Genomic DNA, 115,343 nt, shown 5'->3' with positions numbered 1-115,343 from the left:
CTAAAGGATCTGCTACAATTAGATTAATATTACTTGCAATTGGCATTTCATCAACTATTGATATCGCCTCCTGCACATTTTTACATTTCTCCAATAATACTCGAATTACCGCAAAGCATTGTAAACCACTTAACACTGGCTTTCGTAAGCCTTCAATATTCCCTACTGGTTGACCACATGCTGAAAATGTAACAGCTAGCCCATGCTCGTTAACTCCTTCTGTTCGACCGAAATAAAAAGTAGAAAAGCCACTATGCACATATGCACCTTCAACATGTGTTGAGCAAAAACGCATATCATCTATTTTTGGTGACAAATCATAATTTCTTAATACATATGTGTGCTTTGAATCTGTCTTTTTAGGTAATACGACACAATGACTACATCCTGCTTTTAATAGTGTTTGATAATAATACATCAGATTTCTAGCAGGAATTTTCAACACTTCACAAAACCCTTCAATTTCTTCATTAATTCCTGGACAATATTGATTTAATATATTTCTAGATTCTGTCCAATAATTATCTGATACTAAATGTTCTTGCTGTATAAATTGTGGAATGAGATACGGATGATTTTTCACAAACTCTCCTTGTTGCTTTCCAATATCATAATGACTTCCTTTTAATGATGAAAAGTACCCCTTTACTTGGTACATCTAAATCCCCCCTTACATCTAATTTATCCATATCATACCAAATGAATTTTATTCATTCTTGATGTTTTTTACTGTCTTTCAAATCAAATTTGGCTGGAATAAAGAAAACAATTATAAAATAAAAATTAGGAAACTGTAATCATTAACAGTTTCCTAATTTACCTATACTATATTATCCCCTCTTCCACCAACGTTTCTGCAATTTGAACCGAGTTCCAAGCGGCCCCTTTTAATAAATTATCGGAAACAATCCAAAGAAGGAATCCTTTTGGTGTATTAGGGTCTTTTCTAATTCTCCCGACAAATGTATCTATTTTCCCTTCTGCATATAATGGCATTGGGTACAGCTGTTCACTTGGATTATCTTGCAGTACAACACCTGGTGCATCCAGCAACACTTCTCTTATTTCTGCAACAGTTGCTTCTTTTTCAAGTTCTATATAAACCGATTCTGAGTGCCCGGATACGACCGGAACACGCACACAAGTAGCTGCCATTTTCAAGTTTTGGTCCTCCAAAATTTTCTTCGTTTCTTGAATCATTTTTACTTCTTCAAATGTAAAATCATTATCTGCAAATATATCTACTTGAGGTAATACATTAAACGCAATCGGATATTGTTTTTTATCTTTTTTCGCTGGCAGTATAGTACTCTTAACCTCTTCACCTTCAAGCATTGACTTTGCCTGTTCTTTTAATTCATGAATCGCATGAATTCCTGAACCTGACACAGCTTGGTATGTGGAAACAATAATTCGTTCCAATCCGAATACTTTTCGAATTGGTTGAAGTGCCATCACCATCTGTAATGCTGAACAATTCGGAACTGCTATGATACCGTTATGCTCCTTTAAAGTGTGCGCATTTACTTCTGGAACAACGAGTGGTACATCGTGCGCCATTCGGTATTCACTTGTGTTATCAATTACGATGGCACCACTAGTGACTGCGTGATTAACAAATTGTCTAGACACTTCTCCTCCAGCACTAAAAAAGGCAATATCTACACCTTCAAAGCTAGTTGCTTTTGCCTCTTGTATCATTATCTCTCGTCCTTTAAATTGCACTAACTTGCCAGCGGATCGTTTTGACGAAAGCAATGTAACTTCAACTATATTAAATTTAGTTTCTTTTTCTAACAGTTCAATAATTTTCTGTCCTACTGCACCTGTAGCACCAACTACAGCTACATGATAGCCCTTTTTGATCATCATTTCTCCTCCAATATAATTTAAATGAATATTTCTATAATTTCATTTTATAAAGAATTTAATCATTTGGAAAATTGAAATACGTGATATAATCATTCACAAATCATGATAATAAAAGAGGGATAGCTTATGGAAATGAGACATGTTAAAACATTTTGTGCCATCGTTAAGTATGGTAGTTTTTCTAAAGCTGCTCATGCGTTAGGTTATGCGCAATCTACTGTAACAGCGCATATGAAAGCATTAGAAAACGATTTACGTCTCCCTCTATTCGATCGATTAGGGAAAAAAGTACTTCTTACAAAAGCAGGTCATCAATTTCATCCTTATGCTCTAGAATTACTAGCTATTTATGAAAAAGCGCAAGAAATCTCTCAAAATAGTGATGATTTAGAGGGAACTTTAACGATTACATCTAACGAATCATTAGCAGTGTACCGATTACCACAATTATTACGTATGTACAAACAGGAGAATCCGAAAGTAAATATCATACTGGAAACAACTACAAACGAACAAGCAATGAATAAGCTACGTGAAGGAGAAACAGATGTTATTTTCATAATTGGAGAAAGTATGGAACATAATGATTTTATTACGCGTACTTTTTGTAATGAAGCATTTGGATGGATTTTAACTCCCCATCACTCTACACACTCTAATCCATTTTGTTTACTAAATGATACTCAATTTATCTTTACAGAACAAAGCTGCGGCTATAGACCGATGGTAGATCGGTTTTTACGTCAAAGCGGAAATATTCCAGCTAAAACATTTGAAACTTCCAACGTTGAAGTCATTAAACAATCTGTGATGTGTGAGTTAGGAATTTCAATTCTTCCTTACATTGTTGTACAAGAAAGTTGTCAAAAAGAACAACTCTGTTTTCAGCCTATCGAAACTTCAACAGTTATTCAAAGCCATGTAATCTATCATAAATCTAGATGGATTTCACCCGTTTTACAATCGTTTCTTTCCTTACTAGAGCGAGACTAAAATGTGCACAAAAAAAGAGTAACTGCCTAATAAGCACTTACTCTCTTCCAATATTATCTTATTTATTAGTCTGTCCCCCATCTGCAATTAATTTACTACCTGAATATGTACCTTTTTGCATAAACAATTGATTAATTAACTCTTTTTGTTCCGCTTCTGACATTACTCCTTTTCCTTCGCCTAAATTCCCGCTTTGTAATTTCCAAATCTTGTTGTGATCTGCGTCCATCTTTTCATATTTCCCTTGTTTCCATCTCTCTAAAATATCTGCATATGTATTTCCTTGTACTAGATCATTACTCTTTACAATATCAAGTAAACTTTCAATTCGTTCTTGTGTGATAAAAATATAGCCCCACTTTTGATCAGCTTTCGTTTTTTGATGTGCCATTTCATGTAATGCTGTCTGTATGTTCTCATCTGTCCATTTAAAATTTTTATTAAAACCGCTATTTGGTAATGAATGATTGCCATTTTCTAAAAGCTTTGCATCTTCAGCTTTTACATTACTATCAGCTAGTACTTCTGCTGCCGGAGCAGCTGGTGATGCCTTTTTCGCAGCTGGTTTACTATTATTTAGATAATACAGCATACCATATGTTACACCTACGCCGATTACCGCCATACCAGCTAAAATACCTATTATTTTAAAAAATGTTTTCATCTTGCTTGTTTCCTCCCACATATCCCATTCATACTATCTATTTATCAAAAACAGATGCAGCATCTCTTTTTTTGTAGCTTGCTGCAATTTATTTTTTCATACTAATTAACATAAACAGAACTTTTATTTTCTAGAAATGTAGCAACTCCATCCTCATCGTTACTTTTAGCAATAAATTTAGCAACTGACTTTAATTCCTCAACAGCATTGTTCATTGCTACACCAATCCCACACTTCTCTATCATTTCCATATCATTGTAATCATCTCCAAAGGCAATTACTTCAGAGACTTCTCGATTTAAGTGTTGTAGAACATATTGAATACTATTCCATTTTGAAACTTCTGCATGCATAATTTGGCATAATGTTCCGTCATCTGTAATAACTGCCTTACACTCATCAGGCAATTCTTTAACGAATTCCTTGCTTATTGAGCCCTTAGTACAAATAATTGCTTTAGAAGCTTTTTCAAAGTCTAAATCTCTTACATCCATAATTTCACATGGTACATTACCAAAATAATCAGTAACATCAAAATTCGAATACAACTTATCATCTATTTCAAGACAAATCTGATGAAGATTATACTTCTTTGCTATTTCTATAATTTCTAAAATGTTATTTTTAGAAATCTTCATTTCATATAAAATATCATTACCTTTAAGAACTAAAGCCCCATTATAACAAATGATAATCTCACTCTTTAACACATTGGGAATAAGCTCTTAGAGGCCTTGCTGTAGCAAAAATCAATTCGTCTCCATTATTTTTACATTCCCTTAAAATATTTATAGATTTCTCTGAAATTGTCTTATCACTTCTTAATAAAGTCCCATCAAGATCTGAAATAATAATCTTTTTCATACTTGCATTTATTCTCCTTTCACAAATAATAACTCGAAACATTAATTATTCGTTGAATCAACTGAACTTTTGCGGGTAGTTAATCTTTACCTACTTTTTCTCAGTTCCATTTCAAGTCTCATTTTCATTTATTACATAATCTCTATTTCCTGAAACACATATATATTTCCTTATATTATATTTCTTTTCTTTATAAATTGAAAGATTATTCCGTAAAAACCACCATCTTTTTCAAATGCACATCAACCTCTAAGCATTTCGTTTTAAATTGATAAAAATATATGCTAGCCTACATATAAAGGAGATGAATAAATATGAGTTTATTGTATAGCGGTTTAACTTTTTTAAACTTTGACGATACATATTTATTACAAAATAAACTTCATTCTTATTCCCATGAAGATATTGATTTTAGTCATTTAGAGCACGCAAACCTGTATTGCGAGACTCCTTCTTTAAAGCGTATAAAACGGGAGTTATATCGTAGAAAGAAAAGAGGAATCACCTTTATCGGTTCTGGAAATTATCATTATGTATCTTATTTGCTACTAAAAGAAATAGATGAACCATTTAGCCTTATTTTATTTGATCATCACACTGACATGAACTTAAAAGAAGAAAATGAACATACTCTTATTTCTTGCGGGTCATGGGTATCGTTCGCACTTCAAAATAACCCAAAATTAAAGAAAGTAATTATTATCGGACCTTCTTCTTTAACCATTCATTCTAATGATTATTCATGCGTAGAAGTATTCCCGATAGATACAACTTATGAAGTATCTACACATACGATACTTTCGCATATTCATACAGATACTATATATGTAAGCATTGATAAAGATGTTTTAGATTCAAAAGTAACTATTACAAATTGGGATCAAGGACATATGAAACTTTCTACACTATTAAAATGTTTACATTCTCTTATTAGGAATAAAAATGTTTATGGTATCGATATTTGTGGTGAACTACCGGTTTATCCTTCTCAGCTCTTTCTAGCTAAATATGCAAATGCTATTAAGAAAAATGAAAAAGCAAACTTACAAATTTTAAAATCAATATATAATACATAAAAAAACAACGAGTACCTTATAAGGCACTCGTTGTTTTTATGCACGATGTTCTTTTAACCACTTCGTAATCGCATCTAACCTCGAAACATCAAAACGTCTCTCTTCACACACATTTAAACTATTTAAACTTTTCACAATTTCTAATTCATTCGATTTTACACTTTTCGCATCAATCATTTTGCAATATCCGTCTGTAACAGCATTTAAATTTTCATAATAACGTTGAAACGATTTTGATATATGTAAATGTTTTTCAAAGTTTCTTCTTCTTTTTGTCTCGTCAGATTCTTTCCGTTTTCTCAGTTCTTCATCATTCGTATATAAATAAAAATATTGATCGGGAAAACCAATTTCCCTATGTATCAGCTTTTCTTTATAAAAGTTTTCTATTAAAGATAACGGCTGATTAAATATATCAAAATGGAAACACCAACTATAACTAAGTGGTTGATAAATGTCGCCATCAAGTATTACTAATTCATATTGCTCTGATTTCTGCACTGCTATTTTCCAGCGCTCTACTTGTTTTTCAAAATACCATGTTCTATGTTCGTTTTTTGGTCTTTCAAATAAAACATTCACTTCAGGTATAATGTACGCACCATAATTTTTTTCTAATTCACGACACGTGCTACTCTTACCAACCGCACTTGCTCCCTCAAACGCTATAATCCCCATAGTTTCTCCCACTTTCATTAACTTAAATCTCTTTGCTTCGCATTTTTCCCCCATAACTGTCTCCAGAAAACAATGGAAGCGATAGAAAGCATGATTGTTGTAATGATACTCCCCTCAATACCGAACGAGCCCCCATGAAGGACTTCCGATCCTTTTGTTACAGGTTTAAAAATTGGTGTAGAATACATTGCCATTCCACTTACTGCAAATCCGAATACGTTATATTGTGCCCAATTCCAAATGGAATGCCATGCGCATATCCCCCAAAGACTACTATCTTTCAAAACGTAAAAAGCTGCAAATACACCAACTAATATTATATTCGATATTGAAAGAATTGTAATACCTGGATTTAGTAAATGAAGAAAACCAAATAAAAAAGAAGTCACAACAATCCCAATCCATATACGACTTCTAACAGAAAGGACCGGAAATAACCAACCTCGAACAACAATTTCTTCTGTTGCACCTTGTATTAAAAAAGCAACTAAAGATCCCACAATTCCAATTATAGCGTTTGGCGTAATTTGTTGCATTTGTAGTTGTACAATTCCTGTTAATAAAAGTATCATTACTGGTATTGAAATGAAAACAAACCCTAATAATGCACCTCTCAAATATTTTCTTATCCACTGATTTCTCCAAAACCCAATGGATGAAATTGATCTTTTCTCTACAAATCTAACCCATAAAAAAACAAAAAATACAGCTCCGCCAAACGTCAATATCATCTCAATGTCACTATAAATTGCCTTCATTAAAAGTGTTTCTGCTTTCGGTAAAAACAACATAAGTAACATGAACAATTCACCTAAAGTTAAAAATACAATTGCAAGTATAACAGCGAATACTGGATGAATTTTTCTTCTTCCTTCTTTGGCTGCTTCAATTATTTTAAATTGAGTAAATTGCAATATTCTCGCCTCCTTAACAAATATATTAATACTATATATTGTTTCTCTAATGCAAACTTTCAATAAAAATGCTCTCCGTTTAGCATAAACCTAAATTTGGAATAATATATAAATAAAAGAGATGACTTTGTGCGTTTTACTATTATCACCAAGATTATTCACTGGTATTACCAGCACTTGCTATTTCCCACCATTTGTTGTAAGATAGTAATTAAGGTCAATTTAACACCATATTTCCTTTGCATATTATCAAGTATCAATCAGGATTATTTTGTACTCCTTATGGGTGTTTGATAATATGTGAACTTTTATTTTTCATTCAAATAAGGCCGATCATATTGTAATCTTTTTAAATTTTAGGAGGCATTACCATGACATTAACAGGTAAAGTAAAATGGTTTAACAGCGAAAAAGGTTTCGGTTTCATCGAAGTTGCAGACGGTAACGACGTATTCGTTCACTTCTCAGCTATCACTGGCGACGGCTTCAAGTCTCTTGACGAAGGTCAAGAAGTTAGCTTCGAAGTTGAAGACGGTAACCGTGGACCTCAAGCTAAAAACGTTGTAAAGCTATAATTCAAACAATAAAAAGGTTGTTACCAGCTCGGTTAACAACCTTTTTAATATATAACTAAAATTTTTTACATAAAAGGAGTGGTTATATGTATCGCAATCGAAAGAACGATGTAGCTGAAGTACCACCAGAACAAACCCCTGTCTGGGAATGTGAATCAGAGGATTGTTTAGGATGGATGAGAAAGAATTTTTCATTTGAAGAAGAGCCTAAATGCCCTTTATGTAAAAGTAGCATGAAAAGCGGAGAACGTTTATTACCTAAAATAGGTTAATTTTTACTTACCCCCTCTTTTATAAGAGGGGGTTTTTATTATAAATTTATATCCTCTACATCCGTTCGAACTATAGAATACAATAGTGCATCATGTTGCTTATTTCCTTGATGAATATAGCCACGTAATAACCCTTCCTTATGAAAGCCTATTTTAGATAACATTTTACAAGAAGTAACATTTTCAGGGTATGTAATAGCTCCAATTCTAAATAAGCCTAAATCTCGAAATCCATAATGAATAATTTCTCGAGCCGCTTCTGACGCATAACCGTTCCCCCAATAACGAGGATGTAAGTCATATCCAATTTCAGATCGTTTACTCCATAGTTGTAAATTATTTAATCCAATTGTACCCACTAAAGTATTTGTTTCTTTTAATACAATCCCCCATCGTATTGCCTTTTTCTCAAAGTAATTTTTTGAAAAAGATTCAATCATACGTGAAGCTTGTCCAAACTCCGTAAAAGAATTCATACCGTAATAACACGTTACTTCATCCAATGAAAAGATTTCATATATTTTTTGACAATAAGATTGTTCTATTTCAACTAAACGCAAACGTTCTGTTTCTAATATAGGAAACGCCACAGGATCACTCCTTTCTTTCTACTCATTCATTATAGCAGAAAAAGTATTTATAATTAGGAAAGTCCTCAATGTCCCATTTATCAAATATTTCTAGAGAAGCTTATCCTCTTAATTCAATACGAACTAAAAATAACCCTTCTTGCTTTTGCATGATTAGAAAAAATAAAGAGGTGATCAAAATACTATGATCACCTCTTTATGCTCTAGTTTTATAATTAATTGTATTATTTTCATTTTCATCTCCATCACCCCGTCCTTAATAATACGTCTTATAAATTCGATTCCGTGCTCACTTTTCCCTTCTAAAACAACACCCTCCCCCATACATTTATGGTAAAATATAGTCAATATCTTGTTTTATTATGGAGGTGTGAGTTTTCTATGTATATATTCATCGGCTTATCCCTCTTACTCATATTACTCATATTTTTATTTGCAAAAAAGTTCGCCCCAAATTCATTCATGATGACTAATTTTAAAGGCAATAGCTTTAAAACATTTTCAATCGGTATTTTAATCGCCGCCACTCTTTCTCTTTCATATGGAATCTATCACGCAGCAACATATCAACCTAAACATTTAGATATCACATTACAAAATCAAAACTTTACTGTTTTCGGTAATGTCGGAGAGCTTGGATATTTCTCAGAAGTATTACTAAAGAAAGATACAGAAGTTGAACTACATTTTGCCTCTTGGGAACCAATGCAATTAAATAATCCAGAAATAATAGTTAACTATCCTTCAGGTAAGCAAGAATCATGGAAACCGAACATAACATCACTTCCAGCCAATAAATTAAAAGAGAAACATGGCATAAAAGAGCTTTATCAACTCTCATCCTATTCATTTAAAGAATCCGGGAACATAACATTAACGATTACTGAGAATAATACAACTAATAAAAAAATCTCAATTCAAGTGAAATAAATAAAACGTCCCTCCAATATACTGGAGGGACGTTTTATTTATATATGTATTCTATTTTGACGGTTCATTTAATGTTGCAATTATTTCATTTGCAATGTTCTTTCCATTTCCAATACACGCACCAATTCCGACACCGTAATATGAAGCACCAGCTAAATATACATTAGGATAAAGATCCGTCATTTTTTCTTGTAATGTTTGAACCGCTTGATTATGTTCTAAATGATATTTCGGCATTAAATCTTTCCAATTTGTAACTTCAACTACTTCTGGTTCGCCTTTAATTCCGAGACTCTTTTCAATATCATATAAAGCGACTTGTATTAATTCTTCTTCACTATAATTTTTAATCGTTTCATACACTGGATTTGTACTCTTATAAAACATTCTTACTAATAGCTTTTGTTTTCCCGATGTATGCTTCCACTTCCGGCTTGTCCATGTACACGCATCACAATGTAAATCACTGTTTTCCGTTACGATAAATCCTGTGCCGTCCGCCGGTAATTGTTCATCAAGTATATCAAATCCTAAGTAAATACTTATAAGAGATGCGTTTTTAAATGTATGAAACTGCTCGTTTAACTCATTAGACTGTAATAAAGTTTGTGCGATATCATGCGGAGCTGCTAAAACAACATAATCAGCTTGGATTGATTCATGATTTGCAAAGGAGATTTCATAGCGATCACCTTGTTTCCTTACAGCAGTCGTTACAGCACCTTTCTTAACGACTGTCTCAGTCAGCATTTCTTCTAAACGTTCAATAATCGTAGATAGTCCACCTTTAAATGATACGAACTTTTTGTTTCCTGCTGATTGAAACTGTTTTTTATTCTCTTCAAAACCTTTAATAATACTTCCATATTTATTTTTATAATCCAGTAAATACGGTAATGTCGATGCCATAGTAAGCTCATTTAATTTACCGGAATATACTCCTGAAAGCACCGGAGCAATTTGTTTTTCCACTAACTCTTTCCCTAAAAAGCTTTCTAAAAATACAGCAAGCGAAGTATCTTTTGTAAACTCTTTATTTTTCGTTATAAAATCTTTTAAAGCAACAATTTTCCCTTTCGTTGATACTAGCGTACTGCTAAACAACGATTCCACACTCATCGGTATCCCAAATATAGTGTCAGATGGAATTGGGTGTAAAGTATTATCAGAATATATGTAAGAAATACCCGTTTCGTTATATACCATTTTTTCTTCTAAATTCAAATCTTTTACAAGCGGCATAACATGTTCATTACGAGCAACGATAGAATCCGCTCCTGATTCCATAATAAAATCCTTTTCTTCTACACTATGGATTTTACCACCTAAGTACTCTTCTTTTTCTACAAGGATTAAATTTAAATCGATATTATTATCCTTTTTTAATTTTTCTAAATAAAACATAGTAGAAAGTCCCGTTATACCTCCACCGATAACAACAACTGTTTTCATATGTGCTGCGCTCCTAACCGATACAATTAATAATTCCTTTATTATTATACCCAAAAGTCCTTATATTCGACTAGCAGCTTGTGCATTCTGTAAGAAATTAGACAATATATTCGAATATATTTCCGGTTGATCATTGTGCACTAAATGACCAGCAAACGGAATAACAGCAATATGTATATTGTCGTTTAATTGTTTAAACGTTGTAGCAGCTGTAACTTCATCTTCCGAATCTCCCCCTGCAATACAAAGTGTAGGTACTTGAAGATTAGCTACATCACCAGTTTCATCGAATGGGTACCAATCTTTAACTTGCCACGATTCAAGCAACGCTTTCCAATCACTTTTTTCATGAATTTGATTCATATAAGTTACAACTTCTTCATTTTCCATCAATTCCTGATGGCACTTCGCTTCATACTGCTGGGACTCTTCCCAATTCTCTTTCTTAACCGGAAAGATACCTGAAAAAGTTAATGTTCTCACTTTATCTGGATACTTTTTTGCAAATAATAAAGCGACTAATCCTCCTAGGGAAACACCAACTATATGACATCTATCAATTTGTAAATGTACTAACGTATCATGTAGATCCTTTACAGAACGTAGGAAATAATTCTCCAATGTCCCCCCTGATCTTCCATGTCCTCTTAAATCAGGACGAATTACTTGATAGTTTTTTTCTTGAAAAAATGCTACCTGCTCTTCATACTCTACTAAACCCGTCATACCACCAGAGTGTAAAAGCATAATTGGTTCCCCTTCGCCTGAAATGTGCGTATGTAATATCATATATCCCTCTCCTACAAAACAGAATATTCTACCTATTACTAGTATATAGAATATATATCTGAATTTCCAAATAAAAAAGAACTATAACATTTTCAAATCATGCCATAGTTCTTTTTATTTTAAAAACATAAAGTAATTAATCAATTTGTCTATTTCTTGACTTAATGCCAATACTTTTTCATGTTGAATTCCGTAATCTGATACTAAATATAAAAGTTCTTCTTTCTTTATTTCAATAGCTTTTTCCAATTTTACTAATTCCATGTCGTTTTACTTCTCTCTCCAATACTAAAATATATGTATTTTAGTATAGCCTATTTACATAATTAGTAAAAGTAAAATAAGCATATAAAATCTTACAAATATAAAAATAATATACTATTAACAAAAAATTTTAAATTTAACCCTTTATACAGATCATTAGACTTCATTACGTATTAATAACAAATCGGAATTTCTCTAATGTAATATCTTTATATTCTGGGGCTCTCTTTATATGATCAAAATAACTATATGAGAATTTAAAAACATGCCCGAAATCCCAATCAAACACACTATAGTCTTTTAGCCAAAATTGATTTTCTGTTGGTAATACATGAGCACGTTTTGATTCGATTAAAGGTAAACGATCTATAGGTGAGTGCAAGTTAATTTCAGTATTCGGCATAAGATATTGACTAGCACGTAACACGTATACTAGTTTTAACAGTGGACGTATCCCTCGTTGGAATATATCTCTATGCCCTAAATCATACATAATATTAATTGCATGAGAAAAAGTAAGCAAATGACCAATTAAATCATGATGCGCTTCCGCTCTATAAATAATATTAAATTGCGAGATCTCCTTTAAAATAAACTTAGATAATTGTTTCGGATTTTTGAATTCACTTTCTACCTCATCGTTTATACTTAATTGTTTTTCGAAACGATAATATAAGGTTAGTAATCCCTTCAATTGCTTGATTATTCCCCCATTTTTGTAACTCTTTCATAGCTAATAAGTTTAATGCAGCATAAATGACATTATGCCCCACCCAATGAAGTTCATCAATTGTATGCTCCATTGATTTTATAATCAGTTTTTCAGCACTTTGAAAATCAATTTCTTCTTTACTATCGATGATTTCATCTAAGTTTTGATTGTTCAACATCATTTTTGTTTGGGAATACATACAATGAGTGATCTCTTCTTCCATATTGTTATCTTTCATAAAAAATAACTAGCAATTGCAGCTTCTCCGAAATGCGCATGCCAAATATCATTTGTTTGTTTTTTACACTGAGAAATAATTGAAAGACCATCTCTTAAAACAGTTTTATTTTCCATCTATTTTTCCCCGTAATAAAAATCACTTAATACTCATCCTAAAGATGGTGTCAATACAAATAAAATATGATTGGATTCATCACTTTTATTCAAAAAGCGATGTTTCACATTTGGCGGAATACGTACAACATCACCTTCTTCTAAAAAATATTCTTTTCCTTCTAACTCCACATACACTTCTCCTTTCATAACAACAGCAATCTCTTCTTTATCTTCATGTGAATAGTGACTTTCCGTTGTGTTTGCTTGTTTATTTAAATCCATTATTAACATTTCAATTCGTGCTTTCATAAAATCCGGTGTTAATACATCATATACAATGTGATCATTGTTCTCCCGATACACTTTTTTTCGATCTTTTTTCTTAGAAATGAGTGAATCTGTATCAATCTCATTAATAAAAAGTGTAAATAGCGGTACATTTAATGCTTTCGCAATTAATTCCAATACACTTAAAGAAGGATTCGCATATCCTCGTTCAATTTGACTAATTAGTGAAGTACTAATTCCTGCATAATCAGCAAATTCACGAATTGTCATATTATTTTTCTTACGATAACTTAATACAGTTTGTCCGAGTCTATCATGTATCATAGTAAAACCTTCCTTTCGTTCATTATATTGCATGTTTCGTTGTCTTTGTGCTGACATAGTAAACAAAGGCAAATAATCCTTTCCTATCGCCTTAAGGACTTATATACTTACCTTTGTACATTATATCGTATTTAGTTCATTATAATAAACAATCTATCGGAGGGACAAACTGTGAAATCACCTATTCTTTCATATTGCATCTTATTTTTCGGCGTATTCGCCCTATCCACTTCAGCAATTTTCGTAAAATTGGCAGATGCTCCTGCGGCTATCATTGCTTTTTACCGTTTATTTTTTGCTGCACTGATTCTATTACCGTTATTACTATTTAATAAAAATAATCGAAACGAGCTAAAAACAGTAACAAGAAGACAATGGGGATTCGGATTCATATCCGGGCTATTTTTAGCTGCACATTATGTACTATGGTTTGAATCATTACAATATACTTCTGTAGCGAGTTCTACAGTTATCGTAACGTTACAACCTTTATTTTCAATGATTGGTGGTTACTTTCTATTTAAAGAGAGATTTACGAAAGGAGCGGTTATTGGTTGCCTCATCGCTATTTCAGGAAGTATCGTCATCGGATGGCAAGACTTCCAAATTAGCGGAGAAGCATTATACGGAGATATTTTAGCATTTATTGCGGCCGGAATTATTACCGCTTATTTTTTCATTAGCCAACATGTTCGTAAAGATTTATCACTTATACCGTATTCGGTAATTAGTTATGGAAGTAGTGCCTGTTTTCTCGGTATATTTGCCTACATGCAGCAAGAATCTTTCATCCATTACTCTACACAAACTTGGTTGTGCTTTATTGGCTTAGCTTTCATTGCTACGATTTTAGGTCAAACAATATTTAATTGGTTATTAAAATGGATGAGTGCTACAGTTATCTCTATGAGCATTTTAGGAGAAACGATTGGAACTTGTATACTAGCGTACTTTATATTAAATGAGACTATTTCTTTACAACAAGGACTAGGCATTACAGTTATTTTTATTGGCTTAGCATTATTCTTATTACAACCAAAACTACCAAATCACAACTAACAAATAAAAAAGCATGACATTAATTTGTCATGCTTTTCACTATTCATTATGTACAATTAAACCATCAGGTCTAAAACGACTCATCATAATTTCATTAATAAACTTTCCGTGAGCCTTCAAATTCCCTACTTTTATTCCCTCTTCTACAAATCCAAATTTTTCATATAGCGATTTCGCTTTCGGATTCGTTTCTAAAACACCAAGCTCTACTCGCTCTAACATTAACCAATTATCAGCTAAATCAAGCATTTTTGTAAGAAGTGCTTTCCCAATGCCTTTATTATGATATTCACTATCTACCCCCATAAACAAATCCCCCGAATGAGATCTACGTCCTGGGCTTTGGGTTAATCCAACAAATCCAACAACTTCTCCATCATACTCTGCAACAAATTCAAATTGATTTGGCGCTAAATTACGAATTCTATTTTCCATCGCATCTACACGCATACTAGGTAAGAAAACCATATAAGGTAATACATCACCTTGTACGCATATACGATGAATTGCTCTAGCATCTTGAATTTCTACCGCTCTTACTTTGATCCCCATAATTTCTTCCCTCCATATTCATTACAGTACAGTTTTCTTTCCATTCTAGACCTCTAGGTGAAATCCCTTCTCTTCTATGTTTCTTTATGTTATTTTTACACAATTATTTCAGTGTATCATCTGATTTACGAACACCTTATCTACACCAAATTACAGGTTAACTTTTTACTTTATTATATAACTCAAGTAGATTTTCAACTGGAATACCATTTATTTTCATACCGGATATATCACAATTTTCTATTTCAATATTTTTCAGATTACTATTACTAATCGTACTACCTTCTAAATCACATCTATTAAATGAAATAGGATCTTTATCTTCTCCGAGACTTGTATCTTTAAATTGAACTCCACCTAAAGTCACAAAATCAAATTTACTACCAGAAAGATTTAAATCTGCATATGAAGAATTTCTAAAATTTATATTTCTAAAATTTGATTGACTCACATTACAATTACTCATCTTCATATTCATCATATTGCTACCAACAAAAGAACCGTTTTTTAAATTCACTTGATAATACTCTGTATTTGCAAGATTACAGTTTTCGTATTGGCTATTTTTCATATCTTTATTTTTTATTAGGTTCTCTTCAGCTGACTCTACAGTTATTCTTTTTACATAACAATACTCATCTTCAGATTTAAAAGTTATTTCATAGCCCATTTTTTTATAAAAATGATGATTATTAAGTTGTCTACTAGATGTTTCGAGATCCCAAATCCTTATGCTTGGATATTCCTCTTCTATTAATTTAATAACATGTGATCCAATTCCTTTTCCTTGATAAACAGGATCTACAAAAATACGATCAATTCGACCGTATGACTTACCGGAGATTGTAACTATAATTCCCCCGATTATTTTTTCATCCATTATCACTTTGTAACAATCCAGCTCTTCAATCGAATATTTCATCATTTCTACTGAAGAATAGCCAGGTGGTTGGATGTTATAGTCAATACCATTACCTTGACCGCATAGCCATCGTTTTGCTTCTTCATCAAATGTTTTTGTCATTATTTCTGTTAACTTTTCAGCATCTAAAATTGTAGCTTTTTCTATAGATATTATTGTCATTTTTGTTTTCCCCTTCATTGTTACAAACCATTAACTTTTGTGAACGAAATAGTTATCCATTTACTTTCATTTTTAAATTTTTTCCCATTATTACATATGGAACATCATTTTTACTTGGATGAAATGGCTCTAATACATCAACCCAATCTAATCTTTCATATAAAGAACGTGCCTTTTTATTGTTTATTTGTGTTGTTAAAACACTCGTTCTATTTGAAATACCTTCTAATAATTTATTATGTAATGTTGTTCCAAGTCCTTCATTTCGATATTGCGGGTGAACTGCTAACTCTACAAATTCAAAACAATCTTCTAACCACTGCTCTACTTGTCCACAATTTAATGATTTTCTCATTAATTGATTATAGTACTGTCCATCTAATGAACGATAACCATAAGTAAAACCAACAACTTCATTTTCCTCATTCATTGCTACTATACCTTTAAAACCTGTATATTCTATATGTCTATTAATTCGCTCAATCATTTCAGTAAAATTTGTTTTCTCAAATACTTTACAATATAACTGTGCCATATTATTGATTAAAACCTCATCATTTTCAATATGTAAAAATTCCATTCTACTTCCCCCTCCTATTAAAACCGATAAATTATTCAACTTTTATATTTATTTAAAAATAGAGAAAATTCAAACTAATCATCTCTCTTCTATTAAACTACGAATATACCTATATTTTCCACTAAAAAAATAGTATACATGTATAAAAAGAAGAACATCTGTAAAATATACAGATGCTCTTCTTTTTATTTTCTACTTTATCTATTAAATATCAAAACTTATTCTCATTAAAAAATAAAAATTACTTAAGCCATTTGTTACAATTACTAATTAGTTGCTGTAAATCCTCTAGGAATCGACTCGCATGATACCCATCACAAACCGAATGATGTACTTGCAATGAAACTGGTAGCATAACCTTATTCTCTTCGTTAAAATATTTCCCACAAGTTATAATCGGTAATAGAAAATCACCATCATTATTAATATTTAGATTAAATCCAGTAAAACTAGCCCAAGGTATGCTAGAAATCGGAAAAACATTGGGAGGAATGTTTTCTTTCGTGAAGAGACCATGAACATTAGTATACAACCTCATATCCTCTTCATAGTTTTTATAGAAAATGTGAAAATCACTAGAATAATCCGTCCATATACTTGAAAAAGACTTATCATCTTTATGAAAGATTGTATAACTTGGTATCATTTCCTCCCAATATCCTAAAACTCCTTCATCGTTAAAACATGTTCGAAATTCTTTATGATTATTTATTACTCTAGAAATTAAATATATAAAAACGGGATAAAATTTTATTCCTTTTTGATGTAATTCCTTTAATAACCTCGTAATATCAACATTCACAGTCATACTAAACGTACATTTCAATTTTAAATAATGTTCAAAATACTGCTCTCTATTCCAATTTTCTCTGTCAATTATATAAAACTTCATTGTAATAGCCTCCTAAAAATTTTTTTATTTTAGAAGGCTAACTTTCTTGTTTTCACCAAACCTGTTCACTCCTAATAGTTAAAGTTTTTATTTAATTATATAACATCTACAAAAATTCATTCACATATTTATTGAAATCCAACCACATACTATTAATAAATCAACTGACGTTTGGAGGATTCAAACATGAATGACAAAAATGTAAATAAAAAAGATAATGCTATCGCAAACAATACACCTATTCAAAATAATAATACTGTAAACCTTAATGTAGAAGAACAAGCAATGAACGGCTTATATGGAATGCCAGAAACTTCTATTGAAGATGCTGATCATGCTGTAACTGATGATTTGACTTCAAAAAATTAATAAAATACATAGAAGAAGGCCAAGGAAAATATCCTTGGCTTTCTTAACTATGCATCCAATTTTTGTACTTCTTCACTCTTTCTTGAAAGCTTTCCTGGCCAAAAAGCAAAGCGACCTAGAACAACTGTAATTGCTGGTACAAGTAATGGTCTAACAATAAATGTATCTAGTAGTACACCAATTGCAGTTACAATACCAAATTGAACAAGAACTTGAATTGGAAGTGTACCTAACACTGCAAAAGTTCCTGCTAAAATTAAACCTGCGGATGTAATGACACTACCTGTTTGTATAACGCCATTTTTTATAGCATCCAAGTGATTTTGTGTCTTTCTGTTTTTCCATATTTCTGAAACCATAAAGATATTATAATCTTCACCTAAAGCAACCAGAAATACGAATGCATACAACGGTATCGCACCTTGAATGGCCGGCGCTCCCATACCATAATGAAGTAATAGCCACCCTGCTCCTAGTGCCGAAAAGAACGATACTACAACAGTTACAATTAAATAAATCATCGCGACAATTGATCGTAAGTAAACAAGTAATAATAAAGCTATAATACTAATCATTACTGGAATGATAACTGCTTCATCACGTTCCGTAATTTGCTTTGTATCATATAATGATGCTGTTTCTCCGCCAATCCATAGTTGATCTTCTGCATTACTAATCCCAGCATCTTTTAATACTTTTTCTACACTACTTTTCAATTTAGGGATTTGATCTAACGCTTCAATTGAGTATGGATTTTCAGCTAAAGAAACCTCATACATTTGTATTTGCTTATTTTCTTTACCCTCTTTTGGGTCTTTTACTGTATTTACAAAAGAAAATCTCTCTAGTTCTTCTTTAATAGGAAGCTCTTTTCCTTTCGTATCAACAACAACTTTTACTGGCGCTAATTCACCAGCTGAGAAATGATCACTAATTAACGTAAACCCTTCGCGGGAAGGCATATCTTTTGGAAACGATTCTAATAAGTCATATGTGTATTGAATACGTGGTACAAATGAAGCCAATCCACCTAATACAAATACAGTGAGCATAATTATTGTCCACGGTCTTCGTACTACAACATCTCCAAGCTTTTTACTAAAGGCACCTTTTGATTTTTTAACTTTTACGACTTTCTTTTTCTTTCTTGCAAACTCCTCATTCATCGAAGTTGTTCTCGGTATAAACGGGAAGAATGCAGCTCTACCGAAAATTAATAATAATGCTGGTAAAATTGTTAAAGCAGCAATTCCCATTATGAATACAGCAACACTAAATGGTACTGCAAATCGATGAAAGGCACCATAATGAGCAAGTAACAATGTTCCTAATCCAAGTACAACAGTAAGCGCACTCATTATAATTGCTCCACCAGAAGCTTTAATTGCAAGTTGCAGCGCCTTATATTTACTTTCTTCCTCTAGCAAGTACTCTCTATATCTCGAAATTAAAAATAAACAATAGTCCGTTCCAGCACCAAACAATAATACTGTCATAATTGATATTGCCTGAGCATCTACTTTAATCCATCCTTGATCAGCTAAAAAACCGAGTGTAGGACTAATAATACCGTATGCAAAGCCGACAACAAGTAAGGGTAAAATTGCTAAAATCGGTGAACGGTACAGTAAAATTAATAAAACTAATACGAGTAATACAGTAGCAATTAATAATTTCACATCTGCTTGACTAAATAAGCTAACTGCATCCGTTTGAATACCTACAGGTCCAGATAATCGAACGTGTAAACCAGCGTCACTTAGTTTTCGTTTGAATGGATCTTCATCGATTTTACTATTCACTATGTTTTTTAAATCATCAAGATTTCCTTTTAATATATCTGTTCCAGCTGCCTTGTTAAAAAATACCGGTGTAACAAATGATGTACCATCTTTTGATGCACTTTTTGATAATACTTGTTCTGGAATTGTATCAAATGGCGGTAACGTTGATTGTTCCTTTAAAGGACTGGCCTTTAATTCCTTATAAACGTCTTGTATGAGTTTATAATCCTGTGACTGTAATCCACCATCTCTGTACCATACTACTAACAAAGGATTCCCTGCATTATTCGGAAACTCTTTTTTCATAAGTGCTTCCGCTTGCTGCGACATAGCTGTTTCAGGTAAATTTTTCGGATTCGGTTCTTTCGTACTGTTTACTTGTGGCAATGTAAATGAAAGTAATAATGTAATAAGAATCCAAATCGATAAAGTTATCCACTGTGTATGCTTCCCTGCTACAAGCCTCCCTAACATATGTAACGGGTGCTTTTTCATAAAAACCCACCTTCCTTTTTTCCTCTAACATTAATTATATATACTGGTTGGTTAATTAATCAAGAATGAATAAAACTTTGTGTTATAATTATCTCAACAATACATGTCAGGAGCGAATGGATTTGGAACAAAAACAACGTCCTCTCGGAAGGCCTCGTCAAAATAAAAATACAAAATCTACAAAAGAAACCATTTTGGAAGTTGCAACTCGACTATTTCTTACTCAAAATTATCAAGTCGTTTCCATGGATGAAGTTGCAAAAGTTTGTGGTGTTACGAAAGCAACCGTCTACTATTACTATTCAACAAAAGCAGATTTATTTACCGCTACTATGCTTCAAATGATGATACGTATACGAGAGAATATGCATCAAATACTCTCTACAAATAAAAATTTAGAAGAAAGATTGTTAGACTTCGCTAAAGTCTACTTACACGCAACGATGGATATTGATATGAAGAATTTTATGAAAGATGCAAAACTATCATTATCTGAAGAACAATTGACAGAATTAAAAGACGCTGAAGACAACATGTATGAAGTATTAAAAAAAGCACTCGATAATGCAATGCAAATTGGAGAAATCCCAAGAGGAAACGCTACATTTGCGGCTCATGCATTCGTATCTTTATTATCAATTGGGAATTTTAAAGATGAAAATCACAATCCTATTCTTACAAATATAGATGAATTAGCCCAAGAAATCGTTTCTTTTTATTGGAATGGGTTAGGTCATTAATATTAAATAGATTTTCTTGAATAAAAGAACATGTTTGAATTTTTTTCAAACATGTTCTTTTATTATTTATTTACTATTAATTAGATTATGCTTCAGCACAGTTTAACAAAAAGTTCCTCTTCAACTTTTACAAATTTTGAATTTGAATCTTTATATTCTCCTTACTTAATCCTCCATGATAACAAACTACCGATTCAATATCTAGATTTGAATACTTCTTCAAAGACTGCTGTGCTTCCTTAACATTTAAAGTTGTTGGGGCGTGAATTCCTCCTAACTTTCCATTCACACTATACATAGAGTCACCCGCAATAAGGGTTTTACTTTGTTTCATATATAAACTAATATGACCAGGAGTGTGCCCTGGAGTATGTAGAATTAATATCCCACCGCAATACGGCAGTTCTTGCCCATCAATCACAGTATCACTCACTTTTCCTTTTGGTGGATTCTTTACTTGTCCATCCTTCAGTAAAGGAAACTCCCCTTCAATATAAGGTTTATCTAGCTCGTGCGCATAAACTTTAATATCGCTTATACCATTCTCCAATAAATCAGGAAGGCTACCTATATGATCTATATCCTGATGTGTCAAAATCACAACTTTTAGCTTATCAAAAGATACCCCAACTCTCTCCATCTCTATTTGTATATCTTCACATTGTCCAGGGAAACCAGTATCTATTAACACTGCCATTTCATCATCCCATAAAAGAATTGGGTGAATAATAAAGTGAAACTTTAATCAGTGGGGTTTTCTTCATCCCCCACTGATTATTAGTTGAACCAATCGGACTTTTATTGGCAGTTGATCCCCCACCTAAATTCTTTGCTTTCGCTGAGTTTTGAGGGGGGTCTTACTGCCCATTAAAGCGGGATAAATTCTTGAAACTCAAGTTGTAACATTTCTACCCCTTTAGCAATCTCCATATAGTCAGTCTCCTTTATGATGAAGTTTGAAAATACGTACTAGTACACCGAAAATATAAAACCACACTATCTTTTAATAGGTTTTGTCATCCCAATAGAGAATGCCTCAAACCCTTTAGATTCATAATAAGATTGCAATTTTTCCACACACATAAGTTGAGGAATAACCTTATTTTGTTCACAGTGTTGGATTAATCGTTCTACTATTTCTTTTCCAATGCCAATGGACTGATACTCTTGCAATACACATATACCACAAATAATGCCTGTTATTACGCCATCTGATATAATACGCCCCATCCCTACTAACTTCTTATCATCAAAAGCATAAATTGCATACCAACTTTGTTTACACATTTGTTCTAACTCGTTAACCGTTAATTGAAGAAAATTCCATCCTAAAGATTCATATAAGACTAATAATCCATTGAAATCTGTCGGGTGTTCCATTGTGTAATTTATACTATTATTCATGTGAATACTCCTTATTCTCTTGTTTGTATTTCATAAAATCAACCAAATATGAAATGACCTTTAACAAACTTCCATAAGAACAAAATAACTCCTTCTCAACATAAAATAAAAAGAAGTTAACCTCACATCAGTTAACTTCTTTTATATAAATCTATCATTATATTATCAACCAAAAATCATACAGCTACAGACGATAAGAACAAACAAAACTAATAAACCATTTGAAAAATAACCCATAGAATACTACCCCTTTATTTCATTATGTAAAAAATTTTATCATAAAATGATTTACAACATAATAACTGAAAAAGACATTGCATGCATTAGTTACGTATGTTTAGTAATATTTTATTTTTGGTCATATTCTTCTTGCCTAAAGCAACTTCTTATACTCCTATACTTAAGTTCATATAACCTCGAAACAATATAAATAAAGAAGACCTCGACATATCGATCTCTTCTTTTCAACTATGCTAATTGCTAACTCATGTTTTTTTATTGAATAGATATAAAACTTTCACAAACAGGGCATATAAGTAAGGCATTCTCTACTGCATAAATATTTAATCAGATCATTAACACCTTTCCTTTATATTTTTTAAATCTCACCCCCAGTTATTTTAATAGATTTCTTATTCGAAAAAAGATTTTTAAAAATTCCTATCCCTATAATTAATAGACCTATACCAACTAATTTATTTATTTGTAATGGAATTCTCTCCATTCCAAACAATCCAAATGTATCAATACATAACGCAACTACTAATTGAGTTATGAGACTAATGAGCACCGTATATGCTGGACCTAAGCTCTTTATTGCACCCATTATACAAATAATTAATCCGATACCAAACAACCCACTTACATAAAACAAATAATTTGTAGTGTAAAAATTAACGCTTATACTTTTCTCTGTAATGATATAAAATAGCACTGAACTTATAAGACCTATTCCAAGAACACACGTAGTTGTTAACCACTGCCCTACATTTTCATTCACTTTCGTATTAAAAACAGATTGTAAGCTAATTAATATTCCTGCTAATATAGCTAAACTAAATCCAATCAAAATCTTCCTCTCCCTTTCATTACTCATAAATATTATCTTTAGCAACTTCCTTCATTTTAAAAAAGTCTTTAATTACAATAACTCCATTTCTCTTTTCAATTAATTTTTCTTTATAAAATTTTTGTAACACCCGGATTACGTGCCGATAACTTACTCCGATAAAATCCGCAATACTTGATATCGAAGTTGCATCCAAATCTTTTTTATACATATTCCCGTTACTATCAGTAGAAATAGAAAGTAAATAACTAGCTACACGTACTTCTACTGGATAAAGTAAATTAAGTGCTGTAAAGCGAGTCGATATTTTTAATGTGTTTGCAATGTTTTCAAGCAAGAAGTTCATAAATATAGGATCATGTAATAACTTATTTCTAATTACAGCATGAGAAATAGAGATGGCTATAACATCTGAACAAGCTTCAACGACATTATGCGCTTTGCTATTTTGTATTAATTCAATATCGCCAACAACCGCCAATGGGTTGATAAAACGAAGGATCAGTTTCTTCCCCTCTGGTGTAATCGTATAAACTTTTACTTTACCTTTAACAACAAAGTATAAACGATCCATTGCGTCATCTATATTGCATATAAACTTACCTTTATCAAAATGATTTACTTGAAAATAAGCTGTATCTATCTCTGAAAAAATTTCAAGCATTTTATTAGTTTTCAAATAATGGATAATTAAATCTGATCTATTCTCCATTTTCATTTCCTCCTTTCATTTACATATTAAATACAACAATACCTATAATCATTACTATTGTTCCCACAATATGATATCTCTCCATCTGTATCTTTTTTATTTGAAATAATCCCTTCATTTCAATTAGAGTTGCTGTTAATAATTGAGCAACCATGAGTGTTCCAGCTGTTAATGTAACTCCCATTGAATGTATTGCTATTGTTTCTGCACAAATAATTAACCCACCAAGTGCACCAGCTACTAAATATATTTTTTTCACATCCTTTAAAGCGACTACTTTCTCTTCTTTCTTTAACAAAAATACAGTTGTTGCAATAAGGACTCCAATTAAATGCGTTATAATACTCGTTGACCATATACCGATATGTGAACTAAGTTTTGCATTAAATGTACCTTGGAGTGTAATAAATACGCCAGCTAAAATAGCAAATACAACGCCTTTCAAAAAATCATCTCCTAATCTTCTATTTCTGACTTAATTAAAAGCTATAATCCTATAAAGGCAAAAGGACAAATGTCACATCAGTATGAAAATAGCTACAAATGAATAATAAAAAACACAACTCAAAATATTTGAGGTGTGTTTTTTATTTTTTTATCTTTATATAATATTTTAATAATTATAACTACGCTATATTAACAGGTTTATTCTTCAAAACAAACTTTCCAAATAAGAAACGCACAAGCGGCCCCATAATAATTAATTGTAATGGATACGCCATAATGAAGTTTTTAATAAAAATCGAGAAATACATTGAAACGAATGATTCACCATGTAACCCATTATGCAAATACATCATAGCCATACCATAAAACGACATGAAGAAAACCATTCCAATAACCATAGCTGTCGCCATCGCAATAATAACATTTACTTTTTTCGATTTATCAAATGGTAACGCGAAGACAAGTTTTTTCGCACAAGGTCCAACGATACATATTTCAATTAATAGTGCAATAATGAAGCCAATTATTAGTTCTAATGCGATCTCCTTAATATGAATTTGTCCCCCTGTTCCGTTCATCAATAAATTATAAAACGTCATTACAATAACCATCCCAAGGCACATCATCATACCAAACTGGAGGTTTTCCTTTCTTGTTGTTGGCAATTTCTATCATCCTTTCTGTTTAAGTCTTTGTCATTATATCGATTATGGAAACCTCTTCGTAAGTGAACATTTTGTGAACAAATTTAAAGCGTTATCATATTTTCTTTCCTTTCTGCTCAAATTCGCACTTTTACTTATAAAGGTTTTATATATTTCAATGTTGAATTATTAAATGTAACATTGAATTACATTACTACTAGGAGGATAACTATGTATGAACAAGAGTTTTGCGCATATCACATCGTAACAAAGAAAAAAATGAAGATTGGACAAATCATGCATTTCGATAAAAATCAAAAGAATACCCTATTTCATTTCTTTTTTGAAAGAGAACATTTAAATTCTAACGGTAAAGATGCAATCCAAATTTTAAAAGAACATTATACAAATGAAGAATTACATATAAAGAATGAAAATGCTACAGTAATTATGGATTATATGGATCAAACAATTAGAGCCGTTAGAGAAACAATTGTGGAGATGGTTAGGCTACAAGAGTATCCTGATTATCCGTCAAGATTGTCTTGTTTATATGCTGCAAGGAGCTATGAAGATGCTTTGAAATGGAAAGCATTATTTGATTCCTATAATCGAGAAGTTTTGCAGATTGTTAAACTACGAGTGATAGGAAATTGTTTTGAAGGCAACGGAAATCTTTTACCGAAAGAAGACGGTATTCCTTTCTCTCAAAAAATTGAACAAGCTAGAGAGTATTGGAAAGGAAACGTCAGTAATGAACTTCCTGAGTTACTAATCAATGGAAAAATTGAAGTGATGGAAATTATTGATGATTTTTCCGAAGTTTATATTTAGTTCCTAACTAAATCATATAGGATGGAGATTACAATGATGAAAAAAGTGTACTTTAATCATGATGGTGGTATAGATGATTTAATTTCACTATTTTTATTACTTCAGATGGATAATGTCAAACTTACAGGGGTTTCAGTTATCCCTGCAGATTGCTATTTAGAACCAGCAATGTCTGCAAGTCGCAAAATTATTGATCGCTTCGGCAAAGGAAAGATTGAAGTAGCCGCATCAAATTCCCGTGCCAAAAATCCATTTCCAAAAGATTGGCGGATGCATGCATTTTATGTAGATGCTTTACCAATTTTAAATGAGTCTGGAAAAGTTGTAACACCCGTAGCAGAAAAACCTGCACATCATCATTTAATTGAAACTTTACTACAAACTGAAGAGAAAACAACTTTATTATTCACGGGTCCTCTTACCGATTTAGCGCGTGCACTATATGAAGCACCAGTAATCAAAGAAAAAATTGAACGTCTTATTTGGATGGGAGGCACATTTCGTACTGCCGGCAATGTACATGAACCAGAACATGATGGAACAGCTGAGTGGAATTCATTTTGGGATCCTGAGGCAGTAGCACGTGTATGGGAATCAAAAATTGAAATCGTCTTAGTAACGTTAGAAAGTACAAACCAAGTTCCATTAACTATAGACATACGTGAACGTTGGGCAAAAGAGAGAAAATATATTGGAATTGATTTTCTTGGTCAATGCTATGCAATGGTCCCTCCTCTCGTTCATTTCTCAACTAACTCTACTTACTATTTGTGGGATGTATTAACTGCTGCGTTTGTAGGAAAATCTGATCTTGCAAAATTACAAACAATTAATAGTATTGTTCATACAAATGGACCTAGCCAGGGGCGTACAATGGAAACTGTTGATGGACGACCTGTAAATGTAGTATATGATGTAAACCACAATGGATTTTTTAACTATATAACTGAATTAGCAAAGAAAGCCTCTACTTGAACCTCTATCTATACGAAAAATAGATAGAATGACATCGCTTCAGACGATGAACTCCCATATTTAGAATTTGGTTAAAACTACATATTTAACTATTAAAAAGAGTATTGAATTACATTTCAATACTCTTTTTGTGCAATTTAATTATATTTGATTAATGTTGTGTTTTACAGTTTATTCATTTCATAACCATTTACAAAAAACGTTATTGTTTCTATTTCATCTTCATTTAATTCTCTATTTACGTCTCGTTTATACGCTTCCTTTATATTCTCTTCATCGCCTTTATGAGCTTCTGTATATGTTCCTACTGTTTTTAGCAAATACAGCTCTTGTAAAAATTCATCCCGACTTATAGCTGTCCCATGAGAAAGAATATATGTTTCAGCATCAAACGACTCCAACTCTTCTATTAATTTAAACGTTCGTTGCGTCGTATAGTTCCACTTTGAAGAAAAGATATCTGCATATATACAGTCTCCTAAAAATAATATCTTTTCCTCTTTCACGTAAATAACAACTGAATCATGTGCATGATCTCCGCCGACATGTTTTAACACGCATGTCACTTCACCAAGATCTAATTCAATTTGATCCTGGAACGTTAAGGTTGGAGGAATAATGTTAATATTCCTCTCTTTTTCTTCAAACTCTTTTTTGATGCAATCCGCACAAAATGCAATTTCAGTACCCTCTTTTACGCGTGCGTCCAACGCTTCATCTGTCCATTCATAAGATACTAGTGGCTGCATTTCTTTCTTCGTTTCTGCATGCGCAATAGTTAATGCATCTTGTAATACAGGCAATCCAAAAATATGATCCCAGTGCCAATGCGTTAATGCTACGAAATCAGGACTTGATCCATTCTGTTCTTTTAGCATTTCTAAAAATAATTGTGCATGTTCTTTTGAATTCCCTGCATCAATCATTAAAGTTTTTTCTTGTCCAACGACCATTCCTAATATAGGTCTATCTGTTTCAGAAACAGGTGTCATATACCAAAATGAGTTTCCTATTTTTTTAATTTGCTGCATAATTAGCTCCTCCATTTACTACTATTCTCTTCAATTATAATCTGTAAAACCTTCATCCAGCACATAGCATGAAATAATATATATCGCTTTCTTTAGAACATAGTAACTTCATCTATCCATTTAAATAAGCATCCCAATCATAGTCTTCAATTTTATAGAATCTACCTTCATCATTTCTTTCATATGCACATAAAGCTGGTTCCTCAATAAAGTGTAAAATAGAATCATCTATATTCAAAATGACTCCAATTGAAATAATTTGAAAGTTTTTAGGATTATTGACATAGTCATCACTTTCATAACCACTCAATATTGACCAACCAGAGTCACCTTCTTCTCTTGAATCCTCTTTAAGCATAAAGTTAAATTCTCTTTTTTCAAGTACATCATCACTAACAATTACCTTCGTATCAAAATAAAAGTCCCAATCTTTTGAAGCTGGATCATTATATTCCGTATCACATATATTTTCAATTCCAAATGAAATTTTATCACCTATTTTTAAATCTAAACGATATGGATCATTGATCAGTTCCCCTACAAACTTTTTCTCATTTCTTTCAGTGATTTCCACCCACATTCGTTCACCATGAAACCCATCTTCGTCTTCGATTTTAGTTACAAAAATTAACTTTACCAAATCTCCAACCTTTAATTTCTCCAAAACTTCTGAGCTAGGAAGATAGAATGTATAGGGCGCTTCTTTATTTATTTCATAAACATTATCTAAGTACCAAGTCATCTTTTTCTCTCCTTAAAAGCTTTTCACACTCATATTTTAAAAATAACACTATTTTTTCTTCCGACAAACTACTACCATAGAATAGCAGTCTTCCCCTAACTCATTTCCTTCCCAATCATTATATATATGTAATAATTCAAAACCATTCACTACTAATAATCTTTCTAACTCCTGTGGATACGTATAGCGAAGATCTATCGCTGTTTTTATTTCCTCTACTAGAGTATCCCCCTCATAAAACCTTCTTGTTGTTATGTAGTGCTGTATTTGCTGAATTGAATCGTATGTCATTTCAGTATATAAATCACATTTTCTTCCCTTTTCATCACTAATAGTTGTCCAATATTCTTCTGTAGAGGGCTGTATTAATTCTTCTTTTGAAGGAAAACGTGTATCGAATATAAATATACCATTGTCAGCTAATACGTCATGAATAGATGTTAATAACTGATCTTGATCTGTATTCGTAAGGAAATGCTGGAATCCGTGCCCCACCATAAATGCTAACGGAATTGTTTCATTCATGCTTAATTGTAAACAGTCTTGTTGTAACCATTTTACCTTCTTACAATCCGTAGTTTTTGTCTTTGCTTCAGCAAGCATACCTTCATGTATATCTACACCAATCATTTGATATCCGTTTTCTATAAATGGAATTGTAACCCTTCCTGTTCCGCAGGCAATATCTAGAATCCATTCATTTTGTATATTTAGTTTTTGTGCCCATGATAGTAAGAACGGAAAATCTGACAGACTTTTATTTTCTATATCATATCGTTTTGGATTTTCGTATTCAGATAGACTCCATTTTGTTTGCAAACGTATTCCCCATTTCATATTTCCACTTAAGTTTAATATATAAATTATAACGAATTATTAGTTTTTTCTCTATAATCAAACACAATTACTTGGACTAATCTAACTTTCCTTTTCGTAAGCTAAAAATAAGTGGAAGAATCGGAGTGTGATACGATGGAACGATTATGGATTCCTATGATAGTTACATTTTTTTCATTCGGTGGATTACTATTAGGCGGTGCTGTCGGCATTGCTACGCGCCAACTAATTGAAGAAAAAATGCATCGTTTATATGCATTATGTGGCGGAATTTTGCTTGGCCTTTTATCCCTTGAAATTATTCCTGAAACATTTGCAAGCTATGAAATAATTGGGCCTATACTTGGTATAGCTATCGGTATTTTAGTTATGAGCTTATTAGATAACTATTGTCACCATCCAATGATACATAAAAAAGATCAACAAGCGTGGCAAACTTTCCTTTTTCTTTCTTTTGCTATATTTATTCATAATTTGCCAAGTGGATTTGCTTTAGGTACAGCTTTTATTAATCATGCTGAATCTGCAGTTCCTTTTTTAATAGCAATCGTTGTTCACCATATTCCTGAAGGATTAGCTTTAATTATCCCCTTTCTCTTTACAAAGCATAAATATATTTCATTTTTACTAACAACTTTATTACTTTCACTTATTCTCGGTACCGGTACTGTTTTTGGCATTTTGATGGAAGGAAAAGCTCTTCATCTACAAGGGCTCATTATGGGAAGTGCTATCGGTTCCCTTGGCTATGTTACAATTCATGAAATGCTTTGGAAAGCAAAGAAACAGCTCTCTTTCCTTTCATTTTTAACATGGGCAACTAGTGGTTTTTTACTAATAGCAGTATTTACGCTATTCGCTGGTCATCATTAAAGATAATAATATAATCATTTGTATATTTTTCCTTTTTCTCCAAAACATAATAGTATCTACCTAATTATAAGGAGGAAAAATTATGTTTGGGAAAACAGCCGGTGAAGCTCTAGTTGACCTTTTAATTGACTGGGGAGTAGAACATATATACGGAATGCCTGGAGATTCCATCAATTCTATAATTGAAGCTTTACGAAAAAAACAAGATAAGATCAAATTTATTCAAGTGCGCCATGAAGAAGCTGGTGCACTTGCAGCAGCTGCCTATGCGAAATTAACAGGGAAACTCGGCGTTTGTATGGCAATCGCAGGGCCCGGTGCTATTCATTTATTAAATGGTTTATATGATGCTAAACTCGATAAAGCCCCTGTTCTAGCAATTTCAGGTCAAGTAGAAACAGATTTACTCGGGACGGATTTTTTCCAAGAAGTAAACTTAGAAAGATTATTCGATGATGTTGCGGTATATAACCAGCGCATTATGTCAGCAGAACAGTTGCCTACTGTCGTGAATCAAGCGATTCGAATGGCTTATACGAAAAAAGGTGTATCTGTTCTTACGATTCCAGATGATGTTCCGAAATTCGAAGTAAAAAGTGGTGCTCGTGTTACAAATACTTCTTTTACATTACCTGAATTATTTCCGCAAGAAGAAGATTTACATGCTGCTAAACTCGCAATAAATGAAGCGAAAAAGCCTGTTATTTTAGCTGGAAAGGGTGCGAAACATGCGAGAGAATCTTTACTTACTTTCGCAGAACATATTGGTGCTCCAATCGTACTTACATTGCCAGCTAAAGGAATTATTCCTGATGAACATCCACTTTGTATCGGTGGATTAGGATTAATTGGAACGAAACCTTCTTATGAAGCAATGAAACATGCGGATACTTTAATTATGATTGGTACATCCTATCCGTTCACAGGTTTCTTGCCCGAAAAAGCAAAAACAATTCATATCGATACTGATCCTGCCCAAATAGGAAAACGTTACGTAACAGATATTGGCTTAGCTGGTGATGCTGATAAAACATTAAAATGGTTAATTGAAAATGTAGAAAAACACGAGGACCATTCCTTCTTAGAGCATCACCAAGAAATGATGAAAAAGTGGGAAGAAAAATTACACAATCAAGAAGAAGATTCTTCTACTCCAATTAAACCACAACGCGTTATGCATGCACTGCAACAAGTAGCTCATGATGATGCAATATTATCAGTCGATGTCGGAAATGTAACAGTATGGACAGCAAGGCACTTTCGTATGACAAATCAGCAATTTATTATTTCTAGCTGGCTCGCAACACTTGGCTGCGGTTTACCTGGTGCACTTGCTGGAAAAATTGCTTTCCCGGATAAACAAGTATTTGCGGTTTGTGGTGACGGTGGTTTTGGAATGACAATGAACGATTTCGTAACAGCTGTTAAATATAAACTACCCATCGTTGTCGTCGTTTTAAACAATAATAAAATCGCCATGATTAAATTCGAACAAGAAGTTATGGGGAATATCGAATTTGGTACAGACTTAACAAACCCTGATTTTGCAAAATACGCAGAGGCGTGCGGAGGTATTGGATACCGTGTTGAGAATTTAGATGAACTACTTCCTGCTTTCGAAAGTGCGGTAAAACAAAATAGTCCGTGTATTATTGATGTAGTTGTAGATGTAAATGAAGCACCAATGCCAGCAAAAATCACCTTTGGTCAAGCCGCTGGTTATACGAAGCATATGATAAAAGAATTATTTGAAGAAGGTAAGATTGATTTACCACCACTTTAAACAAAAAGATAGCTGAAAACAATTTGTCTTCAGCTATCTTTTTTATTTTTGTATCTCTCTATAAAAGGAAAAATCATTCATATTAGTTTGTACTCGCTTCTCTTCCTTTACCTCTTTATCCTTGCTCTTAGGTATTTTTACATTTCCTAGTTTAATCGCATCTTGCATACTATTACTAACTAGATTTCCCCCTAAAATTGTCATACTATAAAAAGTAATTGGTATAAGTACAATCCACGTATGTGTAGTTAAATGGCGGAAGTTTTGACCAATTAGGCCCGTCCATTCTTTTGTTACACTATCTGGATCCATTCCACTGAAGGTTATTGTTCCACCAAAAAATAATTGCAACAAACCAAGGTGTAAAAGAAGCAATAAAGTACTCACAAATTGTTGGGCTACTAATAAAAGAAATGGTGGTAACATATGCGGCCATATATGGCGCTTCAACCTCTGCCATTTACTCCCGCCGAGAACAGCAGCTGCCAACATAAATTCCTCTTTCTTAATACGTTTTACTTCTTGCGCTACATATAGCATAACTGTTGGTACAGCAAGAAATACAAGAACTATAATTTGAAATGCCACCCGCAAATACAACGGCACAACTTCCGCTCCACTGTCAAACGTTAAAACTTCATTTAACATAAAATAAGAAATCATGACCATTGGTACAATACTAAAAGGATCAAAAAATGATGAAATAACTGGAAAAGAACGTTTACCATACATACCAAGAAGTAAACCAACTCCCCCTCCAACTATAACTCGTAAAATCGCTATAATTATACTCGCTCCAACTGTCCATTTCGCGCCTTCTATTATTAATTGAACAAGGTCGCGGCCTTTCACATCACTTCCAAACCAAAATTTACTTGATGGCGAAAATGGAGCTGCCTCTAGTTCTCCTTTTTCGTTATACATCATCGTAAGCTCGCGAATATTCCCATCAAAAAACACCGTATATCCAATACTAACAATCATTAGTACACTTAAAAAAGTAATACCTATCCAAAATCTCACATCTCTTTTTACAACTTGCCACATATTACACACGCTCCTTTATCACATTTTGCAAGAGTGTATGTAATATACGAAATAGTATAAAAAGCGGTACGTATAATATTACTAGACTCACTGTAAATATTTCTAATTTCGAATTTTCTTTTACAAAAACAAACATTCCATATGTATTGAAAATCCATTCGATAATATATAAATTTGAAAGCATAAATAAAATATTTGTTTTCGCATAATAAATTGTCGTCAATAAAACATTTCTTGAAATATGATGTGTCAAAATATGCCGTAAGCTTAGCCCCTTACTCTTAGCAAATAAACTATATTCTTTCTCTAATTCTTCTTTAAATCGTAATAACAACAGTTTAATAAACAATAATGTTGTTGGTATGGTAAGACATATAATCGGTAACAAACGTATCCTTTCTTCCCCTAATCCAGCTAGTTTGACCGGCATAAATCCTGTTTTTTGAAAAAGAATTACGACAAGAAGTTGTGATAATAAAATAAGTAATATATCTGGTATACTCTCAAGCGTAAGAAAAATCCCGTTCCACATTTTCTGTTTCATATAAGAACGTTGCAATACCCAAACGACAAGTACATACGCTATAAGCAAAGATAGTAAAAACGCTGATAGAAATACAATCATCGTTTCAAAATAATGAATCCATATTTGCGGAAATAATTTTCTTGAGTCTCGAAATCCATATGTTATTTCACCTGGTTGTAGTAACTTCCCTCCAAGAAATACAACTGTGTTCCAAAAACCGATTAAATCAATTTGCAATCCCTTAAATAAACGCGGTAGCGCGCCTAGACAGATTATACATAAAATTGCAGCTACTAGTTGTAAACAAGTAACCCCACACCATTTAGCAATTCGCATCAACATAACGATTTCCCCTTACCATCCGATAGAATATTCAGAAATCAAAAAACCGCATATATTACATCTCTTCAGCTATACTTTGCACTCGTTTCTTCCCACTCGGTAAAATGGTTTGATATAAACACGTAACAAAAAATAATAAACCAAATAAAATAATATACAACGTATCTGCACGAATCCATTTCGGGAACAACATCGCTATCGCACCGAGAGATAACAACTGGAATCCTGTCGTTAATGGACTAAGTAAACTTTGAACACGTCCCATGAATGATTCTTCTACAATTTCATACATCCAGCCCATAATTGCAACATTAATAAACGGTAAAAAGAAAGTCGCAAAAGCGATACATACATAAAAAGACCATACGTGGTTTACAAAGTAACACATACCGAAAAAGACCCCTGAGCCCGCCATACCAAATACAATAATAGGCTTGGGTGCATATTTCTTCCCTACACTTGTTGCTACTACACTTCCAATTAGTAATGAAATCCCTCCAACTACACCACCCACCATCGCTAAACTTTCATACGTTGCTGGTGCTAATTTATATTTTAATATGTAAGTTGTGGATACGCTTAAAATACCATTTAATAGTCCAAACACGATAAATCCTAAAAGTAATTTTTTTAAAGTTTCATTTTGATATATATACTTGATCCCTTTTTGAAACTCTGTTATTAACATTTTCAAATTAACTTCTTTCCATTTTGTTCTACCGTTTGGCAAACGCACTTTTTCTGGAATGGAGATCGTTTGAATCAAAATACCACTCATAATAAAAGTGAGCGTATTTACTAAAATACTCCCGTATATTCCAAAAGTCCAGTACACCATCGTTGCAATTCCTACACCAAACAAAGCATACAAACTATTCACCATTTGATTCACACCTGCTGCTGCACCGTATTGGTCGGATTCAACTACTCCCTGTATCATTGACTGTTCTGATGGAGAGAAAAATTGTATACATGCATTTTCCAAAAATAAAAATATAAAGACGAGTATAATCATTCCGTAATAAAGCGAAATTAGAATTCCGATATTACAGAGCGAACAACATATGTTACTTACCGTACAAATACGTTGTCTATCAAAACGATCCACTACTGTCCCTACTAATAGAAAAAAGATTAATGCAGGTAATGCCATCATAATTTGTGTCATCGTTGCGTAAACTGGTTGTTTTCCGTATTGGTCTAACAAATAAAACATTAAAGAAACTCCAGCAATCATAGAACCGAGTCGCTCTAAAATATTTGCTAGAAAAAAACGTGCATACACTTTGTTACGAAATAACTGTAGCATTTCTTTCATACTTCTAACCCTTTCTCTCGACAAAATTTTATTTTTTCAGTCATTTCTCGGAAGTTACATTATATTTTTCGACCATTATCCAATCTTTTCCTTCTGTATAGAGCACAATAAAAAAAAGACTCATGTTTTTTATACAAGAGTCTTGTTATTTAACTTCGCTTCACGTAATAATATGTAGCTAAAATCTTTATACGTCTCGCTAACTATTTTAATTCTCTAAAGTTCGGATATACTTTATTTATTTTATGAATGCATCGCACATCCACTCATAAAATTTTTCCTTCTCTTCAAATTGCGGATAATGAGCTGACTTTTCAAAAGTAATGAATTCTTTTTGATTCACTTCAATCATATCAAAATATTTTTTCGCTGCATGAAATGAAGTATTATAGTCGTATTTTCCCATAAGGAAATAAAGCGGTAGCTTCATTTCAGTCACCTTAGTAGGCAATGGGTTCTTTAAATCCTTTTCTAATAAGACAGTTTGAGAATGTGATACTCCAACGTTATAACGAATTACATCTAAAAAGTTATATTCATTACTGAGTAGCATCCCAATATTATCACCATCTGGATTTTCAATGAGTCTTGATGTTCCACCATATTTTGCAACATAATTCCTCGGAGTGTATGTATCGCCATTTTTAATTTTTTCAGTCAACTCATTTAAATAGGCAACCTCATCTGTATTCCCAGCACTTTGTGCCTGTTCAATCACATAGTTTAAACTATCCATTTCACTTTCTACTGTATCACTCATTTGCCCTATGCCAACATATGCTTCATATTTTTCAGGGGCTTTATTGGCAGCTTGCATTCCGATATATGTACCGTAAGAATGACCAACCAATATTACTTTTTCTTTACCAAGATGTTTTGAAACATAATCTGTCATAGCTAATAAATCTTCTACAAGAAGATCTGATGTAAGATTCGAATAGTCTTCAAAGAAATGATACGACTTCCCACTCGCTCTTTGATCGTAATTAACAACTGTGAATTTCTCTTCCAATAAGTTTTGGTATTTTTGCGCATATGGTATTTCTGAAGTACCTGGTCCACCATGTACAAAAATAATAACCGGATTGTTCTTATCTTTGCCGCGTATCATTATTTCATGCCCACTCCCATTTATCTCTACTTGCTCTAATGTACTTATACTGTTTTTCCCTTTTATTTGCGAGGTCCATGTAGGAAATATTAGTGCTACGATTAATAATAGTAAAATGATGACTCCAATAAGTTTTATTAATTTTTTTATCTTCTTCATAAGTAGTTTCCTTTCTTTTAAATTTATAAAAACATCAATTTAGTTCAGTAAAACTACCTCAAAAAAATATAAATATACAACAATTTCACCTTGATCTTTTGCACATTTTTAATATCCCATACACTTCTTAATTTTCCCCTATATAAACTCTTAACATTTTCTTAATTTTCAAATATAAACTTTATAGAAAGACTCAGTCAAAATGTATTAAAAATAAAGAAAAAAGCCCTTGTTTTCAAAACAAAGACTTTTTTCCTTTAACTATTTCGCTACTTCTTCTTTCGGCATTACCATACCTTTATAAAGTTGGACAGTAATCCAGTAATAGATGAAATAAATGACTAAGAAAATCCCAATCGGCACCCACACCTTTACAAACGGGTCAACTAATATAAAACTGAATAAGTTAAGCCCTACTAACACGTGGGAAATTCCAATAATCGCTGGGAAGATAAATAAATATGAAATTTCTTTATAAATACTTTTCGTTAACATACTACGTCTCACACCAATTTTTCGTAACATTTCATAACGGCGTACGTCACGAGAAGCACCTGTTAATATTTTGAACATTAGCGAACTTGCCATCATTGCTAAAAAGGCAATTCCAAGGAAAAATCCCATAAACATTGTTCCACTCATGAAACTGTTCATAAACTGATAAATTGTCATTTTTGTAAATAAATCTACTTTGGTACCTGTTGTTTTTTCAATTTGCTCTTTTTGTCTCTTATCTATATCGAGCAACAACGGTTTATATTTTTTCATATCATCTACTTTTGCTAATGTTACACTATGTTCCGTTCCTTGAACTGCTTTGTAGTGTTCTTCATCAGCAATTCTTACCGGTTTTCCGTTAAATTGATTATGTGTAATTTGTATTTCTCTTACAACCGCATCTTCCCAATCCCTTGGCATACGAGGAAGTTTATTGGCTGCTTCGGGAGCTTCCAAAGCAGAATAAACAGGTTCAGTTAAAGGTTCAGCCACACGTTTTCGAGCTGGCTCTTTTAAAGTTTTTGTATCAAAGTGGTCGGAAACGAGTGGTGGTTTCGCCGTTAAGTCGTTACGTAAGTAATACACCGCTTCTCCATCTACTTTATATTTATACTTGCTTTCTTCCACAATTTCCATTTCTTTTAAGGCTGCTTTATCTTGATCATTTGGATCATGAATTACGACATCATATACACGAGAGAAGTCTGTCATAATACCTACATTTTTTTGAAACGCCATACCTGCCGTCATTGCCCCTGCACCTAATGCAATTAACATCGCTACTGTACCTAGTACTCTCGATAAGCTATTTACTCGAAAGCGTAGCTGTGCATATGTAAAACTATTTAAGCCCGTTTCATTTCGTTTTTTATTCCCTTTAATTTTCATCACAAAAAATGGGAGCAATGAACTAAAGATAAAATATGTTCCAAGAGTTGTAACGATTGTCGCTATTATAAAGCCTAATTCAGCATATATTTTTACATTGATCATAAAGTAGTATCCTATACTTACTAGCAATATACCAAGTACCGTCATTATAATAATGCGAGTTTTACTTTTCTTTACTTCATCTAGTGTTTCATCTTCACGAATTAACTCCAATTCTGTTTTACGTAATAACCGGATGCTATTCATTAAACCAGTAATAAAAAATAGTATTAAGAAGAAAATAGCTGTAACTAAGATTGCTGGTGTATATACAGATGAATAACTACCTTTCGCTGAAATTTCCATACCATTCATTAAAAAGTTTCCTGCTACACTTGCAAGCAACATCCCCACTAAGATCCCGATAATAATACTGACAATCCCCATACCGAATGTTTCAATAAATAATAACTGTGCTACTTTTTTCTTTTTCGCACCGAGCATCATGTACATACCGAGTTCTTTTCTTCTTAATGTGAGTAAGAAAGAATTGGCATATATAATATAAAATACAGTAATGAACGATAATAGTATGGCACCTACCCAGAATACGAGTCTAATACTACTAATAAGACTATTATCCTTCGTAAATTCACTATTCATCGCCATCGTTTGGAACATGTAGAAAATACTAATACTAATAACGAGACCAATAAGTAAAACCATATAATCTTTTAACATCTTTTTCATACTATGACGTGATAATTTGAATAACATAGTCTCGCCCCCTACTTAGACTCAGCAGCTGAGCCCATATGAGCGAGCACGCCTAAAATGTCTTGATAGAAATTTTCTCGCGTTCCTTGACGCGTTAACTCTTTATAAAGAAGACCGTCTTGAATAAATAAAATACGCTCACAATAACTCGCACTAAATGCATCGTGTGTAACCATCAAAATACTTACATTGTGATTTTCATGTAAATCTTGCATCGCTTCTAATAAGCTTTTTGCATTTTTACTATCAAGCGCACCAGTCGGTTCATCTGCTAATACGATTGCTGGATTATGTACTAAAGCTCGTGCTGCCGCCGTTCTTTGCTTTTGTCCACCAGAAACAGCAGTTGGATATTTTGTTAAAATTTCAGTAATCCCTAATTTCTTTGCAACCTCATTTACTTTCCCCGTAATCTCACTTGAAGGTACGCCTTGCAGAGAAAGTGGTAAAGCGATATTTTCATAAATTGATAAGTTTTCTAGTAAGTTAAAATCTTGAAAAATGAACCCTAATTTTTGAGATCGAAAATCAGATAATGCATTCCCCTTCATAGAAGTAATATTTGTACCAGCTATTGTCACACTGCCACCCGTTGCTTGATCCAATGTACTAATCACATTAAGTAAAGTCGTTTTTCCAGATCCAGAAGGACCCATAATCCCGACGAATTCCCCTTCTTTAATACTTAATGACACACCCCTTAACGCTTTTGACTGATTCTCATTTCTTTTCCCATACGTTTTTTCTACACGTTCTACAGTAACTACATTTGTTGACATCTCTTTCACTCCATCCCTTTTGTGTAAAATTAATTTCTCACATATTTCTTATCTTTTTCTCATGTAAATCCTTAATAATTTTTAAATTTTTCAATCAGAAAGGATTACACGAGTTACGTAAACCTTTTTCCTATTACATATTCTCACTTTTCTAAAACTCGTTCCTTCGATTTCGCTTACATTTACCTTACATTTTTGTAAGGTAAAAAATATTACAGACCATTTCATAAGGCGGATTCCTTTGTAATGAGCAAGTTTTTTATTTTTATCAAAATTAATGGGATACATAAATAACAATAATAATAAGTTAAAAAACAATATAGTTTTATTTTAAAACGATAAATTATATGATAAAATCATGTTGTCATTAAATAAACGAGGTGCTTTTTATGAAACAAGTTTCAACACTCTTTTTAAAACTAGCTATTGTTTTTATAGGTATAGTAGTACTTGCATTGTGCATATTTTTAGTTCCTAAAATCGGGAATTTCGCTGGAGAATTGTATCCAGCTATTGCTTATATGAAATCTCTCGTTTTAATCGATATGTACGCAGCGACGATACCTTTTTACTTCGCTCTGTATCAAGTTTTTAAACTTTTAAGTTATATTGATAAGAACAAAGTGTTCTCGGTATTATCAGTAAAGGCTTTAAAAAATATAAAATACTGTGCCCTCACTATCGGTACCATATACATACTAGGTATGCCACTTTACTATCTTATGGCAAAAAAAATTGATCCTCCAAGTTTTATACCAATTGGATTGATCATTATTTTCTCCTCTATCGTGATTGCTGTTTTTGCTGCAGTTCTCCAAAAGCTCTTACAAGAAGCCATTAATATAAAATCAGAAAATGATTTAACGGTATGAAGTGAAGTATATGGCAATAAATGATGAAGGAATAGCGATTAAGCTATCCCTTCATCATTTATTATGGTTCTTTAATGAGTTTAAATTCAGTAATACATGTTAATGGTGTATTTTATTATCAATCTCTATTTCTTATTTTTTATTTCCTCTTTTATACTCTCCACAAACCCATTTAGTTCAATAACTTCTGACTGGTCTTCACCGTATTTACGTACATTTACAGATCCGTTCTCCATTTCCTTATCCCCAATAACAAGAACATAAGGAACTTTTTGCATTTGTGCTTCTCTTATTTTATATCCTAACTTTTCATCTCGTACATCTCTTTCAACACGAATGCCAGCTTGTGCTAATTTATCCGCAATCTCATCTGCGTATTGTACATGGACTGCATTCGAAACTGGAATGACCTTCACTTGAACCGGTGCCACCCATGCCGGGAACGCGCCTCCAAAGTGCTCAATTAATATCGCTAAGAAACGGTCTAAAGATCCTAAAACTGCTCTGTGAATGACAACTGGTCTTCTCTTTTCATTCTTCTCATCTATATAATTTAAATCAAACTTCTCTGGCATTTGGAAATCTAGTTGGATTGTCCCGCACTGATGACTTCTATTTAAGGCGTCTTTAATATGGAAGTCGATTTTCGGTCCATAAAATGCACCGTCACCTTCATTTAGTCTATATTTATAATTCAATGAATGTAATACATTTTCTAATGCCTCTTCTGCTTGCTCCCACAACTTATCATCACCCATTGAATCTTCTGGACGAGTAGAAAGCTCTACTTCATATTCGAATCCAAAAGTTTTATAAACATAATCAATTTGCGCCATTACAGATTTAATTTCATCTTCAATTTGTTCTGGAGTTACAAATAAATGAGCATCATCTTGGCAGAAAGTACGTACTCTTAATAATCCATTTAATGCCCCGCTAAATTCGTGTCGGTGTACTTGACCGAACTCACACATACGAATTGGCAATTCGCGATAAGAGTGTAATTTATTTTTGAACATTAACATATGTCCTGGGCAGTTCATTGGTTTTAATGCGAAACTTTTATTGTCTACTTCAGAGAAATACATGTTGTCTTTGTAATGTCCCCAGTGTCCTGATTTCTCCCATAATTCTTGGTTCATCATAAACGGAGTACGTACTTCTTGATACTTATACTCTTTTTGAATTTCTCTTAAAAATGCTTCTAATTCATTACGAATAATTTGTCCTTTCGGTAAATAAAATGGCATTCCCGGAGCCTCTTCAGAAAACATAAATAACTCCAGCTCACTACCTAATTTACGATGATTTCTTTTTGCTGCTTCTTCAACGAAATGTAAATAATCTTCTAATTCTTTTTGAGAAGAGAACGCAACACCATATATACGCTGAAGCACTTGATTGTTACTATCACCTCGCCAATATGCACCAGAAACGTGAGTTAATTGGAATGCTTTCAAATAGCCTGTTGACGGTAAATGAGGTCCTCTACATAAGTCTACAAATTCACCTTGTTTATATAGTGTTACACTTTCCCCACTAGGAATTGCTTCTAACAATTCTAATTTCAGGTGATCATTCATTTCTTGAAACAGTTTTTTTGCCTCTTCTCGTGAAACCTCAACTCGCTCTATTTTTATATTTTCATTTATAATTTTTTTCATTTCTTTTTCGATTTCCGGTAAATCTTCTACGTTTACACTACTCGGAAGATCCATATCATAATAAAATCCATTTTCAATAACAGGTCCTACACCAAGGTTTACATTACCATGCATTCTCTTTACAGCTTGCGCTAAAATATGTGCCGCAGAGTGTCTTGCAATTTCTACCCCTTCATTTGAATCTAAAGTAACGATTTCTACTTCCGCGTTTTCTTCAATATTTCGGCGTAAATCAAATAACTGATTATTAACTTTCCCCGCCACTGCTTTCTTTTTCAAACTACTGCTAATGGATCCAGCAATTTCTTCCAAAGTAATTCCTTTTACATATTCTTTAACGCTACCATTTGGAAATTTAATTTCAATCATCTGTTCTTTCATTTTTCATCTCTCCATTTCATAATAAAAAGCACACTCATCCCTAAAATAGGGACGAGCGTGCTTATACCCGTGGTTCCACCCAGATTCCCATCGTAAACATACAATGGCTTCTTTTACGGTAACGTCGTTTACACGGCACTAGATACTGAATTTCCCTAGTGCAGCTCTAAGGTGGTAAGTTATTTTTCTGCGTTAGGAAGTTCTCAGCTCTCCTTCCTTCTCTGTATAACCGGGGAAAATAACTCGTGTCCTTTTCTTCGCTTATTATGAAATTGAATGCAAAAAAGCATATTCATCCCTAAAAATTAGGGACGAATATGCTTATATTCGTGGTTCCACCCAGATTCCCATCACAAAAAACATAATGGCTTCTTTTGCGATAACGTCGCTTACACGGCACTAGATACTGAATTTCCCTAGTGCAGCTCTAAGGTGGTAAGTTATTTTTCTGCGTTAGGAAGTTCTCAGCTTTCCTTCCTTCTCTGTATAACCGGATAAAATAACTCGTGTCCTTTTCTTTGCTTTTAAAAGTACATCCATTAATTGTTATTTACTATATCTTATTCATTTTATTTTTGCAAGTGTTTAAAAATGATTTTTTATTTAATAAAAAAAGAAACCAAAAATAGATTTTTGGTTTCCTCTTCTCAATTTTACCAATCTTGTGGTTCGTAATTTAAGTCTGAAAATAGACGTCGTTTCTCTTTCTTCGATAAATCTCTCCACTGTCCAACAGGTAAATTATTTAATTCTATATTCATAATTCTTGTACGCTTTAAAGTGTATACTTGATAACCTAAAGCTTCACACATACGACGAATTTGACGATTCAACCCTTGAGTTAAAATAATTTGGAATTCATATTTTGATAACTGTGTTACCTCACAAGGAAGCGTTTTCGTTCCTAAAATTTTCACACCAGCTGCCATTTTCTCTAGAAAATCAGGTGTAATTGGCTTATCTACTGAAACGATATATTCTTTTTCATGTTTGTTTTCAGCACGTAAAATTTCATTTACAATATCACCATCATTCGTTAATAAAATTAAACCGTCTGAGTCTTTATCAAGACGTCCAATGTGACTAATTCGTAATGGATGATTCACTAAATCGATAATATTACCTTTTACAGATTTTTCACTCGTACATGTAATACCTACTGGTTTATTTAAAGCGATATATACGTGATCTCGAGCAATACGAAGTTGCTCTCCATTTACGCGTACATCATCACCTGGATTTACTTGGTCACCAATTTTTGCAACCTTACCGTTAATAATTACTCTTCTCTCATTAATTAGTTTATCTGCTCCACGTCGAGACGCTTTTCCAGCTTCACTAATAAATTTATTGATACGCAAATTAGGCACATCCTTTTCAAAAAAATTCAAGCTCACACTGCTTCTACCGTACAATACAAAAGGGTAAGCCTTCTATTATAACTTAAATATATTAACATGAAAGGGTATATAACGTCTTCTATTAATTACTCGTTTATAAGAAAATATCTTTATTATACATTCATTTATGCACGTTTTGTACACTTAATATACAAGCCACTCTTCCTTACATACAGCTTGTTTACCTCTAATATCTTTTAAATCCTCATGAATATTAGCTAGTTTATACAACTCTGAGAAAATCTCTTCTACATAATTTTGATGCGCCATTTCATCTTTCCAATAAGTTAACACTATGTAACAATTTTCATTTTTTAAAGACTTCCCAACAACTCCAGCTAGCAGCCCTTTTGCTTTTTCCATTCCTTTATTCCAAATTGTTTCTTGTTTATGTAAAAAATACTTTTCTTTTTCCACCTTTACATCACATATAGCAGCTCTAACGAATGATCCTTCTGTAACAACGTATTTCAAACTCGTATCAGTTATATCATACAACGTTTGAAATAGTTCAATTTCACATGAAAGAAACGTATCCTCTTGATTACTATTTAAATAAATGGTATCGTGTGCACTATTCATAAATGATTGATAAGCCCTTCTATCTTCCCATAAAGTGAATACACATGCATCATCTTCATTCCATCCACCAAATTGTCCGTGAAATCCATCTAGATGCTGTATAGCTTGCCATTTTTCTTGTGCTTTTGAAAATAACTCTTTTTTCTCTTCTTCCACCTTACAGTAGATTGTTTTTAGTAGCATTTCTAATTCCCCCTTACCTTACATTAATTTCACTCTCTACTTCTTTTTGTTTACATAATATTATTAGTTATCTATAGTATTCAAAAAATCAGCCGCTCTTTCTATCAGCCATTCACCAAACGTACTTAAAAATAATAAAATTTCATTTATATCATTTATCGGTTCAATTACATATTGTAATGCCTTTCTCATATTTTTTTCTTGTTCGGGAAAATGCTTACTAAATAATTCATAGGCAGGATATAAGTCTCTGGAGTAAAGTCCTTCTCTCTCAATTGTCAATGCTAGACCTGACCTGATTATTATCTTCATAATCCAACGACAACAATCCGCTATATCTTCCAAGCCTTTATTATGTATTAACTCTTTGCGTGCTTGTCCAATTTGTTTCCCCAATTGAATAAGATGTTCATAGGCTAACTCCTGACTTACTTTATATTTAGGTAAAGACAATGTTACATCTTCACCAAATATACATACTCCATGTGTTTGTATCATGAAGCTTATAAAAGAAAAACTCTTGGAATTTATCACTTCTTTTTCACTGTAAAAACTCAATTCCACTCCTGTTATACAATTGAATTTTTGCAAAATTTTAATTTCTAGTTTCTTTCGCCAACTTAAGTCTATTAATTTAGGATCCTTTCGCACTAATATAATTACATCTATATCAGCAATACCTTTAATTCCAATCCCTCTTGGAATTGAGCCTCTTATATAAACACTGTGTAAATCATCCTGTAACAATTCACAACAAGTATTTTTTATTTCCTGTATTACCTCCATAAATATAGGTTGAACTTTTTCAATATGTGCATCATTTATAATATATCCTTCATCATCAGTAGGACAAAAACGACCTATCTTTTTTATACTTGGCAATTTATCATCTCATCTCCATACTAAATATTATTTTATTCTATACACATAGTAATTATAATTTAAATAATTCAGAATTAAAAATCAAAAGAGATGGAAAGTAAACAATCCTACAATATCATTTACTTCCTATTTCTTTTATTATCAATTATTTTTCAAATATATAATACCTAATTTCTCCTGGGTAATGTAATATCTTTACCTTTCTTTCCACTTTTTTAAAACTAACAGTATGCCCGTTTTCCCCTAAGTTCTCCCATCCACTTACCTTTGTAATAGGCATTACACTTATATATTTATAATCCTCTTCCTTATCATCGTTAATATGTATTGCTGACATTGGCACTGGAAAATCTTTGATTTTAGATTCTTTATTCATAAATATGCATGCAATTAAACCCATTAATAACATAGCCATTGAAATATTTGAAACTAGTTTTCTTCTATTCATTTTCACTAAAATTCCTCTTTTCTCACATATTTCTTTTATCATCTTACTAACTTTAATTATTTGTTTATAGAAAAGATATAATTTAAATTATTTCTAACCTATTTTCTCTACATGAAACAACATTATTGTTATATATTATAATTATAAGTTTTTAAATTTTGGAGGCGTTACATATTGCAGAAATTTCTTTTTACTAAATGGACAGTTGTTATTTCTATTTTCATCATTTTCGGTACGATTTTCTATGTTACTAATGTGAAAAATAACAATGAAAAAGCAACTGTAGAAACAGTGGATACAAAAATTTTCAAAACTAAATTACAACCTAAAATCGATGAATTGACTACTAATTATAATGACATCATCGAAAAAGATTGGTTGCCTGCCTGGGAAGAGATTAATACGACTGGAGATTCAGTAGATCGAAATAAACTATTAGTTACAATGAATGCTGTTTCCAAACAATATGAAAAAATCATGAACGAAATAGACACTGTGAACATTAAAGAAAATATATCGGAAGTACAAATACAAGAACAACTAATTTATTTCACGACTGAATTCAAGACTGCTTCTAAATTTATGAAAAATGCAGCAGATTTAATTATAGACGGAGCAAATAACTCTACTCCATCCAATGAAACAATTGAAAATACTAAACATGCTTTAGGACTTGCGGACCAACATATTGTCCTCGCTTTATCTACGTTAAATGAAGTTGAAGTTAAATTAGGACTTGCAAAAAAATAAAACTGGTTACTATTTTAAAATAAAAAAAGATTGCAATTCATATTTTGTCTGTCTATAATGTTTTTATTGATTTACAATCAATATTTTTATAAATTTTATAATTCGGATGAACCATTCAGGAGAAGGTCTATTGATCTACCGACGGGGCAAAAGGTTGCTGAATCAACTTTGAAACTCTCAGGTCTTGTTTACAAGTAGAACTGCATGGGGACGAATCTCTGGAGAGACTCCCTCTCGCTTTTATATAGCGCGGAGGAAAAAGAGCACCGAAGGAGCAAATCCGCTACTATAGCGGATAATCTCTCAGGTAAAAGGACAGAGACAAGCGAAAGAAAATGCCGATTTGTATCGGTTTATTTTTCTATCCCTTGTTTCTCCAGAGACCATTTCATTTACTTGAAGTGGTTTTTATTTTTTCATAAAAAGGAGAATACAGATGGAGACAGTAAGTACAGTATTAGAACAAATCAATCACTATGTGTGGGGATTACCAACGTTGTTGTTACTCGTTGGTACTGGTATCATTCTCACAGTGCGTTTAAAAGGATTACAGTTTAGTAAACTATTATACGCTCACAAACTAGCTTTTAAAAAATCAGAAGATACATCTTCCTCTGGAGATATTAGCCACTTCCAAGCACTTATGACAGCTATGGCGGCAACGATAGGTATGGGGAATATAGCCGGTGTTGCAACTGCTGTAACGATTGGTGGACCCGGTGCAATCTTTTGGATGTGGATTACTGCTTTGTTCGGTATGGCAACAAAGTATGCCGAAGCAATTCTTGCGGTGAAATACCGTGTTAGTAATGAAAATGGTGAATATTCAGGTGGACCAATGTACTATTTAGAACGTGGTTTAGGTAAGAAATGGCTTGCTGTTTTATTCGCTATATTCGGCACAACTGCTTCTTTCGGTATCGGTAATATGGTGCAATCTAACTCAGTTGCAGAGGCAATGCGAATTAATTTCTCTTTTCCTCCTGCTTTAACTGGTATATTCATGTCATTTTTAATCGCCATTGTTATTTTAGGCGGTGTGAAAAAAATCGGGAAAGTGACAGGATATATCGTTCCTATTAAAGCTTTCTTTTATATCATTGCTGGGCTTATTATTATTTTCTATCACTACGATCAAATTCCAGAAGCATTCTCACTTATTTTTTCTGGCGCATTCAATGGTACTGCAGCTGCTGGTGGTTTTATTGGCGCAACAATTGCATCTGCAATTCAAATCGGAATGGCGCGCGGTGTATTTGCGAACGAAGCTGGTTTAGGGAGTGCCCCTATTGCCGCAGCTGCCGCAAAAACTGATTCACCTGCAAAGCAAGCTTTAGTTTCTATGACTGGTACTTTTCTAGATACGTTTATTGTATGTACAATTACAGGGCTAGTATTAATTACTACAGGTGCATGGAAATCAGGTAAAACTGGCGTTGAAGCGACGACACTTGCGTTCCAATCTGTATTTGGCACTGCTGGTAGTATGATTCTTGGTATCGCAATTATATTATTTGCCTACTCTACTATTTTAGGATGGTCGTATTACGGCGAGAAGTGCGTGGCTTATTTATTTGGAGAAGGTGCTGTTAAATATTATAAAGCAATCTTTATCGTCATGATTGCTATTGGGGCTAATTTAAAACTAGGTATCGTATGGACATTTGCTGATATTGCAAATGGACTTATGGCGATTCCAAACTTAATTGGCCTTATTGGGTTAAGTGGTATTGTTGTTGCTGAAACGAATTGCTTTTTACAAGAAGAGAAATTGAAAGAAAGTCATAAAAAACAGGCAAGTTAATCTAAAAAAAGGAATGACTCATACATAATGAGCATTCCTTTTTTCGTTTTCTAACTCAGTAAATATCATTAAAAATATATTTATATCAATCTTTCCCTTTTTTATTCCACTAAAAATTTTTCACATAAATGACATAAATCGTATGGTCTAACTATATAGTTGAAAAGGAATGCGACATTAAAGTGTCGACGAAAACTCATCCGAGAAAAGGGAGGAAAAATCTTTTGAAAAACAAAATCATTGTTTTCCTATCTGTTTTATCATTCATTATCGGTGGTTTCTTTTTTAACACAAATACTTCAAGTGCTGAAACATCATCTACTGATTACGTCCCTAACCAATTAATCGTTAAATTCAAACAAAATGCCTCTTTAAGTAATGTTCAATCTTTTCACAAATCTGTCGGTGCTAACGTTTTATCTAAAGATGATACGTTAGGTTTTGAAGTCGTTCAATTTTCAAAAGGTACTGTCAAAGAAAAAATAAAAAGTTATAAAAATAATCCAGATGTGGAATATGCAGAACCGAATTATTACGTTCACGCCTTTTGGACTCCGAACGACCCATTTTTAAAAAATCAATATGGATTGCAAAAAATTCAAGCTCCACAAGCTTGGGATAGTCAACGAAGTGATCCTGGTGTAAAAGTAGCTATTATTGATACAGGAGTTCAAGGTTCACACCCTGATTTAGCTTCGAAAGTAATTTACGGACATGATTATGTTGATAACGACAATACATCTGATGATGGTAATGGTCATGGTACGCATTGCGCTGGAATTACTGGAGCACTTACGAATAATAGTGTTGGAATTGCTGGTGTTGCCCCACAAACTTCAATTTATGCTGTCCGCGTATTAGATAATCAAGGGAGTGGTACTCTTGATGCTGTAGCGCAAGGGATTAGAGAAGCTGCTGATTCAGGTGCAAAAGTAATTAGTTTAAGCTTAGGCGCCCCAAATGGTGGGACTGCTTTACAACAAGCCGTTCAATATGCATGGAATAAAGGCTCTGTTATTGTTGCAGCTGCTGGAAATGCTGGAAATACAAAAGCTAATTACCCTGCTTATTACAACGAGGTGATTGCAGTTGCTTCTACAGATCAATCAGATAGAAAATCTTCATTTTCTACTTATGGTAGCTGGGTAGATGTTGCAGCACCAGGTTCAAATATATATTCCACATATAAAGGAAGCACGTATCAATCATTAAGTGGTACATCTATGGCAACACCTCATGTTGCAGGAGTCGCTGCTCTTTTAGCAAATCAAGGATATAGCAATACACAAATCCGCCAAATTATTGAGTCAACGTCTGATAAAATTAGTGGTACAGGTACGTATTGGAAAAACGGTAGAGTCAATGCATATAAAGCTATACAATACGCTAAGCAATTACAAGAAAATAAAGCCTCTTAAGAAATAATGTAAAACTTTAATCAGTCGATCTGCCATTAGTGCGGGATAAAACAGAAGGAGAGACTTTTACAATTAAAGGCTCTCCTTCTTACAAACTATATTACTCCCCCTCCTTCTGCACCATATGTAAATACAGTACAAAATCCATCATTGTCGACGGATGACCAAGTTGACGGATCATCGCTGTTATATTTCCTCTATGATATGTCCCATGATTTACAACATGTTGTACTAACTCTAAAATTGAAGTTTCTAATTTCCCTGCATATGGATTCTCGATAACAAATACAGCATTCACGTCTTGTATTGTAATTAAGAAGTCTTTATATTGATTTGTCATGTTTTCAAACATTTTTTCTAATTCATGTAACGATTTAGTTTCGATTTGTTTTCGTAAATTTTCTCGGTCTTGTATTGCTTCATTCATACTTTTACCATGCAATATGTGTAACCACACTTGATCTGTAATATAAATATGCGTAAAAGTATCCTTAATTGATGGAAATACACTCTGTATCTGTTCATTAAAAATAGTCTCATAGCTTGGTAATTCTTTTAGTCGATTGAATAACCGTATATTAGCCCAAGCATGGTAATCCACCTGTTTTAACATGTACTCTTTCAATCTAAATCGCCTCCTTATTGTACGAAACGAATGTTTTGTTTCTCCATTTCCGATTCTCTATCAGCTTTTGCAATTCCTTTTTCTTCAATTTCACGTTTATTTATAGTTTTATAATTTACATACGTATGAAATTCCGTTTGAAATGGAAACGGTGTAATCCGAATTGTTTCCTCGTCCACCCATTCAGCTTGAATAGGTTTCTCCTCCTTACTATTAAACATTTCTGTTCCCTCAAAACCACCTTTAAATAAATCAATTTCATCTGTCTTGTCTACACCAGGTTTATTCATACATACATATAATGAAAGTTCATCACAAAACTTTAATAATTTATAATGTTTATCGAACATCGCAAACTGTTCTTTTGTTAACGTTTTCAAAATTCTTTTTTGTCGTTCCAATTCATGTTTATAAAAAGACATCATTTCTTCGTCTTCGTCATTTAATGAAAATGATAAAAAATGTTTACTACAAAGTAATGCTCCGTATGGATTCGAATCTTCAATTTCATTCAAACCAATCGTATAAAAAACAAAACGCAATGAACTTGGACAATCCATAAATGTATATGGAATATTTTTAGCATCATTCAAAATTGGTACTTTATCAAGTTCTATCCATCCTCTATCATGCTCATATATTGCATCAATTGTCTCTTTTAAGTATGTTTCATCTTCAAAAAGATCTTCTTTTATATGCTTTGCAATCTCTCCAGCTAAAAAACCATGATCATGTTGACGAATTAATATACTTTCATTCTCATTTTTTTCACGAAAAATCATTCATATACTCCCCCTCATCCTCATATTACAGCATTTTCTATACATCAATTCTTAATTAATCCCTAATTATTAGCAGGGATTCAGTCTCTTACAACGAAATTAACATAACTATATAGTATTCTTTCTAACCATATAAATAGCTTTCTCTATACTATCCATTATACTAAAACATTCATTCTAAAAAACTTTTTATGAGGTGAAAACATGAACAAAACAGAATTAGTTAAAAACGTGGCACAATCCGCTGATATTTCTCAAAAGGAAGCTTCTGCAGCGGTACAATCCGTATTTGACACAATTGCTACTGCATTACAATCTGGCGATAAAGTTCAATTAATCGGCTTTGGAACTTTTGAAGTGCGCGAAAGATCTGCTCGTACAGGACGTAATCCACAAACTGGCGAAGAAATTCAAATCGCTGCTGGTAAAGTTCCAGCATTTAAAGCTGGTAAAGAGTTAAAAGAAGCTGTGAAATAAATAAGAAACCAGCCATTTTATAGGCTGGTTTCTTATTTTCTATTTAAGCAGATTTTTTATATTCTCTGCATGATATACTTCACAAATATAAAATATGCATTTGCAATTACTTACAATTTGATATTTTCTAGTTGGATACACATTCGCCGTAACAGAGCATCCATCAAACAATTCAATAATATTCCCAGATGGCTGATATCCTTCGTATAATACGTTTCTTCTTACTTCCATCTTTTCTATAAGTTTTTCAACTGGAATATTTCCACTCTCTAATTCACTCTTAATTGTATTTGGTAAAAACGAAGTGTCCGCAAAAATTAGATTCTCAGATAACACTTTTCCTTTATAACTAACATTGGATACACGGTAAAGAAATGTTCCGTTTTTATCAAAGAAATTCTTTGCTTCTTTCGGAATGTACTGTCTATCAAGTACCTCTTGTTCGAGAATTTCAAACTGAACTGTATCATTCAAAAGCTTTTCTAAAGCATGAATAGATGATGTATCTCCAGAAAATAAAATATTTTTAATTGCTTGTACATTATAAGTGAATTCATTTGTTCTATTTTCCGCTACTAACATGAGGAACACCTCTTCTATAAGATTTTTTATTTAACTTATTTATAATTTAAAAGCGCTACTGCGTCTAACTGTGTAATTTCAGTTACTTCTTTACTAAATATTGCAATTGAAGCCATATAATCTGCACTTGGCCTTATATTCTCCATCATTGTATTTTCTACTAACTCTTGCCTATCCTTAAAAACTAACAAATTTGGAGGATCATTTGGAGCTGATACAGTAATACCTACTGGTGAAATCATTAGTCCTTCACCTGTCGCTTTTAATACCGCTTCTTTTCGAGTCCAATATGTTAAAAAACCTTCTATTTTCTGTTCATTAGGTAACTTCATAACTTGTGCTATTTCAATGTCTGTTAATACGCCCTCTGCCATTTTCATAACATCTACATTTGGATTCATTTGTTCAATATCAACGCCTACAGGTGCAGACTTTGTAAATGCAACAACAACCCACTCACCCGAATGTGAAACCGATAACTGCGGCATACCCTCTGGTAATTGTGGTCTACCATGTTGTAACTTACATACTGGGCACAGCCTATCAATTGGCACTTGAACTGGTGACATAGAAAGTATTTTACCTAGAACTAATCTACTAATTACACAACCTATTATAAAACGAGCACGATCTGCCGAATGATGATATGAATTTGCTTTCTCTCGTTCAACATCATTTAGTAAATTGTAATGCCATGATTGTAAATCCGAAATTCTTCCCCACCATATTTGACAATCATTCTCATTCAAAATCGGTATAGAATCTACAACTTTACTTTCTATCATGTAAACTCTCTCCTTCTAAATACCAATATCAATTTATTTCAAAAGACCATTATCAAACTTATTCATTTACAATTTCTTTCTCTTTTTGTAATACAGGTAACGGTTTTTTCTTCTTTTTTGACATTACCTCTTTATCAGAAATACGTAAAGAAAATAGTAATGCTACGAGTAAAAATATTGCTGATCCAATTAATGCCGCTTGATATGGCAAGAAATCTGAATGAGCATTATGTTGTGCACCGTAATTTCCAAAACCAGCTAGTATACTAGCTAAAACAGCAACTCCTATCGCTGAACCTAATCGATTTTGCACATTAAATATAGTAGTTGCTCTCCCCATAGAAGGTGGCGTGATATTATTAAATGCAGAAAATTGAACTGCTCCAACTGACTGGCCTAAGAAAATACCTATACCAAACAATAATGCCCGTATTTGCCAAGGGTTCGTATCGTGATTTACAAAACTTAATAAAACAAAGATAATCGCCGTACAAATTAACCCGATAGAAATTACCTTACGAGCACCTAATTTCTTATATGACCATGGCACAATCTGTGACGATATCATTAATCCAATTGCCTCTGGGAATGTAGTAAGACCTGATTCCAGTGCGGATGCTCCTATTACATTTTGATACATAAGCGGAAAAACAAATAACATTCCTATTAAACCAGCTGAAGAAAACAATGAAATAAGACTCATTTTTCTAAAGACTGGTTCTTTTAATAAGCGTAAATCTAACATTGGTTGCTTTACTTTAAGTTCTACGATTATAAACAATGTAATGAATACAACCCCAGCTATCCCAGTACTCATAATTTCTGGAGAAATCCACCCTTTTGATGGTCCCTGGCTGAGTGCATATATGAGCATCGCAAATCCTGGTGCTGATAAAATAAAGCCGAGAGAATCAAAGCGACCAGCTGATTTTTCAACATGCTCTGCTAAAAATAGAAGTCCAAATAGCAATGCAACGATTCCAAACGGTAGATTAATATAAAATGCCCAACGCCAAGACATTTGATCTACAAAGAAACCACCGATGATAGGACCAATTGCTGGTGCTACAGCAATTGGAAGTACAATGAACCGGGAAATCTTCGGTCTTTCCTCTGGTGAAAATGTTCGAAATAACATCGCCATTCCGACCGGTGTTAAAAGCCCTCCACCAGCACCTTGAATGATACGGAAAATATTCAATAAAGTAATATCGTTAGCCATTCCGCATAAAGCAGAGGCAATTGTAAATACGAAAAGAGCAATTAAAAATACTCTTTTCGTACCAAATCGATCTCCTAACCAACCAGAAATCGGAAGGAAAACAGCTAAACTAACTAAATACCCAACATTAACCGTCCCCATTGCAGATGGAGGTACTTGTAGTTCTCTACTTATCGTTTGCAGTGCTACATTTACAATCGTTGCGTCCATCGCAGCCATAAACATCGCTGTTATATATACGATGCTTACAACTACTTTTGGATTTATTTTTGCTTTCATTATCGTTTTCCTACTAATATTTTTTCACCAGCTTGATTACTTTTTGGATTCAAATCTGTCCAGTTATTTTCAACATATTGTAAGCAATCGTGCCTGCTAGCTTCTTCATGTACGACATTCCACCCAATAGGTACATCAAGAAAGACAGGCCAGAGAGAATACTGGCCCTCCTCATTTATTAATACTTTATATGTGTAATTATCGTTTTCAAATGGATTCGTCATACTCTACTTACCCCTTTCTTATTCTGCAAATATTTTGCTAATACTTGTCCAATTTCCGTAAGTGGACCTGGCTGACATAAATCTTTATGTCTACAGTCAATATCATGCTGCACAATTTGCCCATCTAAATAATTTAGCCACGTATTTGGAGAAATAGGATCAAACCAGTCTGGTATAACAGTAGATCTAAAGAATAAGATATCTCCGTTATAAACTTTCGGTACATATTTCCCTAACAACCCTACTGAATTTACATATGTTTCTTTCAAGTTCAATATAGTCTCTTCTTCAAGACTTGCTAATGCACTTCCATCTTTACGAAGGATTTCAACTGCACTTTCCATTGTAAGTGGTTTACCATCCATGTTATCTGGGTCATATCCGCCTAAAGCAAGTAATGCGATTAACGCTTCCTCTTCAGTAGGCGCTTCCGTATTCGGTAAGAAGTGTCCAGGATAAGAATCAAGCATAACGAGTAACTCTACTTCTTCCCCTTCATTTTGTAGTTGCGCCGCCATTGCATGCACAACATTTCCTCCAAGCGACCAACCTAATAAACGATATGGTCCATGAGGCTGTACTTCACGAACGTGTTTCAAGTAATCCGCCGCCATCTCCTCTAAACTTTTTGGAAGTTCTTCATTTTTAGCAATACCACGTGCTTGGACACCGTAGATTGGATAATCTGTTCCTAAAGATTTCATAAGTCCTGCATAGCACCAACTTAACCCACCTGCTGGATGTACACAAAATAGTGGTAATTGATCCCCGCTTGCTCGTAATGGAAGCAACACATCAAGTGCACTTTGACCATTCCCCATCTCAAGTCTTTCAGCTAACCCTGCAACAGTCGGTGCTGCAAATAAAGTACCAATGTTTAGTTCCACTCCAAGCGCCTCTTTCATGCGGCTCATAAGCTGCACTGCAAGGAGTGAATGGCCACCAAGATCAAAGAATCCGTCATCAATTCCAATTTGAGGTACACTTAGCACTTCTGTAAACAAGTCACATAACATTTCTTCTTGCGGTGTTCTTGGACCACGACTAGAAGATGATGCGATAAATTCTGGAGCTGGCAATGCCTTTCTATCTAATTTACCGTTTGGAGTTAAAGGTAACTCATTTACTACTACAAAAGCGTATGGAACCATATAATCTGGTAAACTATCACTAGCAAACTGACGTATTTCATTCGTATCAATCGCTTCATTATTTGATGAAACGATATAAGAAACTAACCGTTTATCCCCTGGTTGATCTTCCCTTACAATAACGGCTACTTGCTCAACTTTAGGGTGCTTCATTATGACCGCTTCTATTTCTCCTAATTCAATTCGGAATCCACGAATTTTTATTTGATGATCTGCACGTCCTATATAATCTAGCGTCCCATCTTTACGCCAGCGAGCTAAGTCTCCTGTACGATACATTCTTGTACCTGGCTTTCCAAATGGATCTGCGATAAAGCGTTCAGCCGTTAATCCTGCTCTTCCTAAATATCCACGCGCAAGCCCTGCACCTGCAACATACATTTCTCCAACTACTCCAGGTGGCACTGGTTGTAAATAGTTGTCTAACACATACACTTTAAGGTCAGGTATACTGCACCCAATTAAACTATTTGCTCGTAAAGAGACGATAGTTTCATCTAATTCAATATAACTAACATGTACTGTCGTCTCTGTAATACCGTACATATTAATAAGCTTTGGTGCGTTATGAGGATGTCGACTATACCAATCTTCTAAGCGACTTAGCTCAAGTGCTTCTCCTCCAAAAACAACATATCGTAAAGATAATTTTTGGCCAATCTCTTCATTTTCACGATCTGCTTGCATCAATTGATAGAACGCTGATGGAGTTTGGTTTAAAACCGTAACCTTTTCTTTAACAAGAAGCTGTAAAAATTCTTTCGGTGAGCGACTTACAGTATGTGGCACTACAACTAAACGCCCTCCATATAATAAAGGGCCCCAAATTTCCCAAACCGAGAAATCAAAAGCATATGAATGGAACATCGTCCAAACATCTTCTGCGTCAAATTGGAACCAATGATCAGTTGCTCCTAAAAGTCTTACTACGTTTTGATGAGGTATCATAACGCCTTTCGGTCTACCTGTTGAGCCTGACGTATAAATAACGTAAGCAATATGTGAAGGAGATAATGGCTTCATGCGCTCCATTTCATCAATATTATCTTCACTATACTTCTCAATTTCTTTTATTGTCTTCACATCATCAACTAAAATTTTCAGTTCCTCATCACATTCAATTTCCACATCTGAATTTGTTAACACACATGATGGTTTCGCATCGTGGAGCATAAATGAAATACGATCTGACGGATAATCCGGATCTAATGGAAGATAACCTGCTCCCGCTTTCAGAACAGCTAGTAAGCTTACAACCATATTTAAAGATCTCGGCATTGCTAAAGCAACGAGTTGATCAGGACCAACTCCTTTTGCAATTAGCAATCGAGCTATTTTATTCGCTTTTTTATTCAACTCTTCATAAGTTAACTTTTCATCTTCAAAGACGACAGCAATAGAATTCGGATTTATATAAACCTGCTTTTCAAATAATTGTGATAATGTCATTTCTGGTACAATTTGAAAACCACCATTCCACTTTTCTAGCACTGTATTTCTCTCTGCTACTGTTAAAATTTCTAATGTGCCAATTGATTGATCCGGATGTTTCGCTGCATCATCCAATAACAGAATAAATCGTTCTACTAATTGTTGAACCGTTTCACGTTTATACAAATCGGTACTAAACTCTAGTAACCCGTGTAAGCCATCTGGCGTACCATGAACTCCGTTACTCTCGCTAATTTCAAATGTTAGATCAAACTTCGCAGAGCCCACACTTTGGATTTCAAGGTCTGCTTTAATATCTGGAGCATCAAAGTTTGCTTCTGGCGTATTTTGGAATGCTAACATAACTTGAAACAGCGGATGACTATTTCGAGTACGTACTGGGTTTAACACTTCAACGAGTCGTTCAAATGGAACATCTTGATTTTCATAAGCTGCAAGATTTGACTGCTTCACTCTATTCAATAATTCTTTAAAACTTGGATCTCCTGATGTATTTGTGCGTAACACTAATGTATTTACAAATAAACCAACTATGTCAGAGAGTGCATCATCGTTTCTTCCAGCAATCGGACTACCGATGGGTATATCAGTACCTGCACCTAATCTTGTAAATAGCGCACTAAGTCCTGCTTGCAACACCATAAACAAACTAACTCCGTTTTTCCGTGCAAGCTCTACTAACCTACTATGCATACCCGCATCTATTTGAAAATGAATTGTTTCTCCGCGATAACTCGTTTCAATTGGACGCTGGTAATCTGTAGGTAACTCCAGCTGATCTGGTAAACCTTCTAGCTCTTTCTTCCAAAACTCTAATTGTGTTGAAATAAGACTCTCTTCTGTAGTTTCATCACCAAGCAACTGTTGTTGCCAAAGTGCATAATCTGCATATTGAACTGGAAGTGTCTCTAGCTGAACTCTGTTACCTTGACATCGTGCTTTATATGCCGCTGTAAAATCTCTCGTTAACGGTTGTAATGACCAGCCATCCCCTACAATATGGTGCAATAGAATTAGTAATACATGTTCGTTTTCATTCACTGTAAATAGTTGCAGACGAACTGCTGGTTCAACATCAAGGTTAAAACTATATCTTACCGCCTCTACAAGCACACTTTCTAATTCATCTTTACATGTTTTTGTTATTATCATTTCTAGATTTAAATTTTCCATATCTAAAATTTTCTGATAGGAACTACCTAATACGTTAGGGAAAATCGTTCTAAGCGTTTCATGTTTCTCAACTACATCATAAAAGGCACCTTGCAATGCTTCCTCGTTCAACTTTCCAGAAATACGAACGACTAATGGAATATTATAAGTAGGACTTGGACCTTCTAAACAATTTAAGAACCATAACCTGCGCTGTGCAAATGAAAGTGGAACTTCATTTGGTCTACTTACTTTCTTAATAGCTGGTCTTGCAGTTTTTGCTTGATCCAATTGTTTCGCAAGTTCAGCAACAGTTGGCGATTCAAATAGTTTTCCTATTCCTAATTCAACACTTAACGTTTCACGAATTCTTGCCATTAGACGAGATGCAAGAAGCGAATGGCCACCCATTTCAAAGAAATTATCATCAATGCTAATGCGAGAAACACCAAGTACTTCTGCAAATAAATCACATAATATTTCTTCTTTCGGATTTCTAGCAACTCTCTCCTTGTTCATTTCATTAAAATCAGGAGCAGGTAATTTCTTTCTATTAACCTTACCATTTGGCGTTAATGGTAATTCTTCTAGCACAACAAATGCCGATGGCACCATATAATTCGCTAAACTTTCTGAAACATAAGAACGAATTTCTGAAAGGTTAATCCCTTCACTCCCTTCGACAACGATATACGCAATGATTCGTTTATCATTTGGGCGATCTTCTCGTACCATTACTACCGCTTGTTGAATATATTCATGTCGTTGTAATACCATTTCAATTTCAGCTAATTCAATTCGGAAACCACGAATTTTAATTTGATGATCTGCGCGGCTCATGTACTCTAACACACCATCGTTACGCCATTTCACAAGATCACCTGTGCGGTACATGCGCTTCCCTGGTTTTCCATAAGGATCTGCAACAAACCGTTCAGCCGTTAACTCTGGTTTTCCTAAATAGCCGTTCGCAAGTCCTTCTCCTGCAATATATAGTTCGCCAATTACTCCAGGTGGTACTGTTTGTAATCCTGCATCTAATACATACACATCTGTACTCCAAATCGGTTTTCCAATAGGGGGTATACCAATTTCATTTTCGTCGATGTTCTTGAAAGTAGACCAAATAGTCGTTTCAGTAGGTCCATATAAGTTTGTAATAGAGCAACCTAATTCTTTTAATATATTTGCTAAATGGGCCGGAAGCGCTTCACCACCAACGAGCACATTTAGCCCTTGTAGCCTTTCTGGATATTCAGTTACTAACGCCTGCCAGAGTGTCGGTGTGGCTTGCATAATTGTGACTCTTTCCTCTTGTAACAATGCCGTTAACACAGAAGGTTCTTGGATTACCTCTTTTTGTGCGATTGTTATACTTGCACCACTAATAAGAGGTAAATAAATTTCTAGAGCTGAAATATCAAACGCAAATGTTGTAACTGCTAATAAATGATCGTTTTCATGTAACGAAAACATATCATCCATGGCCAATAAAAAGTTACTTAAAGCTTTCATAGGAACAATTACACCTTTTGGATTGCCGGTTGAGCCTGAAGTGTAAATTGTATAAGCTGGGTTTAAAAGTGAATCATCATTTCTTAATGGTATATTCATATAAGAATATGTGTTTAACGCTAGTTTCATTTTTTCACTATTTAATTCGATTTTTTTTATATCATTTTCTATAACTAAAGTTGATGCGACCGATGAATGCGTTATAATACAAGCTGGTTTTGCATCATTTACTATATAATGTATTCGCTCGGCTGGATATTCTGGATCTATCGGTAAATACGCTGCACCAGCCTTTAAAACTGCTAGCATACTAACTACCATCTCTATTGACCTTGGAAATACTAAAGCTACAAACTGATTTGGCCCTATTCCTTCTTCTACTAAATAGTGCGCTAGTTCATTCGCCCGTTCATTTAGCTCTTTATACGTAAGGTCTACTCCGTTACACGTAACCGCTATTTTATTTGGATTTTTTTGTACTTGTTTTTCAAATAATAAAGGTAGAGTGATTAGATCCTCAGCTTCCTTAGTTTCATTCCATTCGAATAAAACTTTATGATTTTCTTCTGGAAGAGTAATGTTTATATTTCCAATCGACACTTCTTTTTCATAGTCATTTATCACTAATTCTAATACATTCATAAATCTCTCTTTATGCAATGCTAGTTCCGAATCACTATATACTAACGGATTCCCATCAAAATGAATCATTAACTCATTTTCATCGAAACGTTTATAAACATTTATCGATAAATCATCGACAGGTCCTGCTGATAAATTATGTGTAATACCACGATTCCCAGCAAAATTAAGCCCATAATCAAAAGGCATCACATTCACTAACGGCCCGAATAACCTTTGATTTTCACCTAGTAACTTTAAGTCTCTTCTTAATTCCTCATGACGGTATTTATGATGAAGACGTACTTCTCGAATCTCTTTAGAAACTTGCTGTAATAATTCCGCAAGAGTTATATTTGGAGTTACTGTAATACGAAGTGGTACTAAATTCATTACCATGCTCGGTGTATAAATAGATGCAGAACCGAGACGCCCCATCATTGGTAAACCTAAAATAATATCATTTGCACCTGTTAATTTATGCATATAAATACTTGTTACAGCGACAATAAATTCCGGCCAATTTGTTAACGAAACATTGATATTTTCTAGTAAAGTTTTCGTGCTAGAACTGGATAAATAAGCTGTTTCTCGTAAAAATCCATTTGATGTTCTCGGCGCTCGTTCTGCTAAACTTATGACATCCGGTTCATCAGCAAACTTTTCTAACCAAAAAGTACGATCTTTCTGAAATTGTTTAGACTCACGATACTCCATATCTTCTTGTACAATTTTTGCAAGAGAACCAAATGGCTTTTCATTCTTTCTTGTTTCTTCTATAAGTAATGTATACTCTTTCGCTACCTTTTGGCTTAGAAGTGAAAATCCATAGCCATCCATCACAATGTGATGGATGCGCTGATACCAAAAGAAACGATTATTTTCAACTTGAATAAGTGCTTCAGTAAATAAAATATCTCTTTTCAAATCGACTGGCATAGATAAATCATTTTTCATCCATACTTTAGCAGCTTCTTCAGGATTTTCTTCTTTACGAACGTCAATAAAATGCATATGAAACTGTAATTCTTCAATAACTTGCCATGGACCAATTTCATCCTCTTCGAAGCGAACATGTAGTGCTTCTGCTTCTGTTACAACTTTACGTACTGCTAATTCGAAAATTTCTTGATTAATATTTCCGTTTATTTCAACATATTCCCCAGTATTATAAATCGGATTAAGCGGATCTAATTGCTGTGCAAACCACATACCAGTCTGCGCAGATGATAACGAATGACGAACCTTTTGACTATTAGGCATTCTTTACTACCCCTTTATTATGTAGTCTATTTGTTACAGCACCTGTGCTGTCTGTGAAGATAGTAAACTGTACCAATCGGAAACAGTTGGACGTTCTGCTAAATCTGCAAAAGTTATTTCTTTCCCTTCGCGACGCCACTTCTCTACTAAACTCATAATTCTGACCGAATCAAGTCCTCTATTTAGTAAGTCCTCATCAATATCAATACTCTCTACTGGCTCACGAAGTAGTTGTGCAACTAGTTCATGCACTTCCTGTAAAGTGATTCCTTCACTCTCATCACTTTTTACACTTTGTAAATCTTTTAACAGTAAGTTTGTTGATGTCGTTACTGCACATCTATTAGATGCATACTCCAATGCTTGTTTATGATGGTCTATTGAAAAATCAGCAACTGCATCTGCTACAAAAAATGGCTCTATACCATCCATAAATGCTTCGCAAGCTGTTAAAAGGCAGCCAATATGCGCATAAATACCGCAAATAATAAGTTGATCTCTTCCCTGTTCATTTAAAATTCCTAATAGATTTGTCTTTTTAAATGCACTATATCTCCATTTTGTTAAGAATATATCATCCTCATCAGGAGTAAGTTCACCGACAATTTTCTTTTTATCTGGTCCAGCAGGAATACCGTCCCCCCAGAAATCTTGTAATAACCCTCGTTGTTCTAACGTTTGTCCACCTGGTTGTGCTGTATAAACAACTGGTATACCAAGTTCCTTACATTTTTCTCTTATCACCTTAATATTTGAAATAAGTTCTACTTTTGGTGATTCTTTATCGCTATATGCATCAAGAAAATATTCTTGCATGTCATGGATTAGAAGAACCGCACGTTTCGGATCTGGTGTCCAGTTCACTTTATTTTTTGGTAGTTCTGATTCAACTGGCATTTTGTATACTGAAATAGATGGGATAGCCATCTAATCACTTCCTTCCAATTTTTATATTTTATATTGTTTTACCGTAATAAGTTTTTCCGTAATGACTTTACGTAACTCTTTTTTGCTCACCTTTCCAACACCTGTTTGCGGGAATGCTTCAATAAATTCAATTCGATCTGGAATCTTATAAGCTGCGATACCGCGTTCTCTTAAAAACATTTTTAATTCGCTTACTGTTGGAGCTTGTCCTCGAGCTATAACAAAGGCACAAGTACGTTCTCCTAAATAATCATCAGGCATTGATACAATGGCTACATCATGTACTGCATCGTGTGCTAATAGATGATTTTCAACTTCTTCCGCAGCAACTTTCTCACCACCACGGTTAATTTGATCTTTATCCCTACCTTCTACAATGATGTAACCTTGTTCATTTACTTTTACAAGATCACCTGTGCGATAAAATCCATCCTTTGTAAATGATCGTGCATTATGCTCTTCTGCTTTATAATAGCCACGAATTGTATATGGCCCTCTTGTTAACAAACTACCTACTTCACCAGGTTTCACATCGTTATCATTTTCATCAACGACCCTTACTTCATCGAATGTAGACATCGGTCTCCCTTGTGTATGAATGATGATTTCTTCCGGATCATTTAATCTCGTGTAATTTACTAACCCTTCTGCCATACCGAACACTTGCTGTAACGTACATCCAAATGTAGGGTGTATACGCTTTGCAACCTCAGCGCTAAACTTAGCACCACCTACTTGAATCACTTCTAAGCTCGATAAATCGTTATTACGAGAAGAAGCTGCATCAAGCCAAATCATTGCTAATGGTGGAACTAGAGCAGTAATCGTAACTTTTTCTTTTTCTATAAGAGCAAATGCCTCATCTGGGCTCCCTCCAGTTGCTAACACTACTTTTCCGCCCGAATAGAAAGTTCCAAATGTCCCTGGAGAACTCATCGGGTAATTGTGCGCTACTGGAAGAACTGCCATATAGACGCTATCCGTATTCAAATTACAAATTTCAGCGCTAACACGTAAACTATAAATATAGTCATCGTGTGTTCTAGGAATTAATTTAGAAAGTCCTGTTGTCCCTCCTGATAATTGAAGAAACGCAACATCACTTGGCTGAACTGCTGGTAATGGAACGGGATCTATATACAGATCACTTATGTTCACAAACTCTTCTTCTTCTCCCACTACAATTACATGTTGTAAAGTTGGTACTTTCTCTTTCACTTCTCTTGCTAGTTTTCGATAATCAAAGCCGAGAGCCTTATCTGAAATAACGTAAGTACTCGCCTCACCAAACTCACAAAAATAACTAATTTCACTGCTTCGATGTGAAGGTAGTGCAAAAACAGGAAGTGCTCCAATTCGAAATAGCGCAAAGCATATTTCGAAAAACTCGATAATGTTGGGTAACTGGATTACAACCCGGTCCTCTTTCTTTATTCCTAAATTCAGTAAACCTGAAGCTAAGCGATCTACTTTTTTATCAAGCTCACTATACGTCATATGCATATTACCACTTACAACTGCAATTTCATCTCCATACTTTTCCGCACGTTCTCTTAACAACGAACCAAATGTTTCTCCAAGCCAACATCCTTCTTCTCGATAACGATTTGCAAATTCTTCTGGCCATTCCGTGAAACCTGATAACATTATTTCTTCCCCCTATTTTTCATTCAGCGAATTATCTCTTAATCCTAAAGCCTTCAGCATTGTTTGGAACTTAGCTGATGTTTCTGCTAACTCATCTTCTGGTTTTGACTCAGCAACAACTCCTGCTCCTGCATATAATCGAAGTGTATTTTCTTGCACTTCAGCACAGCGAATTGTAACAATCCATTCACCATCTCCATTTAAATCGCTCCATCCTAGCATTCCTGTAAAGAATTCACGATCAAATGGCTCAATTTTTTGAATCGCCTCTCTCGCTTCTTCCATCGGCGTTCCGCAAACTGCTGGCGTAGGATGAAGAGCAATTGCTAATTCCAAAGAAGTAGTATTCGGATCCTTTAGTTCACCTTTCACTTCAGTAGACAAATGCCACATCGCTTCACTATGAATAACGGATGGTTTTTCTGGAACGTGTAATGTATGACAATACGGACGAAGTGCAGCGGCAACCGCTTCCACTACTACCGCATGTTCATGTAAATCTTTCGGAGAAGAAAGTAATTCCTCTGCTCTTCTCTTATCTTCTACTGGATCATCACTACGTGGTCTTGAACCAGCTAACGGATTAGAAATAACTTGCATACCATTACGTGAAACGAGTAATTCAGGACTTGCTCCAATTAATGTTTTATTACACTCGTTTTCATCTTCCGGTAAATTCACAGCAAATGTATAACCACGCTTATTATGCTCTGCTAATTCTCGAAGAAGTTTTTGCTTATCAATCTTTTCGGAAGATTCAACATCTAATGATCTGGATAGAACGATTTTCTTTAAATCGCCGTCCTGTATTTTTTTAATCCCTTGCTTTACACCATTCATATAAACTTCAGGATCTGGTACAGGCGTCATTTCAAATGCCAGTTTCTCATTTCGTTTTATCTCATTTGTTGTCTCTAACTGTAAACGCTCAGTAATTCTACTATGTTCTGGTACGATAAGTTGAACTTCTTTTCTACGATCAAAAGGCAAAGCACCAACAACGATAGGGTTCGGATTTCCAGCTTGTTTTGCATTACGTAATACCGCTTGTACAAGTTCTGTAAAACTTTCAATTTCATGATGTTTTACTGTAGTAAACTCTCCTTCAGCCAATATCGTTCGAGTTGGTGAAGCAAAAAAGAACGAAGATTCAGTTTTATAATCTTCTAATAATTTTTCCGACAGTTCCTTTACGGCTATAAGTTCATTCATAGTATTAAAACCTCCTGAATTTTTTATTAAACTCCTAATGTAGCTCCGCCATCGACACATAAATTGTGCATTGTAATATGACTCGCTTTATCAGAGGCTAAAAACAATACTGCTTCAGCAATTTCTGAAGGTTGTGCAATTTTTTGTAACGGAATACCGAGTCTATATGTATTTTGAGAACCAACAATTATATTTTCAGCTCCATTCTCATCAGCCCATAATAATCTTTGCATTTCAGTTTCAGTAGAACCTGGAGAAACTAAGTTACAGCGAATATTGTATGCTGCAAGTTCTAACCCTAAACATTTCATAAACATCGTCGTTGCAGCTTTTGATGCAACATACGCAGCCATCTCCATTCTCGGAGTATTTGCCGCATTTGAGCCAACTGTAACAATTGCCCCTGACTTTCTTTGCATCATATATTTACTTACTGCTCGGCACATATAGAAAACTCCTGTAGAATTTACAGAGAATGTTTTATTCCAATCTTCATCACTTAAAGAGTGAATCGCTCCCATACGTAAAACCCCTGCAACATTTACTAATATATCTATCGGTGCTATATCATTTTCAATCCGTTCTACTACTTCTTCAACAGCGGCACTATCACTCACATCTAAACGAAACGTTTTCACACGTGTTTCATTTAATTCATTTTGATTTAAGAGTACGTTTAACCCCTCTTCAGTTTGATCAGCCCCAATAACTGTAGCTCCTCTTTCTAAAAACATGTTTGCTACAACACTACCTATACCTTGCGCTGCACCAGTTACTAAAACCGTTTTCCCATCAAATTCCCCTATGTTCATTTCCTCTATCCTTTCATATAAAAATTAATCCAGTTTAACATCATTAATGATAACGATTTTCATTATCAATGATGATGTTAAAAATAATACACTTACTAAACTAATTGGTCAAGTGTACTTTTCATCAAAATATTATTCATTGATAATGTTTTTCATTTAACATTCTTACACCGAAATGATAATCTTTCTCAATAAACTTGTCAACCTATTTTTATTTTTCAGATAAAATATTTTATTGATTCTCAATACAATTACATCTAAAAGCATTAATAAGTACTTACATTACACATTTAATTCATACTCCTCTTTTTAAACTTGTAGAAGACTAACTGTAGATACCTTCATTTACAAAGCCTTATCAAAAACTCAAGTATATATTTTCTCAACATTTTTCTGAAAATACCGAGAAAATATATCTTGCAATTATTGATGTATGTCTTGTTTATATTTTAAGATTTAATACGTATTTCGGATATAATGTATCATTTTTTAATATTCCAATATAATCCAATTTGGTATTTCACTCGCTTTTTTGTCTCGAAAATCCCAAAGATTATATAACCTCCTTGTAATCATTCATAAAAAAAAGCACCCTATTTAATAGGATGCTTTTTCGTATTTATAGTGTGATAGAAGATTTATATACTTATGCTACGCTGCTATACTCTTCTTTTTGTTCTTTTTTCTGCTTAGGTGCTTGAATTAAAATTGCGATAACAAATGATACGACACATAATACACCGATCACCATGAAGGTTGGTTTGAATCCACCTAGAAGTGCACCGATAAAGGAACCTGCAAGTGCTCCAAATCCAAATCCTTGATACACAATCCCGTAGTTCTTACTATGGTTTTTCATACCGTAGAAATCACCAACGATAGCTGGGAAAATAGTGATATTTCCACCAAAGCAAAACGCTACGCTTGCTACACATACGAAGTAGATACCATAATTTAAATCTACGAAACTTAAAACCAAGACTGAAGCTGCCATAACAACAAATGTACCAGTAACGATTTTTAAACGGCCGATTTTATCTGATAACGGTCCTAAAATAATACGACCTAATGTATTGAAGATTGCAACCATAGCCACCGCATTAGCTGCTGTCGCTGCGCTAAGCCCTACAAGTTGAACACCAATGTCTTTTACCATACCAATTAAGTATAAGCCACTCATACATGATGTAAATAACATAATAAATAATAAGTATACTTGTTTTGTGCCTAACATTTCTTTCGTTGTATATTCCTGAGTTTTTGTTTCATGAACTGCTCCTTGATCTGCAGCTTGATGGATTAAACAAGCGCCAATTACAATCATAGCTGTAACAATTAAACCCCAGTATATAAACGCTTGTGATACACCAACTGATTCAATTAACTGTGCGTTAACATATTTAAAGATTAAGCTACCCGAACCATATGCAGAGACAGAAATACCGGCAATTAAACCTTTACGCTTTGGAAACCACTTTATTAAATTGGATAGTGAAGTGATATATGCTGTACCATCTGCATAACCTACAACAACCCCTGCTAGTACATAAAGCAATATTAATGAGGAAGCTTGTGAACTAAGTATTAATCCTAGTCCTAATGCTAGTCCAGCTATCATAATAAGTTTACGAAGTCCCCATTTTTCTTGCAATTTACTCGCAAATAAAGTCGAAAACGCTAAGGAAAGACTAGTAATTGAGAAAGTTATAGCAACTGCGTTAAGACTCCAACCGTATTTACTAACTAAAGGCTGATTAAATAAACTCCATGTATATATCGTTCCAAGTCCCATTTGTACGATGACTGTACCAAGGACAACAAGCCATGGATTAACATTTGATTTTTTCATACTTTTCCGCCTCCTCTTTCTATTTCAATGCTATTCGCTAAATTTTCTTTTTTTATGTTCATATTGACCACCTCTTTTGATTTAACACCTTCATTGTATAAGATGTTACCGCTTATGTAAGCACTTACAAGATAGAGCGTCAAAAATATGGAATCAGTTACAGAAAACGAAGGACGAAATACAAAAAACGAATTATTAAATACGTAAATAGCTATTATTATGTTTTGCATTCATACGACTTACAGCTGTTTTATCATCTTTTTTTATAAAAATTATGTCTCAAGTTTTATCATAGCTAGATTACAAAATTTTGATTTTCCTATACAACCAAAAAAACTATTTTTATGCTACGATGCACTTTATTTTTTATAAAATAAAAAATATTTTATTGATAAACAAAACTAAATATTCACTAATATATCTATACGTGGTTTAATATATATAATAAAAAAATATTTCTGTCTTTAATAAGGAGGTACTATGAAAGCAAACGTAGGGGATACTATACTTTTTCAACGAAATAATTTAAAGATTACAGGATCTGTATTAAAACTTTATACTGAATCGGTCTTAGTTGAAATTACAAATGTAAGCGGTGGTACTTTTGAATTTGATCGAACGATTGTAAATCATAAAAACTATAAAATTTTAAATACGAATACATAAAACAACAAAAAATAGCCCCTGCTCACCAGCAGCGGCTATTTTTTATGAAAATACTTCATTAGTTTATATATCCTAAAACACTTACAATCTTACTCGCTTTTAAATTATTAATATGATAATAAATTTCTAAGCCCCTTCTCTCAGCTCGTAACACTTTACCTTTCATTTTTGATAAATGTTGCGAAACAGTCGATTGTGGAATATTTAGTAATTCTGTTAATTGTGTTACATTACAAGTTTTTCTCGTACTTAATTCATTTACAATTTGTAATCGGATTGGGTGCGCCATAATTTTCAAAATATCTACATCTTCTTCTGAAACTAAACTTTTTCTCATTTCACTCGTATATGTTGTCATAAGACATTCCCCTTTTATATGAATTCCTCTTATTTATATCTATTTCCAAAATATTTAAAACTCCGATGTGAAACCTTTATATAAAAATAATAGAATTTTAAATGTTTAAAAACAGAACGAAATACAATTCACTTTATTTATTTGGTACATATACATAATACAATGTTAATATGTGCTCTATGTGAAGTTAGCATATATTTATAATGAAGATTTTTCAAGCAATTCACATCTAACTATATACTTCCTCATAATACTATCCAGTGATTTTAACATATTTTAGGCATTTGTATATACTATCTACAAAATAAATGTTGTTTAGGAGGAATTCAAATGCCAACAATGTTACAAGAAGAAGTTGAAGAAGCTCGTGAAACATATGTCAGTCGTATCATTTTGGTCGGTGGATCAGCTTTATTTTTAGTCGGTGGTGTTATCTCGGCAATTTCGGCCTTTAAGACTTATAATCGATTGGAAAATACACCGCCTTCTACAGATAACTCCTAAGTGAATTATTTAATTTTGAATCACAAATAAATGCCGTCTCTAAAAAGAGGCGGCATTTGTTTTATCATAAGTTCTTTACTAGAAGATCACAAACAATACTTTGAATTACACTTGAACTTACTTCACCACAAAACGAGTCTGACTACACCCATCCTTCTGCTTCTTTACTTCTAATACAGCTGGCATTGCGTTTTTCAGCTCTTGAACGTGTGAAATGACACCGATAAATCGGCCTGATTTTTGTAAGTCAATTAAGGCGTCAACTGCTTTTGTTAATGACTCCTCATCTAATGAACCAAAACCTTCGTCGATAAACATCGTTTCGATGGAAATACCGCCTTCATACGATTGAATGACGTCTGCCATTCCAAGCGCTAAGCAAAGCGATGCATTAAATTTCTCACCACCAGATAATGTTTTTACATCGCGTGTTTGGCCCGTATATGCGTCGTATACATCTAATCCTAATCCACTTTGACGATTTCGCTTTTCAACTCGTTCACTTCGTTTTAAATAAAATTGTCCATTTGATAATTTACGTAATCGTTCGTTTGCAATTTGAACAATTTGTTCTAAATACTCTATTAAGATGTAACGTTCAAATGATATACGGCTTTCGTTATCACCTTTCATTACTTCATATAAATCAACAAGTTCTTGGAACGCTTTTTCTTCCTCATGAATTTGCTCATCAATACGTCTAATGTTTTCATGTAAATCAAAAATATACGTTACCGCAGTTTGCGCACGTTGGCGTTTTTCTTTTATTATATCGAGATTAATTTGTAATTCTGTTATGTGTTCACCTAACGCCGTAATATCCATGTACTCTTTATCTTTTAATTCAGCATGTAACTCTTCAATTTGTTTTGCAAGCACTTCAAGAGATGAATAATAACTTTGAATTTCTTTTTGTAACATCTCCATTTCAATATCACTTAATTTAGCTTCTTTATACGTAATTTGATCGGTAAATCCGCTCTGCTCAAGCTCTTTCATAAAGCGCGTAAACGTCTCTTCTTTCTTCAATTTTGTACTTTCAAATTGATTAGAAGCACTTTCCTGTTCTGCTTGAATACGTATATTTTCATTTTGCCAATGTTGATACGCTTCCTGCACTTTCTTCCATTCGTCCTCCATTAATTTGAGTTCATGCATAGCTTGGTCAAACTGGACTTTCCAAGCTTGGACTGTTTGTAAGTTTTCAGGAATATTTTTCTTATCATGTTCATATGACGTACGAAGTTGCATACACTCCATTTCTGTACGGTGCTGTACTGTTTCTACCTCACGCTTTTGTTTCTGAAGTGCATCTACTTTTTCTTCTACACTCTTTATATTCACAGCAGTTTGCTTACGCGTTTCTTCACTCGCTTTTAGCGTATTTACTTCAGTTGCTAATTGTTTTCCTTTTTGAACAAGTGCACTGTATGTTTCAACTAATTCCTCTGAGCGATAGCCTCGCTTCTTAACTTCCCCTATTACCTGCTCATATTGTAGGTGATAGAAATTCCATTTCTCCTCTAATTGAACATGTAATTTTTCAGCAACATTTTTCTTTTCTCTTAAATCGTTTAACTCTTTTTCATCGATTGCATTACTTTGCTCTGTAGCTTTTTTCGGATGGTTCGTACTACCACATACTGGACAAGATTCGCCATCATGTAGATGAAGAGCTAATATACCAGCTTGTTCACTTAACCAGCGACGTTCCATATTTTCATATGCGTTAACTGCCAATCGCATCTTATTATATGCCACTTCTTTTTCTTTCTCGAATTTTTGCTTTTCTTGCCAAACATCATATGCTTGCTTTAAAACTTTGGCATCTTCTCGCATATTCGTTAGTTCCTCTACTTTAGCTACATATTGCTCAAGTGCTCGTTCTAATTGCTGTAATTCATCAGACATTAGCTGTTTTTGATTTGTATGCTCATCTAATTGTCGATCTAAGTTTTGCATACTTTCTTTTAATTTCCCTATTTGAATTTCTGCATTTTGTAAATTCAACTGTTTCTCAGCTAATGATGCAATAATCGGTTGTAACTCTTCTAATCTTTGAACAAGTTTTTTTGCATTTTCTCTCTCAGGTTCTTTATTCTTTACCGCTTCATATTTCTCCTGAGAAAGTTCAAAGTTTTTCGTTACATTTTCTTTTTTAGCGATTATTTGTTTTAATAAACTTTCAGCCTTCTGCTCATTTTGCATTGCTTCTTCATACCATTGTTCAAATGGTAATAAGCGCTTCGCCTCTTCCGCACGTTTAAAAGATTTTTCTTTCATTTCAATGACTGTACGATTTTCTTGTAAAGTGTTATATTTCTCATTCTTTTGTTGTAAATCTATAAATTTCTCATTTATGGATTTCGCTGCATGAAAACGTGTTTCAGCATCCTTTAATTGCTTCGTTTGAACATCTTGTTCTATTTGTAATTGCTCCACCTCTGCCTTATACACATCTGTTTCTTGTTCTAATGCTTCTACTACTTGATGCGTGTTTACATGTTCTTGTTCCACCAATGTCTCTAATAATGCTCCATCGCGGATTGGTAATTTGAAAACATTACGGAAGTATAGCTCTCGCTCTTTCTGTTTTTCTTGTAAAACTTCTTTCCATTGTTTTCGTTTTTGATCAAGTAACTCACGCATTAACTTATAACGATCCGTTTTAAAAATACGACGTAAAATTTCTTCTTTGTTTTCTGTCTCAGATGTTAATAGTTTTCGGAATTCCCCTTGTGGTAACATAACAATTTGGCTAAATTGATGTTTACTTAAACCAATTAAATCTTCCACTTTTTTATTTACATCCGTTACATGGAAACGATCAACAGCTGGAACATTCTCTTCATCAATCACTTCATATAGTTCTACTGCATGTCCCGTAATTGTCTTGTTCCCTTGTTTTTTATGTCCAAGTTGTCGTTTTATTTCATAACGTTTCCCTTTTAACTGAAAGGTTAGTTCTACACTTGTATACATATTATCATCAGCAAATTGACTGCGAAGCATGCTCGTATCACTACGTTCTTCTCCGCTTGCCTCACCATATAACACATAACAAATCGCATCAAAAATCGTTGTCTTTCCAGCTCCTGTATTCCCAGAAATGGCGAAAATACGATGATCTCCAAGATCGTTAAAATCGATTACTTCTTTCTGTTTATATGGCCCAAATGCTGTCATAATTAGCTGAATCGGTCTCATCCTCGTTCACCTTCCCGTTCTTGCACTGTTTGTAGTACTTCTACAAATAGACGTTCTTTCTCTTCTGATAAATCTAAGCCTTTCATTTCTTTATAAAAAGCCTTTAATAACGATAAATCATCCGTTTTATGTCTTGAAACAGTTACTTCATTTGACTCTGTGAACTCTCGTCTTTGAATAGATCTTTCAACATGCATTGCATTTGGATATACAGATCGTATTTTTTCCATTGGCTGCAAGACAGGATTTTCATCTAATAATTTTACAAACACATAATCTTCACTTACTGGATGTTGTAATAATTCATCTATTTTCGCTTCTACTGTTCGCATTTTACGACGTGGTGCAAGTAACCTTTTTTCAATTGTTGCTTCACCTTGCTCGTCCAGTTCCACAATATAATATCCTTTTTTATGTTTTTCTTCAGAAATAGAATATGCAAGTGGAGAACCTGAATATCGAATTGTCTCATTACGTACAAAATGCGCTTGATGTAAATGTCCAAGCGCTGTGTAATGAAACTTATCAAAATAATGACTATTTACGTATTCAGCACCACCAATTGAAAGTGGTCGTTCTGCATCACTTGTATTCTCTTCCGCTTCTCCCGCAGAAGTTACAAATGCATGACCAACAAATACGTGTCTTGCTTCTTTATCCATTGTTTCAGAAAGCTCATTCATAAAAATACGCATCGCATCATCATGAGAACGTACATCTTCGTTTTTCAAAACATGTCTAACTATGCTTGGATCCGCATATGGAACGAGATGGAAGTGAACCTCGCCATATTCATCATTTAATATAATTGGCTCATATGGAAATTGAAATTGTCCCACAATAAATAATCCTTGTTTCTTCATTAAACTACTTGCAAAATGAATACGATCTGGACTATCATGGTTTCCTGCAACCGCAATAACTGGTGTTTGTAAATCAATGACTATTTTTTGTAAAACATCATTTAATAAGTCTACTGCTTCCGTAGGTGGAATTGCTCGGTCATATAAATCCCCTGCAATAATTACGGCATCTGGTTTTTCTTCTTCAACAGCTTGTACAAACTGATCTAATACAATCTTTTGATCTTCAGTCATATACACGCCATGAACGAGCTTTCCTAAATGCCAATCCGCTGTATGAAATAACTTCATAGTTTCCTGCTCCTTTTAATTTACTGATTTTAGTGATACGAGTTGATAGTTTATTGTAGTTTCTCCGTTTTCCCACTCTAACTTTTGTATCATTGCACTACCAATTCTTTCTTCATTTGATTTATATAAAGGCAATATTTCTTGAACTGTAAATAAGTGATAACCATCCAATTTTAATTGAAATATGTTTTCTTCTATATGTAATCTTACTTCTTTTTCATTTGAAATAATTTTTGTGTGCATCTCAAATTTCATGACAGATACAACCCCTTTTTCTAATCTCTACACTATTAATAGTATATTGGCTATGCAAGATTGACAAGTAAATACACGACAAAGTACACACTTTTCTACCGCTATATGTTTTTTATTTTTATATATAATACGGTATGTGAAATTTTATTTATTGTAAAAATAAAAATGTCTAATGTGACATCTTTATTTTTGTATAAAGTCTTTCATTACATAATATAAAACTGTAATGAAAACGATCGCTACAAAAAATGAAAATACTGCGATAATGTACCCATCCTTATTTAATAAAATGCAAAAAGAAATAGATATGATAAAAATCGGAAATACAAGTCGTACTTTATCCTTCACTTCCTCTGTCGTATCTGTATGATGAAAATACTGCGTTATCCCTATCATTAAAGAAGACAAAATAATCACCGACAATAGTAAAGGTCCTGGCATTCCGATTTCTCCTTTCTCTATTTCTAATGAAAAGCAATTTTTCTTTCAGCATAATCACTTCAAATACTCTTTTTGAAGTGATTATGCACAATTTACACATATATAATAGCGTGTTTATCATGATAATTTCAAATAATTACAATTACAGTAATGTTGTAATATTCATTTTCAACCTCAGAAATCCTGCAAATATATCTCGTCAAAATATGCGGTATACAAATTAACACGTACCGTCAACTTTAGACAAAATTTATAAAGGACATTTCAGTACGTATCAAGAATTAAGAATAAGAAGATATGTAAGGGAGGATGAATTATGACTGAACACGTTTTATTTTCTGTTAGCGAAAACGGCGTTGCATCAATTACTTTAAACCGCCCAAAAGCACTTAATTCTTTATCTTATGACATGTTGCAACCAATTGGGCAAAAACTGAAAGAATGGGAACATGATGAGCGAATTGCGCTTATCGTATTAAAAGGAGCTGGCACAAAAGGTTTTTGTGCAGGCGGCGACATTAAAACTCTTTATGAAGCGCGTTCAAATGAAGCTGCATTGCAGCATGCGGAACGTTTTTTTGAAGAAGAGTATGAAATTGATACATATATTTATCAATATAAAAAACCGATCATCGCTTGTTTAGATGGAATTGTAATGGGCGGTGGTGTCGGTATTACAAATGGTGCGAAATATCGAATTGTAACTGAGCGTACGAAATGGGCAATGCCAGAGATGAATATAGGCTTCTTCCCAGATGTCGGTGCTGCTTATTTCTTAAATAAAGCTCCAGGGTTTGCTGGCCGCTATGTTGCTTTAACAGCATCTGTTTTAAAAGCTTCTGACGTATTATTTATAAACGCTGCTGATTACTTTATGACATCTGATTCATTACCAATTTTCCTTACTGAACTTGAAAGTGTAAATTGGTATAAACAAGATGATGTACATACTCATTTAAAAGAATTCATTCGTACATTTGCAACTGCTCCAAACTTAGAAAGCGAGCTTTCTACTTCATTAGAAGAAATTAATTCACATTTTGCATTCGATACAATTGAAGAGATCACCGATTCATTGGAGAAAGCTCAAAGTTCCTTTGCTTTAAAAACGAAAGAAACGCTATTATCAAAATCCCCTATTTCATTAAAAGTAACTTTAAAACAGTTTATTGATGGACAAGATAAATCCGTTGAAGAATGTTTCGCTACCGACCTTGTACTTGCTAAAAATTTCATGAGACATGAAGATTTCTTCGAAGGAGTACGATCCGTTGTCGTTGATAAAGATCAAAATCCGAATTATAAATATAAGCAATTAAGTGATGTTTCAGAAGAAGATGTAAATCGGTTCTTTAACTTACTTAATGCATAATAAGGTGAAACATTAATAAGTGGGGGTTCATTACCCGCTTATTATTAGCCCTCACCGATCGTCCGGTCATGCGGGATAAAATTGAGGCTATAAAGTAGTGGAATTTCACTACTATATAGCCTCTTTCGCATTTAATAATTTTTAATAAAATTTAATTTTATTAAATCAAAAATGTGTGCTACACTATTTTTAATCAAATATTCTAAAAATAAAAAGGAGGAGCAACTATGATTGAAAATTATTTTCTTTTCATCATTATGTCTATTTGTCTTATTATTTTACCCGGTCCTGATACTGCAATGGCGACGAAAAATACATTGGTTGCCGGTAAGGTCGGTGGAGTGAAAACAGTGTTCGGTACATGTGTTGCACTTTTAATTCATACTTTAGCAGCAGTAATCGGACTTTCCGCAATTATTGTAAAGTCAGCTCTTTTATTTTCTATTTTCAAGTACGTTGGAGCTCTGTATTTAATTTATATTGGCATTAAAGCCCTTTTAGCGGTAAGAAACAAAGAAGGCTTTGATACGAACGATATATCTTTAAATAATGAAGATGAACACACTTCTTGCTTTCGCCAAGGGTTTCTTACGAATTTATTAAACCCTAAAGTTGCAGTCTTCTTTTTAACCTTTTTACCTCAATTTTTAAATCCAAATCATAATACGTTTATTCAACTTCTCGTAATGGGTCTTACTTACCTCGTATTAACAGTTATTTGGTTCGCTTTTTATATATTTTTAATTGATAAAATTAGTGCTTTTATGAAAAAACCGAGGACGCAACGTTATATTCAAGGCTTAACAGGAATCGTCTTAATTGGTTTTGGTATTAAACTAGCTTTTGAAAAAAATAATTAACAAGACGAAAAACACCACATCTTCAGAGTGGCGTTTTTCATTTAACAACTGTTTTGGCTGTTTACTCTCTATTAAAACCAGCGCTCTGTTACAACTTTTTTACGTGTATAGAATTGAACACCATCTGTACCATTTGTACCTAAATCACCAAAGAATGAAGCTTTATTTCCTGCAAATGCGAAAAATGCCATTGGTGCTGGAACGTTTACGTTTACACCGATCATACCAGCATCGATATTATCACGGAACGTTTGTGCATGTTTACCATTTGACGTATAAATAACCGCGCCATTTGCAAATTTAGATTGATTTGTTAATTTAATACCTTCTTCTAAATCTTTAACTCGTACAATGCTTAATACTGGAGCAAAAATTTCATCTTGCCAAATTTTCATTTCTTGATTTACACCATCAAAGATTGTCGCACCTACAAAGTAACCTTCTCCAACTTCTTCCTTAATTTTGCGACCATCAACTAATAAAGTTGCTCCATCTGCTACACCGCTATTAATATAGCCTAATACGCGCTCTTTATGAGATTCACGAATTAATGGTCCAACATAATTATCTTCGTGGAAACCGTCACCTACTTTTAACTTCTTCGTCTCTGCTACTAGTACGTCGATGAATTCATCAGCAATTTCATCAACTACTGCTACTACTGAACATGCCATGCAGCGCTCTCCACTACTTGCGAATGCAGATCCAATTACACCTTGCACTGTTTTCTCAAGATTGCAATCAGGCATTACAATCGCATGGTTTTTTGCACCAGCTAACGCTTGTACACGTTTCCCGTGTTTCGTACCTGTTTCATACACGTAACGAGCTACCGGCTCAGATCCAACGAATGAAATAGCTTGAATATCTTTACTTTCTAAAATGCTATTTACAACATCTTTTCCACCTTGTACTAAATTCAATACCCCTTTTGGAAAACCAGCTTCATAGAATAACTCTACAAGTCGCTCTGCTAAAAGTGGCGTTCTTTCTGATGTTTTTAATACGAACGTATTACCGCAAGCAATTGCAAGTGGGAACATCCATAATGGAATCATCATTGGGAAGTTAAACGGTGTAATACCAGCAACAACTCCAATTGGGTAGCGCCAAATCGATCCATCAATGCCGCTAGCAATATTCGGAAGAGCTTGTCCCATCATTAAATTTGGTGCTGATGTTGCAAGTTCTACCGCTTCAATCCCTCGCTGCACTTCACCAGTTGCATCCGTTAATGTTTTACCATTTTCTAGCGTAATGATTTTAGCAAGCTCTTCTTTGTTTTCTTGTAAAAGCTGTAAATATTTATATAATTGTCTTGAACGATTCGGAACTGGTACTTTAGACCATGTTTCGTATGCTGCTTTTGCCGCTTCAACAGCTTTTTCAACATCTTCTTTCGGAGATAGCGGAACGTAAGCGATAATTTTTCCAGTCGCCGGATTCGGAACTGCTTCTACTTCTGTACCAGTAGATTCTACCCACTCACCATTAATATGATTTTTTACTCGTTTAATTTCAGTTGTAATCATTATATTCTCTCCTTTTTTATGATGTATATAAGTCTTTTATTTTTGATTAGAAATTAACTGTTCACTAACTTTCTTATATAAAGCAGCCATATCGTTTTCACCATATCCTGCCTCACTTGCTTCTTCATATACGTTTAATAGCATTTCGCTTACTGGTAAGTGAAGTTCGCTTTCTTTCGCTAAATCTACTGCAAATCCTAAATCTTTCTTTAATAAATTCACAGTAAATCCTGGATTGTAGTTTTCAGTTGCAATGAAACTTTTATAATTACGCTCATAAATTCTACTTTGACCGTAACTTACATTTAAAATATCAAACATTTTATCTAAATCCATATTATTCTTTTTCGCTAATGTTAAAGCTTCACTCACACCAGCTGTATAAAAACCAATTAATAGGTTATTAATTAATTTAACTGTTGTGCCACTATCAATCTGCTCACTAACATGGAAAACATTCGCGCCTAGTACGCCCATGATACATTCCGTTTTCTCATATACTTCTTTCGATCCACCAACCATAAACGTTAATGTACGGTTTTCAGCTCCAATTACCCCACCACTAACAGGTGCTGCTAAAAAGTCTACTTTCTTTTCCTTTGCAGCTTCCTCTAACTGTTTGTTTAATTGTGGAGATACAGTACTTGTATCAATTAAAACTACATTCGAGTGGCTATTTTCAAATAATCCTTCTTCCCCAAAATACACCGCTTCAACAGCGCGAGGTGAAGGTAAACTTGTAAAAATCACATCGCATGTTTCTGCTAGTTTTGAGATTGATAAGCCAATAATTCCTCCTTCATTTTCAAAGGAAGCTTCGGCCTCTTTATTTAAATCCACACCGTATACTGTGTAACTCGATTTAACTAAATTTTTAGACATCGGAAGACCCATATTACCTAAACCGATAAAGCCAATCTTTTTCATATCGCTTTCCTCCTATTTACACAATATACTTTCCACGATTTATAATAGCTTTCGCAATTTCTCTCTTTTTTGTAAATACGTTCGTGTATAAAGGCACTAATAATTGACGAATTTCAGCTAAAATTACGTGTCTATCTTGTTCTTCTGTGACAGCCGCTGAAAGTATAGAAATCGCTGCTTCTTCTACTTTACGATAGCCTTCTTCACAAATAACATCAGTTATCATTTGTTTCGTACGCTCTTTCTCTTCACCGTTTTTACTAATTGCTTTACTCGTGCGTAAAAATGCTGATTCCATGACGTACACGTCCGTTAACATATTTGATAATACACGTGAATATTCTTGTTCTTGGTCAATTTTTAACCCTGGAGTTTTAGAGAGCGTTTTCAAAGATTGTTTCAACAATTTTTTCGCTAATAAAATGTAACGATGGTTTCTTTCAATATTTGCTACATCAACTTCTACTTCAGTATCTTCAATTTGTTCTATTTGCTTCATTAACATTTTAGCAACTGTTAATCTATTAATTTCGTTTGTTCCTTCAAAAATACGACTAATTCTAGCGTCACGATATAATCGTTCTACCTCGTACTCTTGCATATAACCGTAACCACCATGAATTTGTACAGCTTCATCTACGATGTGACCAAGTGTTTCAGAAGCATTTACTTTATTAAGTGCACATTCAATTGCAAATTGAGACATTTTCTTCATAAGATCTTCATCGCTCTCATGAATTGCTTCATCAATTACACCTGCTGTACGGTAGGCTGCACTTTCTGCTCCATATGTAGCAATGATCATATTTGCAATTTTCTCTTGAATCATCGTAAAATCTACTAATTCCGTTTGGAACTGTTTTCGCTCTTTTCCATATTGAACCGACAAACCAATTGCTTGTTTTGCTGTTCCAATATTTCCAAAAGCCAACTTTAGTCTAGCGAAGTTAAGAATATTAAGAGCTACGTGATGCCCTTTTCCAACTTCCCCTAAAACATTTTGAGCAGGGATGACAACATCTTCTAAAATTAGGGTAGCCGTTGAAGAACCTTTAATCCCCATTTTCTTTTCTTCTAGTCCAATGGATACACCTTCACATGTTCTTTCGACAATAAACGCTGTCATTCCTTTATTTGTCTTCGCAAAAACAACGTATACATCTGCCATATGAGCATTTGTAATCCACTGCTTCTCACCATTTAACTTCCAAGCAGTACCATCTTCATTTAATACTGCACTTGTTTTTGCACTTAAAGCATCAGAACCAGCATTTGGCTCAGTTAAAGCATACGCCCCAATCCATTCTCCAGACGAAATTTTCGGCAAATATTTTTCTTTTTGTTCTTTCGTTCCGTAATATATGTAAGGCAATGTACCTACACCAGCGTGTATATTAAAGGAAACACTAAATGCACCAGCGTATCCCATTTTTTCTGCTACAAGCCCTGAAACTGCCTTTCCTAACTCAAATCCACCGTACTCTTCTGGGACTTCGATACTTAATAATCCAAGTTCTCCAGCTTTCTCAAATAATTGACGAGAAATTTTATAGTTATGTTGTTCTATATTCTCCATTTGTGGAACAATTTCTTGTTTAACGAATTGTTCTGTCGTTTTTGCGATTAAATCTTCATCTCCTGAAAAATCTTCTGGCGTAAAGAAAGTATAATTCACATCTTTATTAAGTGAAAAAAATTCATCCCACGGTAACTTTGTTTTCTCCATCTGAATCCCCCTATCATTTCGGCCTTACTTGCTACTACGTATGCTCGTCTACGATGAGTGGAATTTCTTATTTTTGAAAACAGAAGGCGATGAATTGTCACATCAAGCAGTTCGTTTTGCCAAAGATGTATTCTCATCGCCTTAGTTGTTTTATCTATTGATCCTCTGATAATACTGTTTTTGCAATTCCAGTATCTAATTCTTCAAAGTCATGATATGAAATTGTTTCATATAACTCACTTCTCGTTTGCATACTTGAAAGTGCATCTTTTTGAGAACCTGTTTCCTTAATTAAAGTAAACACATTTTCATATGCTTTCGCTGCAACACGAAGTGAAGTTACAGGATAAATAACTATTTGGAAGCCCATATTCACAAATTCCTCTGCACTATAATATGGCGTTTTCCCGAACTCAGTCATATTCGCAAGTAAAGGCGCATTTACTTTACTATTAAATAGACGGAACTCTTCTTCTGATTGAAGCGCTTCAGGGAATATCGCATCTGCACCTGCTTTTACATAAGCGTTCGCTCTTTCAATCGCTTCATCTAAGCCTTCTACACCGCGAGCATCTGTACGTGCCACAATATATAAACTTGGTGCAACTTCTTTAATCGCTTTAATCTTTTGAACTAATTCTTCTGTAGTAACGAGTTTCTTACCATTTAAATGTCCACATTTCTTCGGTAATTGTTGATCTTCAATTTGAACAGCCGCAACTTTTGCTTCCACCATTTCTACTGCTGTTCTCGCTACGTTTAATACACCGCCAAATCCTGTATCAATATCAACAAGAACTGGTAAATCTGTAGCTCTTACTAGATCTCTTGCTCTTTCTGCTACTTCAGTAGACGTCACGATTCCTAAATCTGGTAGACCTTTACTTGCAGTATAAGCAGCTCCTGATAAATATAAAGCTGAAAAACCTGTATTTTTCGCAACAAGAGCAGCCATTGCATCATGAGCACCTGGAATTTGCAAAATCCCATTTGCTTCTACTAAAGCTCGGAAGCGATTCGCAAGCTCCTCTTGTGTTGACTGTTTATTCACAACCCAAGCCATTCTAAATTCCCCCTATTATTAATTTAAGAATAGATCTACAAATTCGTTTACATTCATATTTTCTAGTTTTTCTTCATTTAGACAAACTTCATGAATTTGTTCTTGTTGCTTACTAGAATAATGACCTGCCATATTTGCAGTGAATTTTTGAACAACTTTTGGAATTGCTTCGTCTCTACGGAAACGGTGACCAAGTGGATATTCACATTCCACATTTTCTGTTACAGTGCCATCCTTGAAATGAACTTGAACAGCGTTGGCGATTGAGCGCTTGTTCGGGTCAAGGTAATCTAAACTGTACTGTTTGTTTTCAACAACAACCATCTTATTACGTAATTCATCTACACGTGGATCATTTGCTACTACATCCTCATAATCATCCGCAACGATATCTCCTTTTAACAAACCAATTGCCGTAATGTATTGTAAGCAATGATCACGATCAGCTGGGTTATTTAATGGACCTTCTTTGTCGATAATACGAATTGCTGATTCATGAGTTGTAATCGTAATACGATCAATTTCATCTAATCTTTCTTTAATTTCTGGATGTAATTTCACAGCACACTCTGCAGCTGTTTGTGCATGGAACTCTGCTGGATATGAAACTTTAAATAATACATTTTCCATTACATAAGACTCTAATGGTCTTGCTAACTTTAATTCTTGTTTATTGAATAATACATCTTGGAATCCCCAGCCTGGTGCAGATAATGCTGTTGGATATCCCATTTCACCTTTTAGAGCAGTCATTGCAAGATGAACACCGCGGCTTGTTGCATCACCTGCTGCCCATGATTTACGTGAGCCTGTATTTGGTGCATGACGATATGTACGAAGACTAGAATTATCAATCCATGCATGTGATAATGCATTAAAGATTTCTTCACGTGTTCCGCCGAGCATTTTTGCAACTACAGCAGTTGTTGCTACTTTTACGTATAATACATGGTCAAGACCAACACGATTCAAACTATTTTCTAAAGCTAGTACACCTTGAATTTCATGTGCTTTAATCATCATTTCTAATACTTCACGTACTTTTAATGGTTCTTTTCCTTCTGAAATACGAACACGGCTAATATAATCTGCAACTGCTAAAATACCGCCTAAGTTATCAGATGGATGTCCCCACTCTGCTGCAAGCCAAGTATCGTTATAGTCTAACCAACGGATCATACATCCGATATTAAATGCACCTTTCACTGGATCAAGCACATATGACGTACCTGGTACACGTGTACCATTCGGCACGATCGTTCCTGGTACAACTGGTCCTAGTAATTTCGTACACTCTGGATATTGTAATGCTAAAATTCCGCATCCAAGTGTATCAAGTAATACGTAACGAGCAGTACTGAATGCTTCTGCGCTAGTTACCTCTTTATTTAATACATAATCCGCAATTTCTTCTAATAATGCATCTTTTTGTTTAATTTCATTTGTTTTAATCATACTATTCTTCCCTTTCTGTCGAAAATTCGTTATTATTAATGATGGGTGTCGGTCAAACACCCATCTAGCGGGCGGCGCTAACAACTCCCCAGTTGTTCTTATTTACTAAGTACATGTCGCTCGCCAACATAATTTACACGTGGACGGAACAATCGATTGTTCGCATGTTGCTCAATTACGTGCGCGCATAGTCCTACTGTTCTAGAGCTAAAGAAGATTGGTGTGTAAAGTTGAATTGGAATACCAAGCATCCAATATACTGGAGCTGCGTAATAATCAAGGTTCGGATAAATTCCTTTTTCCTTCTCCATAATCTTTTCTCCAGCTTCACACATTTCATATAGTGTATAATCGCCTTTTACATCACATAACTGCTTTAAAGCTTCCTTCATCATCAGTGCTCTTGGATCCATCTTCTTCATATACACACGATGTCCAAAGCCCATAATTTTTTCTTTGTTATATAGTTTCTTCTGTAACAACTCTTCAAACTTCTCAACATTACCAGCTTCTAAAAGCATGTACATAACCGCTTCGTTTGCACCACCGTGTAAGCTACCTTTTAAAGATGCAACTGCACCTGTTAAAGCACCATATAAGTCCGATTGCGTTGATGCAATAACGCGCGCTGTAAATGTAGAGTTTGGCATTTCATGTTCACTATATAAAACAAGGGAACGATCAAAGATCTTCTCCTCAAGTTCAGTTGGTTTTTTACCTGTTAACATATAGAAGAAATTCGCGCTATATGTTAATTCTTGCAGAGGCTGAATTGGCTCTTCATTATTTAAAATATGATAGCTATTCGCTACAATGTTTGGTACTTTGCTCAATAATTTGTACCCGCGGCTTTTGTTTACTTCTAACGAGCGGTTTTCGATATCATTATCGTAACCAGCTAATGCGGACACACCTGTACGCAATCCATCCATCGGGTGCGTTTCTTTCGGTAATGCCTTTAATACGTTGAATACGCCTTCTGGTACCGCGTATTCTTCTTTTAATTTCTTTTCGAGTTTTGCTTTTTCATCCTCATTCGGTAGATTTTCTTCCAATAAAAGGTGCACAATATCTAAATACTCTTTTGTTTTTGAGAGTTCGATTAAATCATACCCTTGAATTACAATTTCACCTTTCACTGTGTCAAGAAACGAAATTTTCGTCTCCGCTGCCACTATACCATCTAATCCCGGGGAAAATTTTTCTTCAGCTTTCATCATTATTTCCTCCAATCCTAATAGATCTTCGTGCACATAACTGTAAGCCTTTACAAAATCGTGAAACTACATTTCTATTTCAATGTATCAGAGTTTTTAGAAGATTTCAATTTATTTTATAATGATAAGTTCCCTATACTTTTACCGATGTAACAATACAATTTTTCAAAAATAATTTTCATATTTTATAAAGAAAGGACAGACTTCTTTGTCCGCCTTATTAAAACAAAATATAAGGATGAATCAGAAAATCCTACAGAACATATCATTCTCCCATTTTTTTTTTAGAAAATAAAAAAACGAGCTGTACACATATACAACTCGTTTCTTCATAATATTTATTTCACTATCTCTTCAATATAATTCTTATATAAAACTTATTTACTTTTAAAAAAGTTATTATTTTACATAATTAAATTGAATTTCTTTCGTTTCCTCATAGTAACATTTAACTAAATGATAGTTTTTAAAGTACCAAAGATTATAAACATCTCCCAAAATAGAATGACTTTTTTCTCAACTGACACGCTTTCCCCATCTGATTTCTCAGAAACTATCCCTAAAGAATAGTCCGGCTGAATTGAATTATTATTATGTTATCCTTTAACCATTGTAAATCGTTAAGTTCAATTGAAATTTTGATCTTTGTTACTCCCATTTACGCAAATTCTTTTTTACCTAATCGCTGTTTTACAAAAATGACAAAAATAATGAAAGCGATTAGTCCTGAAATTGCACTACCTGCAAATAAAATACGGTAACCGAACATTTGCGAAACAACTCCAAGTAAAATTGCACCAAGTCCAATCCCTAAATCAAATGCGGTAAAGAATGAAGCGTTAGCAACTCCTCTTTTACTCGGATCAACAATTGTAAGCATCGCTACTTGTAATGCGGGCTGTGCTGAACCGAATCCAACACCGTATAATGCAGCTGCGATAACTACACCCATTAAACTATTTGAAATCGTTAATACAACTATTGCGATAATCGTAATACATAGTGCCGGGAGTATGATAAATACTTCTCCATACTTATCTAATAGTTTTCCTGAAATTGGTCTTACAGTCGTTAAAGCAACTGCATATACAAGAAAGAATGTCCCAGGATTCACATCAATTGACGATGCAAATAGCGGTAAAAACGTCGTAATCCCTCCATATGCAAATGATAAAAAGAAAACAACAATCGTAATTGATAGAACGGATTTTTCAAACAGTTGCATTTTCCCTTTTTCTTTTTGTGGTGTGAATGGCATTTTCGTCATGAACGATAATAAAACTGCCATAAAGGATAAAAGAGTTGCTAACAAGAATAGGCCGTGAAATGAATAATGTTGTACAACCGATAATCCAATCATTGGGCCGATTGCCATTGCAATTGTCATAGCCATCCCGTACCAACCCATACCTTCACCACGGCGTGAATCTGGAATAATATCAGTTATCGCTGTTCCAACAGCTGTTGTAGAAACAGCCCATGTTACCCCGTGAATAACACGTAAAACAGCTAAAAGGACAATTGTCGTCGCTAAATTATAAGAGTACATCGTTAACCCAAAAAAGATGAGCCCGAAAATAATAAACGATCTTCTACCATATTGATCCAACATCCCTCCAATAATCAGTCGTATTACAACTGCCGCTATTGTAAACATTCCCATCATAAGTCCGACTTGTGATTCATTGCCGCCTATCTCTTTAATAAAGAGTGGGAGCGTTGGAACTAGTAAATAAAATCCTGTAAATAAAAATAACATTGCGAAAGTCATTTGAATAAATGATTTCGTCCATAATCGTTCCATTAAAATTCCTCCATAAACACGTATGTTATTGCAATTAACACCTCCATTTTACATTTTCTTAGTCCCTGTTCCCTCCGTAAATAGACGTATCTTTTTATAATAAATGGTCCACCATCAATTTAAATTGGTCTTACAACTTTATAAGTATACATTAGCCTAAAGTCCTATCTATATGTACCTTTATACGCGTGAAAAGAATATACTACTTTATTATCACAACTTAGGAGTGATTATGTTATGTGGGTGTCTTCAAGAGTAACAGCCGTCGTTCCTTCGACTCCTGGGATACACGTTCCAGCCGTTCATACAGCTAGTTCCGATGCAGGAATTGAACTCCCTGCAACTTGGCAACACTATCAAATTCCCGGTCAAGTTACTCCCTCATTTTGGCATCATGGCGCACATCCAAGTAGTACTACCTTCTACAACCCCAGTTATACTCCATTGCCTCAGGCTCAAGTCTTTTATCATTTTCCATCAATTTATTTTCAAAATTTCTACGGTACTTTTAACATTTAAATTCATCATTGCATAGCTGCTGCATTTTAACGAAAATAATACTTCAAATAGAAAATTATGTAGTAATTTCACATAACAACTATTTAATCCTAAAAACCTATAAACTGCTTACTATAGAATTTTCTATAGGAAATCAATAATCAATATTTTAATTTAAACGATAAAAAAGCACTTAAGATTGTAATTTTCACAAATCTTAAGTGCTTTTTTGTACTTTTTATTAACTTCTCTTATTGTCCATTATTGACAGGGGCTTCTCCTGCATTCCCGCCAGTATCTGGTTGTGTGGTCGCTGGTGGTGTTGTATTTCCTTGACCTCCTCCGTTATTCGCTGGTGGTGTCGTATTTCCTTGGCCTCCTCCATTATTCGCTGGTGGTGTTGTATTTCCTTGGCCTCCTCCGTTATTTGCTGGAGGTGTCGTATTTCCTTGGCCTCCTCCATTATTCGCTGGTGGTGTTGTATTTCCTTGGCCTCCTCCGTTATTTGCTGGAGGTGTCGTTCCTTGGCCATTTCCATTATTTTGTTCATTTTGTTTCTTTTCTTCTTGTTTCTTTTGCTCTTCTAGTTTCTTTTGTTCTTCTTGCTTCTTCAGTTCCTCTTGTTGCTTTTGTTCTTCTTGTTTTTTAAGTTCTTCTTGTTTCTTTAATTCTTCTTGCTTTTTCTCTTCTTCAGTTTTTTGCTGTTGATCTTGTTTTGGTTGTTCCGTTGTATCCGGTACGCTCGTATTTGGAGAAGAATCACGTTTTTCCCCTTTTATACGCAGCTCACTACCTTCTTGAATTACACTACTTGGCATTTTAAATCTTGATTTATCTGTAGCCATCTCGCTCATCATTTCTTTAAAGATCAACTGTGCGATTTTCGTATTTTTACTACTAATATACTCGTCTTTACCATCTTTCATATACCCAGTCCATACTGCCATCGTATATTGCGGCGTATAACCTGCAAACCAACTATCACGAGTCGCACTTTCTGGAATGTTATATTGAGCTAATTGTTTTGAAGCATAGTTTGTTGTGCCTGTTTTACCAGCTACATCTAAAGAACTTATATTTGCTGCTGTACCAGTACCTGATGTTACTACTGAACGAAGCATATCAGTAATCATATATGCTGTAGAGTCAGCTATAACTTGTTTTGGTTTTTGCTCAAAACTTTGTGATTTGCCGTCTGGATAAACTACTTTCTTAACAAAATGCGGTTTTGCATATTTTCCACCATTACCAAATGTCGCATAAGCACCCGCCATTTCAGTTGGTGATACTTCGTTTGTACCAATAGCTGTAGATTCTTCTGGCGCTTTATCAAATGTAATACCTAATTTCTCAGAGAATTCCTTTGATTTATTAACTCCTACTTCTTTTGCAGTTTTAACTGCTGGAACGTTACGTGACATTTTTAATGCTTCACGCATAGTAATTGGGCCTAAATGACTTCTGTCCGCATTTCGAAGTTCTTGTCCAGTTGAATATTTAAATGGAGAATCATCAATTTGATGATACGTAGCCCATTTTAAGTATTCAATTGCAGGACCGTAATCAAAGATTGGCTTCATCGTCGAACCAGCTGCACGATCTAATTCAATTGCCATATTATGCCCTTTAAATACTGCTTTATTTTCACCGCGTCCACTACCTATAGCACGAACCTCACCTGTTTTCGTATCCATAAATGTGAAAGCACCTTGGAATTTATCATTTGGATAATTAATAATATTTGTATTTAAAATATTATCAGCTAATTTCTGTGCTTTTGGATCCAAAGTTGTATGAATTTCTAAACCATCTGAGCCAATATTAGCATCGGGCAATTCTTTTTCTACTTCTTTCACAACTGCATCCATAAATGCAGGATATGGCATTGCTTGTAGCTCAGCTGCACTCTTAATATTTTTATCCACTGGTACTTTTGATGCTTCTTCCATTTCTGCCTTTGTAATATAACCATGTCGGTTCATTAATTTTAGTACAACATTTCTTCTTTCTGTTGCCCTTTGAACATTTTCTGGTTTCGATGGATCATAGTTATTTGGTGCTTTCGGTAAACCTGCAAGCATCGCAACTTCTGGTAATGTTAAATCTTTCAATTCTTTACCATAGTAGTTTTGTGCTGCTGTTGCGATTCCATATGAACGGTTTCCTAAATTAATTTTATTTAAATACATTTCTAAAATTTCATGTTTTGAATATTGTTGTTCTAGCTTATACGCTAAATATATTTCCTGAACTTTACGTTTTGATGTTTTTTCCATCGATAAGAAATAGTTTTTAATAACTTGTTGCGTTATTGTACTTCCACCTTGTGAACCGTAATCTCCTTTAAGACTCACCAAGACAGCACGGGCAGTACCTTTAAAGTCTACTCCACTATGCTCATAAAAACGTGCATCTTCAGTTGCTAAAAATGCATTTTCTACTAATTTAGGAATTTGATCATACGTAACATTCGTCCGTTTTTCTTTCCCGTATTCATATACCAAATCGCCATTTTTATCATAAATTTTTGAGGATAACGGATTAACAAGTTTTGCTTTCTCAAGTTTTGGTGCATCCTTAATCATTACGAAGAAGGTAGCAACCCCCGCCACTAAACCAACAATACCAAGTAATAAACAAGTAATCAAAAACTTACGAAAGAACGATGTTTTACCTTTTGGTTTTTGTGTTTTAGAAGCTGGCTGTTTTTTCTTTTTAACTTGTCGTCGCTCCTCTCGAGAACGATAATTTTCTGACATGTTACTTTCTCCTGCCTTTCAATTCTCCCGTTGATTTACTTAAAAATATTGAGGTCACTTTCTAAACTGAATTTAATTAAGAAAGTATATTGACCTGGAGCATTCAATATTTTCCTAATTCACAGATTATAAATTTTAAAATTCTTCTTATACAAACTATTTTCACTTCTATTTTTCCTAATAATGCTGCCCCTTGAAGCATAGAATGTAAAAAGTGAATTTTTCATACCTCGTATAAATAATATACCTTTTTTTCAAATGGTCAATATTTTCTTATTTATAAATCAAAGGTGAAATAAAAATAGCACAACGATATGTACTTCGTGTGAACTTCCTTATCATTACGTATAACGAACATTTAATATATTGCATATAAGTATAATATCTCTTTAATTATAAGGATTTCAACACTACAACCTCAACATCTACAAGAAATTATTAAAAATGAAAAGTGAGGAGTTGCATAATGATGAAGCTATCTCCCGTGAGTTCCAAAAATATTGTTGCTGTTGGCTATAATCCTTTTTCTATGATTTTACGCATTCAATTAAAGAATGGAATGTATGATTTCTTTAACGTGCCTGAAAACATTTACACCGGTTTATTAAGCGCACAGTCTAAAACTAATTATCACAATACTTATATTAAAAATTCTTACCGCTATACTAAAATTTAAACTTAAACAGAATGAAAAAAAGAAAGGAGGTAGTCCCCCTTTCTTTTTACAATCATTTCACGACTTAGCTACCTTCTATCCCTCTTATTCATTTCATCATATGCTCGAATTTGTTTTTTTAATCTCCGGTCTGCTTTTTTATCATGTACAACTAATATCGCATGTATAACTCCTGGAACCCAAAATATTAATGTTAATAGGAAGTTAATTATTGCTTGAAATGGTTTTCCACAAAATAATACGGCTACTGGTGGTAGTAGAATTGCCAATAAATACATCATCTCTTGAAAACTCCTTGTTTTGTATTTTTTATCTCTCTTCTTTTCATACGCTCACAAAACCAATTATTTTTATATTTCATACATTCCAATTAAGCATGAAAAACTTTTCTACTCTTATATATTCTATTCAAATGCCTAAAAACCTACTACTTCAATCTTACCACGTATGTAAAATTGAAATCCCCCTTCCTTTATCAAATGTGTATTTTCATATATTTATTTTTTCTAATTTTTCTTCTTCCTCTATTATAGTTAATCCAATTGCAGAAATAATAGTTCCTATTGCTTGTATCCAAATACCAATGAGTGCTATTATCTTCTCATTCTTTTTATCAACCATACTGCCTTCATTTTCTATTTCGTTCTTTGATACATTAATAATACCTTGATACGCTTGAAGTCCAGCACCTAAACTTTGCAAAGAATTACCTAGTATTATAATTCTCTGTATTGCTTTCATCTGAAGCAAAGCTGCTTCTACTCCTAAAAAAGCTCCAATCGATTGTAAACTGTTCCCGACAATTATGAGATAATCATTCTCTTTCAATTGTTTATTTATATTAAAATATGTTCCTATTACATTTGACATATTCCCTAATGCTAATAATTCAATGCCCATTTTATCGAGCATTTCACTTTTATTCTCCAAACACATATTTTGATTTTCTCTTTCAGCTTCATCTCCGGTATCATTACTCGCTATTATTTGTAATATATAACCGAGGGCTTGTAATGAGCTTCCTACAATTACAAGATCTGATTCAACTTTCTCTTCTCCAATAAATCCTCTTGTCGTCCCAATAGCCGCAGTAAGATTTCCTCCTACTTGAAACCATGCTCCTGTCACTTTTAAACCGCTTGGATTCATTTTTATCACCTATTTAGAAATTTTCTAGTGCTTTTTTCGCCATACACAAATGACATCCTTTATTTCATATTTATTTTCTATATGTAATTTTGTGAATTCTAAAATGTGTTAATCATACAAAAAAGCACCTTTAAGGTACTTTTTTTAGACAAAGCGTATATCACTGAAAATATGCTAATTAAAAGATAGGTATACAATTCAAAATATATTTACATACATTCTGGGCATGTCAATGAAGCTCCATTTTTATCTATTGTTATATTTAATATATATTGAATCGCATGATGTGACCACATTTCAGGTGTGGGTGATTCATTTACATACTGTGGTGCACATGAATACAGCATTGAGGTCCTGATACTTCCGCCCGGATCTAAAGCAACAACAGCCATACCAGAGGGTAATTCAAGTGCCATAGATTTCGTGATACCTTCAATTGCAAACTTTGAGGCACAATATGGCGCAAGCTCAGCTTCTCCCTCTCTGCCCCAACTAGAACTCATATTAATAATCATTCCTTCTTTCCTAGCTACCATCGCTGGGACAAATGCCCTAATTACATTTACTACACCATTTACGTTTACATTCATTATATTTTCGAATTCTTGAGCGGTTACTTTCCACAGTGGCCCATTTTTATTAACAATCGACGCATTATTTATTAACAAATCTGGTGCTCTATTTCTATGAAGTATATAATTTGCCCAACTACTTACTTGCTGGGAGTCTGAAACATCGATTATTTGAAAATCATGTATATTACCGTAATATTTTTTCAATTCTTCAATTTTATCTTTGGAACGTCCACAGCCATATATATTCCATCCCAATTCATGAAATCGATCAACCATTGCACGACCTAATCCTTGCGTCACTCCTGTAATCATTACAATTTTTCCAGTTTCGTTTCGTTGCATGTACCTCTCCTCCTTTATAAAATTTTACACTCTCCCTTTTCATTCAGCCATTTACTAAAGTATCAACTCATTTCATACTTTAGTAGGAGTTTTTATGTAAGCAAAAAGAGTAACCATAACAGTTACTCTTGCTTATATATCAAAAAAATCATTATTTATTTCGTTATTGCTTTTATATTTCAGCTTCTCTTTCCCGCACTTCTCACATCGATACATATAAGCTACACCTAACTTACCAGTTTTAAAATCTTCATTATCCTGCATCTTAATAAAACTATATTTATGTTTACAGCGGGATTCATCCCCAAAAATTTCAAACCATTTTTTCAACATAGAACAGTTCACCTCTATGAATGCTTCTTCATCTATTCTTATTACATACTTTTATTTAAATTCTCAATCTCATTTTGCAACTTTTTGAATTGTTCAAAATGCATAGTGATAGATTGACTGTTACCATAATCAACACTATGCTTCACAAATAAGACACCAGTGTCATGAAAAATTGCTTCCAGTTCTTTTCTGATGGTTACTTTCATTATATGTGCTGTTTTAATAGCCGATAAAATTGCAATTTCATTTAACTTTAATTTTATTTCATTTGGACAAAATGCTTCTTCAACCAAAATAACTTCATTGCTATAAATAAGTGCAACAAGATTACTTGATTTTGCATCTGTTAAATCTACTTTTTTTATAACATTATTCATTACATTTTGCCTCCTTTGATTTCGCATATATTAATTATACAATTGTTTTTTAAAATTAATCGACCTTACATTAATTTTAACATACTTTTATTGTAGGATTAAGCTACACTTCAAACGTTTTACTATTCCACAATTTTTGTTACATGAACCATTTGGACTATAAGACCATATAGTAGTGTTAACAAATGATTGTAAAGCGGGTGAAAACTATGCCCTCAGTTGTAGGGAATTTAGTTGTACAAAATAGTAACGGTTCATTTAATTTAGGCGATTTCTACAATGTTTCTCCGAAAGAAAATACGAAGGCTTATAATGGATCTGGTGCTTCAAATGTTGGTTTTGTTGTTAATACTTTTAATGGCGTGAGCGCGACTAATACGTTTGATTCTGACCTTGCAGATCAAAACCAAGTAGGTACAGCTTAGTCCTATTTTTTTCATCGTACTGTTTAGGAATAATAAATTTGTCTATACTATAATCAGGCTGTTACACAGCTATTATTGATTTTTGGAGTACCCTATCTTTTTCTCCCTTTCCCTGGGGCTTAGCAGCTAGTATGAAGCTAGCTGCTTTTTCGTTTCATTTTTTCTGTTCCTCATTTAACAAAAATAAAAAGCTAAAATTTAAATTTCAGCTTCCTTTACGTTATTTCAATAATATCTGTAGTATTAAATACGTAAGTTTTATAAAATGCGTCCGTACATATTACAATGCGCTTTAGCGGGTTTATATGCACTACTGTCATATAACTTGTAAGGATGTAACCATCTTCAAAATATGTCACCAATATTTCTTTCTCAGACAATAATGACGTTAATAATTTATCAGAAATTCTCTCTTTTGCTTCGTTTGTTAAGAGCGGTTTTTGTACTTTAAACTTCTCTCCAATAACCTTTCGCAAACTTAACAACTGTTCGGACATTACTGTAAATGGAACCCATTCTCTTTCTATTTTCTGCACCTTTACATCATTCATTTCTTTATCTCCTTGATCATTTATCCATTCAATTTCACACATAATGGTACTCAACTATTCTTTCATAATGCTAGGCTCATATTTATCCGGCATTAACAGGTAGTGAAGCTCCTACCTCAAAATCCGCTATATGCGAGAAGGTAAGACAAAAATCAACTGCCCGTAAACGCTTAATTGGTGAAAGCTAATAAATAACGGACGATGAACACCCAACTAATTAAAGTTTCACTTTATTTCTTATTCGTATACTATCTACACATACAAGAACGTTCGTTCTAATTATACACGAACCTACGTTCTTTTGGAATGATTTATATTATATTTTTATCCATCATTTATTTTTTCTTCATCAAGTGAGCTTTTCACTTCTTATATAATAGGCCGTTCACATATCAACAGAAAAAGCGACTTCATACAAAGTGAAGTCGCTTTTTCTAATAACGTATATTTCTATATTTACTTTTCTATCCTGACAATCGTTCTTTCCGGAATACAAATCTCATCTATATTAAAATGATTTATTTTTAATTTTAATTCTCCCACTCGTTCCTGATCTTCATCACCAACCCAACAACTGAATAATTCAAAATAGTCCCCTCATTTAAATAACTTTCCATAATCGAGCATAAAGCTAATAGCTTTTTTTAGCTTCTTTCTTCTCCTTTTCACTTTGCCACTCAACAAGTTCAATGCCCCAGCTCGTTGAAACTTCATACGTGTAACTTGTTTGAAATTGAAACTCTTGTACAATTTCAAGCATACTCTCATCTAAAAAGTACGATCCAAAAACAATTGCATCATTAGAATCTGGATCCGTTAACGGAATTTATACATTGCACCCTATATAACTTGCTAAACTCATTTTTACTCCTCCAATATTCGTATACAAAATACTTTATATGAACATTTATCTACTCGAATATAAAATCCCTGCATAAACTAAAAAGTTTTAATTTTTCAAGTTTATTAGCCAACTATAAATGAAAGCATATATTATAAAGAACGAACTCACAAAATTTAAGGGATTTATAACGAACCACAATTCATTCCTTATGAATTTTTATGAAAAGAGAGCAATTTAAACACTCTCTTTTCGTACATAATGTATAAAACTATTTATAAATAATTGCCCCTTATTATTACATATATTTTGGTTGTACTATTATATGTAACTCCCTCTCTGTTACTGCTTTTTTTGGGTTACGAAAATACTCTAATTCGTATTTTAATACTTCATACTCAACCATCCCAATCTTGATCCCTTTCGTTTCTTTTAAAATAGCTAATAAGTTACTTATATCTTCATCATGCGATTCAAAAACCTTCCCTCCGCCTTCTCTCTGAAAAATTACTTTCATATTTTCTCCTCCTACATAATATATTTATCTATTAAGTAATTCGTTTAAAAGCATTCTTTCTTTATTCTAAAAATTTCATACTAAAAAGAACATCCTTTTTTAGTAGAATGCTCTGCTTTTCACTTCATTTAACATCAATATTTTTTCAATACTATTGTATGTTTCATTCTGCAAATTATGTTTATCCACTTCAATAAAGAAAAACTTAAATCACTTCAGGTTTTAATTGGCCCGCGCCAATCAGACTACATGCAAATAGTGGAATGAAATTAAGCAAACGAAACATTATAATATCAACATTCTATGAAGCATTGATCATTCCAATTTTAAAAAAATACATAAATTCCCATTGTAATTCTTAATATTTAAATGTAATATTATATTGTCTTACTATCTATTTATAACACACACACTAACTAGAAAAGGGAACCTATATAGGTTCCCTTTTCTAATTACAATCATTATTTCTTTTCTAGAAATTCAAATGTATTTTTAAATTCTTTATTATTCACCTTAATATCAGCATCTTTCAATAAATCATTGACTACTTGTTGCTTCCATTTACCTGTCGTGTCTTGTAGTCTTTGCTGTTCTAAATCTTTACGAATATTATCTTTCACTTCATCAAATGGCTTCAATTCTTTTTTATCTGTCACTTTAATAATATGGTAACCGTAAGTTGTTTTTACCGGATCACTTATTTGTCCTGCATCTAATTTATATGCAGCTTCTTCAAATTCTTTCACCGTTTGCCCTGGAGCAAAACCAGCTATTTCTCCGCCTTGTTCTTTTGAACCAGTATCCTCTGAGTATTGCTTCGCTAAAGCTGCAAAATCTTCTCCATTATTTACTTTCTCTTTCACTTCTTTAGCAGTCTTTTCATCTTTCACTAAAATGTGACTTACCTTCATTTCTGGTTTATAGTTATCTTTTACATCTTTTTCTGTGACAGTCGCTTTAATCGCTTTCTCAAATGCGATTTCTGGCTTCATTTTTTCTTTTAATTCATCTTCATTTTTCAATCCAACTTGCTCTAAAGTCGATTTGAAGTTGTCACCCATTTTATCTTTTGCTTCTTCTACTTGTTTTTTTGCTTCCTCATCTGAAACTTTATATTTATCTAGCAACGCCTTACTTAACACCATTTGGTATAAAGTACTTTCCCCATATTTTTGTCTTAATTCTTTACTTAACTCTTTCTCTGTAACATTTCCTACTTTTGATGTTACTACATTGTCTGAGGAACCACATGCCGATAATGCCAATACTACGCATGAAATAATTGTTCCTAAAAATAGCTTTTTCTTTTTCAATTCAAAATACCTCACTTTTATTATTATATAAGAATAACTATACAATGTACTTGTGTTAACAATGTGTTTTCCACATGTAATTCATTTCATTTGAATAAACTATGTATCTTGTTCTTTTTTGTTCAAATATTAAAGGTCATCTTACTATTTATCAGTAAAATGACCCTTTACGTATTCCTATAGATTCTTAATAGTTACATGTTCTTCCAGTATCCAATTATTTTGCCCGATATCTACCGCATTTTTGGCTCTTCCCCACACACGAAAAGATTTTGATCCATCAATATTTCCTTTATAATTTATACATTCAGGCTCTGCATAATAATTCACTCCATACCCAACAGGATATTTTGAAACTGCATAAAACCATTCTACATCAAAATGTTTTACATATACCCACTGTTTATCATTGCCTAAGCAAATCATATCTTTATCTGCGTCTTCCCAATAACCATGTAAGACTAAATATGGATTTTTTTGAGTGATTGTACCTGTAAACTGAGGATTCGTAGGATTTTCATATACGTTTATGCCATATCCATCAGGATATTTTGAAACTGCAATACCAATACCCTTTGATTGCTGTATATTCTCTTTGTTAAATTGAATAGATTGATTTACTTGGTCCGAACCTATAAACCAAGAAAGCGACTTATTTCCTATTAATTGATTTAAATCACATTTCCCAATACCAGGAACATTTCCCGCATCAGTATATTGCCAAATATCACACGGATATGCTGGCTTATTTCCTCCATAACGAGGAATCCATACAAAATCAACTTCAATATTACGTGCTCCAAATGATACATACGTGTGATGCCCCACGTATAGTCCTACTTTTTTCGCACCTAAACGGCGTAATTCATCTATAAACGCTTGTGTTCCCCCTTGCATATCCATCATCGTTTGAATTTCTACGTCCACCACCCAAAACTTAGCAGATTTATCGCCACGACTCCAAAAATCTTGTGCCTCTTTCCTTGCATCAGCAATAGATATAAAACGACAAAATGCATAATTACCAAATGGAATACTGCGTTTCTTCATTTCATTCACATAATTTTGATACATAAAATCTACCGTATTCGAGCCATCTTGAACTCTAGCAATAACTAAATCTAGCCGAGATGCTGCAATATCCCAATCAATAGTTCCATTCCATTTTGAAATATCGATAATATACCCCACTACAATTCATCCCCTTTTTAATATCATATTCAAAGCTTGTCTTATTGAAAGCCCCTTATGCCTAATACTAGCTATCTATAATATAAATAAAGAAAATCTATATTTTTTTCAAAATATACGATCTTTTAATTAAGTTTCTACTAGTTTTTCATAATCTAATCACACCATTAATCTCCATATCATTATCAACTCAACTAAAAATTTCATATTATATATTAATACGCCTTTACAAACTCAACAAAAAACGCAGTATACAATACTGCGTCTTAGGAGCTGATTTCATGGAAAAAAAACCTATCGTGGTCAAAGTTCCACCCAATTCAAAACTAAAAATTACATTTTTCGGCCCTTGTAACGAGGTAATTACAAATGTTTCTATAATTAATCAACTTTCCACACCTAAGTGCCAAACTATTACGCAATATCCAAACTATAAGAAATTTGAAACTGAAGTACAATCATTATCCAGTTGTTAATCCGTTTTATTCATACTCCTTACAATTCGGTTAGCTTCGCGACTTTGGTAATAGACCAACATTACTCATTTCATGCTATTCCATTGATAATCTATTGATTTTTTACACGTTTTTATTAGTCGAGCATATATTATCGTATGGAGATTATCCACTCATAAAACCTATCTTTCTTTAGAGCGTACTTTTTATGTATGCTCTTTTTTTATTTACCTCTCATTCTGTACACATAAACCTGCTCACTTTTATATTTCACGGGCAATCAACCTACCTGCTGCTTATAAACAATTTAATCAATGTGTAATCAACAATACTCCTTTATTTATTATACATTCACTACACTGTTAAATTAGTATATTGATTCAATCATCTTTCATTAATATATTCCCCTTCTAAATTGACCATAAATGTATTAAAATTCTTTATATACTCAAGGAGGTCAAATATGTTCAAGTTGTATCCAATACTACTCATCTTAGGATTTATTTTATTTTTATATAGTGTAATCGTCTTAATATTTTTCCTTTCTATACAATAGCAATACCTACACAAACCTATGTTAAATATGTAATTTCTATATAGTAAAGAAAACGCCCGTAATTATACGGCCCTTTATGTATTTATAAAATAAGATGTCTTTTCTATTCCATAAGACGACTAGCAAATATAATGCCTAAGAACTTTCACAACCATGTTACTCGTTTCGTTGTACGCTTTTTATTACCTGCAGAATATCTAATACTCATAATAAGCTAGCACTTTTAACCTTACATCCTAGCATGTGAAATTCTCCTGAAACAAACTATATTTAACCTATTTACTTATATATTTTAGAAAAACAATAATAATCCCCCACCATTTGGTAAAGGGGATTAACTAAACCTACTGAAAAGTAATATATTCTCTTCGTTATTTTATTGGTGAAGGAAATCTTGCAGCTTCAAAATGAACCGTATTCAAACCATTAACATTTTGAACAATTACTCCAGCAACACTACTCTCAGCAAAAACTTCAACTGAATCCCCTGCTTCTAATTGAAGAATAGACGTTACTGAAACATCATTGTTAAAAAATACACCGGTCCCAAAGAAATCATTATCAATTGCTATTGCTGGATTTCCATTCACACGAATTTCTACTCTAGCTCTGTAATTTACATTAAAATCATTTGGAGAGAATGTTATATTCCCTAATACACTATATACCCCTTTAGTCTTCGGAATAAAAATAGATGTTGCTGCATTATATTCATTCGCTAAATCAAACTGTTCATTTTGAAATAATACTTTAACTGAAGTATTTTCCGGAACAGGTTGATTCATTGTATTAACAGCTCTAAATGCAGACGCCCTTACAAGCTTTTCTTTCTTATCATCACAACAATTCACTTGTACATACTTTCTATCACATTGACTATTTTTTCTAAAACAATCGTGACTTTTCTTTTTGTAATCTTTACAATACTTACAGTAATAATAAGACGTAGTAAGTCCCCCTTTAAATTTATTATTACATACTATGCAATATAGATTAGAATAGCTTGGACAAACTGTTACTATTTTCAATAGAATAAAATATCCCCACCATCTTGGTGAGGATTATTCTTTCTCTTTTGTTTACTCGACTTTATTTAATTGGAGAAGGGAATCTTGCAGCTTCAAAATGTGAGCCGTCTTCTGAAGGACTTAAAACTCCGTCTATGCTACTTTGTGCATAAACCTCAACTTGATCTCCTTCATTCAATTGAATAATCGTCGAAACACTTACTACATTTCCAAAACCTATTGGACCGAAAAAGTCATTATCTATAGCTATTGCTGCGTTTCCATTTACACGAATTTCTACACGAGCTCTATAATTTAAGCTAGGATCGTTTGGAAAGAAACCAATCGTTCCAATAATAGAGTAAACTCCTCTAGTCTTCGGAATAAAAATAGACGTTACTGGATTATACTCATTTGCTAAATCAAATTGTTCATTTTGGAACAATACCTTTACAAAAGTATTGGCAGGAACCGTTTGATTCACCGTATTTCTAGCTCTAAATGCAGATGCCCTAACAAGCTTCTCCTCGTTGTCATTACACTTACTCGTGCTCTTACAACAATCATGCTGTTTCTTTTTATACTCTTTACAATACTTACAGTAGTAATAGCAAGACATACTAGTTCCCCTTTCATGCTTATTACTACATATTATGTAAGAGGGATTCGCAATGTTTGGACGAGCTATTGTTTTAGCACTATACTTGTCGCCTATTTATATACACTTGAGAGGAAAACATATTAATAAAAACACAACCTAGATGTATCGTGCAATCCATTCAAATTTAATGGATTGCACGATACATCTATTTTACTTTCAATACAAAAAAGAGCGAATCTACATTCGCTCTTTCCCACATATTTATGGCCCAAAGCTTACCATCCAACCTAACATAAATCCAAATATAGCAAACAGTAGCATAAAAACAAATAAACTACATGCCCACAATGCATATTTTCGACTTTTGCTTTTTGTGATCATACCTACGACTGAGCACACCACTCCAATACCAACTATTTGTAGAAAACCTTTATCTATAAATGTTTCTTGAAAAAGCAATATAATATTTAAATACAATAACGCTAAAAAGGCAATAATTAATGAAAGAGTCCCCATCCACGTTTCCTGTTTATAAATACGATTCTTTCTTTTTTTTAAGAATGCCAATTCCATAACCTCGCTTCACCTACTTTCAATTTTCTAACTTTTTCGTGGCTCATCAATTTTTCAACTTCTACTTTAGGCCCAGTTACAACCATCCCGTATGTTTTTACCCCATTTTTTTCAAGGAAAGAAATACGCTTTGACAACTCTAATACTTTTGCTCTAGATAGCTTCACTGCTAAATTTTCATGCTTCTGTAATGACTTTAACACCTCAATAAATTGTTCCTCATGAGGTGAATCACTCACAAAAGCACCACTTGGTCTTGAAATCATATCTGCCGGAAAGCCAATCGGAGCAACATACATACCCTCGTCATTCGTTTGCTTCTCCTCTAACCCTGTATTAACGGCATACCAGACGATATCAATAGTGGGAAACATATTCGTTACCTCTTGTACACTCAACAATTCTCTAAAAGATATAAATGCTTCTACAACAGATTCTTGCGGAAGACCCTTTAATACCTGCGCTTCTTCACTACTATTATAGGATGCATTATAATTATTAGGATGAGACAATACCTCATTATCTATATATGGGACTTCTGGAATTTTTTCATCTGTTGTATATTCACGGCTAACTTTCGTTGCTCTACTAAATACATAATCTGTTTTCTCTTCTCCTATTCGAATATCTTTCTTCCCTACCCTTTTATACAAATCAAAATGCAATTGTAAACTAAGCGGTAACAATGTTTGCTCCATGTCCCTATCTTTCAAAAATACATTTGGTTCTGTTACACTTAATGTTTGATTTACTACATTCCGTATCTCCATTGCGTTTGTTGGTGCCAATGTATAATATAAGAGTGTTGATATATATAAAATAGGTTGAATAAGTAATAAAAAAGTAAATACAATTAAAACATTCGTAATACGCGCTCTTTTTTTACCTATTTTCAACACTTGCTCTTGTTTTCCATCAGGAAGTGAAGCCGGTCTTTGATGAAGAGCTTCTTGTAACAATTCTTTATAATCATCTTGTTCAGAATGAGGTTTATCATTTTTCATTTTGACTCTTTTCCTCCTTTAACAATTCTTTTAATCTCTTTCTCCCACGAAATATGTGACTTTTATACGTATTTAACTTTAAATCTAGTACAGAAGCACCCTCTTCGTACGTTAATTGATGTACGTCACATAATAAAATAGCTTGTGCCTCTACCACCGGTAAATTATGAATAATCTGAATTAACTTTTCATAACTATTTTTTGCGACTACATACTCTTCTGTAGATTCCCCCGCTTGTATCGTCTCTAATTCCTCAGTTCCTACAAAAGTTACTTTATTTTCTTTCCTAACAAAATCAATAAAAGTATGATATGCCACTTTAAAAAGCCATGATTTTACCTTTTGATTTTCATAGTCTTCTAAATAAAGATACGCTCGATAAAAAGTCTCTTGCGTCAAGTCCTCTGCTACGTGATGGCTACGAGAAAGGGAAAATAAATACCGGTACACATCGTTTATATAAACCTTATATATTTCTTCAATCTCCATCCCCCTCCTCCTCTCATATATAACACGAATAAACAAATTAAAAAGTTGCATTATTTTTCCTATTTTTTTTATTAATAAAAAAATAACATTTACACATTTCAATAACTATTTACAATTATAAACAAAATACTAGATATTATGGCTGTAAATATCTTTCAAACCCAGTAAAAAAACAATTCAGATGTTCTCCTGCTTTTTGTAGGTTGATAGTTATAGGACAATCATCCTGTACGATATACCCGCAGATAAGACTTCGTTGTTACATCTGGATCTGGTCCGCGTAAATAAATGTTCATATATCCTTGCATACAGAGCCACTAACCATCATTTGTCATAATAAGATAATTCTCACTTTTTCTTTAATCGGTATCTTCTCATCAAAAAAAACACTTGTAGTATGTACGGAGATTATCTCATCGGTTAATTACAAATTGTAGGTGAGGACTATTTGGCGCTTACATATACCCCTCTCCATTTGCGGGTAATAAGGCTCCCAAAAAAATTTCGGAACATGCAAGAAAGGTAGGTAGGAGCCGGATCGTCCGTATATGTCCAATTGGTGAGGACTAATAATCAGTTTGGGATACCTGCCCCCTACTGATTAAACTTTCAATTTATAGATTAAATACAGTTCCATATGGGATAGTAAGAAAAGAACTTCCATACGGTGTGATTTGATGCACTGGGTAAAAATACTCCATGGATGAATAATACGGCTGGATCCCTTGTTGCTGCATTTGTTGTTGCATTTGTTGTTGCATTTGTAACGCTTGTTGAACAGCTTGAACTGTACTTTGTGCTCCGCTAAACGTTATTGATGTACCATACGCTGGGCGAATATCTGCTTGAGAAGCAAAATATGAATAAAACATTTTCCCCACCCACTTCCATATCATTAAATAAATCTGTTAAGCTACTTTACATTCGCTTTATCCCCAAGAGAAATGATAAATATATTCTCCCGTTACACTTTGATTAATCCCATTAATTCTAGCAAACCGCATTAAGTCCGCTCCTTGAAGAAAATACATCGCAAGCATTACTGGCACTTGTGACCACATAAACTGATAAAGCTCCTCGGCTCTCAAGTTTGTCGAAACAATTAAATCATTTACAGGTCCTTGATTCCATACAGAAGTTCTAACTGAAATAAACGGAAGATCCTTTCCATTTACCACTATTCTTGCCATACTTTGAGTTATGTCCACATCAATTCCCTCCATCATTACAAAAATCGGACCTGTGTATTTACTCCTATGGTTATAAATATTCTTGACTTTCATAAATGACTAATGCAAACCTCTATTTTTCGCTTCTATTCAAATGAATTTATTTATTACAGTAAAAAACAAATGAAATTTTAGTATTACTCTCCCTCAACTTCCGTATCATTTAAATATTCCATACCCTTGTTCACTTTAAAAATCTGATATGCAAAATTACATATCTTATTATCTCAATATCACTTTATTAACTACAATTTGATAGAAATTCATTTGAATCACCTGACAAATCAACATTTGTAATTTAATTCCTTATTTAAAATTCTACCTTATTACCCTTAAATACTATATCAGAATAATTATATCGGAATTTCTTGTTGTATACACATCTATCTTTTTCATGTAATATATACGAGAATAGTAAGGTAAGAGTTACTCTTTGCCATTTTAGGAAAGGTCCTGTTGGAAACAACAGGACCTTTTTTTATATAATCTCATTCCCTTTTATTTCCATAATATTATTTATCAAAAACACTATGCCCACGTAACAAATATCTGTAAATCCATGAATATGCATACGCTTTATAAAAAAATATACAAGCACGTTATTCGTCATTTTAACGATAGCGCGCTTCACTCATCTACTTTATTTGGTTTCTTTGATTTTTCATTCTCTTCTTTTTGGTCTTTTCCCACTGCTTTTAAAAACCCTTCCAATGTTTTTTTCGTATTATTATCATTTACTGGGTGTAGATCCATTGCTGTTACCTCCTCTTAGAAAGTATTCCATGAATACCAAGCTCAAGAAATACAATAGCCATTGTGTATGAACATCGGTTTTTCTAGCATCTAGTTCACCTCCTTAAAAATGCAGGATTTCCCTTTCCAATATTGAATTAGTAACATTTGGAAAGGAGGTGTAACATGGCGGAAATTAAAGTGGGACTTACACAATTTTTAGACTTCACACTGAAAAGTAGTGCAGCTAAAACAAATTTTGTAAAGAATTTAAAATCTCAACCTGAATATCACCCGGTTTTTGATTACTGGAAACAATTACGAGAAACTGTTATTAAATTTCATAAAAACGAACTACCTTTTGATTGTTTTGAAACATTAGTACAAACTGTTGATCAGAAGAAAAAGCAAAACTACATTGATGTTATAAAGCAGTACAAAAAATTTATTAAAAACAAAGAAGTCTCTTGGTTTGATCCAGGTAAATCACATTGGTTATCAGATAATTTAATCGTCCGCTCATCACCTGAACTCGGTTTGCTCATTAATGATGAGCCGCATCTTATTAAACTATTTTTCAAAGGAAAAAAAGAGCGAATTGATAAATATAACATCAATTCAACACTGACATTATTAAATGAATCAACATTTTCAAATAAATATAACGATGTGAATTATACTGTCCTTAACATCCAAAAGAACAAAATGTATACAAATAACACTATTAATAATGATCATTTAATAGCTCTTGAATCAGAAGCCCACCAGCTTTCTTATTTATGGAATAAGGTGTAAAAGGGTATAGGTATCTCTTTCAATACCTTGTTCATGCGTAATTCGGGCACAATTTTCACAAATCCAATTCGTTTCTTTTAATTGAAGCTCACCTTCTTGTTTCTCACAAACAATGTGAAGTGAACCCGAATAGTGGTACATGAAAAAAACACCTCCTAAATTCGCATACTAAGTATGCAAATTCAATGGAGGTGTTTTTTCGTATGACGACAAGAGTTCATTACCCAGAAGAAACAAAGTGGAAAGTAATTGAAATGAAGAAAGATGGTTATTCAAATCGTACAATTATGGAGAAACTCGGAATTAAAAATGTTTCCCAAATTAAGACATGGATGAAATGGTATCGTACAGATCAAACATATCGTTTTCAACAACCTGTAGGAAAACAATATTCTTATGGAAAAGGACCAAAAGAGCTCAGTGAATTAGAACAACTACGTCTAGAAAATAAGCATTTAAAAACAAAATTACTTGTATGGGGAAAGTATCTGGAAATCGAAAGAGGCTGAAACCAGAAACTGTAGTTACTTTATGGAAAAATGTAAAAACAAAAATAACGATAAAAGAATTGTGTAACGTATTAGAATTACCCCGTTCCACATTTTATCGCTGGTTACAACGAACGGAAGATCGGAAAGATGATATAGAAGAGAAAGTAAAGGACATCCGTCTTAGGCATAAATTTCGGTATGGATATCGAAGAGTGACCGCTACTCTTCAAAAAATGGGACTGTGTGTCAATCATAAAAAAGTATTACGAATCATGAGACAAAATCACATTCTTTCAAAAGTACGTCGAAAGAAAAAGAAATATATCAATGGTGCGGAACCAATGGTAGCCCCTCATCGATTGGAGCGTGAATTCGATGCATCCAGACCAAATGAAAAGTGGTTTACAGATGTGACGTACCTCTTATTTGGAGAGCGTACCTTGTATTTATCAACGATCATGGATGCCTTTAATCGTGAAATTATTAGTTGTGTCCTCAGCGAATCACAAACACTGACATTAGCGATGAAGACATTGAAACAAGCAATGAGAGGGCGAAGAGTAAAAGATGTCCTTCTTCACTCGGATCAAGGAAGTATTTATACAGCAAAAGAATTTCAAGCGTATGCCAAAGAAAACGGCATTATCACCAGCATGTCCCGGAGAGGAAATTGCCATGATAATGCCGTCATGGAAAGCTTCTTTGGTCATTTGAAAAGTGAAGCTTTCTATTCACAAGAGATAACAAAAGTATCCAACACAACTGTGCGAAAGATTGTGCTAGAATACATTCATTACTACAATTGTGTGCGAATTCAAGAAAAATTAAACCACCTATCCCCTAAAGAATTTAGGGAACAAGTGGTTTAGGTGTTTTGATTGGTGTTCCGTTTTCGGGGTTCACTTCATAACAAACGACGTGCTCTATTCTAAGAGTACGTCGTTTTCGGTTTGAATACCGAGTTTAAGTTGGATGAATTAGTGAATATAAATTAAAAAAAGCCGCCCAATAGGACGGCTCTTATTTATGTTAATCAAACTATTCTTTTATTTAAATGAACCCCAACTACTAACACGTTTTCCGTTTGAAGTTTCACCAGTTGCAATGTAACCATATCCGTTTGAACGTGGTTGACGTATCCATACATAACCGTCTTTTTCATAACCGAATGCATCATACTTTACTTCATCTCCTGCATTAAGTGTAGCGATAATTGGAGCATCAGTTAATGGTGCGGTACGAAGTTTAATAGATGTATTTAACTTAAATACACCGTCTTGTTTTATAAACCAACTAGAATCATATTGACTATTTGCAATTGTTTCATCTACTCCAGTAAACCATGAAAGTGGTTTATTACCTATTAATTGATTTAAATCACATTTGCCGATACCTGGCACATTACCTGTCTCCGTGTATTGCCAAATATCACAAGGATATGCTGGTTTATTGCCGCCATATCGCGGAATCCATACAAAATCAGCTTGTATATTACGCGCTCCAAACGAATCATACGTATGATGCCCTACATATAACCCTATCTTTTTAGCTCCTAGTCGGCGTAGTTCATCGATAAACGCCTGTGTCCCACCTTGCATATCACTCATTGTTTGCACTTCAACATCAGCTACCCAAAACTTAGCTGATTTGTCACCACGAGCCCAAAAGTCTTGTGCTTCTTTTTTGGCATCGTTGATAGACACAAAACGACAAAATGCATAATTTCCAAAAGGAATATTCCTTGATTTCATCGCTTGTACATATCCATTATACAAAGGGTCTACATAATTCGAACCATCTTGCACACGTGCAATTACTAAATCTAATTGCGGTCCTGCTACATCCCAATTAATGTCTCCATTCCACTTAGAAATATCTACAATATAACCCATTATTCAACAACTCCTTTTTTATTATCATATTCAGAGCTTGTTTTTTTGCTCTTACTACCTAAAACTTCTACTGCGTTTGTTAACGCTGAAGGTAACGGGATTCCCATACGCCCTGCATTTTCTAAAAGTGAAAGCAACTCATTTCCGATAAAGAAAAAGATTGTCGCTTCACGAATAGCACTATTACTTCCAAGTATTGTATCTAACTGAGTCGCGACTCCAACCAAAAGAAAAAGCACGGTATGGAGATGGATATAATAATTATGATTTAGTTTGTTCAACATATAATGGTAACCCCTGCAATTTCAGAAGTTTGACACAGCTCTGGAAAAAGCTTATAAAGAAATGTGGGGTTCCTGATATTCGTTTCCACGATCTACGGCATACCCATGCGACATTAATGTTGAAACAGGGTATTCACCCGAAAATCGTAAGTGAACGATTAGGACATAAAAAAGTAGGTATCACATTGGACACCTACTCACACGTCGTACCAGGCCTACAAGAAAAAGCAGTCGAAGATTTTGCAAACAACCTATTTCAAAAACACTAATGTTTGCAAAATGTTTGCAATCGCGGATTTTGCATAAAAATACTAGCTTATCCGTGTGACATTGAGAGGAGACAAAAACATGAAAGAAATCAAATCTGAACAGGAATTCAAAGACATCATCGCAAGTGAGGAGCCAGTAGTTGTTAAGTTCTTTACTACATGGTGCCCAGATTGTGTGCGTATGGACAACTTTATCGGAGATGTAATGGAAGAGTTCAATAAGTTTGAATGGTATTCTATTAACAAAGATGAATTCCCAAGTATCGCTGAAGAGTATCAAGTAATGGGTATTCCAAGTTTACTTGTATATCAAAATGGTGAGAAACTAGGCCACTTACATAGTGCTAACGCAAAAACTGAAGAGCAAGTTACTGAGTTTTTAGAAGCATACTAAGATGAAGACCCTCTAAAATATATTTTCTAGAGGGTTTTTATTTTGCCCAATCACCTTTGAGCGGTGTAGTATACGGATTCATCATAATACATCTATCCTTTTCCCTATCCCCTCGATCCAAATCGCGTTCACACCCTAACTTTGCACTTTACAACATATTTTTCCTTAATGAAACTTTGTTATCCCCTTCTTAAAAACCTAAAAAACGTCAACAATGTTTGTATAGACCCACACGAGTTTCGTTTGGTACTCTATTTATAGAAAGAAATTCCTTGTAGAAAGGTGAGTGATCAAAATGGATACTCTTTCTCATAAAGAAGCTGATAAAGGTGCTATTGTCAGCATTATGGCCTACATATTTTTATCCTCTATGAAAATTATCATCAGTTATATTACCCTCTCTAGCGCATTACGTGCTGACGGTTTAAATAACTTAACGGATATCGGTGCTTCTTTAGCGATATTAATTGGTCTAAAAATCTCTCGTAAACCTCGTGACCCAGATCATCCTTATGGGCATTCACGAGCAGAACAAATTGCATCACTTGTTGCTTCTTTTATTATGGCAACGGTCGGTTTAGAAGTTGTTATTAGCGCCATTCAATCTTTTTTTAATCCGAAACAAGCAGCGCCTAATGTACTTGCTGCATGGGTAGCCTTATTTTCTGCTGTCGTTATGTACTTTGTATATTTGTATACGAAAAAGATTGCAGCACGAACAAAAAGTAAATCATTAGAAGCCGCTGCAAAGGATAATTTATCAGATGCTCTCGTAAGTATCGGTACAGTAGTAGGTATTGTCGGTTCGCAGTTCCAAATGCCTATTTTAGATCCTATTGCCGCTTTAATTGTCGGCCTTATTATTTGTAAAACTGCATGGGAGATTTTCGTAGAAGCTTCTCATATGTTAACGGATGGAATCGATCCAGATAAGATGGAAGAGTACGCTGGTGCTATTGAACATATTGGTGGCGTGGAAAACATCGTAGACATTCGCGCGCGTATGTACGGGAATCAAACGTACGTTGATATTACAATCGAGGTAGATGCTCGTATGGAGGTTGGTGAAAGTCATTGTATTACTGACAACATCGAGGCAATGCTTCGGAAAAAGTTTGGCATTTACCATGCACACATTCATGTTGAACCAATGGAAAAAGAACCTATTATGACATAGGTTCTTTTTTAATGAACGCTTTATGAAATATAACACATAAAACGAGCCAGCTACCGCCAGCTGCCCATCCTGCTAATATGTCAGATGGATAGTGAACGCCAAGATATATTCGGCTAACTGAAATAGATAATACAACAAAGCTCGCTATAAAAATAATCAACAATTTTTTATGCAATGTAATACGTTCTTCAGTAATTGTGACGTATGCAATAAATCCTAAAAAAGCAGTAGCATTCATCGTATGACCGCTCGGAAAACTATATCCAGTTGCAGTAACAAGCTGCGTTACATCAGGTCTTGCTCGTTCGTACCATAGTTTAAGCATACTGTTTAAATAACGAGATCCATAATAATTAATTGTTAGAAGTAATGCACTAAGCAACTTTTTTCTAACGAGAAAATACATTACAAGAATGATGAGTAACGGAAAATATATTCTTTTGGAACCGATAAAAGACACCCAAGTAAAGTAAGCTGTCAAGTAATCGTTTCGAAAGCTTTGAATAAAATGCGCGACTATATTGTCAAATTTCTCAATACAAGCGGTATGATACGAAAGTGATAATACGACAAAACAAATGAGTAGCGTAAAACTTAACAAGTATAAATGTCGATATCGTTTCACATACATAACCTCACTATACAAAAAAATGGAGCGGTTGTTTTAGTTTTCCTCTCCATTTCTTTTTTATGCATAGTTTATTTAAAAATATAATTGTTAATTTTTTCTTGCATTGTTGGAATATCTTCATTCGTTACTGTAAAGCGAATCACTTTCTCGTCAAGATCAAGCGCTTCTGCAAATAAACCTGCTAATCCGCGAGATTTTCTGTCTACTTCCATAATAATCTCTAGGCGATCGTAAACGCTTGGTAAGATTAATAATTCTAGTTCATCTAATTTCCCATAATACTCTCCGGAAACAGGAACAAACTCAAATTCTTGTGCAAACGGAACTTGCTTACGTAATCGATATGGTAATTCTTCACATTCTATATGACGCGCTTTAAAACCTAATTGATTTACACTCTCTAACACACTATTTAATAGTGCATTGGGCAACACTTGAATGTAATCACGATCACTTGGATCTATACTTCGTTTAATATCAAGACCTGTATGCACCCAAACTGTTTTCATTCCAAGTGTAAGCGGGGTTTCAACTGGCATTATAAATGAAAATGGAATTTCTTTTTTTTCATTCGGCTCAACAGAAAAAGGTTCTGTTAAACGAACTCGCTCTAAATCATATGTTGCTGTTACTTTTTTATCATCCACTTCTCGTACATACGACGTCGATAATGTTAAGTAAATGCTTTCAATTTGTTGACTAACTGAACCACCAGTTATATGAACCTTCCCTAGTATCTCTTCTCCAACAATATACTCATCTTTTTCAAGAACTGTATCTACTTTTGCATTACCAATACCAACACTTGCTAAAAACTTTTGAAACACGGAACCTCCATCCTTTCTAAAGCAAAAGCTATATCTTTTTTTAAATCTTGTACATTCTCATAGTACGGCGTTTTTATTTGTAACATTCGCATAAGCATTTCACGGTTATAATTTTCCAAAGTTAATTCGTCATACCATGGTTTTTCATGTTTTTCATTAGATTCATAGCCTGCATATAATAAAAATAACGAGAAATGACCAAGCGCATAAAAATCGCTACGAAAGTGAACTTCTCGCATCAAAGCTTGTTCACCTTCATAAGCTGTAGCTCGTTCATCACCCTCACCCTTCAATTTAGCTAATCCAAAATCAATAATACTAATTTGGTTTTCTTTCATTAATATGTTTGGAATGCGTAAATCTCGGTGAATTATACCTTTATTATGAAACACCGATACAATTTCTAATATTTCATATAAAATTTTTAAAACTTCACGTTCTGTATATACATGCCCATCTAAGAAAATATAATCTTCGAAATTTTTACCAGGCATATATTCCATCACGAAAAAGCTTTTTTTCTCCCATACGAAATGATCATATAAACTAGGAATTGCGTGATGATTTAATGTTTGTAAAATCATTTTCTCTTGTTCAAATGATTTTCTACCAGACTCATATCTTTGTTTACTCTGTCTTAATTGTTTTAAGACTTTATTTCTATTTATTTGTAAATCATTAACGACATATGTAACCCCATAACTGCCCATTCCAATTATTGATTCAATTTTATAACGTTCTGCAACGATTGTATTTTTTCGCAGTGGTCTATCAAATAAAGCTAGTATACGACGCCATTTCATCAGCTACTTGAAAAGAAGCTACGACTTTTACGTTTTCTTTTATAATGCTGATGCCCATAACCAGATGAACGTCGTTTATAATCGCTACTTGAATAAGAGCGACCTCTATGGCGATAATCACTACTAGAATACGAACGATTTTTTTTCCTACCTAATAAAGAATCAATAATTTTTTTGAACATCCCTTCACCTCTTGAGTAAAATTTTCTTTTAATTATACCAATAATTTCCGACTATATTTGTGACAAGTTTGTAAAGAGTAAAAAACGACGAGTTAAGCCCGCCGTTACTTTCACTCATCCTCTTCATCAAAAACTTCATCAATCATACATTTTTCTAATAAATACTCAAATGTAATATCTGCGAGATCTTCAATTTCTTCTCGTTTTGGGACGTACCCTCTTTCAATTAGTTGCTCATAAAAAAACTCCGCAATCTCTTCCGTATCAATTACGACCTCAATTTCCTTCATGAGCATCACTCCTTTATTTCTGTTTTATGAAAAAATCTCAAAATTATGTATATGAGATTAGAAAAATAGTTTTTCTTTTTTTATAGGTCATATCCTTTGGACGAGATGCATACGATGGTAGTACAAGCTATCAAAAAGGGGGATTTAATTATGGAATACCAATATGAGGTAGAACAAGAAGTAGGGCAAACAAAAGAAGAGTTCATGCATGAAGATCAATGGGCAGACTCTCTTATTAAATGGCTTTTTATTTTTTTAATAATTGTAGGCATACCTTATACTGCATATGTTGTTGTTCAATTCATTCTCTCTTTCTAGTTAACTATTTTTTCTCTGTCAATTTAACTAAATAATTATGAACAACATCCATAACAATTTTATATTCTTCATCTTTAAATGTATCGAATAACAATTGATAATCGTTATAAATATCAAGTAATCCATCAATGATCTCTTGACGATTTGTCTTAACACTCACTTTTTTTGAGTTGTTAATTGACTTTAATTTTCCTAAATCTAATTTATTCATACCAGCTTTATCTTGTTTCATTTTCTTCAAAATTGCATTTGCCGTTTGAGCATTGGCAAGTAACGTTAAATCTGATTCATCCGCTTCTAACCATTCACCATCCGTAATTCGTGACAATTCGTATATAGTATCTTCCCATGCGTCATTTTTATATCTCCATACTTCTGTACGAAAACCAACAATTCGAAACACATCTTTATCGTATCCTGTTACTTGCACGAGATCACCAAATGTGAAATTATAATTTAATTCAATCCACTCAGTTTCACCTTTTTTCATATCTTGCTCTGAAACGTGCTGCAACGTTTGCTCTACGTAAAACCCATCGTGATTATTGACTTCGTAAACGTAAACTCCATCTAAAACCTTCATATTTGTGATTTTACCAACGGTTCCATATAGCGTAATCACGACTATGTCCCCTACGTTATATTTAGGTTGCTTTTTTCTCGCCATCTATATCTCTCCTTTTTTTGACGTCGTGATTTTGATAACAGTATATGCAACCTACATAAAAACGCTTATCACAGAAGCGTATATTCATAAATTTTTTCAATAAAAAATATCACCGTATAAAAAAATTATTTACAACGTAAAAAAAGCTAGCAAATAGACTAGCTTCACGTCAAAAATTTCATATAGTTCTTATCTCTCTTGTATGTATAAATCCCAAGCTTCATCAAATATAGACATACTTTCTAGCAATCCACTTAACTCTAAGTATGAACTAATTTCATCATAATCTTCAGATTGCTTTGGAAAGCTTAAATCATCATACATTGCTTCTGCTAAATTCGATACTTCATTACTAAATAAAGCTGCACGATGCTTCATCATATAGTGGTAAAATGTCTTTTTCAAAAATATTCCCTGCCTTTCTAACTTGGATACATTATACAAGGCAAAAAAGAAAAAAACCAGCATAAAAGCTGGTTAAAAGTCGAAATAATTTCTTTTTAATAGACGTGGTCTTCCCATTAATTCTTCATATGTTAGTTGTTTTGGTAAATCTTTCGTATAAATTAGAAACAATTGATCTTCTATTTCTTTCACTGTTTGATCTGCTTGATAGTCCATACCACATGAGGAACAAGAAATGCATGGTGTCTCTTGGATTTCAATGGCTTTCGTACCATCTGGTAATTCCCAATATACAG

General features: G+C 33.7%; 119 protein-coding genes, 5 pseudogenes, 1 riboswitch and 2 other annotated features (2 of these 127 cut by a window edge). Of the genes and pseudogenes, 31 read left to right on the top strand and 93 right to left on the bottom strand.

Translation table 11 applies throughout. The annotated features are described in order from the left end of the window. Together ABH961_RS07025 and ABH961_RS07020 are read right to left on the bottom strand one after the other, a co-directional pair. Nucleotides 1-658 carry the 5' portion of a C45 family autoproteolytic acyltransferase/hydrolase gene (locus tag ABH961_RS07025; RefSeq protein ID WP_048546780.1) on the bottom strand. Its footprint begins 449 nt before the window's first position, so 658 of the gene's 1,107 nt are visible here — the first part of the coding sequence; it begins with the start codon at nucleotides 656-658; the stop codon falls past the left edge of the window. A gap of 167 nt (nucleotides 659-825) precedes the next feature. Then, nucleotides 826-1,869, bottom strand: a complete 1,044-nt coding sequence (locus tag ABH961_RS07020) for an aspartate-semialdehyde dehydrogenase (RefSeq protein WP_404519317.1) — start codon at nucleotides 1,867-1,869, stop codon at nucleotides 826-828. 129 nt (nucleotides 1,870-1,998) lie between these two features. Here ABH961_RS07020 and ABH961_RS07015 point away from each other — a divergent pair, with 129 nt between their 5' ends. Beyond that, nucleotides 1,999-2,865, top strand: coding sequence for a LysR family transcriptional regulator (locus tag ABH961_RS07015; RefSeq protein WP_098642316.1), 867 nt, complete (start codon nucleotides 1,999-2,001; stop codon nucleotides 2,863-2,865). A gap of 58 nt (nucleotides 2,866-2,923) precedes the next feature. Here the strand turns inward: ABH961_RS07015 and ABH961_RS07010 are convergent, their stop codons facing one another. Both ABH961_RS07010 and ABH961_RS07005 read right to left on the bottom strand, forming a co-directional pair. Beyond that, nucleotides 2,924-3,550 (bottom strand): PRK06770 family protein, encoded by a 627-nt coding sequence (locus ABH961_RS07010; RefSeq protein ID WP_116300182.1) that lies wholly within the window; start codon nucleotides 3,548-3,550, stop codon nucleotides 2,924-2,926. Nucleotides 3,551-3,630: 80 nt separating this feature from the next. Further along, nucleotides 3,631-4,393, bottom strand: a pseudogene (locus ABH961_RS07005) (HAD family hydrolase). A gap of 314 nt (nucleotides 4,394-4,707) precedes the next feature. Between ABH961_RS07005 and ABH961_RS07000 the strand changes: the two are divergent. After that, nucleotides 4,708-5,469: an arginase family protein gene (locus tag ABH961_RS07000; RefSeq protein ID WP_048546772.1), complete on the top strand. Its 762-nt coding sequence runs from the start codon at nucleotides 4,708-4,710 to the stop codon at nucleotides 5,467-5,469. 36 nt (nucleotides 5,470-5,505) lie between these two features. On the opposite strand, the gene ABH961_RS06995 is transcribed toward ABH961_RS07000, so the two are convergent. Beyond that, the gene (locus tag ABH961_RS06995) at nucleotides 5,506-6,147 is read right to left on the bottom strand and encodes a DEAD/DEAH box helicase family protein (RefSeq protein ID WP_048546821.1); all 642 of its coding nucleotides are present in this window, start codon (nucleotides 6,145-6,147) and stop codon (nucleotides 5,506-5,508) included. Nucleotides 6,148-6,164: 17 nt separating this feature from the next. Beyond that, a complete protein-coding gene (locus tag ABH961_RS06990; RefSeq protein ID WP_098642317.1) occupies nucleotides 6,165-7,061 on the bottom strand; it encodes a CPBP family intramembrane glutamic endopeptidase in 897 nt (298 codons plus the stop codon). Nucleotides 7,062-7,432: 371 nt separating this feature from the next. On the opposite strand from ABH961_RS06990, the gene cspD reads away from it, so the two are divergent. Together cspD and ABH961_RS06980 are read left to right on the top strand one after the other, a co-directional pair. Then, entirely contained in the window at nucleotides 7,433-7,636 is a 204-nt protein-coding gene (cspD, locus tag ABH961_RS06985; RefSeq protein ID WP_000176365.1) for a cold-shock protein CspD, read from the top strand. 86 nt (nucleotides 7,637-7,722) lie between these two features. Then, a complete protein-coding gene (locus tag ABH961_RS06980; protein WP_000286202.1) occupies nucleotides 7,723-7,908 on the top strand; it encodes a cold-shock protein in 186 nt (61 codons plus the stop codon). A gap of 38 nt (nucleotides 7,909-7,946) precedes the next feature. Here the strand turns inward: ABH961_RS06980 and ABH961_RS06975 are convergent, their stop codons facing one another. Beyond that, nucleotides 7,947-8,498, bottom strand: coding sequence for a GNAT family N-acetyltransferase (locus ABH961_RS06975; protein ID WP_046954301.1), 552 nt, complete (start codon nucleotides 8,496-8,498; stop codon nucleotides 7,947-7,949). A 381-nt stretch (nucleotides 8,499-8,879) separates the two neighbouring features. Between ABH961_RS06975 and ABH961_RS06970 the strand changes: the two genes are divergently transcribed. Further along, a complete protein-coding gene (locus ABH961_RS06970; protein ID WP_048546767.1) occupies nucleotides 8,880-9,428 on the top strand; it encodes a hypothetical protein in 549 nt (182 codons plus the stop codon). A 51-nt stretch (nucleotides 9,429-9,479) separates the two neighbouring features. Here ABH961_RS06970 and ABH961_RS06965 read toward each other — a convergent pair whose 3' ends face one another. From ABH961_RS06965 to ABH961_RS06945, 5 genes and pseudogenes are all read right to left on the bottom strand, one after another. Then, nucleotides 9,480-10,880, bottom strand: a complete 1,401-nt coding sequence (locus ABH961_RS06965; protein ID WP_048546765.1) for a protoporphyrinogen oxidase — start codon at nucleotides 10,878-10,880, stop codon at nucleotides 9,480-9,482. A gap of 60 nt (nucleotides 10,881-10,940) precedes the next feature. Then, on the bottom strand, nucleotides 10,941-11,669 hold the full coding sequence (locus tag ABH961_RS06960) for an alpha/beta fold hydrolase (protein ID WP_048546764.1): 729 nt from the start codon (nucleotides 11,667-11,669) through the stop codon (nucleotides 10,941-10,943). Nucleotides 11,670-11,783: 114 nt separating this feature from the next. After that, nucleotides 11,784-11,933, bottom strand: a complete 150-nt coding sequence (locus ABH961_RS06955) for an aspartyl-phosphate phosphatase Spo0E family protein (RefSeq protein ID WP_000424360.1) — start codon at nucleotides 11,931-11,933, stop codon at nucleotides 11,784-11,786. A 166-nt stretch (nucleotides 11,934-12,099) separates the two neighbouring features. Next, nucleotides 12,100-12,999, bottom strand: a pseudogene (locus tag ABH961_RS06950) (hypothetical protein). A 33-nt stretch (nucleotides 13,000-13,032) separates the two neighbouring features. Further along, nucleotides 13,033-13,593 carry a helix-turn-helix domain-containing protein gene (locus tag ABH961_RS06945; RefSeq protein ID WP_000581036.1) on the bottom strand — a complete coding sequence of 187 codons (561 nt, stop codon included), beginning with the start codon at nucleotides 13,591-13,593 and terminating at the stop codon, nucleotides 13,033-13,035. A gap of 171 nt (nucleotides 13,594-13,764) precedes the next feature. Between ABH961_RS06945 and ABH961_RS06940 the strand changes: the two genes are divergently transcribed. Further along, the gene (locus ABH961_RS06940) at nucleotides 13,765-14,652 is read left to right on the top strand and encodes a DMT family transporter (RefSeq protein WP_048546762.1); all 888 of its coding nucleotides are present in this window, start codon (nucleotides 13,765-13,767) and stop codon (nucleotides 14,650-14,652) included. 39 nt (nucleotides 14,653-14,691) lie between these two features. Here the strand turns inward: ABH961_RS06940 and ABH961_RS06935 are convergent, their stop codons facing one another. From ABH961_RS06935 to catA, 4 genes are all read right to left on the bottom strand, one after another. Beyond that, on the bottom strand, nucleotides 14,692-15,204 hold the full coding sequence (locus ABH961_RS06935) for a GNAT family N-acetyltransferase (RefSeq protein ID WP_048546760.1): 513 nt from the start codon (nucleotides 15,202-15,204) through the stop codon (nucleotides 14,692-14,694). Between the two features lie 157 nt (nucleotides 15,205-15,361). Further along, on the bottom strand, nucleotides 15,362-16,288 hold the full coding sequence (locus ABH961_RS06930; protein ID WP_048546758.1) for a GNAT family N-acetyltransferase: 927 nt from the start codon (nucleotides 16,286-16,288) through the stop codon (nucleotides 15,362-15,364). Nucleotides 16,289-16,340: 52 nt separating this feature from the next. Further along, entirely contained in the window at nucleotides 16,341-16,868 is a 528-nt protein-coding gene (locus ABH961_RS06925) for a GNAT family N-acetyltransferase (protein WP_098068853.1), read from the bottom strand. A 241-nt stretch (nucleotides 16,869-17,109) separates the two neighbouring features. Continuing rightward, on the bottom strand, nucleotides 17,110-17,760 hold the full coding sequence (gene catA, locus ABH961_RS06920; RefSeq protein WP_098068852.1) for a type A chloramphenicol O-acetyltransferase: 651 nt from the start codon (nucleotides 17,758-17,760) through the stop codon (nucleotides 17,110-17,112). Between the two features lie 186 nt (nucleotides 17,761-17,946). Here catA and ABH961_RS06915 point away from each other — a divergent pair, with 186 nt between their 5' ends. Further along, a complete protein-coding gene (locus ABH961_RS06915) occupies nucleotides 17,947-18,129 on the top strand; it encodes a DUF4021 domain-containing protein (RefSeq protein WP_048546755.1) in 183 nt (60 codons plus the stop codon). Between the two features lie 47 nt (nucleotides 18,130-18,176). Here ABH961_RS06915 and ABH961_RS06910 read toward each other — a convergent pair whose 3' ends face one another. Next, the gene (locus ABH961_RS06910) at nucleotides 18,177-20,408 is read right to left on the bottom strand and encodes an MMPL family transporter (protein WP_404519089.1); all 2,232 of its coding nucleotides are present in this window, start codon (nucleotides 20,406-20,408) and stop codon (nucleotides 18,177-18,179) included. Nucleotides 20,409-20,530: 122 nt separating this feature from the next. Here ABH961_RS06910 and ABH961_RS06905 point away from each other — a divergent pair, with 122 nt between their 5' ends. Continuing rightward, the gene (locus tag ABH961_RS06905) at nucleotides 20,531-21,148 is read left to right on the top strand and encodes a TetR/AcrR family transcriptional regulator (protein WP_142330269.1); all 618 of its coding nucleotides are present in this window, start codon (nucleotides 20,531-20,533) and stop codon (nucleotides 21,146-21,148) included. Between the two features lie 127 nt (nucleotides 21,149-21,275). Here ABH961_RS06905 and ABH961_RS06900 read toward each other — a convergent pair whose 3' ends face one another. From ABH961_RS06900 to ABH961_RS06875, 6 genes are all read right to left on the bottom strand, one after another. Then, a complete protein-coding gene (locus ABH961_RS06900; RefSeq protein WP_098642319.1) occupies nucleotides 21,276-21,878 on the bottom strand; it encodes an MBL fold metallo-hydrolase in 603 nt (200 codons plus the stop codon). Nucleotides 21,879-22,144: 266 nt separating this feature from the next. After that, on the bottom strand, nucleotides 22,145-22,552 hold the full coding sequence (locus tag ABH961_RS06895) for a GNAT family N-acetyltransferase (protein ID WP_098642320.1): 408 nt from the start codon (nucleotides 22,550-22,552) through the stop codon (nucleotides 22,145-22,147). A 598-nt stretch (nucleotides 22,553-23,150) separates the two neighbouring features. Then, a complete protein-coding gene (locus ABH961_RS06890; protein WP_098642328.1) occupies nucleotides 23,151-23,621 on the bottom strand; it encodes a DMT family transporter in 471 nt (156 codons plus the stop codon). Nucleotides 23,622-23,640: 19 nt separating this feature from the next. Then, nucleotides 23,641-24,333, bottom strand: a complete 693-nt coding sequence (locus ABH961_RS06885) for a Crp/Fnr family transcriptional regulator (protein WP_141503388.1) — start codon at nucleotides 24,331-24,333, stop codon at nucleotides 23,641-23,643. A gap of 19 nt (nucleotides 24,334-24,352) precedes the next feature. Continuing rightward, nucleotides 24,353-24,778 carry a DMT family transporter gene (locus ABH961_RS06880; RefSeq protein WP_000679406.1) on the bottom strand — a complete coding sequence of 142 codons (426 nt, stop codon included), beginning with the start codon at nucleotides 24,776-24,778 and terminating at the stop codon, nucleotides 24,353-24,355. A 181-nt stretch (nucleotides 24,779-24,959) separates the two neighbouring features. Then, nucleotides 24,960-25,445, bottom strand: coding sequence for a DUF2798 domain-containing protein (locus ABH961_RS06875; protein ID WP_048546722.1), 486 nt, complete (start codon nucleotides 25,443-25,445; stop codon nucleotides 24,960-24,962). Between the two features lie 210 nt (nucleotides 25,446-25,655). Between ABH961_RS06875 and ABH961_RS06870 the strand changes: the two genes are divergently transcribed. Together ABH961_RS06870 and ABH961_RS06865 are read left to right on the top strand one after the other, a co-directional pair. After that, nucleotides 25,656-26,258, top strand: a complete 603-nt coding sequence (locus ABH961_RS06870; RefSeq protein WP_098049368.1) for a DUF2441 domain-containing protein — start codon at nucleotides 25,656-25,658, stop codon at nucleotides 26,256-26,258. 33 nt (nucleotides 26,259-26,291) lie between these two features. Continuing rightward, complete coding sequence (locus ABH961_RS06865) at nucleotides 26,292-27,233, top strand: nucleoside hydrolase (RefSeq protein WP_141519947.1); 942 nt, start codon at nucleotides 26,292-26,294, stop codon at nucleotides 27,231-27,233. Between the two features lie 164 nt (nucleotides 27,234-27,397). Here ABH961_RS06865 and ABH961_RS06860 read toward each other — a convergent pair whose 3' ends face one another. The 3 genes from ABH961_RS06860 to ABH961_RS06850 all read right to left on the bottom strand — a co-directional run bounded on the left by ABH961_RS06860 (nucleotide 27,398) and on the right by ABH961_RS06850 (nucleotide 29,843). Further along, the gene (locus ABH961_RS06860) at nucleotides 27,398-28,264 is read right to left on the bottom strand and encodes an MBL fold metallo-hydrolase (RefSeq protein WP_048546717.1); all 867 of its coding nucleotides are present in this window, start codon (nucleotides 28,262-28,264) and stop codon (nucleotides 27,398-27,400) included. A gap of 112 nt (nucleotides 28,265-28,376) precedes the next feature. Continuing rightward, a complete protein-coding gene (locus tag ABH961_RS06855) occupies nucleotides 28,377-29,006 on the bottom strand; it encodes an immunity protein Imm33 domain-containing protein (RefSeq protein WP_048546715.1) in 630 nt (209 codons plus the stop codon). A 48-nt stretch (nucleotides 29,007-29,054) separates the two neighbouring features. Continuing rightward, entirely contained in the window at nucleotides 29,055-29,843 is a 789-nt protein-coding gene (locus ABH961_RS06850) for a class I SAM-dependent methyltransferase (protein WP_098076251.1), read from the bottom strand. A gap of 135 nt (nucleotides 29,844-29,978) precedes the next feature. Between ABH961_RS06850 and ABH961_RS06845 the strand changes: the two genes are divergently transcribed. Next, complete coding sequence (locus tag ABH961_RS06845; protein WP_060488710.1) at nucleotides 29,979-30,716, top strand: ZIP family metal transporter; 738 nt, start codon at nucleotides 29,979-29,981, stop codon at nucleotides 30,714-30,716. Between the two features lie 82 nt (nucleotides 30,717-30,798). Then, nucleotides 30,799-32,499 (top strand): pyruvate oxidase, encoded by a 1,701-nt coding sequence (locus ABH961_RS06840; RefSeq protein ID WP_098076253.1) that lies wholly within the window; start codon nucleotides 30,799-30,801, stop codon nucleotides 32,497-32,499. Between the two features lie 42 nt (nucleotides 32,500-32,541). Here the strand turns inward: ABH961_RS06840 and ABH961_RS06835 are convergent, their stop codons facing one another. The 6 genes from ABH961_RS06835 to ABH961_RS06810 form a co-directional block, all read right to left on the bottom strand. Continuing rightward, nucleotides 32,542-33,546, bottom strand: coding sequence for an ABC transporter permease subunit (locus ABH961_RS06835; protein ID WP_098076255.1), 1,005 nt, complete (start codon nucleotides 33,544-33,546; stop codon nucleotides 32,542-32,544). Nucleotide 33,547: 1 nt separating this feature from the next. Beyond that, entirely contained in the window at nucleotides 33,548-34,414 is an 867-nt protein-coding gene (locus ABH961_RS06830; RefSeq protein ID WP_141519948.1) for an ABC transporter permease subunit, read from the bottom strand. A gap of 55 nt (nucleotides 34,415-34,469) precedes the next feature. After that, nucleotides 34,470-35,756 (bottom strand): MFS transporter, encoded by a 1,287-nt coding sequence (locus ABH961_RS06825; protein ID WP_098068848.1) that lies wholly within the window; start codon nucleotides 35,754-35,756, stop codon nucleotides 34,470-34,472. Between the two features lie 214 nt (nucleotides 35,757-35,970). Then, entirely contained in the window at nucleotides 35,971-37,002 is a 1,032-nt protein-coding gene (locus ABH961_RS06820) for an alpha/beta fold hydrolase (RefSeq protein ID WP_404519083.1), read from the bottom strand. Between the two features lie 261 nt (nucleotides 37,003-37,263). Then, complete coding sequence (locus ABH961_RS06815; RefSeq protein ID WP_098076260.1) at nucleotides 37,264-39,147, bottom strand: FtsX-like permease family protein; 1,884 nt, start codon at nucleotides 39,145-39,147, stop codon at nucleotides 37,264-37,266. A gap of 11 nt (nucleotides 39,148-39,158) precedes the next feature. Beyond that, on the bottom strand, nucleotides 39,159-39,926 hold the full coding sequence (locus ABH961_RS06810) for an ABC transporter ATP-binding protein (RefSeq protein WP_048546699.1): 768 nt from the start codon (nucleotides 39,924-39,926) through the stop codon (nucleotides 39,159-39,161). 389 nt (nucleotides 39,927-40,315) lie between these two features. On the opposite strand from ABH961_RS06810, the gene ABH961_RS06805 reads away from it, so the two are divergent. Then, the gene (locus tag ABH961_RS06805) at nucleotides 40,316-40,798 is read left to right on the top strand and encodes a DUF2975 domain-containing protein (RefSeq protein ID WP_098076262.1); all 483 of its coding nucleotides are present in this window, start codon (nucleotides 40,316-40,318) and stop codon (nucleotides 40,796-40,798) included. 125 nt (nucleotides 40,799-40,923) lie between these two features. Here ABH961_RS06805 and thrS read toward each other — a convergent pair whose 3' ends face one another. The 5 genes from thrS to ABH961_RS06780 all read right to left on the bottom strand — a co-directional run bounded on the left by thrS (nucleotide 40,924) and on the right by ABH961_RS06780 (nucleotide 46,380). After that, a complete protein-coding gene (gene thrS, locus ABH961_RS06800; RefSeq protein WP_098642322.1) occupies nucleotides 40,924-42,843 on the bottom strand; it encodes a threonine--tRNA ligase in 1,920 nt (639 codons plus the stop codon). Between the two features lie 44 nt (nucleotides 42,844-42,887). Then, nucleotides 42,888-43,110: a binding site (T-box leader), on the bottom strand. Between the two features lie 37 nt (nucleotides 43,111-43,147). Next, nucleotides 43,148-43,371, bottom strand: a binding site (T-box leader). Nucleotides 43,372-43,496: 125 nt separating this feature from the next. Beyond that, a complete protein-coding gene (gene rluF / locus ABH961_RS06795) occupies nucleotides 43,497-44,204 on the bottom strand; it encodes a 23S rRNA pseudouridine(2604) synthase RluF (protein ID WP_048546694.1) in 708 nt (235 codons plus the stop codon). Nucleotides 44,205-44,387: 183 nt separating this feature from the next. After that, nucleotides 44,388-45,008 (bottom strand): YdbC family protein, encoded by a 621-nt coding sequence (locus ABH961_RS06790; protein WP_098642323.1) that lies wholly within the window; start codon nucleotides 45,006-45,008, stop codon nucleotides 44,388-44,390. 63 nt (nucleotides 45,009-45,071) lie between these two features. Continuing rightward, nucleotides 45,072-45,890: a nucleotidyltransferase family protein gene (locus ABH961_RS06785; protein WP_048546693.1), complete on the bottom strand. Its 819-nt coding sequence runs from the start codon at nucleotides 45,888-45,890 to the stop codon at nucleotides 45,072-45,074. 145 nt (nucleotides 45,891-46,035) lie between these two features. Further along, nucleotides 46,036-46,380: a hypothetical protein gene (locus ABH961_RS06780; RefSeq protein WP_098633943.1), complete on the bottom strand. Its 345-nt coding sequence runs from the start codon at nucleotides 46,378-46,380 to the stop codon at nucleotides 46,036-46,038. A gap of 132 nt (nucleotides 46,381-46,512) precedes the next feature. Here ABH961_RS06780 and ABH961_RS06775 point away from each other — a divergent pair, with 132 nt between their 5' ends. The 3 genes from ABH961_RS06775 (at nucleotide 46,513) to ABH961_RS06765 (ending at nucleotide 50,310) form a co-directional block, all read left to right on the top strand. After that, nucleotides 46,513-47,088, top strand: a complete 576-nt coding sequence (locus ABH961_RS06775) for a hypothetical protein (protein WP_048546689.1) — start codon at nucleotides 46,513-46,515, stop codon at nucleotides 47,086-47,088. Between the two features lie 208 nt (nucleotides 47,089-47,296). Continuing rightward, nucleotides 47,297-47,417, top strand: a riboswitch (glycine riboswitch). 107 nt (nucleotides 47,418-47,524) lie between these two features. Next, a complete protein-coding gene (locus tag ABH961_RS06770; protein ID WP_098076270.1) occupies nucleotides 47,525-48,892 on the top strand; it encodes an alanine/glycine:cation symporter family protein in 1,368 nt (455 codons plus the stop codon). A 224-nt stretch (nucleotides 48,893-49,116) separates the two neighbouring features. After that, nucleotides 49,117-50,310 (top strand): S8 family peptidase, encoded by a 1,194-nt coding sequence (locus ABH961_RS06765; RefSeq protein ID WP_404519079.1) that lies wholly within the window; start codon nucleotides 49,117-49,119, stop codon nucleotides 50,308-50,310. 100 nt (nucleotides 50,311-50,410) lie between these two features. On the opposite strand, the gene ABH961_RS06760 is transcribed toward ABH961_RS06765, so the two are convergent. Together ABH961_RS06760 and ABH961_RS06755 are read right to left on the bottom strand one after the other, a co-directional pair. Continuing rightward, entirely contained in the window at nucleotides 50,411-50,935 is a 525-nt protein-coding gene (locus ABH961_RS06760) for a DinB family protein (protein WP_048546686.1), read from the bottom strand. A 14-nt stretch (nucleotides 50,936-50,949) separates the two neighbouring features. Further along, complete coding sequence (locus tag ABH961_RS06755; protein ID WP_098049352.1) at nucleotides 50,950-51,717, bottom strand: DUF3891 family protein; 768 nt, start codon at nucleotides 51,715-51,717, stop codon at nucleotides 50,950-50,952. 204 nt (nucleotides 51,718-51,921) lie between these two features. On the opposite strand from ABH961_RS06755, the gene ABH961_RS06750 reads away from it, so the two are divergent. After that, a complete protein-coding gene (locus ABH961_RS06750; protein WP_001043960.1) occupies nucleotides 51,922-52,194 on the top strand; it encodes an HU family DNA-binding protein in 273 nt (90 codons plus the stop codon). A gap of 39 nt (nucleotides 52,195-52,233) precedes the next feature. Here ABH961_RS06750 and ABH961_RS06745 read toward each other — a convergent pair whose 3' ends face one another. The 10 genes from ABH961_RS06745 to ABH961_RS06700 form a co-directional block, all read right to left on the bottom strand. After that, nucleotides 52,234-52,776 carry a hypothetical protein gene (locus ABH961_RS06745; protein ID WP_048546684.1) on the bottom strand — a complete coding sequence of 181 codons (543 nt, stop codon included), beginning with the start codon at nucleotides 52,774-52,776 and terminating at the stop codon, nucleotides 52,234-52,236. A 35-nt stretch (nucleotides 52,777-52,811) separates the two neighbouring features. Beyond that, a complete protein-coding gene (sfp, locus tag ABH961_RS06740; RefSeq protein ID WP_048546683.1) occupies nucleotides 52,812-53,561 on the bottom strand; it encodes a 4'-phosphopantetheinyl transferase Sfp in 750 nt (249 codons plus the stop codon). A 58-nt stretch (nucleotides 53,562-53,619) separates the two neighbouring features. Beyond that, entirely contained in the window at nucleotides 53,620-55,062 is a 1,443-nt protein-coding gene (locus ABH961_RS06735) for an MDR family MFS transporter (RefSeq protein ID WP_098076276.1), read from the bottom strand. After that, nucleotides 55,062-55,286: an MbtH family protein gene (locus ABH961_RS06730; protein ID WP_048546681.1), complete on the bottom strand. Its 225-nt coding sequence runs from the start codon at nucleotides 55,284-55,286 to the stop codon at nucleotides 55,062-55,064. The genes ABH961_RS06735 and ABH961_RS06730 overlap by 1 nt, the downstream gene beginning before the upstream one ends. Then, nucleotides 55,283-62,440 (bottom strand): amino acid adenylation domain-containing protein, encoded by a 7,158-nt coding sequence (locus ABH961_RS06725; RefSeq protein ID WP_404519076.1) that lies wholly within the window; start codon nucleotides 62,438-62,440, stop codon nucleotides 55,283-55,285. Before ABH961_RS06725 ends, ABH961_RS06730 begins: the two co-directional genes overlap by 4 nt. Before the next feature lie 33 nt (nucleotides 62,441-62,473). Next, complete coding sequence (locus ABH961_RS06720; protein ID WP_048546679.1) at nucleotides 62,474-63,367, bottom strand: isochorismatase family protein; 894 nt, start codon at nucleotides 63,365-63,367, stop codon at nucleotides 62,474-62,476. 21 nt (nucleotides 63,368-63,388) lie between these two features. Continuing rightward, a complete protein-coding gene (locus ABH961_RS06715; RefSeq protein ID WP_098076280.1) occupies nucleotides 63,389-65,014 on the bottom strand; it encodes a (2,3-dihydroxybenzoyl)adenylate synthase in 1,626 nt (541 codons plus the stop codon). A 12-nt stretch (nucleotides 65,015-65,026) separates the two neighbouring features. Next, nucleotides 65,027-66,226 (bottom strand): isochorismate synthase DhbC, encoded by a 1,200-nt coding sequence (gene dhbC / locus ABH961_RS06710; protein ID WP_098076282.1) that lies wholly within the window; start codon nucleotides 66,224-66,226, stop codon nucleotides 65,027-65,029. A 26-nt stretch (nucleotides 66,227-66,252) separates the two neighbouring features. Next, nucleotides 66,253-67,038 (bottom strand): 2,3-dihydro-2,3-dihydroxybenzoate dehydrogenase, encoded by a 786-nt coding sequence (gene dhbA / locus ABH961_RS06705; RefSeq protein WP_048546674.1) that lies wholly within the window; start codon nucleotides 67,036-67,038, stop codon nucleotides 66,253-66,255. 646 nt (nucleotides 67,039-67,684) lie between these two features. After that, nucleotides 67,685-68,887, bottom strand: a complete 1,203-nt coding sequence (locus ABH961_RS06700; protein WP_098076283.1) for an L-lactate MFS transporter — start codon at nucleotides 68,885-68,887, stop codon at nucleotides 67,685-67,687. Nucleotides 68,888-69,367: 480 nt separating this feature from the next. Between ABH961_RS06700 and ABH961_RS06695 the strand changes: the two genes are divergently transcribed. Beyond that, the gene (locus tag ABH961_RS06695; protein ID WP_000646791.1) at nucleotides 69,368-69,553 is read left to right on the top strand and encodes a YkvS family protein; all 186 of its coding nucleotides are present in this window, start codon (nucleotides 69,368-69,370) and stop codon (nucleotides 69,551-69,553) included. A 58-nt stretch (nucleotides 69,554-69,611) separates the two neighbouring features. Here the strand turns inward: ABH961_RS06695 and ABH961_RS06690 are convergent, their stop codons facing one another. After that, nucleotides 69,612-69,911: an ArsR/SmtB family transcription factor gene (locus tag ABH961_RS06690; protein ID WP_000214798.1), complete on the bottom strand. Its 300-nt coding sequence runs from the start codon at nucleotides 69,909-69,911 to the stop codon at nucleotides 69,612-69,614. A gap of 330 nt (nucleotides 69,912-70,241) precedes the next feature. Between ABH961_RS06690 and ABH961_RS06685 the strand changes: the two genes are divergently transcribed. Beyond that, nucleotides 70,242-70,415, top strand: coding sequence for a hypothetical protein (locus ABH961_RS06685; protein WP_001142748.1), 174 nt, complete (start codon nucleotides 70,242-70,244; stop codon nucleotides 70,413-70,415). Between the two features lie 117 nt (nucleotides 70,416-70,532). On the opposite strand, the gene ABH961_RS06680 is transcribed toward ABH961_RS06685, so the two are convergent. The 4 genes from ABH961_RS06680 to ABH961_RS06665 form a co-directional block, all read right to left on the bottom strand. Next, nucleotides 70,533-73,622: an AAA family ATPase gene (locus tag ABH961_RS06680; RefSeq protein WP_098076285.1), complete on the bottom strand. Its 3,090-nt coding sequence runs from the start codon at nucleotides 73,620-73,622 to the stop codon at nucleotides 70,533-70,535. After that, nucleotides 73,619-74,776 carry an exonuclease SbcCD subunit D gene (locus ABH961_RS06675; protein ID WP_098076287.1) on the bottom strand — a complete coding sequence of 386 codons (1,158 nt, stop codon included), beginning with the start codon at nucleotides 74,774-74,776 and terminating at the stop codon, nucleotides 73,619-73,621. The genes ABH961_RS06680 and ABH961_RS06675 overlap by 4 nt, the downstream gene beginning before the upstream one ends. Before the next feature lie 15 nt (nucleotides 74,777-74,791). Beyond that, nucleotides 74,792-75,031 (bottom strand): DUF2584 family protein, encoded by a 240-nt coding sequence (locus tag ABH961_RS06670; RefSeq protein WP_098049347.1) that lies wholly within the window; start codon nucleotides 75,029-75,031, stop codon nucleotides 74,792-74,794. 183 nt (nucleotides 75,032-75,214) lie between these two features. Further along, nucleotides 75,215-75,472 carry a hypothetical protein gene (locus tag ABH961_RS06665; RefSeq protein ID WP_046955733.1) on the bottom strand — a complete coding sequence of 86 codons (258 nt, stop codon included), beginning with the start codon at nucleotides 75,470-75,472 and terminating at the stop codon, nucleotides 75,215-75,217. Nucleotides 75,473-75,788: 316 nt separating this feature from the next. Here ABH961_RS06665 and ABH961_RS06660 point away from each other — a divergent pair, with 316 nt between their 5' ends. Both ABH961_RS06660 and ABH961_RS06655 read left to right on the top strand, forming a co-directional pair. Beyond that, nucleotides 75,789-76,844: an enoyl-CoA hydratase/isomerase family protein gene (locus ABH961_RS06660; protein WP_048546667.1), complete on the top strand. Its 1,056-nt coding sequence runs from the start codon at nucleotides 75,789-75,791 to the stop codon at nucleotides 76,842-76,844. 227 nt (nucleotides 76,845-77,071) lie between these two features. After that, nucleotides 77,072-77,704 (top strand): LysE family translocator, encoded by a 633-nt coding sequence (locus ABH961_RS06655; RefSeq protein ID WP_000572331.1) that lies wholly within the window; start codon nucleotides 77,072-77,074, stop codon nucleotides 77,702-77,704. A gap of 71 nt (nucleotides 77,705-77,775) precedes the next feature. Here ABH961_RS06655 and ABH961_RS06650 read toward each other — a convergent pair whose 3' ends face one another. The 8 genes and pseudogenes from ABH961_RS06650 to ABH961_RS06615 all read right to left on the bottom strand — a co-directional run bounded on the left by ABH961_RS06650 (nucleotide 77,776) and on the right by ABH961_RS06615 (nucleotide 87,428). Beyond that, entirely contained in the window at nucleotides 77,776-79,236 is a 1,461-nt protein-coding gene (locus ABH961_RS06650) for a CoA-acylating methylmalonate-semialdehyde dehydrogenase (RefSeq protein ID WP_060488680.1), read from the bottom strand. A gap of 36 nt (nucleotides 79,237-79,272) precedes the next feature. Next, nucleotides 79,273-80,163, bottom strand: coding sequence for an NAD(P)-dependent oxidoreductase (locus ABH961_RS06645; RefSeq protein ID WP_048546663.1), 891 nt, complete (start codon nucleotides 80,161-80,163; stop codon nucleotides 79,273-79,275). A gap of 16 nt (nucleotides 80,164-80,179) precedes the next feature. Next, on the bottom strand, nucleotides 80,180-81,889 hold the full coding sequence (locus tag ABH961_RS06640) for an acyl-CoA dehydrogenase family protein (RefSeq protein WP_048546662.1): 1,710 nt from the start codon (nucleotides 81,887-81,889) through the stop codon (nucleotides 80,180-80,182). A gap of 154 nt (nucleotides 81,890-82,043) precedes the next feature. Further along, a complete protein-coding gene (gene prpB / locus ABH961_RS06635) occupies nucleotides 82,044-82,952 on the bottom strand; it encodes a methylisocitrate lyase (RefSeq protein ID WP_098076291.1) in 909 nt (302 codons plus the stop codon). A gap of 18 nt (nucleotides 82,953-82,970) precedes the next feature. Next, a complete protein-coding gene (gene prpD, locus ABH961_RS06630) occupies nucleotides 82,971-84,407 on the bottom strand; it encodes a 2-methylcitrate dehydratase (RefSeq protein WP_000598118.1) in 1,437 nt (478 codons plus the stop codon). 98 nt (nucleotides 84,408-84,505) lie between these two features. Then, the gene (gene mmgD, locus ABH961_RS06625; RefSeq protein ID WP_048546658.1) at nucleotides 84,506-85,627 is read right to left on the bottom strand and encodes a citrate synthase; all 1,122 of its coding nucleotides are present in this window, start codon (nucleotides 85,625-85,627) and stop codon (nucleotides 84,506-84,508) included. Between the two features lie 396 nt (nucleotides 85,628-86,023). Further along, nucleotides 86,024-86,214, bottom strand: a pseudogene (locus ABH961_RS06620) (hypothetical protein); the annotation flags it as partial. A 68-nt stretch (nucleotides 86,215-86,282) separates the two neighbouring features. After that, on the bottom strand, nucleotides 86,283-87,428 hold the full coding sequence (locus ABH961_RS06615) for an MFS transporter (protein WP_404519072.1): 1,146 nt from the start codon (nucleotides 87,426-87,428) through the stop codon (nucleotides 86,283-86,285). Between the two features lie 237 nt (nucleotides 87,429-87,665). Between ABH961_RS06615 and ABH961_RS06610 the strand changes: the two genes are divergently transcribed. Next, on the top strand, nucleotides 87,666-87,947 hold the full coding sequence (locus tag ABH961_RS06610; protein ID WP_048546653.1) for a hypothetical protein: 282 nt from the start codon (nucleotides 87,666-87,668) through the stop codon (nucleotides 87,945-87,947). Nucleotides 87,948-88,177: 230 nt separating this feature from the next. Here the strand turns inward: ABH961_RS06610 and ABH961_RS06605 are convergent, their stop codons facing one another. Next, nucleotides 88,178-90,685 (bottom strand): PBP1A family penicillin-binding protein, encoded by a 2,508-nt coding sequence (locus ABH961_RS06605; protein WP_098068837.1) that lies wholly within the window; start codon nucleotides 90,683-90,685, stop codon nucleotides 88,178-88,180. Nucleotides 90,686-91,151: 466 nt separating this feature from the next. On the opposite strand from ABH961_RS06605, the gene ABH961_RS06600 reads away from it, so the two are divergent. Further along, on the top strand, nucleotides 91,152-91,361 hold the full coding sequence (locus tag ABH961_RS06600) for a KTSC domain-containing protein (protein WP_000977083.1): 210 nt from the start codon (nucleotides 91,152-91,154) through the stop codon (nucleotides 91,359-91,361). 68 nt (nucleotides 91,362-91,429) lie between these two features. Here the strand turns inward: ABH961_RS06600 and ABH961_RS06595 are convergent, their stop codons facing one another. The 5 genes from ABH961_RS06595 to ABH961_RS06575 all read right to left on the bottom strand — a co-directional run bounded on the left by ABH961_RS06595 (nucleotide 91,430) and on the right by ABH961_RS06575 (nucleotide 94,137). Further along, on the bottom strand, nucleotides 91,430-91,642 hold the full coding sequence (locus tag ABH961_RS06595; RefSeq protein ID WP_046955724.1) for a YqaE/Pmp3 family membrane protein: 213 nt from the start codon (nucleotides 91,640-91,642) through the stop codon (nucleotides 91,430-91,432). A 208-nt stretch (nucleotides 91,643-91,850) separates the two neighbouring features. Continuing rightward, nucleotides 91,851-92,510 carry a DUF6944 family repetitive protein gene (locus tag ABH961_RS06590; protein ID WP_098136898.1) on the bottom strand — a complete coding sequence of 220 codons (660 nt, stop codon included), beginning with the start codon at nucleotides 92,508-92,510 and terminating at the stop codon, nucleotides 91,851-91,853. A gap of 209 nt (nucleotides 92,511-92,719) precedes the next feature. Beyond that, a complete protein-coding gene (locus tag ABH961_RS06585) occupies nucleotides 92,720-93,427 on the bottom strand; it encodes an SDR family oxidoreductase (RefSeq protein ID WP_048546646.1) in 708 nt (235 codons plus the stop codon). A gap of 132 nt (nucleotides 93,428-93,559) precedes the next feature. Beyond that, on the bottom strand, nucleotides 93,560-93,760 hold the full coding sequence (locus ABH961_RS06580) for a hypothetical protein (RefSeq protein ID WP_048546644.1): 201 nt from the start codon (nucleotides 93,758-93,760) through the stop codon (nucleotides 93,560-93,562). Between the two features lie 41 nt (nucleotides 93,761-93,801). Continuing rightward, entirely contained in the window at nucleotides 93,802-94,137 is a 336-nt protein-coding gene (locus ABH961_RS06575) for a hypothetical protein (RefSeq protein ID WP_001066873.1), read from the bottom strand. 209 nt (nucleotides 94,138-94,346) lie between these two features. On the opposite strand from ABH961_RS06575, the gene gerPF reads away from it, so the two are divergent. Further along, on the top strand, nucleotides 94,347-94,562 hold the full coding sequence (gene gerPF / locus ABH961_RS06570) for a spore germination protein GerPF (RefSeq protein ID WP_001141565.1): 216 nt from the start codon (nucleotides 94,347-94,349) through the stop codon (nucleotides 94,560-94,562). 215 nt (nucleotides 94,563-94,777) lie between these two features. On the opposite strand, the gene ABH961_RS06565 is transcribed toward gerPF, so the two are convergent. From ABH961_RS06565 to ABH961_RS06545, 5 genes are all read right to left on the bottom strand, one after another. Then, nucleotides 94,778-95,113 carry a YolD-like family protein gene (locus ABH961_RS06565; protein WP_048546641.1) on the bottom strand — a complete coding sequence of 112 codons (336 nt, stop codon included), beginning with the start codon at nucleotides 95,111-95,113 and terminating at the stop codon, nucleotides 94,778-94,780. Between the two features lie 631 nt (nucleotides 95,114-95,744). Further along, nucleotides 95,745-95,939, bottom strand: a complete 195-nt coding sequence (locus tag ABH961_RS06560) for a hypothetical protein (RefSeq protein ID WP_239660882.1) — start codon at nucleotides 95,937-95,939, stop codon at nucleotides 95,745-95,747. Between the two features lie 313 nt (nucleotides 95,940-96,252). Then, entirely contained in the window at nucleotides 96,253-96,471 is a 219-nt protein-coding gene (locus tag ABH961_RS06555) for a hypothetical protein (RefSeq protein WP_048546639.1), read from the bottom strand. A 461-nt stretch (nucleotides 96,472-96,932) separates the two neighbouring features. After that, nucleotides 96,933-97,784: a peptidylprolyl isomerase PrsA gene (locus ABH961_RS06550; RefSeq protein ID WP_048546636.1), complete on the bottom strand. Its 852-nt coding sequence runs from the start codon at nucleotides 97,782-97,784 to the stop codon at nucleotides 96,933-96,935. A 177-nt stretch (nucleotides 97,785-97,961) separates the two neighbouring features. Beyond that, on the bottom strand, nucleotides 97,962-98,975 hold the full coding sequence (locus ABH961_RS06545; protein ID WP_098049336.1) for a glycoside hydrolase family 25 protein: 1,014 nt from the start codon (nucleotides 98,973-98,975) through the stop codon (nucleotides 97,962-97,964). A 281-nt stretch (nucleotides 98,976-99,256) separates the two neighbouring features. On the opposite strand from ABH961_RS06545, the gene ABH961_RS06540 reads away from it, so the two are divergent. Further along, complete coding sequence (locus ABH961_RS06540; RefSeq protein ID WP_048546634.1) at nucleotides 99,257-99,451, top strand: hypothetical protein; 195 nt, start codon at nucleotides 99,257-99,259, stop codon at nucleotides 99,449-99,451. Between the two features lie 906 nt (nucleotides 99,452-100,357). Here ABH961_RS06540 and ABH961_RS06535 read toward each other — a convergent pair. The 8 genes from ABH961_RS06535 to ABH961_RS06500 all read right to left on the bottom strand — a co-directional run bounded on the left by ABH961_RS06535 (nucleotide 100,358) and on the right by ABH961_RS06500 (nucleotide 105,643). Continuing rightward, nucleotides 100,358-100,969 (bottom strand): hypothetical protein, encoded by a 612-nt coding sequence (locus tag ABH961_RS06535; protein WP_048546818.1) that lies wholly within the window; start codon nucleotides 100,967-100,969, stop codon nucleotides 100,358-100,360. Nucleotides 100,970-101,075: 106 nt separating this feature from the next. After that, complete coding sequence (locus ABH961_RS06530; RefSeq protein ID WP_001278094.1) at nucleotides 101,076-101,612, bottom strand: C1q-like domain-containing protein; 537 nt, start codon at nucleotides 101,610-101,612, stop codon at nucleotides 101,076-101,078. Nucleotides 101,613-101,855: 243 nt separating this feature from the next. Continuing rightward, a complete protein-coding gene (locus ABH961_RS06525) occupies nucleotides 101,856-102,167 on the bottom strand; it encodes a hypothetical protein (protein WP_048546632.1) in 312 nt (103 codons plus the stop codon). Further along, on the bottom strand, nucleotides 102,149-103,171 hold the full coding sequence (locus tag ABH961_RS06520) for an anti-sigma factor (protein ID WP_048546630.1): 1,023 nt from the start codon (nucleotides 103,169-103,171) through the stop codon (nucleotides 102,149-102,151). Before ABH961_RS06520 ends, ABH961_RS06525 begins: the two co-directional genes overlap by 19 nt. Beyond that, nucleotides 103,161-103,661 carry a sigma-70 family RNA polymerase sigma factor gene (locus ABH961_RS06515; RefSeq protein ID WP_048546627.1) on the bottom strand — a complete coding sequence of 167 codons (501 nt, stop codon included), beginning with the start codon at nucleotides 103,659-103,661 and terminating at the stop codon, nucleotides 103,161-103,163. Before ABH961_RS06515 ends, ABH961_RS06520 begins: the two co-directional genes overlap by 11 nt. Before the next feature lie 614 nt (nucleotides 103,662-104,275). Further along, a complete protein-coding gene (locus tag ABH961_RS06510) occupies nucleotides 104,276-104,533 on the bottom strand; it encodes a DUF3947 family protein (RefSeq protein WP_048546625.1) in 258 nt (85 codons plus the stop codon). A 57-nt stretch (nucleotides 104,534-104,590) separates the two neighbouring features. Further along, a complete protein-coding gene (locus ABH961_RS06505; RefSeq protein WP_048546623.1) occupies nucleotides 104,591-104,944 on the bottom strand; it encodes a hypothetical protein in 354 nt (117 codons plus the stop codon). Between the two features lie 573 nt (nucleotides 104,945-105,517). Beyond that, nucleotides 105,518-105,643 (bottom strand): hypothetical protein, encoded by a 126-nt coding sequence (locus tag ABH961_RS06500; protein WP_255256222.1) that lies wholly within the window; start codon nucleotides 105,641-105,643, stop codon nucleotides 105,518-105,520. 165 nt (nucleotides 105,644-105,808) lie between these two features. Between ABH961_RS06500 and ABH961_RS06495 the strand changes: the two genes are divergently transcribed. After that, entirely contained in the window at nucleotides 105,809-106,417 is a 609-nt protein-coding gene (locus ABH961_RS06495) for a hypothetical protein (RefSeq protein WP_098049334.1), read from the top strand. Here ABH961_RS06495 and ABH961_RS06490 read toward each other — a convergent pair. Further along, nucleotides 106,400-106,558: a hypothetical protein gene (locus ABH961_RS06490; protein WP_165775594.1), complete on the bottom strand. Its 159-nt coding sequence runs from the start codon at nucleotides 106,556-106,558 to the stop codon at nucleotides 106,400-106,402. The two genes, ABH961_RS06495 and ABH961_RS06490, sit on opposite strands and share 18 nt — an antisense overlap. Before the next feature lie 62 nt (nucleotides 106,559-106,620). Here ABH961_RS06490 and ABH961_RS06485 point away from each other — a divergent pair. Continuing rightward, nucleotides 106,621-107,777, top strand: a protein-coding gene (locus tag ABH961_RS06485) for an IS3 family transposase (RefSeq protein WP_404519067.1) whose coding sequence is annotated in 2 segments (ribosomal slippage) — nucleotides 106,621-106,873 and nucleotides 106,873-107,777 — 1,158 coding nt in all. Because the reading frame shifts where the segments join, the coding sequence is not laid out codon by codon here. A gap of 177 nt (nucleotides 107,778-107,954) precedes the next feature. Here the strand turns inward: ABH961_RS06485 and ABH961_RS06480 are convergent. The 3 genes and pseudogenes from ABH961_RS06480 to ABH961_RS06470 all read right to left on the bottom strand — a co-directional run. Next, on the bottom strand, nucleotides 107,955-108,194 hold the full coding sequence (locus ABH961_RS06480) for an SH3 domain-containing protein (protein WP_404519316.1): 240 nt from the start codon (nucleotides 108,192-108,194) through the stop codon (nucleotides 107,955-107,957). Nucleotides 108,195-108,203: 9 nt separating this feature from the next. Then, nucleotides 108,204-108,800 (bottom strand): annotated as a pseudogene (locus ABH961_RS06475) (glycoside hydrolase family 25 protein); the annotation flags it as partial. Continuing rightward, nucleotides 108,800-109,039 (bottom strand): annotated as a pseudogene (locus ABH961_RS06470) (phage holin family protein); the annotation flags it as partial. The pseudogenes ABH961_RS06475 and ABH961_RS06470, both read right to left, overlap by 1 nt. Between ABH961_RS06470 and ABH961_RS06465 the strand changes: the two are divergent. From ABH961_RS06465 to ABH961_RS06455, 3 genes are all read left to right on the top strand, one after another. After that, nucleotides 108,997-109,353 (top strand): site-specific integrase, encoded by a 357-nt coding sequence (locus ABH961_RS06465; protein ID WP_404519065.1) that lies wholly within the window; start codon nucleotides 108,997-108,999, stop codon nucleotides 109,351-109,353. The pseudogene ABH961_RS06470 and the gene ABH961_RS06465 overlap by 43 nt on opposite strands. Nucleotides 109,354-109,432: 79 nt before the next feature. After that, nucleotides 109,433-109,747, top strand: a complete 315-nt coding sequence (locus ABH961_RS06460; protein WP_000658777.1) for a thioredoxin family protein — start codon at nucleotides 109,433-109,435, stop codon at nucleotides 109,745-109,747. A 295-nt stretch (nucleotides 109,748-110,042) separates the two neighbouring features. Next, nucleotides 110,043-110,924, top strand: a complete 882-nt coding sequence (locus ABH961_RS06455; RefSeq protein WP_048546607.1) for a cation diffusion facilitator family transporter — start codon at nucleotides 110,043-110,045, stop codon at nucleotides 110,922-110,924. On the opposite strand, the gene ABH961_RS06450 is transcribed toward ABH961_RS06455, so the two are convergent. The 5 genes from ABH961_RS06450 to ABH961_RS06430 all read right to left on the bottom strand — a co-directional run bounded on the left by ABH961_RS06450 (nucleotide 110,914) and on the right by ABH961_RS06430 (nucleotide 113,657). After that, nucleotides 110,914-111,549, bottom strand: a complete 636-nt coding sequence (locus tag ABH961_RS06450) for a phosphatase PAP2 family protein (RefSeq protein ID WP_000833364.1) — start codon at nucleotides 111,547-111,549, stop codon at nucleotides 110,914-110,916. The genes ABH961_RS06455 and ABH961_RS06450 overlap by 11 nt on opposite strands. Nucleotides 111,550-111,623: 74 nt before the next feature. Then, complete coding sequence (locus ABH961_RS06445) at nucleotides 111,624-112,382, bottom strand: sporulation protein (RefSeq protein WP_048546606.1); 759 nt, start codon at nucleotides 112,380-112,382, stop codon at nucleotides 111,624-111,626. Then, nucleotides 112,364-113,185, bottom strand: coding sequence for a serine/threonine protein kinase (locus ABH961_RS06440; RefSeq protein WP_048546604.1), 822 nt, complete (start codon nucleotides 113,183-113,185; stop codon nucleotides 112,364-112,366). Before ABH961_RS06440 ends, ABH961_RS06445 begins: the two co-directional genes overlap by 19 nt. After that, entirely contained in the window at nucleotides 113,185-113,367 is a 183-nt protein-coding gene (locus tag ABH961_RS06435; protein WP_000473373.1) for a hypothetical protein, read from the bottom strand. Before ABH961_RS06435 ends, ABH961_RS06440 begins: the two co-directional genes overlap by 1 nt. 110 nt (nucleotides 113,368-113,477) lie before the next feature. Continuing rightward, complete coding sequence (locus tag ABH961_RS06430; RefSeq protein ID WP_000658451.1) at nucleotides 113,478-113,657, bottom strand: YozD family protein; 180 nt, start codon at nucleotides 113,655-113,657, stop codon at nucleotides 113,478-113,480. A gap of 150 nt (nucleotides 113,658-113,807) precedes the next feature. Between ABH961_RS06430 and ABH961_RS06425 the strand changes: the two genes are divergently transcribed. Then, a complete protein-coding gene (locus tag ABH961_RS06425) occupies nucleotides 113,808-113,975 on the top strand; it encodes a DUF3930 family protein (protein WP_000456535.1) in 168 nt (55 codons plus the stop codon). Between the two features lie 4 nt (nucleotides 113,976-113,979). Here ABH961_RS06425 and ABH961_RS06420 read toward each other — a convergent pair whose 3' ends face one another. The 3 genes from ABH961_RS06420 to ABH961_RS06410 form a co-directional block, all read right to left on the bottom strand. Further along, nucleotides 113,980-114,642 carry a hypothetical protein gene (locus tag ABH961_RS06420; protein WP_000101496.1) on the bottom strand — a complete coding sequence of 221 codons (663 nt, stop codon included), beginning with the start codon at nucleotides 114,640-114,642 and terminating at the stop codon, nucleotides 113,980-113,982. A gap of 189 nt (nucleotides 114,643-114,831) precedes the next feature. Then, nucleotides 114,832-115,047 (bottom strand): YozE family protein, encoded by a 216-nt coding sequence (locus tag ABH961_RS06415; RefSeq protein WP_000750728.1) that lies wholly within the window; start codon nucleotides 115,045-115,047, stop codon nucleotides 114,832-114,834. Between the two features lie 72 nt (nucleotides 115,048-115,119). Beyond that, nucleotides 115,120-115,343, bottom strand: the 3' portion of a protein-coding gene (locus ABH961_RS06410; RefSeq protein WP_000995761.1) for a YokU family protein. It continues 49 nt past the right edge of the window; 224 of the gene's 273 nt are visible here — the last part of the coding sequence; its start codon lies beyond the right edge, outside the window — the gene reads right to left on this strand; the stop codon is at nucleotides 115,120-115,122.

Origin of the sequence: Bacillus sp. RC251, from assembly GCF_044908765.1 — a bacterium.
GTDB classification, from domain to species: Bacteria; Bacillota; Bacilli; order Bacillales; family Bacillaceae_G; genus Bacillus_A; species Bacillus_A wiedmannii.
This window is presented reverse-complemented; position numbering and strand designations above follow the sequence as displayed.

Coding starts and splice junctions, on each gene's coding strand:
- ABH961_RS07020 (WP_404519317.1), bottom strand. CDS start 1,869: ATGATCAAAAAGGGCTATCATGTAGCTGTAGTTGGTGCTACAGGTGCA.
- ABH961_RS07015 (WP_098642316.1), top strand. CDS start 1,999: ATGGAAATGAGACATGTTAAAACATTTTGTGCCATCGTTAAGTATGGT.
- ABH961_RS07010 (WP_116300182.1), bottom strand. CDS start 3,550: ATGTGGGAGGAAACAAGCAAGATGAAAACATTTTTTAAAATAATAGGT.
- ABH961_RS07000 (WP_048546772.1), top strand. CDS start 4,708: ATGAGTTTATTGTATAGCGGTTTAACTTTTTTAAACTTTGACGATACA.
- ABH961_RS06995 (WP_048546821.1), bottom strand. CDS start 6,147: ATGGGGATTATAGCGTTTGAGGGAGCAAGTGCGGTTGGTAAGAGTAGC.
- cspD (WP_000176365.1), top strand. CDS start 7,433: ATGACATTAACAGGTAAAGTAAAATGGTTTAACAGCGAAAAAGGTTTC.
- ABH961_RS06980 (WP_000286202.1), top strand. CDS start 7,723: ATGTATCGCAATCGAAAGAACGATGTAGCTGAAGTACCACCAGAACAA.
- ABH961_RS06970 (WP_048546767.1), top strand. CDS start 8,880: ATGTATATATTCATCGGCTTATCCCTCTTACTCATATTACTCATATTT.
- ABH961_RS06965 (WP_048546765.1), bottom strand. CDS start 10,880: ATGAAAACAGTTGTTGTTATCGGTGGAGGTATAACGGGACTTTCTACT.
- ABH961_RS06960 (WP_048546764.1), bottom strand. CDS start 11,669: ATGATATTACATACGCACATTTCAGGCGAAGGGGAACCAATTATGCTT.
- ABH961_RS06955 (WP_000424360.1), bottom strand. CDS start 11,933: ATGGAATTAGTAAAATTGGAAAAAGCTATTGAAATAAAGAAAGAAGAA.
- ABH961_RS06945 (WP_000581036.1), bottom strand. CDS start 13,593: ATGATACATGATAGACTCGGACAAACTGTATTAAGTTATCGTAAGAAA.
- ABH961_RS06935 (WP_048546760.1), bottom strand. CDS start 15,204: ATGGGGATCAAAGTAAGAGCGGTAGAAATTCAAGATGCTAGAGCAATT.
- ABH961_RS06930 (WP_048546758.1), bottom strand. CDS start 16,288: ATGACAATAATATCTATAGAAAAAGCTACAATTTTAGATGCTGAAAAG.
- ABH961_RS06925 (WP_098068853.1), bottom strand. CDS start 16,868: ATGGAATTTTTACATATTGAAAATGATGAGGTTTTAATCAATAATATG.
- catA (WP_098068852.1), bottom strand. CDS start 17,760: ATGAAGTTTTATATAATTGACAGAGAAAATTGGAATAGAGAGCAGTAT.
- ABH961_RS06915 (WP_048546755.1), top strand. CDS start 17,947: ATGAATGACAAAAATGTAAATAAAAAAGATAATGCTATCGCAAACAAT.
- ABH961_RS06910 (WP_404519089.1), bottom strand. CDS start 20,408: ATGAAAAAGCACCCGTTACATATGTTAGGGAGGCTTGTAGCAGGGAAG.
- ABH961_RS06895 (WP_098642320.1), bottom strand. CDS start 22,552: ATGAATAATAGTATAAATTACACAATGGAACACCCGACAGATTTCAAT.
- ABH961_RS06885 (WP_141503388.1), bottom strand. CDS start 24,333: ATGGAGAATAGATCAGATTTAATTATCCATTATTTGAAAACTAATAAA.
- ABH961_RS06870 (WP_098049368.1), top strand. CDS start 25,656: ATGTATGAACAAGAGTTTTGCGCATATCACATCGTAACAAAGAAAAAA.
- ABH961_RS06865 (WP_141519947.1), top strand. CDS start 26,292: ATGATGAAAAAAGTGTACTTTAATCATGATGGTGGTATAGATGATTTA.
- ABH961_RS06860 (WP_048546717.1), bottom strand. CDS start 28,264: ATGCAGCAAATTAAAAAAATAGGAAACTCATTTTGGTATATGACACCT.
- ABH961_RS06855 (WP_048546715.1), bottom strand. CDS start 29,006: ATGACTTGGTACTTAGATAATGTTTATGAAATAAATAAAGAAGCGCCC.
- ABH961_RS06850 (WP_098076251.1), bottom strand. CDS start 29,843: ATGAAATGGGGAATACGTTTGCAAACAAAATGGAGTCTATCTGAATAC.
- ABH961_RS06845 (WP_060488710.1), top strand. CDS start 29,979: ATGGAACGATTATGGATTCCTATGATAGTTACATTTTTTTCATTCGGT.
- ABH961_RS06840 (WP_098076253.1), top strand. CDS start 30,799: ATGTTTGGGAAAACAGCCGGTGAAGCTCTAGTTGACCTTTTAATTGAC.
- ABH961_RS06835 (WP_098076255.1), bottom strand. CDS start 33,546: ATGTGGCAAGTTGTAAAAAGAGATGTGAGATTTTGGATAGGTATTACT.
- ABH961_RS06830 (WP_141519948.1), bottom strand. CDS start 34,414: ATGTTGATGCGAATTGCTAAATGGTGTGGGGTTACTTGTTTACAACTA.
- ABH961_RS06820 (WP_404519083.1), bottom strand. CDS start 37,002: ATGAAGAAGATAAAAAAATTAATAAAACTTATTGGAGTCATCATTTTA.
- ABH961_RS06815 (WP_098076260.1), bottom strand. CDS start 39,147: ATGTTATTCAAATTATCACGTCATAGTATGAAAAAGATGTTAAAAGAT.
- ABH961_RS06810 (WP_048546699.1), bottom strand. CDS start 39,926: ATGTCAACAAATGTAGTTACTGTAGAACGTGTAGAAAAAACGTATGGG.
- ABH961_RS06805 (WP_098076262.1), top strand. CDS start 40,316: ATGAAACAAGTTTCAACACTCTTTTTAAAACTAGCTATTGTTTTTATA.
- thrS (WP_098642322.1), bottom strand. CDS start 42,843: ATGAAAGAACAGATGATTGAAATTAAATTTCCAAATGGTAGCGTTAAA.
- ABH961_RS06790 (WP_098642323.1), bottom strand. CDS start 45,008: ATGCTACTAAAAACAATCTACTGTAAGGTGGAAGAAGAGAAAAAAGAG.
- ABH961_RS06780 (WP_098633943.1), bottom strand. CDS start 46,380: ATGATAAAAGAAATATGTGAGAAAAGAGGAATTTTAGTGAAAATGAAT.
- ABH961_RS06770 (WP_098076270.1), top strand. CDS start 47,525: ATGGAGACAGTAAGTACAGTATTAGAACAAATCAATCACTATGTGTGG.
- ABH961_RS06755 (WP_098049352.1), bottom strand. CDS start 51,717: ATGATTTTTCGTGAAAAAAATGAGAATGAAAGTATATTAATTCGTCAA.
- ABH961_RS06750 (WP_001043960.1), top strand. CDS start 51,922: ATGAACAAAACAGAATTAGTTAAAAACGTGGCACAATCCGCTGATATT.
- ABH961_RS06745 (WP_048546684.1), bottom strand. CDS start 52,776: ATGTTAGTAGCGGAAAATAGAACAAATGAATTCACTTATAATGTACAA.
- sfp (WP_048546683.1), bottom strand. CDS start 53,561: ATGATAGAAAGTAAAGTTGTAGATTCTATACCGATTTTGAATGAGAAT.
- ABH961_RS06735 (WP_098076276.1), bottom strand. CDS start 55,062: ATGAAAGCAAAAATAAATCCAAAAGTAGTTGTAAGCATCGTATATATA.
- ABH961_RS06730 (WP_048546681.1), bottom strand. CDS start 55,286: ATGACGAATCCATTTGAAAACGATAATTACACATATAAAGTATTAATA.
- ABH961_RS06725 (WP_404519076.1), bottom strand. CDS start 62,440: ATGCCTAATAGTCAAAAGGTTCGTCATTCGTTATCATCTGCGCAGACT.
- ABH961_RS06720 (WP_048546679.1), bottom strand. CDS start 63,367: ATGGCTATCCCATCTATTTCAGTATACAAAATGCCAGTTGAATCAGAA.
- ABH961_RS06715 (WP_098076280.1), bottom strand. CDS start 65,014: ATGTTATCAGGTTTCACGGAATGGCCAGAAGAATTTGCAAATCGTTAT.
- dhbC (WP_098076282.1), bottom strand. CDS start 66,226: ATGAATGAACTTATAGCCGTAAAGGAACTGTCGGAAAAATTATTAGAA.
- dhbA (WP_048546674.1), bottom strand. CDS start 67,038: ATGAACATAGGGGAATTTGATGGGAAAACGGTTTTAGTAACTGGTGCA.
- ABH961_RS06700 (WP_098076283.1), bottom strand. CDS start 68,887: ATGAAAAAATCAAATGTTAATCCATGGCTTGTTGTCCTTGGTACAGTC.
- ABH961_RS06695 (WP_000646791.1), top strand. CDS start 69,368: ATGAAAGCAAACGTAGGGGATACTATACTTTTTCAACGAAATAATTTA.
- ABH961_RS06690 (WP_000214798.1), bottom strand. CDS start 69,911: ATGACAACATATACGAGTGAAATGAGAAAAAGTTTAGTTTCAGAAGAA.
- ABH961_RS06685 (WP_001142748.1), top strand. CDS start 70,242: ATGCCAACAATGTTACAAGAAGAAGTTGAAGAAGCTCGTGAAACATAT.
- ABH961_RS06680 (WP_098076285.1), bottom strand. CDS start 73,622: ATGAGACCGATTCAGCTAATTATGACAGCATTTGGGCCATATAAACAG.
- ABH961_RS06675 (WP_098076287.1), bottom strand. CDS start 74,776: ATGAAGTTATTTCATACAGCGGATTGGCATTTAGGAAAGCTCGTTCAT.
- ABH961_RS06670 (WP_098049347.1), bottom strand. CDS start 75,031: ATGAAATTTGAGATGCACACAAAAATTATTTCAAATGAAAAAGAAGTA.
- ABH961_RS06665 (WP_046955733.1), bottom strand. CDS start 75,472: ATGCCAGGACCTTTACTATTGTCGGTGATTATTTTGTCTTCTTTAATG.
- ABH961_RS06660 (WP_048546667.1), top strand. CDS start 75,789: ATGACTGAACACGTTTTATTTTCTGTTAGCGAAAACGGCGTTGCATCA.
- ABH961_RS06655 (WP_000572331.1), top strand. CDS start 77,072: ATGATTGAAAATTATTTTCTTTTCATCATTATGTCTATTTGTCTTATT.
- ABH961_RS06650 (WP_060488680.1), bottom strand. CDS start 79,236: ATGATTACAACTGAAATTAAACGAGTAAAAAATCATATTAATGGTGAG.
- ABH961_RS06645 (WP_048546663.1), bottom strand. CDS start 80,163: ATGAAAAAGATTGGCTTTATCGGTTTAGGTAATATGGGTCTTCCGATG.
- ABH961_RS06640 (WP_048546662.1), bottom strand. CDS start 81,889: ATGGAGAAAACAAAGTTACCGTGGGATGAATTTTTTTCACTTAATAAA.
- prpB (WP_098076291.1), bottom strand. CDS start 82,952: ATGGCTTGGGTTGTGAATAAACAGTCAACACAAGAGGAGCTTGCGAAT.
- prpD (WP_000598118.1), bottom strand. CDS start 84,407: ATGATTAAAACAAATGAAATTAAACAAAAAGATGCATTATTAGAAGAA.
- mmgD (WP_048546658.1), bottom strand. CDS start 85,627: ATGATGAAAGCTGAAGAAAAATTTTCCCCGGGATTAGATGGTATAGTG.
- ABH961_RS06615 (WP_404519072.1), bottom strand. CDS start 87,428: ATGGAACGATTATGGACGAAATCATTTATTCAAATGACTTTCGCAATG.
- ABH961_RS06610 (WP_048546653.1), top strand. CDS start 87,666: ATGTGGGTGTCTTCAAGAGTAACAGCCGTCGTTCCTTCGACTCCTGGG.
- ABH961_RS06605 (WP_098068837.1), bottom strand. CDS start 90,685: ATGTCAGAAAATTATCGTTCTCGAGAGGAGCGACGACAAGTTAAAAAG.
- ABH961_RS06600 (WP_000977083.1), top strand. CDS start 91,152: ATGATGAAGCTATCTCCCGTGAGTTCCAAAAATATTGTTGCTGTTGGC.
- ABH961_RS06595 (WP_046955724.1), bottom strand. CDS start 91,642: ATGATGTATTTATTGGCAATTCTACTACCACCAGTAGCCGTATTATTT.
- ABH961_RS06590 (WP_098136898.1), bottom strand. CDS start 92,510: ATGAATCCAAGCGGTTTAAAAGTGACAGGAGCATGGTTTCAAGTAGGA.
- ABH961_RS06585 (WP_048546646.1), bottom strand. CDS start 93,427: ATGCAACGAAACGAAACTGGAAAAATTGTAATGATTACAGGAGTGACG.
- ABH961_RS06580 (WP_048546644.1), bottom strand. CDS start 93,760: ATGTTGAAAAAATGGTTTGAAATTTTTGGGGATGAATCCCGCTGTAAA.
- ABH961_RS06575 (WP_001066873.1), bottom strand. CDS start 94,137: ATGAATAATGTTATAAAAAAAGTAGATTTAACAGATGCAAAATCAAGT.
- gerPF (WP_001141565.1), top strand. CDS start 94,347: ATGCCCTCAGTTGTAGGGAATTTAGTTGTACAAAATAGTAACGGTTCA.
- ABH961_RS06565 (WP_048546641.1), bottom strand. CDS start 95,113: ATGAATGATGTAAAGGTGCAGAAAATAGAAAGAGAATGGGTTCCATTT.
- ABH961_RS06555 (WP_048546639.1), bottom strand. CDS start 96,471: ATGAAAGTAATTTTTCAGAGAGAAGGCGGAGGGAAGGTTTTTGAATCG.
- ABH961_RS06540 (WP_048546634.1), top strand. CDS start 99,257: ATGGAAAAAAAACCTATCGTGGTCAAAGTTCCACCCAATTCAAAACTA.
- ABH961_RS06530 (WP_001278094.1), bottom strand. CDS start 101,612: ATGTCTTGCTATTACTACTGTAAGTATTGTAAAGAGTATAAAAAGAAA.
- ABH961_RS06525 (WP_048546632.1), bottom strand. CDS start 102,167: ATGGAATTGGCATTCTTAAAAAAAAGAAAGAATCGTATTTATAAACAG.
- ABH961_RS06520 (WP_048546630.1), bottom strand. CDS start 103,171: ATGAAAAATGATAAACCTCATTCTGAACAAGATGATTATAAAGAATTG.
- ABH961_RS06515 (WP_048546627.1), bottom strand. CDS start 103,661: ATGGAGATTGAAGAAATATATAAGGTTTATATAAACGATGTGTACCGG.
- ABH961_RS06510 (WP_048546625.1), bottom strand. CDS start 104,533: ATGTTTTATTCATATTTTGCTTCTCAAGCAGATATTCGCCCAGCGTAT.
- ABH961_RS06505 (WP_048546623.1), bottom strand. CDS start 104,944: ATGAAAGTCAAGAATATTTATAACCATAGGAGTAAATACACAGGTCCG.
- ABH961_RS06500 (WP_255256222.1), bottom strand. CDS start 105,643: ATGGATCTACACCCAGTAAATGATAATAATACGAAAAAAACATTGGAA.
- ABH961_RS06495 (WP_098049334.1), top strand. CDS start 105,809: ATGGCGGAAATTAAAGTGGGACTTACACAATTTTTAGACTTCACACTG.
- ABH961_RS06490 (WP_165775594.1), bottom strand. CDS start 106,558: ATGTACCACTATTCGGGTTCACTTCACATTGTTTGTGAGAAACAAGAA.
- ABH961_RS06460 (WP_000658777.1), top strand. CDS start 109,433: ATGAAAGAAATCAAATCTGAACAGGAATTCAAAGACATCATCGCAAGT.
- ABH961_RS06455 (WP_048546607.1), top strand. CDS start 110,043: ATGGATACTCTTTCTCATAAAGAAGCTGATAAAGGTGCTATTGTCAGC.
- ABH961_RS06440 (WP_048546604.1), bottom strand. CDS start 113,185: ATGAAATGGCGTCGTATACTAGCTTTATTTGATAGACCACTGCGAAAA.
- ABH961_RS06435 (WP_000473373.1), bottom strand. CDS start 113,367: ATGTTCAAAAAAATTATTGATTCTTTATTAGGTAGGAAAAAAAATCGT.
- ABH961_RS06430 (WP_000658451.1), bottom strand. CDS start 113,657: ATGAAGGAAATTGAGGTCGTAATTGATACGGAAGAGATTGCGGAGTTT.
- ABH961_RS06425 (WP_000456535.1), top strand. CDS start 113,808: ATGGAATACCAATATGAGGTAGAACAAGAAGTAGGGCAAACAAAAGAA.
- ABH961_RS06420 (WP_000101496.1), bottom strand. CDS start 114,642: ATGGCGAGAAAAAAGCAACCTAAATATAACGTAGGGGACATAGTCGTG.